We start from the raw sequence: 115,343 nt of genomic DNA, 5'->3' as shown, positions 1-115,343 counted from the left end.
TATTCCCGATGATTGCATCATTTTCTATCCGAGCTTCTGGTTTTGGTAACTCCACAATTTCCTCTACGTTAATAAGTGGGCCTACCTGCTCATAGGTAATAACATTTGAAGCAAGCCTTGCACCCGTATAGGCGTATACATCCCTACCATGAAAGGTATAAGACTCTCCTGATCTTGGTAGACGATTGATCTTTTCATCAATAATTCTAGCTTCTTTTATACCAATATGGTGTTTGATATGTGTTAGTGTCCCATTATCTGGAGTTACGATATATTGATTATCTGTTGTTTTAACAACAATACTTAATCGATCTGTTCCTACTCCTGGGTCTACGACAGAAACAAACACAGTCTCTTCAGGCCAGTAGGTAACGGTTTGATATAATCTGTAAGAAGCCTCCCATATGTTGTATTCTGGTATATCGTGGGTAAGGTCGAATATTCTTAAATTCGGATTCACCGAAATGGCTACTCCATACATTGCGCTTACTGCCCCATCACTAATTCCAAAGTCTGTTTGTAATACTAACTTACTCATTTGTACACCCTCCATTTATGTTTTACTAATAAAAAAACCACGCCATTACCGAATAAACGATAAGGACGTGGTTGGTTTAACGTGGTACCACCTTACTTCACTGTCTGCTCACACAGACAATCTCATCAAGTACGACAGGTAACATCCATCACCCTGTATATACTGTGGTATTGATAACGAGTACCAAATCTCGTCGGAACTTACTAGTATAAGACATACGTTCAGCACGAAACTCGTGAGGCCATTGTTCAGATTCGTATTTATGCTTCTTTTCAGCGACTGAAGCTCTCTGTGAAAAATAACTAAATCCTACTTTTCCCCGTCAACGTTTTGATTAGTTAAATTAAGATTAAAGTTATTATAAGCAGAAACTCCCAGAAAAGCAAGTGTATTTTTTTAAATATAACTTATTTTCTAAAAATTACTTCTCAGTGTACTTCGTTTTAATCAAATATCGACCATAACGGCACGCTTCTAATATGTAGCAAAATCGAAACTAACAGTCAATGGCGTCCCGAGAAAAAAGAACTAATAACAGCCTATATTTCACTATATTCCCGCTATTAGACAAAGGGTAATTTTACCCAATATAAAGAATCATGAGAATTTTGTACCATTTTCTGTAAATTATAGGCTATTTTCTGTTTACTTGTTGTATACTATAGGGGACAGTCTATGCAGGGTGAGCTTCGGTCAAAGCTGTAGAAGTACTTCTTTTACTTGGCGACAAAAATCTAGTGAAAGGAGTTGAAAAAATTGATTCCAATTGACACAACTCTTGAGTTGATGTTTTTGTTTGCCACACTCGTATTGTTAATCGTTAACAGCCGAGAAAAAAAGTAAGCCCCCCTGCCGACGAATGGGAACATTACTTTTTCGTGTAAAGAAGTCGCCTCACCCAAGAGGATAGCTGTCCGATCCGCAAGTTGCCGCTTGCGGATCGTTTTCTGAGGTGATGGAGCAAACCAAAACCAAATAAAATCGCCATTTATATAGTATTGTCTCTCTTCTTAAAATATTCTTCTATTTTTTCCCACGATACGAGTGTGACAAACTAAACCGTAATACTTAATTAAATCCTACCATAATAGGTCCCGGATCGCTACAAAGTTATGAAGCTGTAACAATTATTTAAAAACTCTATACCCATTGTTCCTGACCGTGTAAACTACAAGCTTGTCTTATAGATAATCTAAAATCTGCTTCCATTCTTCTACTTTACCTTCAAAGGTCTTCGTATATCTACCAGGTATGGGGCTTGTAGAGGGTAGTTTTATGACATCAATGTCCACTAATTCCTCTATGGAAAAGTTACGCCTAAATGTGTCATAAGCCTTTCCCCCATTACATGCAATTAATTTTACCGAAGGAAATTGCTTTGTAAGCTCGATAATATTGTTTGGTTCCTCGTCCACAATATTTGCATCAAGGCTTCCTCTTCGATAACATTTCCCTATAGTATCCCAAAGGGCAATTCCCTTGTCCTTTACGAAATTCAACTTTGCTTGATAATCTTCAAGTGGAGTCTGATCGAATAATTCAAAAAGAATTTTCCAGAAATGGTTTCTAGGATTTCCGTAGTACTCTTGTTTTTCTAAAGACTGGCCACCAGGCATCGATCCAAGAATTAACACTTTAGGTTTGTCTGGTAAAACGGGCGCAAATGATGATATTTTTTCGTTCATATGTTCAACTCCATGCCTAAAACTACTGCTTTTCGGGAAATATGTTCCTAACACTATTATAAGAAAGAAGGGTTTGACATGAAAGCAATTGTAATTAATGAATATGGCTCAGCGGATAAGTTAACGGAAGAGACGCTTCCTATACCCACATTAGAGGAAAATCAAGTTCTAGTTAAATTGCATGCTACTTCTATAAATCCAATTGACTGGAAACTTAGAGAGGGCGCACTCAAGGGCGCCATGCCTTTCGATTTTCCTATCATTCTTGGCTGGGATGCCGCTGGAGTCGTTTCCAAGACAGGTAAAAATGTAAGTAAATTTAAAGAAGGAGATCGAGTTTTCGCTCGTCCAGCCACAACGAGAAACGGAACATATGCTGAGTATACTGCAGTGGAAGAAGATCTTCTTGCAAGAATTCCAGATAATATCCCTTTCGAAGAGGCTGCAGCCGTGCCCCTAGCTGGGTTAACTGCATGGCAATGCTTAGTAGATTATGGGGAAATTAAAAAGGGAGATAAAGTACTAATTCATGCTGGATCGGGTGGTGTCGGTAGTTATGCCATTCAGTTTGCTAAGCATTTTGGTGCATATGTCGCTTCTACTGCAAGTGGGAAAAATGAGTCCTTCTTAAAAGAACTCGGTACTGATCAATTTATAAATTACAAAGAAACTGATTTTACAGAGGTACTCAAGGATTACGATATTGTGGTAGATACTATCGGTGGTGAGGTGCAAGAGAAAAGCTTTCAAGTTCTAAAAGAAGGTGGAAAGCTCGTATCGATTGTGCAGCAACCAAATGAAGAACTAGCGAAAGAAAAAAATATTAAAGCAGAATCTATTTGTTTAAGAGAAAATGGAGAACAGCTTGAAGAAATTGCCCAACTCCTTGAATCAGGAGAAGTTGTTTCCAAGGTAGGACATACCTTCCCTCTTACAGAAGATGGTGTAAGGGAAGCACATGAACTAAGTGAAACCCATCATGCAAGAGGAAAAATCGTCATTAATATAGTTTAGAAAAAACGGCCCTGCACTTGGAAGTGTTCAGGGCCGTTTTTAAACAAACAATCCTATAATAACAATGAGTACAAGAATAATAATACCTAAAGCACGCGGGACTTTCTTGTTAAATAAACTTATTTTTTCTAGCCCGTAAACGATAGCGACTATCAAAATTCCTACAATAAGATATGCTGAGATTGTGCTTATGTACATATCTAGAAATGGCGCACCATACAGTAACATTTCATAAAGTACGATAAAAGTAAGTATTGTTTTCCATTTCATATACCTATTTAAACTCCTTCTGCACTATTGACTTACGCCATATACTTCGTTCAACCTATCATTTTTCAAGGGTTGTTCTACTTTTTAAACAGAAGAAAGACTTACAAAAAAACTATTTGTCTAGGAAATACTATTCTCATCTGCATGATAAAGTTCAATTCGTTCTTGAAGATCTTTCTTTTTCTTAAAATCATGCCATTTCAGCACAAGATATACCTCTTTAATATCCTTTAAGGTTATCGGGTTCCCCTGTTGGTCTAAATAGCTACTCCCTTTAATCTTTCCAGTATTTTCTACAGCAATGTTAATCGTTTTACCTGAACGGTCCACCTTTTGAATAATTTGATCAACGTTTCCAATCACAGCACGCACCTCTACATCAAAGGAATTCGTCATAAAGCTATCTTCGTTTTTCATATCTAGAAATCCGTTTCCAGCGGAAAATGAGTCTTCTGTTAGTTCGATTTCATACCCTTTAACTCTCCAATGCTGGCTTTCACCCATTAATGATAAATAATAATCTTTTAAGTTTGTATTATCATCCATACACCCAGAAATAACGAAAAGAAAAGGAAGTATAAATATAAACTTTAGCTTCCGCATTCCTTTCCCCCTTTCTAATTTTTCTTTCTCTATTCACCACGTTGCTTTCTTAATTTTGCCCAGAACCTTGAATCTCTTAACTTGTTCCAAAACATTAAACTATATTTCTTAATCGTTTTTCCAAAATGAGCCCATATAAATAAAATAATCCAGCAAATTAAATAAACATTACTTAATAAAAGAATAAAAGCAGCAATGTGGCCAGAACCAACCTGGTGAAACAAATGGCTTAACTCATTGCTCCCACTAGGACGCTCTACTGTATACAAGAAGGAAAATAACGGCGCGCCGATAGACAAAATGATTGTCAGATAAGCAAATGGGATTAGCTTATCTTTTACATTACTAATGATAGCTGTTATAAGTGCTAAACTAATAAAAATAATATATATAATCGAAAAACTATTGGGAAGTGTCTCCACCTTCATCCACACCTTCCTGCTGCACTAATCTATGTTCTAAATTAGTAATGATTTCATTTACTCGTCTTGCGAAATTCTCATTCTATCGGTCTTAAGCTGTAAAATAAACAGCTCTAGAGATTTTTTATTAATCCAATTAGTTCCCCAAACATCTCTGTTTTGCAGCATTGTACCAAGCAACCAAATTCTTCTTACCATTATAAAAAGTGGCAATGACTTCATATTTTCCTTGCTCAACGTATATTCCTGCTCATAGCCTTGCAAAAAAGTTTCCCAGCACTCCTCTTCCTGTTGCTCATAATTATGAAGTAAGTTCCACCAGGAAACCGCTACATCGTAAGCTCGGTAACCCATTGCACAGCTGTCAAAATCAAAGATTTGTAGTGCTCCGTTATGTATATGCATATTACGGTTATGGAAATCACCATGACAGAGACCTATTTCTAACTCCATTGTTTCTAATTCTTCCTTAATATACGTTACTGTTTCTGTTAATACCTCGACTGCCTCATTCCCCAATTGCCGTTGTAAAATTGGTTGAATAAAGCTTACAGGCTCATCAAGCAGATATGTTAGATTAAGTAAAAATTCACGTTCATGCTCACTTGTAAATCCATTCGATAATCGGTGGAGTCTGCCTAACGATTTCCCAATAAGATACGTATTTTCAGGATTCACAACTGGGCGTTCTCCTTCAGCATAGTCAAATAAAACCCCATATCGTTCTCCTTCAGGAGCCATCATTTTATCTAGGTATGACCCGTTTCTCCCTTTTATAAGCTCTACTGCCTCATATCCATGATTCGTTAAGTGTAAGATGGCTTCCAATTCAAATTTAATAGCAGCCTCACTTCTCCATCCTTGACGATATACGCGAAATGCATAGCAGGCTTCCTTGCCCATTATTTTATATGTATCATTAAGTCCTCTAGTTAAAAATTGAGCGTCTAGGATTTCTTCTTCCACTTTATCTTTTATATAGTTCAATACACTGCTTTCCTGAATTAAACTATGTTTCACATCAATTTTTATGTCCATTTCCCTGTCCACCTTACTATTTTAATTCCCATTAGTATAAATTCTTCATATTTTTCCAATTTCCTGCTTTCATATTTTTCATTTTTTCCAAAACACACCATGCTAAGTATGTAACCTTTTGTTATGATAATGAGAAAGAGGTGATGAGAATGAAAGCAATTATTATAGGTATCCTATCAGCATTGTTCTTTTCTGTAACGTTTATTTTAAATCGCTCTATGGAGCTTGACGGAGGAAGCTGGGCATGGAGCGCTTCTTTACGGTTCATATTTATGCTGCCACTCTTACTTATTATAGTAGGCTATCAACGTAATGTGAAACCCGTTATAAAACATATTATTAAAAATCCACTTCCATGGTTTCTCTGGAGTACTGTGGGTTTTGGGCTCTTTTACGCTCCACTAACCTTTGCCACCATTTATGGACCAGGTTGGCTTGTTGCTGCTACGTTCCAACTAACGATTATTGCCGGCTCTCTTCTCGTGCCAATACTTAATAAAAATATGAAACAAAAAATTCCAATGCAGTCTGTTCTTATTTCTTTCATTATACTTAGTGGTGTATTTGTCATGCAATTAGAACATGCAACAGTTGTACCAATGTCCAGTGTGCTTTTATGTGTACTCCCTCTTATCCTATCAGCATTTGCCTATCCATTAGGAAACCGGAAAATGATGGAGCATGTGAATGGACAGCTCAACACCTTTCAGCGAATTCTAGGGATGACGATCATGTCCATGCCATTTTGGGTCCTTATAGCTATGTATGGCTTCGCGACACATGGCGCCCCTGAAATGACACAAATAACGCAAACATTCATTGTTGCCGTCTTTTCGGGAGTAATTGCCACGGTACTGTTTTTCTATGCCACCGAGCTTGTAAGAAATGACAATGAAAAACTGGCAGGTGTTGAGGCTACACAATCAGGAGAAGTAGTCTTTGCATTATTTGGCGAAATGCTATTACTGAACGCTGTATTACCAAGTATGCTATCATTCGTAGGGATCTTCCTTGTGATCATCGGCATGTTGCTACATAGCCTCGTAACGGTAATCGGAAATCGGAGAAAACATCAAATACTAGAGAAGGCCCAATGAATACTCCCGCCACTTAGCAAGCTTGAAGCGGGGGTACTCTGGACGGATTTGATAGAGTGAAGTTTTATTTGGCTAAAGGACCTACTGCCAGTTAAGAAGAAAAAAAGCATAAAGGGAACTCCACGAGGGAGTGACCCTTTATGCTTTTTCTGATTGCTGTTGCTTTACTAATTCTCTATCTTCAGAAGGTGTGGTTCCTTTGATAAAGAAAGCCATCACTAACGCAATAATAGAAATAGCAGTCGTGACATAGAATGCAATATTGACTCCCTGCACCATCTCACTTGCTGTTGAAGCATCAACTGTTGATGCTGTCATAACCGTAATTAAGATTGCCGTCCCAATCGATGCTGCTACCTGCCGCATCGTGTTCGTCATTGCAGAACCGTGGGGAATTAATCGATCTGGTAAACGATTAAGCCCAGCCGTAGTAGCTGGCATCATAATCATGGATACACCTAGCATTCTGATGGCAAAAACAGTAGTTATATAAGTCAACGTTGTTTCCGGTGTTAACATTGTGTACAGGAAGGAGGTAACCGTTAATAAAGTAAGACCAATAATAACCAAGTACCTTGCACCAAACTTATCGAAGATTCTCCCATTAATTGGTGACATGAATCCCATAATCAACGCCCCAGGTAAAATCATCATTCCTGACTCTAAAGCTGAAAAACCTGCCATATTCTGCATGTAGATCGGTAAAATAGTTTCCGCGCCAATCAACCCGATGAACGCAATCATACCAATAATCGTCGTTATGGTAAAGATTTTATCCTGGAAGACACGGAACTCCAAAATTGGTTGTGCCAACTTGAATTGTCTAAGAATAAAGGTAGTTAACGATATTGCCCCTATGGTGATGGCAGATATAACATATATGTTAGACCATCCATAGTCACCAGCACTACTGAACCCGTATAGCAAACCACCGAAACCTAATGTCGAAAGAATTATTGAGCTTATATCAACTTTTGGATAGGTACGTTTTGTAATATTTCGCATAACAAAATATGCAATAATGACATCAATAATAGCAAGTGGCAAAATAATATAAAATAAGGCTCTCCATGGATAATGTTCCACAAGCCAACCAGAAGCAACAGGGCCAAGTGCTGGCGCGAACGCAATGACAAGCCCAACGGTACCCATTGCTGAACCTCTTTTTTCAACCGGGAAAATTAATAAAAAGATCGTCATCATTAATGGCATCATAATTCCAGCTCCAGCAGCCTGAATTACTCTTCCCACCATCAATATGGCAAAATTGGGTGAAACAGCACATATTAATGTTCCTACCACAAAGGTAATCATCGCAGTAAGAAATAACTTTCTCGTGGTAAATGTTTCAATTAAAAATGCAGTAATAGGGATCATAATTCCGTTAACTAGCATAAATATAGTCGTTACCCATTGTGCTGTATTCTCGGTAAGGTTTAAATCTTCCATTATATGTGGAATTACAGTTGCTAACAAAGTCTGGTTTAATATAGCCAAAAATGCGCCACCTATTAAAACAGCGACAATTGGGAGCTTATTAATTTTCTGTACATCTTTTATTTCTTCCGTTCTCAATCTCTCATCTCCTAATACGCTCCCTAGAATTTACACACAGCGTATTAGTGAATTATATGGAAGTTAGGCTGGATAGTCAATTTATAAAATCAAAGATTAAAGTTAGCGATAGTTAACGATTCGGTAATCTCTTTCCTATAGGTAAGAAGTTTCGTTAGATGGTAACCTATCATATCAGCTGACAGATACCTCATCATCTCTTCTTAAATAAACCAACCAAGATACTCCCAAAAGGACAAGTAAGGCGCCTGACACATAATAGATAAAGGCAATACCATATAGATCAATTACTGTAAATGCTAATAATGGTCCCATAGCCGCCCCGACATCAACCACTATTGTATGTGCTGTCATTACCTTAACCTTATTAGTTTGGGCTGCCGCACTTGTTGCTAGTGTGTCTGTTGTTGTCACAAAAATGGTAGAAAGAATTTGAAAGATGACTAGACTAATAACCAGAAACTCGATTGTTTGTACATTGACTAGAACATAAAAAATTATTCCTCCAATAAATAGTGGAATGAATAGAATACTTGCTGGTGACTTACGTTTGTCTAAAATCCTTCCAATTACTGGAGCAATAAAAGGGTCCCAGCCCCAGCGTATCGCTTGAATAATACCTGCTAGAGTCGCTGCACCGATTGTGAACTGCGCAAATCCCCATTCGTTATCGTACATTCCTTCAATTAATGTGCTCAATGTGGAGGAAAACAGGCCAAACACAATAAATCCCATGACTGTTCCTGTTAGAAGGACAATTCCAACATGCCCAGTAAGCCATTTTTCTCGTTGCTTATGGTCCAGTTCGTTTAATTTCTTTTTCTTTTTCGAGAGAGGGACAAAGTAAAAGACAGCCGGCAGAGCTGCTAAGCCCGCAATGGCAAATAGCATCGTTACAAATGAAACAGATGTTTGATCAACCAATATACCACCTGCAAGCATTCCAACTAAACCGCCTAAACCCCAAAGTCCATTATAAAGACCGACAAAATTCCCTCTATTACGGTCTGTCGTTACGTCAATGACTGTCAAAAATCCACCCAGCCGGAGTAACGACCAAGCAATCCCCCACAGAATACGCATCAATAGTAATAGCCAAAATGTTTTAAAGAAGCCATATCCAGCTGTTGTAACGATTGCAATGATCAAAGCTATTAAGACACCCGTCCGAAGCTGAAATCGCTGATAAAACATGCCGACCAGTGGATTAATTGGTAATCGAATAAACCTATTAATAGAGAGTAAAAGACCAATTTGCCATATTGAGGTTAACCCAAAGTCTTGCCAATAAACGGGCAACACAATAAACAACATGGAATCTCCTAATAATGCCACCGCTGTAATGAGGGCCACTGCTACTACCTTCTTTTTCGCCATGTTCATCCTGTAGCCCTTCCTAACCATTCTAGAATGTGTTGCTTTGCTTGGAATAAAGCAATCTGCCGATGGTCAAATGGTGTGGTGTTTTGAGATACATGCTCTGATAAGGTTTTTTCATTGCTTAATAAGAAGATATCTCCATATCCTTTTAAACTAGATCGTACGCTCTCCCTAATCCAGCCCTTCATTGAACCTTGGCTATACAGCACTTCTCCATCTGGAAATGCCACCGCTACCACACTTTCAAACGCTGCTGTTCGATTGCTAAGTGAAACCCCAGCTAATTTTTGTATCAGTATGCGGGCGCGATCTGCATCATTCCCTGGAGCAAAACGAGCTGTTTTAACTCCTGGAAACCCTTCTAGGCTGTCTACGATTAAACCTGAATCCTCCCCAACTATAATGTCATTTGGGAAATTGCTTTTTATTGCTTCAGTTTTCAATTGTGCATTTCCCGTAAATGTAGGTGCTGTTTCCTCCACATCTCCCACGTTGTTTGGTAATGCAATTATTTTTAAAGGAATGGATTTAAAAGCTTTCTGAATTTGTTCTAATTTTGCTTCATTCCATGTTGCGACAACAATTTTCATTCCTATCAACCTCCTCCTCTCATTGTATCTTCTGAAAAGAGGAAAAAAAGTGTATACTTAATCTAACTATTTTCCCCTTTTATCGGAGGTACCTTAAATTGAAACTATTAGGACACTATGAAGTGCTGAGTCGTAGTCTAGATAACATCGACGAGGAAGTATTTATAACCGTTGAAGAAATAGCCCGAATTCTATCATGCTCTTATCGAAATGCAAAGATCATCATTAAACATTTACAAGAGAAGAATTGGATTGAATGGAAACCTGGTAAAGGAAGAGGCAATTACTCCACATTAAAGCTTTTACAAAATATTGATATACTTGTAATGGAACAGGTAAAAGCAAGCATGACGCCCCACTCCATTGACGAATCATTGAAATTACTAAATAAATTTCAGGTAAAGCACTCACTGCAACGTGAATTTATTGATTGGGTTTTTCATTCCTATCTTAGCGAGCAGCGAGATCTGGCATCTGATCGTTTTTCCAGACTTCATTTTCCCTCGTATCGCTCTCTACCAATATTAGATCCAGCATTCGTATGTCGACGTTCAGAAAACCATATTATGCGTCATATATTTAGCCAGCTTGTCCAATTTAACGAGAACACCAACAGCTTCCTCCCTCATTTAGCTCATTTTTGGGAGCATAACCAAGATCACACGAAATGGGTTTTTTACTTACAAAAAGGGGTTCGATTTCATCATGGAAAAGAGATGACAGCAGAAGATGTTTGCTATAGCTTCAGGCGACATAAAAAAACTTCAGCCTACAGCTGGATGGTGGAAGATTTAGAAAAGATAACAGTCCATCAATCCTACAAGGTTGAATTTCTGTTTCAAAAACCATGTCCTTACTTCTTACATCTGGCAGCATCACTAGGTGGAAGTATTCTCCCAAAAGACACCTCTAGTAGTTCAGCTACTCCTATTGGGACAGGACCTTATAGGATAAGCAATAATACCGAGGAAACATTAACTCTAACTGTTTTTCATGACTATTTTCTGAGACGTCCTTTTTTAGAAGAGATTTGTATTTATTTCTTTCCACAGCTTTACGATAATACGGATGCTATAGATAGCCTTTCCAATAACTTTGAGATGAATTTCTATCATTACCCCTACCTCGGAAGACAGATACATCATTTCGATAAATACACTGTATTGGACAAGGGGAGTAAACTCCTTACTTTAAATAGAAAAAAGGGAATTTTAGCTAAGGACTTCCAACTTAGAAAGGCAATTTTCCATTTTATTTCACCTGACAGGATGATAAAAGAATTAGGTGGTACACGATATAAAAAAGCGTCTCATCTACTAGAAAAATACGAACTAGAAGAACCTTGTCATTTTACGGAAACTGGTAGAGAATCTCTTGCTAAAAGTAATTACAATGGAGAAATCCTTTTATTAGGAAGTTATAATGGAGCGGGAAATGAAGCAGATGCGAAATGGATAAGGAAGGAATTATTAAAAGAAGGAATTCATGTAGCCATTAGATTTTATACATATGATCAATTTCAATCCCTCTCACTGGAGGAAGTAGATCTTTTATTAGGTGAACAGCTAAGCTATGAGAGTGATTTGTATACATACCTTTCTGCCTTCAAAGGAGGTCATAACCTTTTACCATACCATCTACCTCCCACCGTAAAGGAGATACAAACTGTAAATGATAGTGAAGGAGATGTCCTTTCCGATTTAAGAGGTATGGAGAATAATTTAATGAAAGAAAATCAGCATATTCCCCTGTACCGAATTATTCAGTCTGCATTTTTCCCTAGCTACGTGAAAGGTGTTCACTTTAATTCCTTAGGATGGATCGATTTCACCAAAATATGGTATAAAGATACGTAAAGTGTATAAGCGAAGGTGCACACATTATATTTTTTAAAAGAAAAAGGTAGGCAGTACGTTAATCGTACAAGCCTACCTTCTTTTATTTTTATGCACTTTCTTCTACTAAACTGCTTGTAGACTCAATGGTCGTTTTTCTTTTAGGAATCATATTAAACACAATGTTTAGTACAATCGCTGTAACACTCCCGGCTACAATACCATTACTTGTTAAAATCTGTACACTGTTTGGAAGCTGTGCAAATAATTCAGGTACGACTGTCACTCCGAGTCCCATCCCAACAGAACATGCAATAATCATCGAATTCTCTGGAGAACTAGTTAGAACACTACCTAGCATTTTGATTCCTTGAGCGATCACCATACCAAACATCGCAATCATAGCTCCTCCCAGAACAGATGTAGGAATAACAGTAGTTAAAGCAGCAATTTTTGGCACTAGTCCGAGTGTTACTAGCATAATACCCGCTGCCATAATAACTCGGATTGATTTTACACCAGTCATCTGGATTAAACCTACATTTTGGGAGAATGCTGTGTAAGGAAATGCGTTAAAGAAACCGCCAAGTAGTATTGCAAGACCTTCTGCACGATACCCCTTTGTTAAATCTTTTTCCTTTAACTTTCGTTCCGTTATATCACCAAGCGCAAAATAGACGCCAGTTGACTCGACTAAGGAAACGATCGCTACTAATACCATTGTCAAAATTGCTGACCATTCAAAGGTTGGAGTACCAAAGTAGAATGGTTGCACGATATGGAAGTAGGATGCTTCCGTTACAGCATCGAAGCTGACTTTACCCATAAAAGAAGCAACGACAGTTCCAATGACTAATCCTATAAGTATAGAGATAGAACGTAAAAATCCACTAGAGAATCGATACATCAGAATGATAAAAATTAATGTTCCAAAAGCCAAAGATATGTTAGTAAGGGAGCCAAAATCACTTGCTCCTTCTCCTCCGCCCATATTATTAATTGCTACAGGTATAAGTGTAATCCCGATAATTGTCACTACAGTACCTGTTACAACAGGTGGGAAGAAACGCACCATTTTTCCGAAGAACCCACTAATAAGAATAACGACAAGTCCAGATACAAGGATTGCTCCATAAATGGCTGAAATTCCAAATTCCCCACCGATAGCGATCATTGGGCCAACTGCTGTAAATGTACAACCGAGAACAACAGGTAAGCCAATACCGAAAAAGCGATTATTAACAAGTTGCAGAATGGTTGCTACCCCACACATAAATATATCAATTGCCACAAGATATGTTAATTGCTCTGAGGTTAAGCCTAGCGCATCCCCTACGATAAGTGGTACTAAAATTGCTCCTGCATACATCGCTAAGACATGCTGTATTCCAAGTGCTGCTGTTTTCATTTTTTTGCCTCCTCTTTACGAAATGTAACTTTCCCATCTGCTAGCGAATCTATAATTGCGAGTGATTCCACTCGAATATTTTTATCACGTACCATTTTCCCACCGTCTTGAAATCCTTTTTCAATTACGATGCCAACACCAGCAAGCGCTGCGCCTGACTGCTCAATAATGTCCATTAAGCCAAGAACCGCTTGTCCATTTGCTAAAAAGTCATCAATAACCAGGACAACATCATCCCGCTTTATATAATCACTTGAAATGGAGATTTCATTTGTTTCTTTTTTTGTAAAAGAATGCACCTCTGCTGAATATAAATTATTAAGTAAGGTTAGGGATTTGCGCTTTCTCGCGAATACTACTGGAACACCCATAGTAAGCCCAGCCATCACAGAAGGAGCAATTCCGGAAGATTCCAATGTCAATATTTTGGTAACACCTGCGTCTGCAAAACGTGCTGCAAACTCCTCTCCCATTTCCTTCATTAGTTTTGGATCAATTTGGTGGTTTAGAAAGGAATCTACTTTTAGAACCGTTTCTGATAAAACCTTACCTTCATTTAAAATTGTGCTTTCTAGACTCTTCAAGGTGCCTCTTCCTCTCTTTGAATAATAAAAAAGCTTGAAGGATGCGACTAACTCACACTATGAGTTGCGCATCCTTCAAGCTTTATCATTTGAAAGAAAACGAAAAAATTATACCACATTATAGGCATAATCCTTTCATTTATTACACTCATAGTCGGTTCATTTACGGTAAACCGGTAGAAACTTGTGGGCCATATTCCCACTATTATATGAATAATATTAAATTAGAATGGTATTAGTATAGCATGTCAAAGTAGAGTTGCAACCCTATCTAGAAATAAAAAAAACTTTCAAAACATTTCGTTTTCGAATGATTAGCTAATCCAACCATTCAAGAAATTCTATACGATTCCCATATGGATCCTCAACATAAAACCTGATTGCTCCAGGTAATTTGTCATCAACTTTAAAGCTAATTCCATACATTATAAGATGTTGTTTTAGCGCATCCAGATTTAAAATATGTATAGCAGGATGTGCTTTTTTCGCAGGTATAAAAGCCTTCTCTGTTCCGATATGGATATGTACGTTACCAGCCTGAAACCAGACACCACCGTTTGGTTTCAAGGCCACTGGCTTTTCAACCTCTTCAAAACCTAGAATCCCCACGTAAAAATCTCTTGCCTGCTGTTCCGAACCAATTGGTGCCGCTAACTGGATATGATCAATTTCTTTAAAATGATACGTCATTTCTATCCCCCCTTAACACTAGTTTAATGCCTTAGAAACAGGAAGGATAATACCTAATTATTATCAATCAAGAAAAGATACACTTATCACATCAACACGTAAAAGGATCGGTCCCATAAGGAACCGATCCTGGTTAATTGTATAAGTTACAGGCCACAATTGCCGTATTGAGTATAAAAAGTTTTAAACCACCACTTCACCAAGTGGGTGTTTGCAGAAACCATTCTGTCTTCCGCTACACTATGGCGGCACGACATTATTGTTTCGATGTAAAACTCCCTATTATTTCATTAGAGGTTAAAACTTAATTAAATACGAACATCGTAGCTTGTATAAATATAGTATACCTTTCAAGCTTATTTATCAATGGTAAAATAATCCTATTTCACGCCAAGACTAACAAAAAAGTATATGTGTAGTCCTACGACTTAGCTAACACTTTGGAATTTTTTATTAAAAAAGCAGTTCATATACCTCTGTCAATTCTTTTACACGTTGATCATATTGAACGTTTTTAGCATAGTCCAATTCATTTTCCAGCACATCATGAAGATATGTCATTTCTTCGGCATCCAGGTCTTTTACAAATTCTCCTTCACCTGCATAAGACTTTGATTGTAGTTTGTTTATAATGTGCTGACACATCTCATTTTCCTGGTAATTTGACAGTGATTCTCTGAGGTAATCCAATGTATGGTCGATCATGCTCACCTCTTATATTTTTGAATTTTTCTTTTTGGCACGCTGCTCTAGCTGAGACTTTGGCTGGTGATCAACAGTGTCCTCTGTTTGCCCTTGTGGGTTAACACTTGTTGTAACACGCCGTTTACTCCAGCTGTCCTTTTTCTCACTCATCTCAACACCTCCTAACGATAGTTTTTTCAAATTCCAGCTATCTATTCTTTGTTATGTTGATTTCTCATGGTTGCTTATTATAAAACAAACGAGAAAAAAGGAGTACCGTCAAAGGACGATGCTCCTGAATTTGTTACATTTTTCCGTATCGATCTCTTAATGCTCTTTTTAATACTTTTCCACTTGGGTTCTTTGGTAGGACATCAGTAAACTCCACTTGCTTCGGTACTTTAAAAGTAGACAAGCGCTCCTTGCAAAATGCCATGACCTCTATTTCAGAAAGGTCAGCATCTTTTTTCGGTACAATTATAGCTGTCACAGCCTCTATCCAATAAGGATCGGGAATGCTTATTACCGCAACCTCGGAAACGCCTTCTAACTGATAAATAGTCTCCTCAACCTCCCTGCTGGAGACATTTACTCCACCCGTATTAATCATATCCTTTTTACGGTCAATGATTGTAATATATCCTTCCTCATCCATAGTGCCAAGATCTCCACTATGAAACCAGCCATCCTGAAATGCTTCAGCTGTCTTATCCGGATCATGTAAATAACCTATCATGGCATGTGGGGTGCGATGGGCAATTTCTCCTATCTCTCCTCTGGCTACTTCTACCCCGTTCTCATTCACAATCTTTGTCTGCACATTTAAGGTTGGCTTCCCTGCTGATCCAAGCTTTCGAAGCTGGTCCTCTGGTTGAAGTGCGGTTGCAAGAGGTGCCACCTCTGTCTGCCCGTAAAAGTTCCAAAACCTTGCATTAGGCAGCCTTTCTGCAAGTTCTTTTAAAATTTCTTTTGGCATAATCGCGGCACCATAGTAACATTTCTCCAATGTTGATAAATCATAGTTATCAAATTCCGGATGTCTAAGTAGCGCAATCCATATGGTCGGTGGACAAAATAACTGTGTTGCTCCCTCTTTTTCAATTGTTTGTAGGAGGCTTTCTGGATCTGCACCACTTAAAATAATCCCACTGGATCCAATATATATACTTGGTCCAAGGAAAACATGTAGCTGGGCACTGTGATAGAGTGGCAATGCATGAATCGCAACATCTTTTTCTTCCATTTTACCATCAAAAATACTACTTACATATTCACTAATAATGCTTTTATGTGTGAGCATTACCCCTTTTGGACGTGATTCTGTGCCGCTCGTATAAAGCACATGGGCAAGATCATCTTCCTCAAGATCAACTTCAATTTGATCTGTTGACTCTCCATCTCTCGCTTTAGCAAGAGGGATCCAGTCAGAGAGTGAAACGTTCTCACTTTCTTGTATGTCCATTAGGTATCTAAATCGGATATTCAATTCTTCAGACGCCTCATCAAGCAATGTCGCATATTCCTCTGAAGCAATTAGTCCCGCTACTTCTGCATGATGTAAAATGTAAGAAACATCATCTCTAGACAGCATGTAATTAATCGGAATCATGACCGCGCCTACTCTTGCCAATGCGAAAATTGCTATTACAAAATCCTGACTGTTTTTTGACATCACAATTATTCGTTCACCTTTTTTAACCCCTGCTTTTATAAAAGCATTTGCCGTCTGATTTACCAAATTATCAAGTTCCGTGTAGGTTATCCAATCTTTTTTGTAAGCGATTGCATTTTTACTCGGCATGCGCTCTTTCGTCCGTTCTAGTAGGTCCCCTAACGTATTCCTTCTTGCCCTCTTTAATTGTGACCCAATCTGATCCTTCCCCTTTGTTTCCATTCTCATACCTCCATTTCACCTGCTTCATTACAGAAAATTCTTTCTATTATTTTAATTTAAATAAATAGAGAAAGCAAGTTTATAAATGACTACAAAAACAAGAAAAAAACTCCCTATTCCAATTGGGATAGAGAGTAAGGAAAGTATATCTTATTAGTTAACTCTTTGCATATTTTCTAATTAAAAGAAAGGAAATAATATATAGGAACATCATGAAAATGCTGACTAATAACCCAGCATTATCTATTGAGAAGAAAGAATATTTATTATTTATTGATATATACATGAAAATGAATATATTTATAGGGCTAACAACTATGGCGATGAGCAATATTTGTTTAACTAAGTCTGAGAATTTCAAGCTGACACTCCCCCTTGTCTGGAAAACGAATGCTTTTTAAAAGTAGATTCTTCTTTTACGCTGCGTTCGTTTTGCTTTAGGTGGGTAATAACCACGTTCATAAATTCTGCCTTTGCTCATTTTACAACTATCTAAAAAAGCATCTACCGTATCTGTACTATATTCTTTTAATGCTTCCATAAATATCTTTGCTGCTACACGAGCATCTTCTAAGGCATGATGGTGTTCAAATTTAATAGAATGATGTGCAGCAACGGTGTTCAGCTTATGATTCATTAAATCTGGCCAAACCTTCCTGGAGATATTTGCCGTACATAAATAATCCATTTCTGGATATGGCAGCTGAAAATAATCAAGGGTTTGTCTAATCACACTCATATCAAAGCTTGCGTTGTGTGCGAGAACAATATTGTTGGATAAATATTGATTTAATACAGGCCAGATCTCAGCGAATGTTGGCGCGTCTTCTACGTCTTTTTCAGTAATCCCATGAACGCGCACATTAAATGAACTAAAGGACATGATTGGATTTATCAGACTATAATACTCTTCTAAAATCTCCCTTTCATTTGCTACCACAATTCCTACTGCACATGGACTGTGCCGCTTTTCATTAGCGGTTTCAAAGTCGATGGATACGAATTTCATTCAATTCCCCCTTACTTCTCCTCTTCCTGGGCATGGACGATATCCCAAGGTGTGATAATACCAATTAATTTTTCTTCCGAAGCACCACTTTTTGTAATTAGTAATGCTTCCAGTCGACTTCCTTCTCCGATGTTACCTCTGAAATATTCCAAAGCATCATTTTGCGTTGTATCCTGACTAATAAATTGATAGTTATCAATCGTTTGAAATGTTAATACCTCTTGAAGCTTCGTTTCCTTCATAACGGAATGACTAGCATTCAGATTTTCAGCAAGCCATCTTGTAATACCTTTTTGCGTTAGAAGTCCCTTAAATACACTTTCCTTATAAATAGGAAACTTGGAAATCCCTTTTTCGCGTATGACAGCCAACAGTTTATCAAGTGGATCGTTCTCCTTAAATGTATATACGGCACGTGAAAAAGCTGGCATCACTTTTAGCGGCTCAGAAAATGCCTTTTCAATCAACTCAATTCTTTCAACGACAGAGTCATGAGGCTCTGCAATTGCATGTGTCATGTCGACCTTGTTATGAACAATTGCATTACGCAATTCTGCATATTCGAGTAGATCCTCGCTATATCTTCTAACAACAGTATTTGAATTGCTAAGAATTCTCACTGATCTAGAAAACCCAATATCCTTCCGATATATCATTAAGGCTTTTATCTCTTTTTCTACCCGATTAAACGTTGCTAAAAATTTCTCTGAATTCTTATACACAACATCGCTCCTATATAAAACGTATATTCCCATTTTAGACCAAAATCTTTAAAGTTAAAAGGAGATGAATTTAAACGAAAAGAAACCACATTTTATTGCGATTCCTTTTCGTTTAAATATAGGATTTAAATAATATTGTTAATTCCTAACTGATAAATAGTGTATTTTCTTCATTCAGGACTCCTTATAACGAACAAAAAAAAGGGCGAATATGGAACCAATAATCAGAATGCAAATGGCTGCACCTAGTGTCAAGAAACTGTTATTAAAAGGGGAAAAGAAATAACCAAAAATCAACATAGGAAGAATAGTTAACGAAACAAAAATGAACCTACCAGAAATTCTTATCTTATGTACTGTCCCGCATTCCTTGCATTTAATAGGTTTATAACTCCACCAGAAAGATTTATAGATTTGCCCCCAATGAAACGATGCATTGCATCTATTGCATTTTTGCAAAAAAACACCTCTATACCTTTTGTAATGCACCCAGTCTTTTAGGCACGATAGCTTGCAGTTCAACTAAATCATCAATAATGAAATCAGCCATTGATAGTTCATCCTCTTGGGTGAAATCAAAATTACATCCGATAGCAACAAAATCATTATCCTTAGCTGCATTAATATCTGAAATTCGATCTCCAACCACTATTCCATTAGCCAAACTGTATTTCTTTTTAATACTTTTAACTAAATCCGATTTATTTAACGAATCAATTCGTTGGATGCTAAAGGTTTCTGTAACCCAATTATCCAAATTATAGTAATTTACAATTGCTTTTAAGTATTCTACCAAACCATTACTTGCTATGTAAATGGAAAAATTATTATCTTTTAAATAACTAAAAACCTTAACTACGTTAGGGTATAAAGCACCCTTTCCTCCTTGGATATTATCCACTAATTTACTAAGAAAATAAGAGTCCGTTTCATCTCTTACCTTCTTGGAATGGTTAGGTAACAAGGTTTCCCAGACTTTCGGTAAAGGCGCACCCATTATTTCTCGGTATTTATCAATAGGAGTATCTGTGTCCCATTTATTTTGTGACCTTAAATATGCAAAAGTCTCATCAAGTGATAATTCTAAAATTCTTTCTGTTTGAAATAGTGTTCCATCCATATCAAAAATTATTGCTTGTGACATCCTTTTTCTCTCCCTGCCCGACAATTTATACTTATCAATGTTATTTCGATATCATTTATCCCTCGTAATTGTTCATCTAACCAAAACGATCACCTAAAAAACTGGTATTTAATTCAATCTCCTTTAAAGACCCGTCTAGATATACATTGTAGGCCTTTGCATTAATTCTTGAACTAACTATTGACTTTAATTCGTTGTCAATATAATGAAGTGCCACACCATCGTCAGCTGCAATACCAGGTTTGGCTTGACCATTGGCTACTTGCTTTTGATAGTAAGGTCTTCTATAAGCTTCCCCATCATAATGAGGGCAATTACTACCTTGCAGAAAACCCAAACATTCTAATGTATCTAGGCCATCTCCATAAGAATCGGTAATCCCTTCTTCAAACCAACAAATGGAACCAGCACTAATACCTGCTAAAACAATTCCATGTTCCCAAGCCTTTTTTAAAATGGTGTCTACTCCCCACTCTTTCCATAAAGCAAGCAAGTTTTTCGTGTTACCACCCCCTACATAAATGATATCTTTCTCTAAAAGAAAGCTCTCTATGTCTCTAGTTTGTGGTTTAAATAATGAGAGGTGTGAAGGTTTACAATTCTGCTTTTCAAAGAAATCGTAAAATCTCGATATGTAGTTATCCGAATCTCCACTAGCGGTTGGGATGAAGCAAATTTCCGGAGTTAACTTTTTTGACTGTTGCATTATATATAAGTCTAACAAAGGATTATCCGGTTCCATTGAAAAACCACCGCCCCCCATGGCTATCGCTTGTCGCATGTACTGCCCCCTTTTTAATTATGTACTATTAGAATGACTTTAGAAAAACAAAGTGATCTTCAGGATTCCACACATGGAGATCATCGGCAACGTAGCCCCGTAGCCATAGGACGCCGTTAATATTTCTAAGATAGAATCCCTTAGGGTATTCATCATCCTCCCGAATAACTTCTGAAGCTATAGTAATAGAACCCGTAGGAGCCTGACCTGGCTGTATATGTTTCCCCTTATAACCTTCAGGTTGATTCAAATAATATAGTCTCAAATAAGGTCCAAGCTCAACTGGACATAATCCCAAACCTAGTTCGCTCACTCTTCCGAAAATCTCCGGCAACGTAGCCCCCTTAGGAAAGCCTAAGTCCATAACAGTTAGTTCAACTGTTTTCACGGTGCACCTTGTATTTGAGGCAGTAAATTTTTCATCCGCTATTAGTATTTCTGCAAACTCATTCATCGAGATAGAATGCTGTTGCAACTTATAGTTAAGTTGGGATTTGGTTAGTCCACCCATCTCTATTGTTCTTGTAATGAATGAACAGTCTGGGAATATCCTCACATACATCACCCCTTATAGAAATGACATGTTGTAATTTCACTTGGGATTTTTAGTTGTCTATTTAGATTGTATCTATTATTGTTAAGGCTATTGTCCTTTTCTAATATATACGATCTACGAAATAGACAGCTAGAAGACCCCTGCTAAGCAGGGATCTTCTATGGTAATACATTCCCAGCTGCTCGATAAATTTCATACCATTCTTCTCTACTCAAAACAAGCTCTGAAGCATCCGCTATGGTAGACAAGCGATCTGTATTCATCGTTCCAACTACTGACTGAATCTTTGCTGGATGGCGAAGAATCCATGCTATTGCGATAGTTGTTTTGGTCACATTATACTTCTCTGCAATGTTTTGCATGACAGTATTGAGCTCAGGAAATTTATCGTTATCTACAAATACTCCTTCAAAGAAGCCATATTGAAAAGGAGACCATGCTTGTATTGTCATATCGTTCACTCTGCTGTAATCAAGTACAGCACCATCTCTGTCAACTCCATTAGGATCCTTTGTATTTACCTGTATTCCTGCATCTACCATCCCAGTATGCATGACACTAAATTGCAGCTGATTTACAATCAAATCCTGTTCCACATATTTCTTCAACAGTTCAATTTGCATTGGACTGTGATTGCTTACTCCAAAATGACGAACTTTTCCGCTTTTCTCCAGTTTCGAAAATGCCTCTGCCACCTCTTCTGGCTCAATTAAGGCATCCGGACGATGAAGTAAAAGTACATCTAGATAGTCAGTTTGAAGACGCTCTAAAATCCCATCCACTGAGGATAGAATGTGGGAGGCTGAAAAATCAAAGAACCCCTTCCGAATACCACATTTTGATTGCAGGATTATTTTTTCACGAACAGATGGGGACATGTCAATTGCTTTTGCAAATATTTCCTCAGACGCACCACCACCATAAATATCTGCATGGTCATAGAAATCTATTCCAAGTTCCATCGCATGATGGAGCACCTGCTTTGCTTTTTCCTCTGTAAGACCACTCATTCTCATACATCCTAACGCAATATTAGAAACCTTCAACGAACTCGTTCCTAGTTGTAGTTTTTTCAATTGTACCCCTCCTCAAATTAGTTCTATTCTAGCATTTCGCTGGAATGGTGGATAGTTAATTGACGAATAATTTTAAATACACTGCCGTTTTAACATTACCATTTGCTTTCTTGGAGTGGAGGCTTATAGCTAGTTAAAGCGGGGTAGAAATAAAAAAAAACGAATTGCTTCTTGTAGCAATTCGTCTTTTTTACTTAAGTATCTTAACTCTCTGAACGAGTCACACCTTTTCTTTTCCAGGTTATCCAGGATACAATAATAGCTATTACAAGGGCAAAGCCAAGATAGCCTGTAAACGGATATAAGGTATTAACAAGCTTGGTAAATCCAACAAAACTTGAGGCAAACGCTAGAATACTTATGATGACAACCATTTTTTTGAATGATGGATTTTCTGGTTTTATAAATCTAGTCGTAAAGGTATAAAGCATACCTACTGCTGTATTAAAAATCATCCCAAGTAGTGCAATTGACATTAGTATTCCCAAAACTGGGGAAAGTTCTGAAGCTAGTAACAGTGTTGGCATGTCTACGGTCAATACGCGATCTATATTGAAAAATAATCCAATATTAATAACGAACAATAAGATACCGAGGCCAACTCCCCCTAGTATTCCACCTCTGGAAATGCTACCTAGTTCCCTTTCAGAGGATCCCATTACAACAAGCATAGAAAAGGCAAGTACAATATTAAAGGAAACATACAATGCAGCACTAACAAACCAGTTAGATGCCGCCGCAGTCTGCGAATCAGAGATCGCACTCATTTGACTAAAACTCAAATCACTACTGGATAGTGAAAATCCGACTATGATAAACATAAGTAGGAATAAATAAGGTGTAATCATACTAATTACAGATATGATTTTTTTAACATTTAAACACAATGTAGCAATCACTAATAGTGTTAAAATAAAATTACCTAAAACAGCTGAAATGCCAAACTGTTGTTCAAAAATGGAACCACTTCCCGCAATCATAATAACCGCAACGCCAAATAAGAAAAAGGTTAAGATAATATCTACAAAAAACCCTATATACTTACCACATATTTTATAAATGACGACTTTATGGGATGTTGTTTGCATATGCTGACCAAGCTGTAAAATGTGCATTCCCAAAAAAGCAAAAAGAATTGTTGCGATGACTGTTCCAGCAAGCCCGTACCAACCGAAAGCAGTGAAAAACTGTAAAACTTCTTGTCCTGAAGCAAAACCAGCGCCTACAATGACTCCGATATATGCTCCAGCAATTTGTAAGGTTTTTTTCATAAGTTGTCCTTCCCTTTCTAAGCTGTACCACCCTATTATATTTCCAAGACGAAGCTAATTTTATCACTCAAATCAAGTTTTAGAAAATTTTACGAAGTTTTATATAAAATTTATACCTTGCACGTTAAAAACCATGAACCTTTCGTTTGGTCCATGGTTTTTATTCTCCATGCAGACAGACAATTAATTTTTATTAAGCACTCTCTAATTAGCTTTAGCTCGCATAAGCTGTTCTAATGTCTTTTGTTGCCTTTTGCCTTTTAAGCTTCATAATGAACCAAACAAATACAGCTAACCAGATTACCCCTCCGATAATCATAGACAGGACGTAATCCATTTGGAATCCTTCAGGGGCATAGAAAATATAGGTGCTAACAACCCCTGTCATAAAGAGGGCCGGGATACTACAGATCCAATGAAATTTATTGTTTTTCAGCAAGTACATAGCACCAGTCCAAAGCATAAACGTAGCCACTACCTGGTTTGACCACCCTACATAGCGCCACAAGAAGCTATAATCAATTGTAGATAGTAAAAAAGCCGGAATAGCAACAGGAATAACAAGCATCATTACCGATTTCTTTCCTGTCATTTCCCTTTTGGTTATTTGATTAATTAATTCTCCAAGCATCATCCTTGAAGAGCGAAGTGCCGTATCTCCTGTTGTGATAGGTAATATGATGACTCCAAGCACGGCCAAAATCCCACCAAATGTTCCAAGTGTCGAAATACTGATTTCATTGACGACTGCAGATGGACCACCTGCATTTAAAGCTTCCTGGAGTCCAGCTGTGCCATTAAAAAATGCCATTCCTGCAGCAGCCCAAACTAGCGCTATAACGCCTTCGCTAATCATGGCCCCGTAAAAAACTTTTCTACCTTCACTCTCTTTCTTCAACGTTCTAGCGAGTATCGGGCTCTGTGTACTATGAAATCCGGAAATCGCTCCGCAAGATATCGTAACCATAAGTAAAGGCCAGATTGGCAGCTCACCAGGGTGCATGTTTTGCAATGTAAGATTCGGTACAGAGTTATCAAAGAAAAAGATACCGATCCCTATGGCAACCGCCATGAATATTAGAATCCCACCAAATACAGGGTAAATTTTCCCGATTATTTTGTTAACTGGCAGTACAGTCGCCAGTAGAAAGTAAGCAAATACTATAACCAAGCATGCCATAAAGCCGAGTGGTGTTAGCTGGGAGATAAGCTGAGCTGGTGCTGCGGTAAAAGCAGCAGCAACAAGAATCATTAGTAAAATGGATAACAGAGTAATAAATGATTTCGCGTATTTTCCTAAGTACTTTCCAACTATATTTGGAAACTGTGCTCCTCCATTACGAAGTGACAGCATACCTGAGAAATAATCATGAACGGCTCCTGCAAATATAGATCCGACCACAATCCAAATAAATGCAACAGGACCGTAAAGCGCTCCGAGAATTGCACCAAAAATAGGACCGGTTCCAGCGATGTTCAAAAGTTGAATGAGTATTGCTTTCCACCAGCTCATTGGCATGTAATCAAGGCCGTCCTGTTTGGTATATGCTGGTGTGCGTTCTTTATCATTAATGCCAAAAATTCGTTCTACCACCTTACTATAAAAGAAATAACCTACTAGCAGTAACAAAATTGATGCTACAAATGTGACCATCACTGAACCTCCTTCAAAAGAATTTTAAAAGTTATTCTATATCCAAATCTTTTAAAATGCAAGGTATTTTTAGAAAATTACTTTAATATTTTAATTATTTGCGTTTATACATCCTATTTAACGAAATGCATTTTTCCTCCAAGTTAGATCCAACAGTAAATTATTTTTTAAATTGGCTAAATTTATTGACAATCCTTTATGTTCTGCTATGCTGAAAAATATTTACGAAAGATCTTTTTAAAAATGGAACCTATTGTTCGGATTTCAGGAAATTGAAGGGAGACAGAAAATGCTAGCAGACCAGCAATTTTTAAGAATACCTGGACCAAGTCCGATTCCACCAAGTGTACACCTTGCAATGGGAAATACAATGATTGGACATCGAGACGTGGAAGCTAAATCACTTATAGAACAACTTCGACCTAGGCTTAAACCGATCTTTGGCACTAAAGAGGAGGTTCTTATTCTTACTGGAAGTGGGACAGCAGCACTTGAAATGGCAGTAGTTAATGCAGTTGAGCCGGGTGATGAAGTATTAATTCTTGTTACTGGGTCCTTCGGAGATCGCTTCGCTAAAATCTGTCAGGCATATGGCATAAATGTTCATCGTTTGGACATGGCATGGGGAGAAGCAATTGATACGAGGATTGTTGAGACATATTTACAACAAAACCCCACATTGAAAGCGGTCTTCGCCACCTATTGTGAAACTTCTACAGGTGTGCTCAATCCAGTAAAAGAGCTTGCAAATGTCGTGCGTCATCATTCTGAAGCATTATTTATTGTGGATGGGGTGTCCTGCGTTGGTGCTGTACCCGTTCAGATGGACAATTGGGGTATCGACATCCTGGTTACTGGGTCACAAAAAGCCTTCATGCTTCCAGCAGGATTAGCTTTTGCAGCTGCTAGTGCACGTGCTTGGAAACGTATTGAAGAAAATAACACACCACGTTTTTATCTAGATATGAAAAAATATCGTGACAATATTAACAACAACACGACTCCTTTCACACCAGCGTTATCTCTCTTGTTTGGACTTAAACAAGTGCTACAGCTTTTAGAAAAAGAGGGATTGGAAAATGTTTTTGCAAGACATAAGCTTATGATGCAAATGACCAGATCAGCTTTTAAAGCTCATCATATCAATCTTCTGACCACAGATGAGTCTGCATCCCCTACCGTAACAGCAGTAAAACCGACAGATTTTCAAGTAGAAGAATTGAGAAAAACATTAAAAAATGAGTTCCATTTAAGCATAGCCGGTGGGCAGCAGCAACTAAAAGGAAAAATTTTTCGTATTGGACATATGGGCTATTGTTCACCTGCAGATGTTTTACAGACGATTAGTATAATCGAAATGGCTCTTATACGAATTGGTAAACCACTCGAGCTTGGAAAAGGCGTAGAAGCTGCGCAAAAAACGTATTTATCATAATCTACCTTGGAGGTGCCGGCATGGCGTTTAAAGTATTAATTTCAGATCCACTCAGTGAAGAAGGACTACAAGTGCTCAAGCAACATGAAGCTATCCAGTATGAACTTGCAACAGATTTAACATCTGATGAGATACTCGAAAAAATTAGAAACGTAGATGCACTGTTGGTAAGAAGCCAAACACAAGTAACCCGCCAGCTGATAGAAGCCTCTGAAAATCTCAAAATTATTGGCCGTGCTGGTGTAGGAGTTGATAACATTGATCTAAATGCTGCAACAGAGCGTGGAATCATCGTTGTAAATGCACCGAATGGCAATACAAACTCAGCAGCAGAGCATACAATGGCAATGCTGATGGCTCTTTCAAGGAAAATTCCTCAAGCTTATTATTCACTTAAACACCAACAATGGGACCGAAAGAAATATGTTGGGGTAGAATTAAAAAACAAAACATTAGGCGTGATAGGCTTGGGAAGAATTGGTGCAGAGGTTGCATATAGGGCAAAGGGCCAGCGAATGAACATCATGGCATATGATCCTTTTCTAACTGCTGAAAAAGCCGAACACTTAGGGATAGGTTATGGCACCGTGCAAGAGGTATTGCAAGAGGCAGATTTTATTACGGTACATACCCCTCTTCTAAAAGAAACAAAGCATTTATTAAACGCGGAAGCATTTGAGCAAATGAAGCCTGGTGTACAAATCATTAATTGCGCACGCGGTGGAATAATTGACGAAGAGGCGCTTTATCAAGCGATTCTAGAGGGTAAGGTGGCTGGAGCTGCGCTAGATGTATTAGAAGAAGAACCTTTTCAGGACAACAAGCTATTAGATCTCCCACAGGTATTTGCAACTCCCCACCTTGGTGCAAGTACTGTAGAAGCACAAGAGAATGTAGCTGTAGATGTTTGCCAGGATGTGATTCGCTTCTTAACAGGTGATATCGTGCAAAATCCAGTTAATCTTCCATCGGTACCAAAAGAAGTGCTAAACAAAATAGAGCCTTATTTCAACCTTGCAGAAAAATTAGGATCCTTTCTTATCCATCTTGCGCAAGAGGTTATCGAAGAAGTTAATATCTATTACTCTGGTGATTTAGCTGGTGTTGAAACAGCCCCTATTACACGAAACACTGTAAAGGGACTTCTGACAAGACACCTTGGTGAGCATGTTAATGACGTAAACGCCTTATACTTGGCAGAGAAGCGCGGCATTCGCATCCACGAGAATAAAACATCGACAACAAAGGGATTTACTAATTTGCTTACCGTCGAGGTAACTACAAAATCAGAAAAACGTAGTGTTGCTGGTACCCTTCTCAACGGTCTTGGTCCACGTATTGTCAAGGTGGATCATTACAGTGTAGATGTAACACCAAAAGGACATATTTTAATTATTCACCACCGGGATATCCCAGGTGTAATTGGAAAGATGGGATCGTTGCTAGCACAATTTGATATTAATATAGCCACCATGCAGGTAGACCGTGCAGATATTGGAGGAGATGCTGTCATGATGATGACAGTGGATAAACATTTAGAAAAGAGAGAACTTGAGGCGCTAAAGGAATTAACAGAAATTCACCAAGCTACAGCAATTGACTTATAAAGTGAAACGTCAATTGGTGGGAGCCCTCCTTCCCTACCAATTGTTAGTTGAACGAATCGGACCTGGCAGTTGACCCTTCTCATTCTTGAAATAGGGAGCCTACTGCCAGTTAAGGCAGGATATGAAAAAAAGGAAGCTCGTCGATTGAGCTTCCTTTTTTTTTAATCCAATTTAGTATTTTTATTAATATCTTCAATCAGCAAGACAAGCTCACCCAAATTGCTTATTTCAAAAGTAGGCTGTACATCAGTCGGCTTCTTTCCATGATGATTAATCCAAATAGACTGAATCCCAGCTCTAGAAGCACCAAGAATGTCTGTTTTCAAATTATCGCCCACCATGATTGCTTCTTCTCTATTTACAGATAATAATTCTAATGCATGTTCGAAAATAGCTTTGTCTGGTTTCCCCTTCCCAAAAGCACCTGACACTACTATATGGTTAAAATACGGATCTAATTCTGGTGTAAGAGTAAGCTTCGTATGTTGCAGGTCAGGAGAACCATTCGTTAATAACAACAAGGTGTAATGAGGATATAATTTGTCCAGCACCTCAAAGGTTTGCTCAAACACAAAAGGATTTTTTCTCCGCGCCTCAGGAAAAGCTTTTGCAAGCATAGACCCAAACGCAGCATCTCCTACCCCAAAAGACAACAAGGCTTTTGTCCAAACACTCCGCTGGTAATCTGGTGCCAATTCTCTAAGTTTAGTAAACTCCTCCCCTTCATCTTGAAACTGAGCCCATAATCCTTCAAATGGATTAATTCCTATCATCTGCGTAAAAGAATACGTGTCAAAGGAAGCATATTTCTGTCTGGCAATCTCCCGAACTTTTTTCTCAAAGTCTTGAGCATTTATACCATACTTCTCTTGTACCAACTTACAGGTTGTTTCAAAAGCCACCTCTACACTTCTCTTATCCCAAAGCAATGTATCATCTAGATCAAACAGAATCGCTTTTAGCACCCAATCACTCCCTTTTTTCATACATAGACTAATTGAATTATACAATAATATCATAAGCCTGAAAAAACTGAAAATTAAGGGTTGCGTTTATTTGAAATATGGCTTATTATTGAAATTAAAATTTTCACCACAAGGGGATAGTGACATGGAAGAATGGACAGTCGAAGTACATCATAACAACGAGAAAAAAAATAAGCCGAATACAGATCAATTAGAGTTTGGTAGAATCTTTACCGACCACATGTTTATCATGGATTATTCAGAACCAGTTGGCTGGCATGATCCACGTATTGTGCCATATGGTCCTTTAACAATTGATCCGTCGGCAATGACCTTTCATTATGGCCAATCTGTGTTTGAAGGTTTAAAAGCCTACTACACGCCAGAAGGAGATATTCAACTTTTTCGTCCTGAGAAAAATTTACAAAGGCTAAACCGTTCTAATGATCGTCTCTGTATCCCTCCGGTAGATGAAGCATTTGTATTAGAAGCTATTAAGCAACTCGTATTCTTAGATAGGGATTGGATCCCAACTTCAGAGGGAACTTCCCTTTATATTCGGCCATTTATCATTTCATCTGAACCGTTTATCGGGGTAGCGCCATCACACCAATATAAGCTTATTGTCATCCTTTCGCCAGTAGGTGCTTATTACAAAGAAGGCATTAACCCTGTCAAAATAGCTGTTGAGAATCAATATGTGCGTGCTGTAAAAGGAGGCACTGGGGAAGCCAAAACCGGTGGTAACTACGCTGCCAGCCTTAAAGCACAAGAGGTTTGTGCACAAAAAGGTTTCACACAGGTATTATGGCTTGACGGTGTGGAGAAAAAATATATTGAAGAAGTAGGTAGCATGAACGTTTTCTTCAAAATTAACGGAGAAGTCATTACCCCTGAGTTGAACGGAAGTATACTTGAAGGTGTAACACGAAATTCTGTCATTCAACTATTAAACTATTGGGACATTCCAGTGATAGAAAAGAAAATTTCTCTAGATGAACTAGATGAAGCCTATCAAAATGGTACACTAGAGGAAGCTTTTGGAACTGGTACAGCAGCAGTTATCTCCCCTATTGGTCAGCTGAGCTGGGATGATAAAGATCTCATTATTAATGAAGGAAATACGGGGAATGTAGCAAAATCCCTTTATGAAACCTTAACTGGTATTCAGTATGGTAAAGTAGAAGATCCATTCGACTGGATTAAAAAAGTGAATGAAACAAGCGCGGTAAAATGATTATGAGGTAAAGGCTGTTACAGAAATTAATGTCTGTAACAGCCTTTTTTTCTTAAGATCACTCTAGGACTCCCCACTTTTAGAAGGCCTAAGACTTAATATCCACAACTTTCCCTGGGTTAAAGAGGTTCTTTGGATCAAGTGTTGCTTTTATTGCTTGCATAACATCAAGCGCCCCACCATGCTCTTTGCGCTGATATTTTTGTTTACCGATTCCGACACCATGCTCCCCTGTGCATGTTCCCCCTCGTTCTAGGGCATATTGAACGATACGCTCATTTACCATATTTGCCTTTTCCATTTCATTTGGATTCTCTGTATCTACCATTAAAAGAATATGATAGTTGCCATCCCCCACATGTCCAACAATTCCACCTAGTAGACCAGATGAATTAACTGCTTCTCTAGCATCTTTGATCGCCCCTGCTAATTCGGAAATAGGCACACATACATCCGTTACCATTTGCCTTTTCCCTGGATTTCCGTGCAAATAAGCGTAGGCTGCATTATGTCTGGCTTCCCACAGTCGGTTTCTGCCCGCAGTGTCAGACTCAAATGTAAACTCACGACAATTACAATCCTCTATAATTTCCTTCGTAAAAACGACGTCCTGTTCTAATCCCGCTTCGTTTCCGTGAAACTCAAAAAATAGGGTCGGTACTTCTTTGTAATCCGTTTCACTAAATACATTGATTTGCCGCATTGACTGTTCATCCACCAATTCAACTCTTGCTACAGGGATTCCTGCTTGGAGAACACTGATCACAGCTTCAACAGCATGATCGATCGTATCAAATGCAGCTCTTCCCGCCATATTATGTTCAGGAATACCATGTACTTTTAAGGTGAGCTCAGTAAAGCAACCTAATGTACCTTCCGAACCTACAAACAACCCATTTAGGTGATATCCTGAAGATGACTTTGCCGCCATACTCCCTGTATGAATAACATTCCCATTAGGAAGCACGACTTCTAAGTCACGTATATTATCACGCATAATTCCATACTTTACAGAAGTAGTCCCACTCGCATTCGTTGCAGCCATACCACCAAGTGTGGCATCTGCACCAGGGTCTACTGGGAAAAACAAACCATATTTACTCAACTCTTTCTCCAATTGAGTCCTTGTCACTCCAGGCTGTATTTTCACAAGGAAATCTTCTGGACGCACTTCGATTATCTTATTCATCAATGTAAAATCAATCATTATTCCACCTTGATGTGGGATCATACTACCTTCCAAGCTAGTTCCTAGCCCATAAGAAACGATAGGAACTTCCCACTCATCTGCCAACTTAACAATTTGACTCACTTCCTCTGTACTCTCTGGAAAAAGGACTACATCCGGCAAATGAGGAGTATGATACGACTCATCCGAACTATGTTGCTGCAAGACTGTTTCGTTTGTTGACACTCTATCAACAGGGAGGATCTTATTAAGCGCTTCCAAAATTTCCATGTCATCACAACTCCTACTGAACTAATAATCATATAATTTCTATTATTTTCAGTTTATCATATTAGGTAAGAAAAGTGCAGAGCACCGTATTATTGGTCGCCGACTAAGTTCGACCCGTCCTGGGTCAACGCCGGCATGACCCGTATCCTCCGGGCCCACGTAGCGAATGGAGGGAATCCAATTACATTGAGGTAACTTTCAAATGAAATGTAATCTATCACTCTTTTATGAGTTTTGGATTCTATGAATTTGATGAGCTATATTTACTCGGGATTATTCCCAATTTTGAAGTTTATTAGTTTGATGAAATGCTTCTCCTTTTTACAATTGATTACCCCGATGAACTTCTTTTTACTCCATATAAAAAAGCCTCCAAGAAGGAGACTTATTGATCTCGATACACGACACGAGTTTTACAGATCATATCATGTAATGCTTTTTTCTCTTCGTTCCAACCTGCCATCATAAAACCAATAAGCAAAGGAAGCGCGGAAATAACATAACTCAAAAATCTACCAATGGACTTTAGCATACTTATTTGCGTCCCATCCACATTTACTACTTTTATTCTACATGCTAATTTTCCTGGTGATCCCATAAATTTGCTTCCCGTAAAGATAATTACAAATATGATAGAGTAGAAAAAGTTTGCCACAGACTCTGACGTTGTATCTACGTCGTTGTTCCAATAATTCCAGAAGGTTTCATCACCAATTAACAGTGCTATAATTGCTGCGAGTAAAAGAATAAGCACACCATCAATTAAATTAGCAAGAAATCTTATCCAAAAACCAGCTGGCTTATTATCCATAAGCTCCCTCCTTTTAAATTTATTTCTCTTAAGTCCTACTATGCGAGTCATTCTGCATTTACAGATACGCTAGGATTTATTAGTTAATGCTTCTTTTAAAGAAGATAGCTCCTCTTCTGACAGCGTGACCCCTTTCCCCATCTTTTCTTTGTCTGGAGCCCAATCCCTAATGTCATACTTCGGATCTCTTCCATTCCAGCTAATGAAATTTAATTCTTTCGTCCATCCCTTTGGAGATTCAGATAAGACGGCAATTGTTTCGATTATTTCAAACTTTAATTCAGCCACTTTTTTTTCACCTCTTTTTTTATAGTGCTCTTCAAAGCGTTATGTATCTTTGGTGGTTGGTATATGTTTTTCCACTTTTTGGATTGCCTAAAACAGAAATTCCGGCAAATATTCCTTTATTCTACCTCCCTCCTCCCCAAGCAATCTACACTTCAAGGCCTGAAAAGAGGTTTCCTGTAGTTCATTCTGGGAAAAGACCTATATAGACAATAGTACAATCGTATCACAAAGTACTTAAGGAAGAAATTATGTCACAAATAACCTTTCAAAGAAAAACAGCCTTTGTAACAGGGGCAGCTTCTGGGATTGGTCTAGCAATCACCAGACAATTGCTTGAAAATGGTTCTACGGTCGTTGGAGCAGATCTAAATGAAGACAGGTTGAAAGAACTAGAAGTAGAACTTGGCTCCTCTTTTAATGGGAAAAAGTTAGATGTGACCAAAGAAGCAGAACACGAAGAAGTAATTTCAAGTATTGTTAAAGAACATGGCAAACTCGACTTCGCATTTAACGTAGCTGGGGCAAATAAGTCTGGTACAATTACTGATCTCTCTTTAGATGACTGGAATTTTACTGTTGACTTAATATTAAATGGTGTGTTCCTAGGCATGAAACACCAAGCTAGACAAATGAAAAAACAAGAACATGGAGGGTCTATTGTAAACGTTTCTTCTCTTAATGCACATGTACCAATGTATACGGGATCAGCTTATGCATCTGCTAAAGCCGGGGTAGAAATGCTTACAAAAAATGGTGCCTTGGAACTTGCACGTGACAATATAAAAGTAAACGCCATCCTACCTGGTTTAGTAAATACCCCATTAGTGGACGACTTCAAAAGTGAAGAGATTTTTGAGTCATTTATGGAACGTATTCCTATGAAACGTGCTGCTGAACCAGAAGAAGTAGCTAAGCCAGCTCTTTTCCTTGTAAGTGAAGGTGCAAGCTATATAAACGGAGCGAGCCTTCTAGTAGACGGAGCATGGGCAGTTAGCGGCTATCCAGATCTTAGTAAATTTTTCTAAAATCACTACCCAATAACTCAACCAATAAAAGAAGCCGAACTAACTTGTACGTTCGGCTTCTTTATGATTAACCTACTCTTCCTTATTTTCTTCCTTGGAGGGCTTCGTCTTCTTTCGCACAACCCACCAGACGATAGCTGCAATTCCAGCCAGCGGAATGAGAATTGGAAGGTTTCCTGCTATGAATACAAATAACCCAGAAAGCATAGCTAAGATGACATTAATGCTCTTTAAAAACTGCTGTTTGGTTTTTTCCCAGGTGTTAAGTTCATCCTCACTCAAGCCTGTGATATTAACATTATTTTCTTCAATGTTAATTTGTACTGTTGCTAAGTCTGTTCTGTTTTGTAAATAATTCATTCTACCAGTAACTTGTTCAATTTCTTCTTGTACTTCTGCTAGATCATTTGAAATTGTCAACAGGTCTTCTGTTTTTTCAGCCTGTTCCATGAAGGACAAAAGGCGTTCTTCCACAACACGCTTGGACTTTAAGCGAGACTCCAAATCAACGTATTCCTCTGTCACATCCTGGCCAGATACATTGCTTTCTAGAATCTTTCCAGAACCTTCCTCTATCAGTTGAATAAATTCATGAAATCGCTCTTGGGGGATTCTCGCTGTTATATTGCCATTAGTAGAACTCTCTTCAGAGTAGTCATAGGTAGAAGATTCCACGATATATCCGCTAAAAGCAGCCACTTGTGATTCAATTTCATTTACTGCTTGTTGGTAATTTTTCACCTCTAGTCTTAAACTACCTGTATATATAATTTTTCTCTCTTCAACTTCAACTTCCTTCTCTTCTACCGCTGAACTCCCTTCATCGCCATTTTCTATTGATTGCTCGCCCCCAGCTTCTGATGATTCAGTATCTTGTCTTTCCGCTTCATCCATGGATTCAAAAGATTCCGTCGCACTGTCTGATTCACCGATGTTCTCTTGTTCATTACTACACGCGGTTGCAAATAAAACTACCCCTAACAAAATCCATATCGCTTTCTTCACTGTCCAACCCCCATTCAAATAAGTAATCTTTTATACTTAGACGGAATGGCGTGTAAAAGGTTACATTTATGTTACAAAAAGATTAAACAAAACAGCCAGGGTATATATAAGACTCATAACAAAAAAGACAATGAGAAACACCGAGAGCGGCTTTGGAAGTCTTTTGTGAAAGTAAATTATAAAGAGACCAATGAACAGATGTATAATTAAAAACCAACCTAAACTCATTTAAAAACCCTTTCCAATATCCTTTCCATCATAAATTTCTATCCTAAGAAAATATCTGTATGTGCAAATTTCCCGTCATGTGTAAGGAATTGCTCCCCTTTTTTAATTGAGAGTGGATACTGAAAAATGGGGCCATCATAGACAAAGGTGTGAAATTCTCCGTTTTCTCCGCAAGGATCTACTTTCGCAGGCAACTTATGTATGAACTCATAATTGAATTCATGTCCGACTAACTCCGATGGCAACACCGAACTGTCGATAGTTGTCACGATAGCTTTAAACCCATCATCAATAAATTGCTCGGCTACATGTGCGGTACTCATTTTCCATAATGGATAATAACCCACCATTTGGTGCTTGTTTAACAAAATTTCTCGGTATGCCTTTATATCTTCGAGTAGCAAATCAGCATAAGCAATTTGGTGAATCCCTTCAAGTTTAAAAGCTTTAAACTGCTCTCCCATTATTTTTTCATACTCCTTATTTGATACACTTTCAGGCATTTCAATTTTATACATTGGGAGGTTTAAAGAAGAAGCCTGTGCGTCAAGTAAATCTTCAGTTATTTCATGTATGGGTAGTCGACCACTTGCTTCAGAAATAGTGGACAATAATCCAACCACCCGATATTCTGCAGATCGTCTTAATTCGTGAAGCGCATAAGCACTGTCTTTTCCCCCGCTCCATGAAACGATAATATCCAGCACATTTATCCTCCTTCCTCAATCATGAAACTTTCGTACCGTTTGGAAGAACTTCATCAGGCCCTAACAGGACTACATCTCCGTCTTCTGGGACCCCACCGATCACCAAAACTTCTGACTTGTAACCAGCAACACGCATCGGCGGAAAATTCACAACCGCTGTTACTTGTCGACCAACTAAAGAGTGTGGTTCATATCGGTTCGTTATTTGCGCCGAAGACTGTTTTATCCCTAGCTCTCCAAAATCAATTTCCAATTTAATTGCAGGCTTACGTGCTTCAGCGAAGTTTTCTGCTTTCACAACTGTTCCGACCCTAATATCCAATTTCATAAAATCATCTATTGTTGCCATTCATCATCTTCCTCCTTCAATATGCTCTCCCATATTTATTTCTAGATAGATTAAAGAAATTCCTACCTATTTGCAATTTCAAAATTCAATACCATAACATATAATTATTACAGAAACATGGTGCCTTATTTCCTGAAAGAATAAAAGCTTACCTCAAAACACCTGTTTTTCGAGTTCTTTGTAAGATTTTCTAACACGATACATGACACCAAATGGAAACTGGCTTAATCTTGGAATAATCATTGATGCAGATAGCAGTTTCTGAACCATGTTACTACGCATTATATAAAGAAATCTAGTCATGGAGGTGTCATACATGCTCATGAAAAACCAGCTTCGTGAAGCTGTTGAAGAAATGAAGCAATACTACATCGAAAAACTAGTCGAAGTTGATGCATTTAAAAATAAGAAAAAAGCCCCCTCAGCACACACACTAAGCGAACTTGAAAAAATGTATAAGCACTACCAGTTATAAAGTGAACTCCATGTAGTAGGGGCTCCCCTGCTAGTTGAACGAATCGGACCTTTACGGGCAGTTGATACCCCACTTAGAATACTTGTGTCCTTTTCATCTTCTGAAAGCGAGGCTTACTATAAATAAGAGCTGGATCAACGTACGAGATGCTACCTCGAGAGGTGGTTTCTCGTACTTTTATGCTTAACAGTAATCTTTATCTCTTATGTTAGTTTTTCTAACATATTAAACCTAATCATGTATAATAGTAAGCAGGGGAGGGAAAACCTTGGTTTCTTATAAAGATAAGAAGGTAGTCACAATTGGCATTGTAAATGAACTAACAGGATTATCTGAGCGTAAAATACGCTATTACGAGGAGCGGGGGCTAATTTTCCCAGATAGAACCAAACGGGGAACAAGGAAATATTCCTTCGCTGATATTGAACTCCTTATGAAAATTGCTGATAAGCGAGAGGAAGGCGTACAAACAAGCGAAATTAAAAATGATATGATGCGGGAAAAAAGAAAAAAAGACCTGCGGGAAGAAATGCTTCGCGGTCAGTTAAATGCCCATTTCAATAGGCATAAATGACCTTTCCTCCGCAAGCTTTTTTAACTGAAACTAGAATAAAACGTTTTTTACGTCAAATTCTTTTACTTATCATTCGTCTATTTTATTTACAAGTATTTGCAGCATTTAACTTCCTATCTTAATTTTCTTCCCTTCACCTTCTGGACGGGATCCTTTAAGGAAAAAGGCCAAGATGAGACCAATAATTGCCGTGATCCCTGCAACAATAAACGACATATTCACACCATGTATCATGCCATTTACCCCTTGATCAGGTAATGCAGTCGTCGTCATAACGGTAACGAGCAATGCCGTCCCAACCGCGCCCGATACCTGCCTCATCGTATTATTCATCGCTGTACCATGCGGTATAAGATTTGAAGGCAACTGGTTCAACCCAGCTGTTGTTACGGGCATCATTACCATGGCAACCCCAATCATCCTAAACACATTGACTACAGTTAAATACATAAAGGTTGTTTGTTCATCTAAGTTCGTAAACATAAAGGTAGTAATAACAAGGATGGACAGTCCGATAATCGCAAGCCATCTCGCCCCGAATTTATCAAAGAGTCTACCTGTTATTGGATTCATGATCCCCATTAGTAAAGCACCAGGCATTAGCATGAGGCCAGATTCAAAGGCTGTAAAACCAAGCATATTTTGCATTAGTAACGGTAATATTACTGCACCGCCGATCATGGCCACAAATACAACCATTCCGAGCGCTGTGGTAAGAGTGAATATTTTATATTGGAAAATACGAAATTCCAAAATTGGATGCTCCAGTTTTAATTGTCTTAGTATAAACCATGTTAAGGCTACCACTCCTACAATCATAGATAATACTACTTGAATGCTTCCCCAACCGCTATTCCCTGCAGTACTAAAGCCAAATAATAATCCACCAAAACCTAATGTGGAAAGCATGATGGATAAGACATCTAATTTAGGAAAAGTTTGCTTTGTAATATTTCTAAGAATAAAGTAAGCTACAATAATGTCAATTACCACAATAGGTAGTATCACATAAAACAAGCTTCTCCAAGGAAATTGTTCTACAAGCCAACCAGAAAGTGTTGGACCTATAGCTGGGGCAAACGCAATAATTAACCCAAACATCCCCATAGCAGATCCTCTTTTTTCAATAGGGTAGATTAAGAACAAAATGGTCTGCATTAAAGGCATAATGATTCCAGCGCCTGCTGCTTGGGCAACTCTTCCTGCCATTAAAAAGCCGAAGTTTGGAGCAATAGCACAAATAACTGTACCTAAAGCAAAAACCCCCATTGCTGTTAGAAATAATCCTCTTGTTGTAAAACGTTCAATCAAAAATGCTGTAATAGGAATCATAATACCGTTTACTAGCATGAAGATAGATTGTAACCACTGTGCTGTATTTGCATTTAAATTTAAGTCGGCCATAATGTGCGGAAGGGCTGTAGCAAGTAATGTTTGGTTCAAAATAGCTACAAAAGCCCCGGAAATTAATACGATTAATAAAGGTATCTTATTAAAAGATTCCTCTGAATGGTTTGTTCCTTGGTCTATCGCCATACCTATTCCTTCTTTCTACAATATTTCTCTATAAAAGCTTCTATCCTCTTTCATATTGCTGTAAACATAATTACAGCTTATACAAATGAGAAAAGTAACACGAAACATGGTAACACACACTTTTGAATGGAAAAAATATAATGTTTACAAATGAGAAATTTTGGTTATATATACTTTATATCTGCATATAATGTGTAATCGGCTAAAAATAGTTACGATTTTTTATAAAAATCAACAAAGAATGGAGCGATAAACATGAGAAAACGTTTAGCATTTGTACGAATTGGGGCTTTTTTTGTATTAGTCTCCATTATCGTTACCAACACAATGTAATCATGTAATCACAAAAACTTAGCAAGCTCCTTGTCCCATGACAAGGAGCTTTTGTTGTTAATGGTGAAACATGTCCGACTTATCACCAAATGGGTATAGCTTATTTTCCTTTGCCTCCGCAGCATGCTCATTAATAATTTCCTGGAATAGTTGCTCCGAGTTTTTATCCCCTAGATCTAGACCAAGCTCCTTTGCCGTATCATAAATCTTTGTTTCTCTTATCTTTTCTTTAAGTTCATGCGGGTCTTTCCCCTCTGTTTCAATCCCTAGTTCTGTTGCCTCATTCTTAACCATCTGAAAGAACACAGCTTCTCTTAACTCTTCCGTCTCTTTTCCATCTGAGTTGATTCCAAGCTTCGCTGCTTTTCTTACCAACATTTCTTTATAGACTTCTTTAGCTAACACTTTCGCTTCCTTACCATCTGTTTCTATACTAAATTCTTTTGCCTTTTCCATGACCTTTTGTTGATGTATTTCTTTCTTTAACTCTTCTATTGTTTTTCCTTCTGTACTAATGCCCATTTCATCTGCCATATTATAAACTTTCTTTTTAAAGACTTCTTCCGCCAATGCCTGAAGCTCTTTTCCCTCTGTTTCTATACCAAGCTCTTTAGCTTCCAATAATATTAGAGGCTTGTATTTTTCAAGACTCTCTTTGTTATGGTGATCCTTATTAACCTCCATACTCCATGTGTCATTACCATGAGAAGCAGCCGAAGCAGGAGTTGCTAACCAAGTTAGCGCGATCATCACAGCAGTTGCAACTAGAACGTAAAATTTGTTTTTCATTTTCATTCATCCCTCACCTAATTTAGAAGTTATGTTCGTAACCATATTGTTCCCAGTCAGTCTAAAATAATGAATGTTTAAAAGAGATAGCTTTACGTTCCTTCTTTAGAGTTTTTGTTCATTATTAACAATCTGCATCAGTCTATTAATAACTTCATTAATTAAACCTTATTGCACCAAAGTCTGTATTACCACTAGCTTTTTTCTATTGTTTTTCTCAAAGTGTGGGAGTATAATGAATCATCATTAGAAGGGAGATAAGTAAAATGAGAAAGATTACAAGGGGAATTTCTAAATTTTTTGTAGCCAATTTGACTGTTGCCTTCGCTATGATGCTCTTGCCTGTATTTTTAATCACAGACAACGTGGCAGCATTTGAAGCAATCATGGATTACTTATTTAACAAAGAAAGTTAAAGAGCTAATAATTCCACGTATTTTACAGATAGCTTTTAGTAATTTTAATCGATGTGTAAGCTTTTTTTATTTCTAGGGACTTTAAAATTTTGACTACGTTTAAGTTTTCTAGCCAAAATTTTCCCTAACATGAAATAAAAGCGCAGGACTTCAAAGCAGTTTCTTTGAATAGAAGTCCCGCACTTCTTATTTTTTCTTTTCAGTAAAAGTTCATATGTGGCTTTTCCTGCTTGTAATACTGCATACGATCTTCCAAACTCCCTGTATGAAATTCAAATTTATGACCATCAGGGTCTGTAAAGTAAATGGATTGCTTATCACGTTCGTCTCTTTTCCTACCTGGAAGAATGTTTACTCCGAGATCTTTAAGCCTTCTATATAGCACTTCATATTCTTCATCCTCTATGGTGAAAGCAATATGTGTGTAAGACAGATGAATTTCATTACGAGGAATGTTTTCTTCTACATTTAATGCCAACCATAATCCATCTAAATCGAAATATGCTGTCCTTCTCCCCTTTAACAATAATCTCGCTCCAAAGACCTGTTCATAAAATAAAATTGAACTTTCTAAATTAGATACAGAAAAAAGCAAATGATTTATTTTTCCTAGCTTCATTACGATTTCCCCCTCTTTTTAAGCCACTAATCGATCGCTAATTCTCTTGATAACCTCAGATTAGCCCAATTTAAATAAGGTACCAATTCGTCCCTTTCCTTCTTACCTCCGTAATATCCATCCAGCCAAGCTTCTCTAAATTTCCTTACCAATACATGGTCTAGACCGAGATGTCTTCTCGCTTCCTCTGTGTTTAGTATGGAATAAGTTCTCGCTAGATCATATCTGTAATCTCCAGTTGATGCGTTGACCCAATCAAGTACTGCTGTTATTTTGTTATTCTCTGCAAGAACATTTAATGGATGAAAATCCATATGTAAAAACTTGATTATCTCGTTATTGGAGTAATTTGCTATTTCGTAAAGTTCCTTCTCTTTATCGGTTTGTGGATCAAGCCACTGTGACTTTCTATTATAATACGGCATAACGCTGTGTAGTCTGTGTTGCATTCTCCCGAAGTTATAGCCAAGTCCAGAGGCGTCTTTTGGGCTAGCTAAAAGCTCTTCCAATACTGTCCTTCCCCTCGCCCATTCCATTATCATGACAGCATGCTTATCCACTATTCTAACATCTTGAACAATCGGTACAGGAATGCCTTTATCCATGGCAACGGTAATGAATTTTTCTTCCTGCCTAAACTGTTCCAATCTGTCCTCAGGGAGAATTCGTACGGCGTACGCCTCCCCAGTCAAAGTTCCCACTTTAAAAACAACGCTATCTCTCCCGCCTTTTATTCTTTTATAGTTTGATATCCTACCAAGGTTTAGTTGTAGCAGTAGATTTTCCAAGCTTTCTAACCCCTTTTGTTTTATCTCTTTCATTACTTTTTCTATATTTCTATCCAATTTCCTCCCCGGAAAAAAAGTGACGGCCATAGCTAAATGATTAAATATTATAAAAAACTCGAGTAAATGTGTACATCTGATAATGGAGAAATCCTAAATTTACCTGCTTCGTCATTCCCTCCTGTCTAAACTTCATACTTTCCTAATGCACAAAAAAGGAACTGACTTTTTTGTCAGCTCCTCTTCACTCTTACCTCTTGTTGGACTTGCCTTTTCTTTTATTCATATATTTTCGCACCATAGGGTAAATAATCGGTCCATACTTAACTAACTTACGAAGTAATCGTTTCATGTTCAGCCTCCAGTATTGAGTATTCTTTAAAAATATATTTCCTTTTCTCAACCAAACCTAAACCAACTCCGTTTATAATACCTTTCCCCAGCTCCCATAGAAAAATGAGCACCAAGATACGACAACTATAAACAATATTTTATAACAAGAGTACAAATTCTTCACCTTGATATAAACACTAACATTAAAGTGTTTTCGTACTAAAAATTTTTTACCATTGATTTATTTGGACTGTCGGTATAAAATATATAAATGCTATCAAAAAAAGAAAGAAGGAATCATGATTGGAAACAAACAAACTTCATGAAAAACCACCTTATGGAATGATTGCTATATTGTTTATCGGTGCGTTTGTATCTATACTTAACGAAACATTGCTGAACGTAGCCCTTCCATCCATAATGGAAGAATTTGAAGTCAAAGCAACCGCTGTTCAATGGCTATCTACTGGTTACATGCTAATTAATGGGATCCTTATTCCGGCAAGTGCCTTTTTTATCCAACGTTTTACGAATAAAAGTTTATTTATAACCGCAATGGCCTTGTTTACGGTCGGAACTTTGACTGCAAGCCTAGCCCCAACATTTGGTGTATTGCTGGCTGCCCGAATGATTCAAGCCTCAGGCTCTGCAGTGATGATGCCATTATTAATGAATGTCATGCTAACAGCTTTCCCTGTAGAAAAACGAGGAGCTGCGATGGGAACATTCGGACTTGTTATGATTGTTGCTCCTGCTATAGGTCCAACATTATCCGGTTGGGTCATCGAGCATTATAGCTGGAGAACATTATTTAATATCGTTCTACCTTTTGCTATTTTTACGCTTTTATACAGTATTTTCAAACTGAAAAATATTACCCCACAACGTAAAATTAAACTTGATGTCATGTCTATAATCCTATCAAGTCTAGGTTTTGGTGGATTACTTTATGGTTTCAGTACAGCTGGAGAAAATGGATGGAATGATCCTTTAGTTTATGGCACCATTGTCATTGGAGTAGTTTCCGTGGTTGGGCTAATCATTCGTCAATTAAACATGGATGTTCCAATGCTTGAGTTTCGGATTTTCAAATATCCTATGTTTGCATTATCCTCTGCCATTTCAATAGTGTTGGCAGTTGCAATGTTTTCAGGAATGATTCTAATGCCGATATATGTTCAAACAATTAGAGGTATATCGCCAATGGATTCAGGTTTGCTCATGCTACCAGGTGCTATATTAATGGGAATCATGTCACCAATAACCGGGAGATTGTTTGACAAATATGGCGCGCGCATATTAGCGCTTATAGGTTTAACCATTACCATTGCTACAACGTATTCCTTTAGTAAACTTAGTATGGATACAAGCTATGGAACAATCATGTTAATATATACAATTCGCATGTTTGGTATGTCCATGGTTATGATGCCGATTATGACCAACGGCTTGAACCAATTACCAATGAAAGCAAATCCGCACGGAACTGCAATGAACAACACATTACAACAGGTTTCTGGCGCAATTGGTTCTGCCCTATTAATTACGGTAATGAATAATCGTACGGAAACAAAAGCAACAGAACTTACTGCTTCGGTGGATCCAAGTACTGTAGCCACTCAACAAGCAGCTGCAGAAGTCCAAGCAGATATTTTAAATCAGTCTATGCTTAATGGAATTAATTTCAGTTTCTTGGTGTCAACGTTTATTGCTATTTTAGCACTAGTATTGGCATTCTTTATTAAACGATTTCATACTCCAACCACCAACACTGAAAAAAAGGAACCAAATGAAGAGAAAGATGGTATATTGAACCAGCCTACTGTCGCTACAGAATCCTAAACATATAAAAAATCCCCTGTTCTAGCCGCATGGCAAACAGGGGATTTTTTTAGCCTAATATATATTTCAGTGGCAATGGCAAGAGAATACATAATACTGAAGCACTTACTAATACAGCCGTCATACGGTGGGGCAGCTTTTTTCGCCCCTTCCCTTTATACCAACCAGAGAACTGAAAACTATTACGATACAATACAAAGATAGCAATATAGATTCCTAAACCACCAATCCAGCGATACTCTTCAATACCGCCATAAACCTGGTATATGTGGTTTAATATTACCCAAATGACACCACCAAGAAACAGAAAAATAAAAACGATTCGGATTAATTCTAGTATGACCCGCACCTTTGCTCACTCCTTATTCTGGACAACCTTCTTCTCCTACATTACAGTCCATTAAAGTTGCCTTTAAGATAAAGACATGTTCATAGGACGTAGCCCTTTTTAGATCCTCTTCTGTTTCGATATGAACCGGTGTGCCAATGGTTTCTTGATTACTTTTAACCATTGAACCAATAACGGATTCCTTGTTTATCTCTAAACTTGGCCCAACTAAACTTCCTGCAATACCGGACATATCTTCCATCTTCGGCAAGCCTTCATCCACAGTCGAACTGGCCATTCCATTCTCTGTCATAATCGCGGCAACCCATTTTTCCTGGCCACTAGGTGGTGTGTTCAAAAATACGAGCCTCGCCTCTGACTCTTCTTCTACATCGACGCTAAAAGAGAGATTCACAATGGTGTCCACAAGCTCTCCTTCTTGATAGTAGTCTACCTTTAAACGGACCGCTTTTGCATTTTTATTTAAAATTTCTACATCATAAACAAAGACGTTTTCGCTAACCAAATTTGTTAGATTGCGTTCGTAATCCGTAAGCTCTCCTTCCTCAATAAGCGCATCCTGATTTTCTTGATTTGAGCAAGCTGCAACCAGACTAAGCAAACTTAATAAAATCAATATATTTATTTTTCTTCTTAACAACCCTTACCCTACTTTCCTAAACTACTAAGATATAAAGCTATTTCCCTTATTCTCTTATCAGTTCTCTCTTCAATTTGTTCATAGTCAGCTATACGAGAATAAAATGTTTCTCCCTGTATCAAATGGTCAGAGAGATTAAGTAAACCAACAGCACGGCGATTGTATTTTCTGGCGACTGCAAAGGTCGTGGCTGTCTCCATGTCAACACCAATAAATCCTTTTTTAGACCAATCCTCAACTAGCTCTGTCGTCTCCATTAACATCGCACTTGTGGTATATATATTACCAGTTACATAGCTCTAATTCTTTTCTTCACAATAAGCTATTGCTTCTTTTACTAACTGAGGATCTGCATATACTATATCTTGTTCAGATAAATACCATCGGGAAACCCCGTCCTCCATATAAGCACCTGTTACAATAAAGATGTCTCCATAGGACGATTGCTTTGAAAGGCCTCCAAAATATCCCGTTTGGATCATTATTTCTGTACCGAGCATAGCAAAGCGGTGCGCAATCATGGCCGCCTGAGGACCTCCAAAGACATTGGCGAACCCTATTCTTGTTTGAGCGTATTTCCCCGTAATGGCATTCCATGATGGGATCCATTGCTCTTGCTCCAATAATTTTTTCCATATTTGTAGATTCCATGCATGTTCCCATTCGCCATGCAAGATAAGAGAGGCAGGAATCTGTTTTTCGTTAATATGTAAGGCTTCCATCCAGTCTTCTTTTGTAAATTCTCCATATAGTTTCATAGATTAACCCCTAAACTTAGTCTTAATTATAACTATTCGCTTTTTGTTTTACAATTTCCTTTTTTTAATAAATTTCTTGGTGTATGCTTAATCAAGGTCAATTGATTGTTAGTTTAGGAGGTAATTATATGAATACTGCAGCACAAGTATATTGGAATGAATTTTGGGAAACACAAAACCAACCAAAACCACATACAGTCGAAGTTTGGCAATTCGGAGCTGATTCAGATTATTTAGCACAGCTAGTAATAGATGGGACAAAAACAGCTACATGCTCGGCTTACGTATTTTATGAATTGGAAAAAGAGCCCTTACCGGCAATTGAGGATTATAGCATTATATTAAACTCTAAGGATGAGCCCGTAGCTATCATTAAGACAGTTAAGGTGGATATTATGCCAATGAATGAAGTACCTGAGGAGTTTGCTATTGCGGAAGGTGAAGGAGATAGAACCTATCAGTATTGGAAAGAAGCGCACGTGAAATTCTTTACAGAAGAATTGCAACGGCTTGATCGTGAATTCTCTGAGGATATGCTGTTAGTCTGTGAGCGGTTCGAACTAGTGCATGTTAAGGAATAGTGTGATTTCATCCTTTATTTAATGTTGGTTGCCTGGATGACGTGCAGTTTACTTGGATTTCTATGGTGTTTTGCACTTCATAGCACCGATGACGTGCAGTTTACTTGGATTTCTAGGGCGTTTTGCACTTCATAGCACCGATGACGTGCAATTCACTTGGATTTCTATGGCGTTTTGCACTTCATAACATCGATGACGTGCAATTCACTTATATTTCTATGGCGTTTTGCACTTCATAGCACCGATGACGTGCAGTTTACTTGGATTTCTATGGCGTTTTGCACTTCATAGCACCGATGACGTGCAATTCACTTATATTTCTATAGCGTTTTGCACTTCATAACATCGATGACGTGCAGTTTACTTGGATTTCTATGGCGTTTTGCACTTCATAACACTGATGACGTGCAGTTCACTTATATTTCTATGGCGTTTTGCACTTCATAACATCGATGACGTGCAATTTACTCCGGCCTCTTTTGCTTTTTGACTTTCATCACCTCGATGAATTCTACTACACTCCGATCTCTTCCGCTTCTTGAAGTCACATTACACTTGAGCACCACACCCCCGAAACGAATAAAAACATGCTTAAGGTTACTTACGTAAACCCCAAGCATGTTATCTAATCAACTAATCTATCAACCGAACTCAATTACCGAAACTGATTCCTAGCGAATCTGCAATGAATTTAGGTAAATCTGTATTGTCATGAAATCCTGTGTAATTCTCTGCACCAGGGCCATAAACATATAGCGGTACATCTGCAGCAGTGTGGTTGCTGCTCGTCCACCCAATGTTAGCTCTGTTACTGATCAGACGATTTATCTCCGTTGCAGGGTCTTCCGCTCCTTGGATTTGTTGGATCTCACCAGAACTCCAATCCAAATCGGTGTATGTTTCCAGCACTTCGGCAATATTTGTACGGCCCTCATTCAACTCTGAAGCCATAAGTGAACCAGTTGCCTTTACGTTACTAAGTATTTCTGGTGATGCGTTGGATGGAGACCCATCTACACCAGTTGTCATTCCACCAGTTTCATGGTCACTGCCAACCACAACTAGTGTTTCACCGTCTTCTTCAGCAAATTCCAAAGCTGCTTTTACTGCTGCTTCAAATGCTTCTACTTCGCTTATTGCCCAGCCAGCATCGTTAGCGTGACCAGCCCAATCAATTTGACTTCCTTCTACCATAAGGAAAAAGCCTTCATCATCTTGGGACAAAATTTCAATCGCTACTTCTGTCATTTCTGCCAGACTTGGCTGAGCATCTTTATCACGCGCCAGCTCGTCAGTTAGTGCATCGTCTGCGAATAAACCAAGTAATTTATCACCCTTATTTAATGCTATATCATTTTGACTCTTTAATTGTTTTCGTGTTTCAACTAGTGTATACCCTCTATCTTTCGCGTCTTCTAATACATTTACGTCTTCTTGATTACCGCCCATGGATTTAGGGAGAAAATTGTTTTTCCCACCACCAAGCATAACATCCACTTCGTTTTCGACCATTTGTCTGGCAATTTCCGTTTCATTGTTACGACTTTCCACATGGGAAGCGAAAACCGCTGGTGTGGCATGAGTAATGGTTGATGTTGCAACTAAGCCCGTTGACATACCTTGTTCCTGTGAAGCTTCCAGAATAGTCTCAAGTTCTTCACCTTCAGGGCTGAGACTAATCATTCCATTGTTTGTTTTAACTCCTGTCGCCATCGCTGTACCTGCTGCTGCAGAATCTGTAATATTAGAATTGGCTGAGTGAGTGGTGTACATTCCCTTCATATGCTCGTCCCATACAGCATCTTCGCCCTTAAATAAACGATAATTCTTCGCATAATCTGCATTAAATCCATCGGGAATCATATAAATCACGTTCTCTACGCTATCATTCCCCTTCTTAGCTTCCACCCAATCTGGCTTGCCTTTCCCCGCCCATTCCGGCTTACCTGCTTCTACTGCAGGTACAGATCCCATCGCTGAAAATATAAGTCCCGCACTTAATGCAACGACTCCAACTTTTTTTAACATGCCATCTCTCCTCTCAAATTTAACTCAGTTCAAGCATAACTGGTAAATTTAAAGAGAGAATTAACAGAACGTTAATAAGCCGTGAATTTTTTTAGTAGAAAAGGTTCCGTGGCAATGTGCCTACATATGATTATCATTACATACTAAAAGTCGCGCTTTCCATCATTAAATGGTAAATAAGCGCGCTATAAAACTACTATTTTATATCTTATAACGTGTAGTTTTTCGAGTGATTAAGCATAGTTTTCACAAGACTCTCAAACAGCAAACGCTGTTCAGGTCGCTCCCAGTCCTCTGGTACCTCTGCCATTAGCCACATCACTTCATCCAAAAAAACATGCTCAAGAGCTACCTCCCAAAAGGTCTTTTCATTCTCCGTTAATTGGATATACTCTGAATAACCTTCCAAAAAAAGTTTCCATTGCGTTGTGGTAAAAATCTCAGCAGGAGCGCTATCCAATTCATTATGAAAGAGAAGCAGTACTAATGCTAAATCAAAAATTCTTGGTATCCACGTGGCATTATCTGGATCGATTAGATAAGGAGACGGGGTATAAATTAAGTTATTCGATTTGTAATCGTTTGGGGTAATAACATGAGGTAATGGTGCTGCCTTCAATTCATCCTGCTGACCTACAGCTTTATTAAATATTCTTTCCATCAGTTCAACATCTATGGGAACATTATACTGCTCAACATGCTCACGTATTTGTTCGATACTCTCTCGTACTTCACCTAAATTAAAATCATAGACATCGTATTCACTTAATTGGTACTCATTTTCTTTCGGTGAGAGTTCGTGTATTTTTCCAAGCAGTTTACCAGCCTCATATATTTCTCCGTCTTTACCAGTATATACATCACCCTTAATGAACGGATAAGCTACATAAACATCCTCCTCTATCTGTTGAGGATTATGCGTTGTTATATAAACCGGAGTGACAACATGCACTTTATTTTTCTTTAGAAATTGTAAATAGTCCATTAGCCTTTCTGCTTTATCTAACGGACGCTGGGTTTTCTTAATAATAACGTCGTCTTCCCCTCCTTTGGAAACACGATATACCGGGGAAAAAGCATAGATGCTTTCTGGCTCTTCACTTACATCAAAACCGAACCTCTTTAAAATATCTTTACTATTCATAAGTTCCCTCTCCTACTCTTTGTTCGGTATTCCATTAACCAGCAATCTCGATACTTCCCTTCATGATACTCATGTGCCGGCAGTCGTTTTATCCTTTTAAACCCGCATTTTTCATAGCAGCGTATGGCCCGATAATTTGTGACTTGGGGATCTAGAATAATAACATCTACCTGTTTTTCCTGTTGCAGATAATTAAGCATCGACTGAACAAGCATGGTTCCAATTCCCTTCCCCCAGTAATTAGGCTCCCCTATAAACTGATCCAGGCCGTATGTAACTTCTTCTTCATACCCTGTAAGGTTGCTCGTTCTTTCACAAATTTCATAGAATTGTATGTAACCAATGGCAACATCATCAAATTCTACGATACACTTATATACTTCAGGCTCATTCCCGTAGAAATCCGCTCTAACTTTTTGAAGATCATACGGATTGTCTCTTCCTTCGTAAAATGCTAGCACTTCTGGGTTAGATAACCATTTTTCAAGCGCGATCTCATCTCTTCTCTCAATAGCTCGCACAGAAAGTTTATCTTTTTTATACAATAAACATCACCCTTTAACCTTTACAAGTATTTGAATAATCCAAATCCTGCCGTTTGAATAAAAATCAAACTAAATAAGATAAACGTACCAAGTTCAATCAGTGTTATATATAGTGGTTTTCTATTTTGAGCGTACTTCCATTCCATGAAGGCACGAACCACTTCTTGTAATATAGCAAAACCTAATATCACATATATGGTTTCCTTCAAATTTCCTTGAAGAACATAATAGAAAATAGCAATACTCATTACAATCCTGATGCTCCAGTCACTTTTCTGATGGACTTTGTTAACATAGTTATAGGAAAAAAGTTTTTTATTGATATTAAATAATTTATTTAAGTAATACCTCAGCAAGACTTGTATAACTAGAGCCATGATAACTAACAAAAGAACATATATTAGAAAGGTACCCAAGTCAAAATTTCCTGCCATATTCTCTCTCCTTTCTCCAACACCTGAAAGAATTGTGATAATAGGCTTTTTAGACTCCCACTTTATACACCTCTTCCAATCACTTTTGACTGTATATCACCTTTTTTGCGATCATACAACCCTGAGGTAACTTCCTATCATAATTATCACTATGCTTTATCAATATTATTTAAAAACAACTCAAGAACATTACTATACAACTCAGGCTGCTCTAAATGTACATTGTGACCAGCGAAGGGAATTACGGAAACGTGGATCTTGTCATTCATCGCTGGATATACCTCAACACCTCTTGTTTCCAACTCCCTTTCTTCACCGACTAAAAACAATGTTGGCATTCCTAACTCAGAAAGATCACCTGTCAATTCAAATGGATACCAATCACTCTCTTCCGTTGAAGATAGCAAGGTACGCCAATCGCCATCATGTATATCATCAAAATAGGCGATTGCTTCTTCACTTTTTATTATCTCTGCTACTTGCTTTGTATCCTCAGCTGTTAGCTCTTTCCAATTAGCTGGTTTTCTGGGAATAATGCCAGATATTGCGAGACTCTTTACGTATTCGGGATACTGCTTGGCAAAGGCTAATGCTATAAGCCCACCCATTGAGCACCCGGCAAAATGTGCGGAGGAAATGTTGTCGTGATCCATTGTTTCTTTAAGGTCCTTAACTGAGTCTTGAATAATGTTCGAATAATCATCCGTAACAGACTTCCCGTGGCCTCGTAAATCTGGTTGTATGACCCGGTAATCTTTTTGAAAAAATTCCTTTTGTTGCTGAAAATCCACTCCACCTGTCTGCAAACCTGTATGAAGGAAAAAAAGCGGTTCCCCTGTTCCGTTTATTTCTCTATGTAATAACATGATTAACCCTCCAATTTTTTTACTTTAACCCCGCGCATCAGCGACAAATTTCTCTTTGAAATCAGGGCTCAGTTCACTCCAAATATCAAACTTGTTTCCGCTTGGGTCATAGAAGATAAAGTTTCTCCCTGCATGTCCACGATCTTCAACAGGACCCATTTTTATACCATTTTCATTAAATTGCTGGTGTAAGTTTTCCAATGCAGCCAGCCCATCCACCTCAAATGTCAATGAGAAATGAGTGTATCCATCACTATCCTCAAAATTGGCCGTTGCCTTTTCTGGAGCCTTCACAAGGAAAAAGCTCTGATTTGCAAAATTGATAATGGCTTTTTTCTCGTCCTGATACATCACATCAGCACCAAGATTGCTTTTATACCAATTTGAGGATTCTTCTACATCTTTTACGGGTATGTACGTTGTTCCTACACGCCATATAGTGTTAAGCATTTCATACACCCACCTCTAATGATTTTTCAACAGCTTTAATAGCATGAATGTGTGTCGTATCAAACACAGGTACTGGAGAGTCTTCTGCTTTTATCAAGAGACCAATTTCTGTGCAGCCTAATACTATGCCTTCTGCGCCTTGCACCACCATATCGGCAATAACCGATTTGTAATATTCCCTTGAGCTAGACTCTATCTTTCCATGGCATAATTCATTGAAAATAATCGCATTGACCTCAGCACGCGCTGCTTGCTCAGGCACGATTACCTCTATCCCATTGTCTTCAACTCTTTTTTTGTAAAAATCCTGTTCCATCGTATAAGAGGTACCTAATAAGCCTACTTTTTTAATCTTGGCATTTTGAATGGCCAAGGCAGTGGCATCCGCAATGTGAAGGATAGGTATTTTAACAGAAGCTTCCATTTGTTGAATCACCTTATGCATAGTATTCGTACAAATTAAAATAAAGTCAGCGCCAGCCCGTTCAAGAGAAGATGCACAATCAGCTAAAATCTTGCCTGCTCTTTCCCATTCACCAGTCTTTTGGCAATACTCAATTTCTTCAAAGTCCACACTATGCAGGACGATTTTGGCAGAGTGAAGTCCACCAAGACGTCTATTTATTTCTTCATTTATGATCCTGTAGTATTCAGCTGAAGATTCCCAGCTCATACCACCAATTAAGCCAATTGTTTTCATGATTTACTCTCCTTCATTAGTACGATTTAATATGCTGTAAGTTGAAACTAGCATAATGAGGAACACCCTTATTTATGTATATTGTTCAGGTTCAACCAACCATACACTTCTTCTTGGAGCGTTGTTCCTGCTACTGAAATTGTAAGACTATCAATCTTTTGAGCGCCCATAGCTTTATAAAATTGAACTGCTGGATTATCTTTCAAAACAAGTACCAGCATGGAATTCATTTGAAGTGTCTTTACGTGTTCCACTACCATGTTTAGCAGCTTTCTTCCTATGTTCATCCCCTGGAATTCCTTGAGAATATAAACAGCATACAATTCACCTTGAAAGTCATGGTATCCTTCTGTTTTCTTTACACCACCAGTAGTAAAACCAATTATCTCCTCTTGATCGTTGACTGCTACATATACCTGATCTGTTTTTATATTATATTTCCATAAGCTGGTCATGCTTTCATAACTAAGTTGATTTAAATAGTTGTTCTGGATAATCCCCTCGTATGTGGTTCGCCAAGCATCTACATGTACTTTAGCAATCGCTTGAGCATCACGTTGCTCTGCCAATCTTATTTGCACATTTTCACCCCTGACTAATTTCCCTTTCCCAGTTTCATAAACTTGCCAGGATCTATTCCTTCTCCCTCTATCGCAATAGCTGTCATACCTTTTTCCGTCTTAGTTTCATGCCACTCTCCCGTTTCCCAGAAAACAGCATCCCCCATGCTAACTTTCATTTTCTTTTGGTCACTTCCTCCAGATACAACCCCTTCACCTTGGATGATTAAAAGTAGCTGTTCTACTTGTGCAGCGTGCGCCCCTATGACACCTTCTGCTTCCAAGTGCATACAGAAAATTTGCACATTCTTATTCTCTATTTGAAGGATTCGTGAAAGCCAAAAGTTAGATTCATAGTGTGTTATATGTGTCCCCACTTGTTTATCAAACCGAAATTTTTTCATGCATCTTTTCCTTCCTTTTTATTCTCAAAAGCAAATTCAATAAGGGAAAAAACCACTGCAATGATTATCTCCTGTGGGACTGTGATGGTAATGGTAGTAAAAAGCTCGTCAACTGTAAAAATCGCCAGCCATGTCGATATACAATCAAACAAAATATAGAGGGATCTGCTGTAGCGTCCTATAGAAGCAGAAACCCGATAGAAGATCCCTATGAATATCAATTCGAATATGATGGCCACACCAAAGAACCATAAATTGAAAAAGACTAATGATTTGAGTGAGGGATACGCTATATCTAAAATTGTAAATAGACCAGCAAAGGCAAATAAGTAAATTGCAATGAAAACAGCAGCACAAAACACGACTAGCAATCCTAACAATAAGCCTACAATAACCTTCCCAATGATCCCTAATTCCTCATCCTCGTTATCCTTGTTTTTAGACATGACAAATTCTATCCCCTTTGTAAACCCAATGACTATCCAAAATCGTCATCGCTTAAATTTGTTTTTATCCTATTCCATACCGTTTATGCCAAATAGAATAAAACCAAACAGGAGACTGATTACCGAAACGCCTGCCAAAAACCATGCCACTGCCTGATTGTTTTTGCTTTCCTTCCATGTGGCAACTAAACAGAATATCGCTGAACTTAGCCATATGAAGTCAAAAAGAAAATTCCCCACATTAAATGAAAACTGTTCATATACTTCGGTCAGCGCCAACACCCAATGAAGCATAAGGGTAACGAATGCAACCCATGATAAACGATATGGTCGTTCTTTCCATCTCCCTTTTATAAAAGCTAAAATAATACAAACTGTAATAAAAACCGCTACTAGGCCTGTGGCAACATAGATATATTGTGATAAAGGCAAAAAATCCCTCCCCCTTACTCTAACCATTTACTCTTACACTTACCGAAAATACGTATGATTTCGAAAATTCCAGTCATACTTATGCTAATTCAATAGTTAAGAACCATTTTAATAGTACGTTTTTACCTCATAATTGGTTTCGTTGCATCTAACGTATTTCTTTGATCATCCGCACTGTTTTTAAAATATACCCATCTAGATCCTCTTCAAAAGTGGATTCCGCACGAAAGCCTTTAGCAATATAGAAATTTTTTCCAACTACATTTTTTTCTTCTACATTTAGGCATATCTTAGTAACCCCTTTTATCTCATTTATTCCTTTTTCGAGCATAGCTGTACCTATACCTTGTGCTTGTGTTTGTGGAAGAATATAGATGGCACTCAGTTCCACCTCCCCATCCTCCTTAACTCGAGAGAAGTTAGCAAAACCAATAATCTCATGATCTTTTTCAGCTACATACAAGAAAGAGTTTTTCACCCTTCTTTCCATCATTACATCGCTATAGGCCATGTTAATAAAATTTTCTTGAATGGTCTCTGGAATAATACCTTTATACGTTGCGTTCCAGCTCGTCCTTGCCACATGCTGTACCGCCGAAATGTCCTTTTCTCTCATTAATCGTATTGAAGTTTTCATGCAAATCCCACCCATATTCCCAATATTTTCAAACATTATATCATTAATCATAATAGGAAAGTACAAAAATAAGCTATTTTTCTGACATAATAATTAAACATGTATATAAAAAGAGACAAAATCGTAATCATGATTTCGTCTCTTCTCTACTTCTTTATTTTTCTATAATGCGATTTCGCTGCAATGAAGGAGGGCAGGCATAATTGTATTCCTTCACCAGCTTATTTATTTGTTTAATTTGCTTGGTTCGCTCTTTTCCTTCTATATGAGTGAGCTCCTCTTTTAAATGATCTATCTTATTAGCAAGCTCTATCCATCTTGGCAATACATGATTATCCTTCATCGTTTTATAAAGTTGCTTTTCTTCTGGATTTAAATAATCCTGTCCTAGTTGCAGAGGCTTTCCTTTACCAGGTAAGTCCGCAAATTGCCCATCACGTTCAGCTTTCTTTATTATTTCTGACATATGATCCTTATATTGTAGCCTTTCTTCTATTTCAAATGGCTCCTTCTTTTCACTCAAACTCAGCCACCCCTTTATCATCGCTTTTATATCTTTATTCGCTATTTTAAAGAAGATTCCTGCAAGATTGGTGGCGAATATTCGATCGAGAAAAGTAGCATCATTGCCAATAATCAGGATCTGACATCCGAATTTCCTCTACTATGTCATCAAGGTCCGCAGGCGTAATTGTATAAATTGGATATGCCTCTCCCGCTTCCTTGGCTGCATTATATAAAAAACGGTTACTACCCGGGAATTCTTCATCCATTAACAGAAGGCATGCATCACTTTTATCCACAAGCCACATGTTCTTCGCCTTAAACTGATAGGCTCCTTTGTAATCATCTTTATAAATCGGCTTAAAGAAGTCTGCCAGCATCATAAGCTCTTCATACTTTTCTTTAAGCGGATCAGGCCATCGACTCTCCTGGTTTTCAAATGGTGGAAATACTCCTAGCTTGATATCATATTCCTCCTGTAATGTAAAAATAATATCCGCCGTCCAAAGTTCCACCCCCATTTGGCCAGAAATGATGACCCATTCCAATCCTTCCTCAATAAATTGGATCAGCCTTTTTTGAATCGCAGCTTTTACAATATTAATCCTCGTATCATTTTCTTTAAAAATATTTATTTCGGCAGGCTTATAACCTGAAACAGCCAAGATTTTCATATGTATCCTCCAAACAATACAACTTTACAGAGTGTAAATTTGTGGTAAAGAAATAGGCTGACATCATTCACGTCAGCCTTTATTTCTTTCTAAGTTAACACCATTTATTTGGTTTTTGCCACTGTTTTGATCCACAGTGTTTACCATATCCTGGGTTCATTGCTCCGGCCACTTGACCAGGGTGATGACCCATGCCTGGACTCATCGCTCCGGCTACTTGACCAGGGTACTGCCCCATACCAGGACTCATCGCCCCAGCTACTTGGCCATTTGGCCCCATTCCAGGGCTCATTGCACCAGCTACTTGACCTGGCCCTGGAACATTGAAAGATCCACCGTACTCATTTACACTGTTTGACGTGTTTTGTACAGAAGTAGAATGCGGGAATACGTGCTTGTTTTTAACTAAGTGATGATTCATAACTGTAGTGTGTGAAGGATGAATATGCTCCACAACACTCTCTGAATATTGATTAACACAATTATATTTCGTTGGATGGACTACTTGTTTTGGTCTCTTACAGCCACATCCACAGTGATGCCCATGATGTCTCATTTAAAATCCCCTTTCTTGTGATAGGTTCATTAATAACCTATGACAGTTGACGGGATAGTGTATAAGACATCGACCTAGTACGAGAAATATTTACCCTAAAAATTAATAATGTGCGAGCAATCCTTTTTTCATCGCAACTTTTTCACAATAAAGGAAAACGGCAAGACCAGCTATAAAGTAAACAACAGCATTTACAAATAAAATGATGAAATCCCCTGCACCTAGTTGCGTTATTGTCGCACCATTTATCATCACATCTCTCACCATATCCACCCCTTTAACAAACGGGAAATAGGCTAGAAAAGGGGCTGTCGCCAGAGGTACAAAAGTTAGACCTGCTAAAATAAATTGGAGAATCTGCAAGAATGCCTGAACTTGCTTCAATATAATGGACATCCCCGCAATAATAAAACCGAGACCGAACATACTAATCAAAGACAGAATTAGAATCGGAAGAAGCGCCACCAGATCGAGGTTCAGTGATTGGCCAGTTGTTAGCATGGATAAATACAACAGGGCAACAATTATAATAATATTTACTAGGGTTGAAGAGAATAATCGAGTTATCATAATTCGCCACATTCCCATTGGTGACATACAGAGCTGTTCTAATGTTCCCCGCATCGCTTCATTTGTGATTTCCCAACCTATGTTATTAACAACCATCATGGCTAAAAACCAGAAAATGTAGTTGACGATAACATACTGCGTATTTACGTCTTGAGAACTTGGATCCCCAATTAATTGGATGCCAGCAAACATCCCAAGAAAGATGATATAAAAAGTAAAAATCATGGCTAGCGTGTTAGGTAAATACCGTTTCAACTCTAAATATTCTTTTCTTAAATTTGCTTTAAATAAATTAAGCCAACGCATGATCTGATGCCTCCCCCTTTACGATTTTCATAAAGATTTGTTCAAAGTTAATCGTTTTATGGTCGAATGATTCTACTGGGGTGCTTTCTGTTTTTAATACATCAAATAAATCATAGATTTCTTCATTCCGTTGCAGGTCTATTTCCAAAAGCGATTGATGGGTGTCTGGGATGTATGTAAGAGTTGGAAAAAATTGAAGTAATTTCGTATGTTGTTGATCTGTTAGAGGGGCACCAAGTGTTATCTTGTATGATCTGACAGCGAATAGGCGTAAGAGGTTCTCCACTCGATCATCCGTTACAATAGCACCATTATTAATAATGACTGTTCGCTCACAAAGGTCTTGAATAACATCCATATCATGTGAACTAATGATAATTGTACGATTATAGTCTTTTACAATGCCGCGTAATAGTTCTCGTACCTCATACCCTGTCTCCACATCAAGTCCGAGTGTAGGTTCATCTAAAAGAATTACGTCACTATCGGCAAGCATTGCAACCGCTATGGCCAGCTTTTGTTGCATTCCTCGCGATAATCGATTAACAAGCTCATTTTCTTTGTGCTTTAAATTGAATTTTGTTAGGAGGTCTTCAATTTGTGCTTTCGCTTCTTTTCTAGAGACCCCTCTGTTACCGGCAAAGTAATCGAGGTTTTCTCTAACAGTTAGGCGCCAATAAAGGTTTCGATTTCCCTCGAGTACTGAGCTAATATGGCGCAATGCTTTTAGTCGTTTATCCTGATTGTTTATTCCATTAATAATGATCGTACCTTCATCAGGCTTTAGTAAGCCGCAAATCATTTTAATCGTAGATGTTTTCCCAGCACCGTTTGGGCCAAGCAGTCCTAAAATCTCCCCACGTCTTACTGAAAACGAAATGTCGTTCACAGCCTTAACAACTTCATTTGACTTCCTTTTCTTGTACGTTTTTTTCAAGTTATTTACCTGTACAATTGTTTCCATTTTTTTCATCTCATCCCTTCCCTGTTTCTTATAATACTAACTTTAATGGATAATATAGAATGTTGCGACAATCTCAGGCATGAAAATACCTCAGTCTGAAGTCGGAGGAGGAAATCAGCCTCCTATGCTGTAATGATAACTTCTGTTTGGTTGGGGGGCCCTTCGAACGGCTGGAGCACCACCTTAAATCATCTCCACTCCAATAGCCTGCATTTCAGTGCCTAATTTCCATGTATTAACCCCTATCCTCAAAATGAAATGTTGTATTATAATGAAAGTATAGCAAATAAAAAGAAACTATATTGCTTATCATACGTATTAATTAATACAAATTAGATATAAAGGGGGTGAATACCAATGTTTTTAGAATTTATATCAGAGCTGGCAAATGACTTTTCTCCAGTATATGCATACGTGCTAAGTATTTTGATGTCTGTCTATTTTTCATACAGAGCTGCAGATATTCAGTTCGGTACAATTAAAAAGTCAAACGAAAATTATATGCGAAAAACACATGCTAGTATGATCCGTTCTTTGCCAGTTCTTCTTACCATCGGAGTAACTGTGGACAAGCGAAACTGGCGATCTCATAAGATGATGTATCGAGATGCCGACGATGATACTGAAGCTCCTACCTTCTCGTTTTACAACCAGAAAGATAAACGAGGAGGAGAACAATGGAAAAACAATCGGTATTCACACCTATTAAAAAATACAGCTTTGTCGGGATCATACTTTTAATTTTTTTAGCAGGTTGTCAGGGAAATGGAAACGAGGAATCAACAGGATGGTTTCAGCACTATTTTGTAGAAACCTTCTCCACTGTTATTAAAAGCACAGCGGGTTTTTTGGGTGATAATTACGGACTTTCTATCATCCTTATTACACTACTTGTTCGTTTGGCAATCATGCCGTTTATGCTGAAGCAAATGAAAAAGAGTGCTGAAATGAAAAAGCATATGGACGTAGTGAAGCCTGAAATGGATGAATTGAGAAAGAAATATAGTGATAAGAAAGATGTGGATGCACAAAGAAAGATGCAGCAGGAAATGATGGCCTTATACCAAAAACATGGTATTAATCCACTTGCGTCCCTTGCTGGTTGCCTCCCGCTACTAATTCAGATGCCCGTTTTACTTGGCTTCTATTATGCGATCAGGCAGACCCCAGAAATTGCGACACATTCGTTTTTATGGTTTAACCTGGGACAAACGGATTTGTTACTAACAGCTATTGCAGTAGTCATTTACTTCTTACAGGCCAAGGTTTCACAAATTAACATGGCACCTGAAATGAAAAAGCAAATGGCTATCATGGGATATTTATCCCCTATTATGATTGGGATTTTCTCGCTTAATTCACCCGCTGCACTCCCTCTATACTGGTCTGTAGGTGGGGCATTCCTAATCATTCAAACTCTTATTGCAAAGAAAAAATATTCCTAAAATATATAAGTAGAGAGCTTTTTACAAATTAAAAGGGTTGTACTTCAAATGGAGTACAGCCCTTTTCCCACATAAAATATTAATGCATTCTACTTCTTATTCTGTTCACGTAGCAAATCTCTTATCTCCATCAGCAACTCTTCCTGAACAGTAACTTTTTCTACTTCTTCCTCAATGACTTCCTCTTCCTTTTTGCGCTTTAATTTCATTACGAGGCGTACAAAAAGAAAAATAGAAAAAGCAACAATGAAGAAATCAATAATAGATTGAATAAAGGAACCGTATAATATCTCCGCATCACCAAAAGTATATTTAAGATTTGAGAAATCCACACCATTCATTAATACTCCCACAAATGGTGTAATAATATTTTCTACTAATGAAGTAACAATTCCGCTAAAGGCAGCACCGATCACAACGGCAATAGCCAAATCCATAACGTTACCTTTAAAAGCGAACTCTTTAAAATCTTTCCACATAGACTTTTCTCCTTCCTGACTAGATATATAAAAAATCATAGCAGAACTTCATGTTTATGTGAAACAGTTCGCCATCGCGTTCTGTAAAGAGAAAGAAGTATCCCAAAGGATACCTCTTCTTTACATATCATGATGAACATTACGATTTTGTCGAGAGTGATTCTTGTTCTTTACCTGCTTCGAACCACTTAACGGCTCTCCGTACGGCTGTTGCGGGCTTTGGGGCAATTTTGGCTTTTCTTGCTGTTTTGGACCTTTTGGTTTTTCACCCATGTCACACCCTCCTTTCAGCTATTGGTTAGCTTTTGAGAAAGAGGAGTAAAATATACACTATAACATGGATGGAATATCAGATACCCCAGTTGGAAAAGCATAGATAACACTTTTTAGTTTGCTAACTGGAATGTTTAACTGAATGGCCATGGCAAAATAATTAATTAACTCATCTGCTTTGCCACCAATCATGTGTGCCCCAAGAATAAGATCGGTGTTTTTATCTACAATAATTTTCACAGAAGCCGGTCCATCGTTGGTATGACTGTACGTAAACCAATCTGTAATATCTTGATGATTAATCTCTACATTATAATTAGCTTCATGAGCCTCTATTTCTGATAGGCCAGCACTAGCCATCTTTGGCTCAGAAAATACAACCGATGGGATTCCATGATAGTTTGCTTCCTGTTTTGTTTTATTTAAGATGTTATGCGAGACGATCTTTCCTTCCATTTCCCCAACAGGAGTCAATGGATAGCCTTTCGTATCTGCAACATCCCCAACTGCATAGACATGCTCATTGCTTACACTTTGTAAATACGTATTAACGGTTACACCTGTCTTACTGCTTTCTATGCCTGCTTTATCTAGTTGTAGATCTTCTATTTGCGGAACACGGCCACCACCATGTACAACCAAGTCACCATGGAAGGAAACCTCGTTATCATCTTGCTTAGCTTTCACTACATATTCTGTACCGTTTTGTTGAATTTCTTTTACAGAGCTATTTAAGTGGATGAAAATTCCTATTTCCTTGGATTTCTTTTGCAGCAAGTCGACCATATCTGGATCAAAAGCCTTTAATGTTTGACCTCCACGTTGAATGATGTGCACTTCACTCCCAGCTCTTGCGGCAATATGAGCGAATTCAAATGAGATATAACCACCACCTACAAAAATAACTCGGTTTGGTAGCTGATCAAGCTCAAGAAAGTCTTCGCTATATGCAAGATGCTCAGCACCATCAATAGGTAATGGGGCTGGCTTAGCTCCTGTTGCAATAACTATTTTTTCTGCATCTAACGTTTTTTCTCCGACCTTAATCGTATTTTCACCTATAAACTGAGCCTTGCCATGTAAGGTTTCAATTTCTGCTTTTTTAAAGCTTTTTTCTTTTGCATCTGGAACTGGCTCGGTAAAAGAGCGCTTGAACTCCATAAGATCTTGCCAATTTATTGTAGCAGAACGTTCTATCCCCTTTCCTTTCATTCGTTCTGTCTCATCAATCATCGTAGCCGCACTGGCTAGCACTTTTTTAGGATTGCATCCTCTTAAGGGACATGTTCCTCCATATTCACGTTCATCTATAACAGCAGTACGCAAACCCTCCTTCGCACTCGAGGTTGCAACTGCAGAGCCTGCTGGGCCTGAACCTATTACAATCACATCAAATGTATTTGACACTCTATCCTCTCCTACAACTTATTCATATATAATAAATTCCCCTATGCTAAATTGGATTAAACTTTTTCAATTTCCGACAAAGGTGTACACTAAAAAAGGGAGGGATAATAATGACAATTCCAATACAACAAATCACCTTACACCATCTTCGCATGGAACTAAAAAACCCCTTTACGACAAGTTTCGGTACAGTTGCTAACAAAGACTTTTATATAACAGAAATCGTTGACGGAGAAGGACATCAAGGCTTTGGCGAATCTGTTGCTTTCACTGCACCATGGTATACAGAAGAAACATTTGCCACAACGGGTCATGTAATGAAGGATTTCTTAATCCCCATATTATTAGACAATCCTATAAAGCACCCTGATGACGTTTCTGAGCTTTTCACTCCCATAAAACGTAATAACATGGCGAAAGCTGCTTTAGAAGGGGCTGTTTGGGATCTGTATGCAAAGCGAGAAGACATTACTCTTGCTAGAGCTCTAGGTGGAACAAAAACAGAAATTGAAGCAGGAATTGCCATTGGTATGCAACCATCCATAGAACAATTACTACATAAAATCGAGAAGAGTCAAGAAACCGGATATAAGCGAGTCAAATTAAAAATTAAGCCAGGAAAAGACATTGATGTCCTGAGAACTGTACGGCATCACTATCCCGACTTACCTATCATGGTTGATGCGAATTCCGCTTACAGTCTGGAGGAAACGTCAAGATTACAAGAGTTGGATGCCTTTGAATTAATGATGATTGAGCAACCTTTAGCGCATGACGATATTGTAGATCATGCAAAGTTACAGGCTAAGATCAATACACCAATTTGCCTCGATGAGAGCATCCACTCTTTAGAAGATGCAAAAAAAGCTGTTGAGCTTGGAAGCTGTCATGTTATTAATATAAAGCCAGGGCGAGTCGGGGGCTTAACTGTTGCGAAGCAAATTCATGATTATTGTATAGATAATGATATCGCCGTCTGGTGTGGTGGCATGCTTGAAGCAGGGGTTGGCAGAGCACAAAACATTGCTCTTTCTGCTTTAAAAGGCTTTCAGTTTCCAGGAGATAACGCTGGATCTGCTAACTATTGGGAAAAAGACATAATTTCACCTGAGGTCGTAGCCCAGCAAGGGGTAATTTCCGTTCCTACAGATCCTGGTATTGGCCATGCAATTGATTCTGAAGCCTTTGTCCGTTTTAAAGTAAATGAAGAAAATTTCCTTAGAGAATAGTTTCGGTTAATGCTCGAGAGATACTTAGTAAATCGAAGCCCGTTTTCATAAGTTCAAAAATAGTACATGATCCAATCTAAAAAAGCTAATCCCAGGCATTACCTTGGATTAGCTTTTTCGGTGTAAGAAAAGATCTCTAACAGCGAGAATCTATGTTTTTCTTTATACAATTAGCTTGTAAATGCATCTGTTAAAGCTGTTACGATTTGTTTCTTACGTGATACAACACCTTTTAGTAAGGAGCGATTGTTATCACCAAGGGACACATCAAATGCTTTCTCAACTTTTTCTTTGCCACTACCTAATGCTAATACCTCAGAATCATTGTTAAGGATATCTGTTACCACAAATAGGAAGAGGTCTAAATCTTTATCTTTAATGATTTGGGCGATTTCAGTATCGATGTCATCCTGAAATGCATAAATCGCGTTTGTGTTTACAGCATTCACTTGAGCAATTTCTACTTTTGCATCACCCATGGCAAATTCCTTAGCATCCATTGTTAGTAATTCTGTTACAGATTTATCGCTTAAATCTGCTCCAGCTTGAAGCATTTCCAGTCCGTAAGTTTCTAAGTTCACACCAGCAAGACCTGCCAGCTCATACGCTGCATCCACGTCTTCTTTTGTACATGTCGGTGATTTTAATAAAAGAGAATCAGATACGATCGCGGAAACAAGTAGTCCAGCAATTTCTTTTGATACCGCAACACCATTTTCTTTATACATTTTATTTAGGATAGTTGCTGTGCATCCCACTGGTTCTGCACGGAAATATAATGGTTCTCTCGTTTCAAAATTAGCGATGCGGTGATGATCAATGACCTCAGCGATACGAACATCTTTAATGTTATCTACGCTTTGCTGGAATTCATTGTGGTCTACTAAAATAACTTCCTTTACATCCGTTCCTACTGTCTCAATTAATGCTGGTGCTTCTACACCAAAATAGTCAAGTGCAAACTGTGTTTCTTTACTAACTGTACCAAGTCTAGCAGGTTCTGCGTTCACCCCAAGCTTCTTTTTTAGGTCAGCATAAGCAAGAGCTGAACATATTGTGTCTGTATCTGGATTTTTATGCCCAAAGATTAATGTTTTTTCCATTTTCATTCTCCTTCTATTACGTTGTCCACCATAAGATTATCATATCTACTATATGGATGAATAGTGATTTACTGTTTTAGCGTTTCGGTTACCTTCCATATTTTATCAGAGCCATTATAGTGATTCAACGCTATATCCAGATCATGAAAATAACGATGCAACAGCCTTACTTGATCTGTATTCCCATTTTCGATTGAGTCCGCTGCAATCTCATGTATGGTGTTAAGATCAGTTTTTAACGCGTCACTTTGAACCGTATCTATCTGATCTTCTATTGTTTCAGTAATGATTTCTGCCATTTCAGCTTGTTCTTTCCAATTAAGACTATTAATATTCCCATAGCCTGTTTTATCATTATAAAAATCGTGGGTCTCTGCTATAAATTCACCAAGCTCAGAATGCTGAGCACCTACTGTTTCCTGAATTTCTTCAATTTCTTTTGCAGTCTCCGCATCGACTTCTTGACCCTCTGTTTCTTTTGCTTTTTGGGCATTTTCCAGGTTTTCAATATTCAAAACGTCTCGGACGTTAAACACATTAAAAAAAAGTATTAATGTAACAATGATAGCAATAGAAGAAATACTGATTAAACTCCACCCAAACCATCCTAGTTTTCTTTTGTTTTTATTTGTTTCCAAAACAGCTCATCCTTCTTTATTGTTGATGATACCAAGAGAGAATCTTGTTTCTTCTTTCTGTATCTTGTACTTCCGTTGCATTAAAACTACTTATGTCTACAACCTTAACTTCCGGATTCAGTGGTCCGCTCGTATCCTGAACCTTTACGACACAATTGCCTTCTATATTAGCAGGCCTTATTTCTAAGATTGCTTTACCAGAAAACAGCTCATAAATCTTTTCTTCATCTTCTCTAGTAATTTTCCAAACTGTGTTTATCTTCTCATTCCCGGTAATAACGGACTCTCGCTCTGAAGATAGTTTTGCTGCAGAATGAGTAGTCAATTTGATAGGTTCTTTAGTATAAATCTTATGCAACAATCGAATGACTTCTGCTACACCGATTAGAACAACTCCATTCATAACAGATGACCCGAAAACCATGAAAAAGGTACTCCATTCCATCGTAATAGTTCCACCTGGTTCAAGTCCGGAATACTCCTCATATCTAGCCATTCTCCAAGCATTTACCAACCCTGCTATGAGTACGATAATTCCTGCAATAAAAATAATTCTACTTATGATGATAGATCTCAATATTCTTGCCCCCTTCTCTAACTTAATTCTTTACTGGATACAAAATCCCTTCATTAAAATCAATATATTTTACTTTCGGACCTTTTATTTTTATAGTTATTAACAAATGATTCTTTGAGGAGGAATAAAAATGTCAAATCAATTTGACTTAACTCGTTCTGCTTTATTAAGCTTTATTGAAAATAACGATGAAAAAACGGCCGATGTACAGCCTGAATACTTTAACAATACAATCCGCTGGCATATTGGACATGTACTCGTAACACCAGAGGCACTATTATTCGGCTTCCCTAACCAATCTGAAAATGTACCAAAGTATTTTAGTGATCTGTTCAACACTGGTACAAAACCAGCAGATTGGCAGGATACACCACCTAGTCTTTCTGTACTTATTACACAGCTTGAACAACAACGTGCTCGTATGAAAGAACTGACCAATGACTTTCTTCAGCAAGATCTACCTTATACCTTACCGTTTGGTAACTTTAAAACTTTTGGAGATGTTTATGAGATGATTCTGCAGCATGAGAATGAACATCTTGGTAAAATGAAAGCAATGAAGCAAGTTGTCGATGCATTATAAAAATGAAGCAGGCTTTATTGTGATCGGTGGTGGCATACTTGGTGCCTCCACCGCTTTTCATCTTGCTAATAACGGGAAAGCTGTCACACTGGTTGACCGTAAGGATACAGGGCAAGCAACAGATGCTGCTGCAGGAATCGTTTGTCCTTGGCTTTCTCAAAGAAGAAATAAGGCGTGGTACAAGCTTGCTAAGGGTGGAGCAAAAATCTACCCAGAAATAATTGAAAAGTTGCGTGAGCTTGGAGAAACCGACACTGGATATGAGCGTGTCGGTGCAATAAGCTTGCATACGGAGGAAAAAAAGCTTACTGCAATGAAGGAAAGGGCATTGAAAAGACGTGAAGATGCTCCGGAAATGGGCGAGATTACGATGTTAAGCGAAGAAGAAACAAGACAGTACTTTCCTCTGATTGGTGAAGGTTACAGTGCGGTACATGTTAGCGGTGCTGCCCGGGTTGATGGACGTAAGTTACGTGATGCCTTAATCAGGGGGGCAGAAAAGCTTGGAGCACAAATAGTGAATGGTGATGCCAGCCTCGTTACGGAAGGTGGTACAGTAACCGGTGTTCGCATTGATCATGAAATATTTGAAGCTGATACTGTGATCGCTACAACAGGTGCCTGGATGGGAGAACTTTTTAAGCCATTAGGTATAGGATTTGATGTACAACCACAGCGTGCTCAACTCATGCACCTGAAGCTCGAGGGCCATGATACAGCAAAATGGCCTGTTGTCATCCCACCAACCAACCAGTACATGCTTGCTTTCGATGATCAGCGGCTCGTGATTGGAGCAACACATGAAGATGAGACCGGATTTGATGCTAGGATTACTGCAGGCGGATTATATGAAGTGCTTAGTAAAGCATTGCAGGTGTCCCCTCAACTGGCACATGCGACTGTTCTGGAAACAAGAGTAGGATTTCGCCCTGTAACACCTGGATTCTTACCCGTAGTTGGGAGTGTACCAGGCGTTTCGGGACTCTTCGTAGCAAACGGACTTGGCGCCTCTGGCCTAACAATGGGACCTTACATAGGTGCACAATTATCCAAGTTGGCTCAAGGATTGGAGTCGGAAATTGATCCTGCTAATTATCCAGTGGGTGAGGCAATAAGATTTTTATAAGCTATAAGCTTTGATGGCGCGTCTCCTTTTTTGGAGGCGCGCTTTTTATGATGGTGGTTGTTAGTCTCTTGTCAGTTTGTGATGCCGTCTTGTCAGTTTGAGGTGCTCTCTTGTCTCTTGGCCGGAATCTCTTGTCTCTTCACGACGCTCTCGTGTCATTCTACCTCGTACTAGCACCTCGCCGCCACTTAGAGTAAAAAAAGGCTGCCAATTCGGCAGCCTTTTCCTATATCATTTGTTATCTACTATTCTATTTTACGATTAATACTGGACAATTCACGCGTTTCGCCACTTTGTGGCTTACACTACCTAAGATAAAGGTCTGCAGGTTGTTCAGCCCCCTACTTCCTAGTACAACGCCATCAATTTCATTATTGTTAGCATAGTTGACTATAGTAGGGCCTGCTTCACCATGCAAAATCTTTATCTCGTATTTAATATCGGTTTTATTCAATAATTCCTTAACTGCCTTAAGTTTATCATTACGCATTTTTTCCAAGGCAAATTTATCTGTTGCGTGTAATACATCAGTCTTAGCAGTATTACTATCCACAACATACACAACATTAATTACTCCATTAAACTTTTCAGCAAGCTGTATAGCATAATTCGCCGAGCGGAGCGAATGGGCTGACCCATCTACCGCTAACAATAACTTTTTAAACAACATACTCACCTCTATACATTCTAATCAAAGCAATGGTGATTAATGTCCTGATGCCTTAGATAAACCGCCAATCCGTTGCACAAGATTTTTACTCGCTTCATTTAACCCGGTAAATTCTACCTTAATGTGATGCTGCTCGAACTTAGCTTGAATTTTATCAAGTGCGCCCACCGCTGAATCATCCCATAAGTGTGCACGACTTAGATCTATTTCTACTTCCTTAACAGTATCAGCAAAAACAAACTTTGCTGTAAAGTCACTTACAGAAGCGAAAAACAACTGACCTTCAATACGATAGACTCGTTTTTGTTCTCGCATCATTAACTCATCTGTAACCTTTACCTTGGAGATTTTAGCAGCAAAGAAAATAGCACTTAATAATACACCTGCAAGCACACCTTTTGATAAGTCATGAGTGTATAAAACAACAGCTACTGTGGTGAGCATAACAACGGCATCTGTTCTTGGTAGTCTGTGTAAGTTTCGAACAGAGGACCAATCGAATGTACCAATGGATACCATAATCATAACACCAGCTAGAGCAGCCATTGGAATTTGAACAACAAGTCCGCCTAGTACAATAATCAGAAACATTAAGAACGACCCAGCAACAAGTGCAGATAAACGTCCTCTACCACCTGACTTCACATTGATGACAGATTGACCAATCATTGCACAACCAGCCATTCCTCCAAAGAAGCCTGCAACGATATTGGCAATCCCTTGTCCGCGACTTTCTTTGTTCTTATTACTCTCTGTATCTGTCATATCATCTACGATATTAGCAGTTAACAAGGATTCTAGTAATCCTACGATAGCTAGAGCCAGGGAGTAAGGGAAAATAATCATCAACGTTTCAAAAGTAAACGGTATAGAAGGAATCAAGAAGATAGGCAATTGCTGTTTCAATGCACCCATATCCCCGACTGTTCCTATGTCTATTTTACCGAAAATCACAATCATTGTAACTACCACAATCGCAACTAAAGCAGATGGTACTGCCTTTGTAACCCTTGGTAAAAGATATATAATTGCCAAGGTAAGACCAACAAGTGCATACATGATCCAACTTTCCCCTTGGAAATGTGGAATTTGCGCTGTAAATATTAGAATGGCCAGCGAGTTAACGAACCCTACCATCACCGAACGTGGTACGAATTTCATTGCTCTTGCTAGTTTAAAAATGCCAAAAATGATTTGGATGATACCTGTAAGAATCGTTGCTGCAAACAAATACTGCAACCCATGATCCGCAACGAGATTTACCATGAGTAATGCCATCGCTCCTGTTGCCGCAGAGATCATACCCGGTCTCCCTCCGACAAAAGCAATTACAACTGCAATACAAAAAGATGCATATAATCCAATCATTGGATCAACACCCGCTATGATCGAAAAGGCTATTGCTTCTGGTATCAATGCCAGCGCAACTACCAAACCTGCCAGGACATCCCCTTTTACATTGCCAAACCATTCATTCTTCAATTGTTCTACTTTCAACTATTCAACCTCTTTTCCTTTATATTCAAGCCAACTTATGGCATGTTCCGTAGATAACTTAGAAATCATACCATAATTAATTACATTTCACAAAACACAAAGAAAGCGAAAACATAATGTGTTTACGCCTTTTTTTGTTGATTTTCTTCTATTTTCTCTCTTTCTTAATAGAGCCCATTCTCTATAAAAATGATGGCTTTATTTACATCTAAAATCAAGGTATACTTACATGTGAAATGAGAGAAAGAAGGTGAAGAAATGAAAGGAAGAATTGCAGTCTTTGTTATTATCTTAGTTACCATTATTGCCATGTTCCTATGTTGGCTATGGCTTCAGAACGTTATCGAGGATTATAATCTAGAAAGAGCGCTTGAGGGGACAAATGTTGAGGTTTACGAGCACAATCCAGCTGACTCCCAGTTATCATAAATGTTTTGCCATGGTGAACTCTTAATATTGGGATGAATTTAATTCTAATATGGCCGGAGGCGAGGCTTTCTATATGAGGCTTCCGATGTTCTATCATATGAGCATCTTTTATCATAGCTTCTCTTCCATCGTTTGCATTACGATACGGAGCAAAGCGGGATACGACGGAGCTGTAACAACAAAATCTAGATTGGATTTGTGCATCTCTACAAATTGCTGCAACCTTGCCATAATCTCTGGCGCTATTGTTATCGGAAGAAGAAAGAGCCTGCCTTGAGTTGTATAGACATTATTTCCAACGGGTAACAGCATTCCGCTTATGATCTCACCCATTTTAGGAGTTTGGAATATTTCATTAAAAATAAACACCCTTTTCCTCCTTTTTAAAAACACGTCTTGAACATGGAACAACCGTTTATGCTGACTATCTATCTTGACTACACGGTAAAACCCTGGTACTACACTCAGCCAGCTATCCAAGTGATCCCGTACTACCTTGTTTGTCTTTTGCCACTTTTCATTATGTACCTCTAAATAATCCTGGTAGATGGTCTTACGATGATGAGCTTGCGGATAGCAAAATAGCAGCCACCATATTATTTGGGGAAAGGCTTGATCAAATAATACTTCAGGAACATGCATTTGTTCGAATAGCTTTTCGGTTTCTTTCCGCAATAACTGATCATACTTATCAATGGAAAAAAAGAACAAATCGTCCAAGATAAACAGCAGATCTTGTGTAGACCGCTGCGTATCATGTAATTCATCTAAACTACTGTCTTTATTCAGCATCAGGCAACCTCCTTCATGAATTCACCCTATCTTATCACGAAAAAAGCTACGAATCAGCTTGGTATAATTACGTTTCCACTTCTAATACCCCCATGAAAATAACTGTTTCCATAAACGAAAAGTCTGTTATTCCCCCCTAATGAATACTAGAAATGTGATTATAAGTAATTGTTACTCGTTTTTCCTATTCATCGGTTTTAGGGGTATTACTCTGTTGGGCTTTATCTTTCCAGCTTATTTCATCATCGTCTTCTATAATACCTAATAGTACATCTGCTACTTCTGATTGGCGTAAAAGCATGTCAGACAGCTGAAACTTAATATCATCCGCTTCTGCAAGGCTAAGTCCTTTTTCAAGTTCAACTGTTCCCTCCACATGATAAAGTCGACCTTCCTGTACAATTCGTATTCGATGGATATCTACCACGTTTTCATGCTCTAAAAGTATATTTGTTAGTTTAGTTTGAACCTCTGCGGGTGCGGATACGCCGATTAATCCAATCATATTATCATAGCCCACTCTGAAAGCGACAAACAGCATTAAACAGCCAATTAACATGGAAATTAAACCATCTGCTTGCAAAATTCCAAAAAACTGTGATAGCACAATACCAACCATTGCTAGGAGTGCACCTGATGTTGCAACAAGATCTTCATAAAAAACGAGTCGTGTAGCGGGGGATGCTTTTCTAACATTTTTAAATGCTCCAGTTACTATACTGCTTGATTCTTCTGCTTTACTTTCACTTCTAATTTCACGCATTGCTTTTACAAGAATTAATCCATCAATGATCAATGAAGCCAGTAATACGATAAAATTTAACAGTAATCCACCTGTTTCTTCAGGGTCTTGAAATAAGTGCCAGCCCTTTAATATTGTCTCATAGGCCATCACGGTAACTACAATGACCGCAACCATACAAAAGATATTAATGACTCTTCCAAAACCTAACGGGAATCGCTTGGATGGAGGAAACTCAGCCAGTACACTGCCAAAAAACACGAAGCCCTGATTAACAGCATCTGCGAGAGAATGCATAGATGAGGCAAACACAGATCCATTCCCACTAAGTGCTGCCGCGATACCTTTTATACCTGCTAAAAAGGCGTTTCCCAGTGCCGCGATACCTGAAGATGTATTACCTTTACGTACCTTTTCTAAGATACTCATTTAACTTCCATCCCTTTCCAGATTTATGCCCCCCTTTTATGAAGAGCTTTCTCTTCTATTGCAGTTTCCATCTTATTTAAATAGCCACCAAGTAGCTTATACGTATATTGGAAGATCGGACTTTGAATAAAGGTAAAGATAAAAGTAAAGAGAAAAACAGGTCCACCAAGGAACAGACCAATGAGTAATACAATACATTCTGTAATAATTCTAACTTTCCCTATGGAAGCGCCGAGTTTATCAGAAATCGAGAGCATAAACCCATCTCTTGGGCCAGACCCTACTTGAGCTGAATTGTAGACTCCCCCACCAATTCCCATTAGTATAATTCCTGAAATAATCACGAGTACATCCAGCCAGCTTTCAGTAGCATGTGGTAAAAAATCTAGAAATAAAAAAAAGTCAACAAACACACCAACAAGGATGCCATTTAAAAACGTACCTAGTCGTATATAACTTTTATCCAAAATAAATGAGACAATAATTAGCATAACTGAAATAATAATAGTCCAAGATCCGATTGATAACCCTAGCTTTTCATAAAGTGCCACATTTAATACGTCCCATGGATGGATTCCCAAATGTTGCATATTAATCGCTATACTGATGCCTATGCTAAATACAATTAAACCGAAGAAAAATACACCCCAGCGGATAGTTTTTATCATAAAATCCCTTCTCTCTTGCAAAATTGAAAAATCGTCTTCTACTTGTAAGAAATCTAAAACTCCAATTTAGTTTATCATTTTCCACCACTGTGTAGATAGTTATTAAAGCATGAGAAGCAAAATCCTTCCTGTTTTGTCACGGTTTATGTCATACTATTTGGTGAGTAGAATAGGAAAGAAGGAATAAATATGAATTTTTCAACTATTACAATTGCAGGAAGCGGTGTATTAGGTAGTCAGATTGCCTACCAATCAGCGTTTAAAGGATTCGATGTTACGGTATATGATATTAACGATGAAGCTCTAGAGAAAGCGAAAGAGAGAATTGAAAAACTAAAAGGACGCTATCAAGAGGATCTCGGAGCTTCAGAGCAAGCTGTCCAAGATGCGTACAGTCGTCTCACGTTTCAGTCTGATCTATCGAAAGCAGTTCAAGGTGCAGACCTTGTTATTGAAGCAATTCCAGAAGTTGTAAAGATCAAAACAGAATTTTATAATGAGCTAGGAAAAGTAGCTCCCGAAAAAACTGTATTTGCAACAAACTCTTCAACCTTACTACCAAGCCAATTTGCAGAGGCAACTGGACGTCCAGAGAAGTTTCTTGCCTTGCACTTTGCCAATGAAATTTGGATAAACAACACAGCTGAGATTATGAAGCACCCTGGTACTGACAATAATGTGTTTGAAGAAGTAAGTCAGTTTGCAGAAGCAATTGGAATGGTTGCACTACCATTACACAAGGAGCAACCAGGTTATATTCTTAACTCTCTATTGGTTCCATTATTAAACTCCGCAGAACTACTTCTTTCCAAAGAAGTAGCAGATGTTGAAACAATTGATAAAACTTGGATGATTGGTACTGGCGCTCCGAAAGGACCTTTTGCCATGCTAGATGTGGTCGGAATTACGACTGCTTATAACATTGTAAATGCAAAAGCCGTAGCGACCGGAAATGAAGAGTTTAAAAAGCTGGCTAACCTGCTCAAAACCGAGTATATCGACAAAGGTAAACTTGGTACTGCAACTGGAGAAGGATTCTACAAGTATCCCAACCCAAGCTTTGAAGACCCTGATTTCTTAAAATAAACTAAAGACGCCTGTTATGTGAGTATCACGTAATAGGCGCTTTTTTATTTTCTGCTAAGATATGTTTGCTACGGAAGTTGGATGAAAATAGCATAAAAAAAATCAGAACTATTTGCTATAGTTCTGATTTTTTATGTTCTCATATATTTTCACTAAAAAAAGGAAAGTGATTTCTTTAAAAGTTATTCTTCCTCTACTTTTGCTTTTTGAACTAATGCTTCAGGGATCATTTCAAATCCCTCAATCATTGTGTTTTCTTCTAATTCAATCATGAGGCTGAGCTTTCCGTCAAAATGAATTTGCTTCACAAACCGTAAGTCTTCTGGGCTTACTTTAATGTCTGCCACTTTTGTCTTAATCTTAATTGATTTTTTATTGTATTTTGGAATGATGCTACTTGCTTTCAACTCATATTTTTCATCATCAATAACGGTCTTAAATGCAGATTCTACCTTTTCTGTATCCACGTCCTCTACCCCGCTGCTTTTTAGGACACTTTCCACATCTTTATAATCCAATCTTGGTACATCATCTTCCTCATGCTCTTCAATCGCCCGATGAATTTCATCATATACATTGGACAGTGTGGATGTACTGATTTGGTCGCCTGTAATCTTCTTCACAATTTCCTCGAATACTACCTTATCATCTTCTGCAGTCATCGTCTCTTCAGCATTGAGCACTTCTTCAATAAAATGGTAATTCAGTTCATATGCTTTTCCAGCAGAGTAAAGAACATGGTTTACATCTGCAGCGTTCTCTGTAAAAGTTGGGAATAAAAACCCTGAGATAGGAGCCTTAAGATTTATTACTGGGTCAACCACAAAATTATACTTGAATTCTTTTTCTACATAATCAAACAGCAACTCTTTTTTAGGATCCTGTGTTTTATTCATACTACATAAAATAAACTTATTAGAATATACCGCGTCACGCGAGCTTTCTTCTGCATCTTCATTGCTTCGTTTCATCGGCTTCATATATTCACCCTGAATAAACGTAACCACAATATCCATTTCATATTGCTTATCCTTTAACATTTTTTCCACGAGGCGCAGCATTTGGCCTTTCCATTCTTCTGTATCATTACTCAATATTCCTTGATGCAAGATAAGCTGACTACTATCTTCTACATCACGTTGAAATTTCAATTCAAATAATTTCTCATCAAGCTGTCCTGTTAGCACTTTTTTAAAGTTGGCCATAAATAGATCTTTTTGTTCCTCTTCAAGTAAGTCGAAGGGCACACTTTGATGGTGATAGATTTCACTCGATTCTTTCATAATATATACGTTAAAGATATCGTTTATTTTCAACAAATCGTTATTTATTTTAAACTGCTTCCGAATATTTGCAATGTCTTTTTTGTTCAACTTCATTCCACTCCTAAATTGGACTACGAATATATATTCTTCGTTTATCCATTCTATCATTTTCCATTTAGGTTATATAGATAAATATTTTATAATGAAAGTTGAAAAATATCTGTACAATGTTAATTGTGTGTATTAAAAGAAGAGGTTTCTTCGGTCACCATTGTACTATCGGCTAATTCTATGAATTCCTTCACATCGTTCATACAAAGGTCCATCCCTTTTTCCCAAAATGACTCGGAAGTAATATCTTCTCCGAGATGTTTCATCACTAGTTCTTCCGTGGACATACTTCCGGAATCGCGAAGGAACGAAAGATAATCTTTCTCGAAACCTCTTCCTTTTTCTTTTGCCTTTGCATAAATACTCAAGGAAAGTAGGTAACCAAATGTATATGGGAAGTTATAAAATGGAGACTTCGTAATATAGAAATGTGGCGTCCAAACCCACGAGTGAACAGGTATATGACCAAGTGAGCCATTATATCCTATATCCATAGACTCCTTCATTAATGTATTCAAACGAGTTGCTGTAACAAACCCCTGCTTTCTTTCCTCATAAAATTTCTTTTCAAATAGGAACCTTGCATTTATATTCATAAAGTTCATTACACTTCTCTTTAATTTTTCATCTAATAAGAGCAGTTTATCTTTATTCGTAGTTGCCTGATCTATTGCTGCATCTAAAACGATCATCTCCAAAAAAGTAGAAGCTGTTTCTGCGAGACTCATAGGATACTGCTTGTTAATACTATCAACATCCTCCATAGCATAATTATGAAAGGCATGCCCAAGTTCATGTGTAAGAGTTAGCAAGTCCTTTATCGTCCCTGAATATGTCATGTAAACTCTGGATTCACCTGTTTGCGGGAAACCTGTACAGAATGGAACTGCTGATTTATTTGGACGATTTTCTGATTCCACCCACCCCTTTTCAAATGCATTAGAAATGAAGCTTGCTAATTCTGGACCGAATTGGCTTAGATGACTTGTCACAAATTTCACAGCTTCGTCGTAGTCAATATGTTGTTCACTTTTCGTAATGGGAGCCCAGAAATGATAGGAGTTGAGTTTTGCATCCCCTAAAATTCCAGCCTTTCCATTTAGATATTTAATAAATACGTTTTTATGTTTATCCACAGCTCCCCACATCACATCTAGCGTCTCTGATTTTATTCTGTTATTAAACAAGGGCTCTTCGAGAATATTTTCAACACCTTTGGTTTTATACACTTGTAAACGGAAACCAGCAATGTGATTTAGAATTTGTGCAAACAGTCCCTCTTTTTCTTTCCAAACATTTTCTAATGCCTCATGAGAAGCTTTGCGTACTTCAGCATTTGGATCTGCCCTTAAATTTATAGCCTGCCCAACAGATAATGTATTTTCCTTTCCACTAATTGATACCTTAACTTTTATGCCGCTCATTAGTGTTTTATAAAACGAATACCAAGCGTGATAACCATCTATCATTAGATCAGATATTAGCCGCTCTTCACTTTCAGATAGTTGTAACCTACCTTTTTGTCGCCATTCATTTAATATGTATTTATAATTACTTAATATCTCTGTATCTAGCATTTCATTCCATAACTTCTCTTCTATTTGTTGAAGGAGTTGCTGTGTTCTTTTTACACTTGTTTCAAAATTAGCATTAAGATAACCTACTTTATCATCCAGTGTAGGGGCTTTTTGATCTTTTGGATTTTGTGCCAATAGGCATACGACAAAAGATTTGGCTTGTAATACGTTCATTTCAATTTCACTAATCAATTTTATTAACTCTGCTACCTCTTCTGCTTCAGCAATACTTTTTGGACTTACAATACTACCAATTTTACTGTTAAAATCTTTAATCTTAATCTCTGTACTTCTTAAATGTTCAACAAATTGTGGTGATTCACTCCCGCCCGGAAATATGGAGTCTAAGTCCCATACTTCACGATAAACACCATTATTCATCTTTCTCCCTCCATCCACCTATATTCCCAACTTTAATCCGTCGCGAATAATTCAAATAATTCTATATTCTCATCTTACATGAAACCGTCACCAAATAACATACTATTTGAGCGTTGTGTGCTAATAGAGCATCCAAATATTTTCCTTTTTCCCTCAAAAGTTTTGAAGGTTATATTTGAAAGTTCTATAATGAAGATTAGGTTCGAAATATTTGTACATATCAAGGAGGAACAGTTTATGCCAACAAAAGACAATGCTACTGAATCTACTATCACAGAAGACATTTCTGCAAGACGGGCAGCACTTGATGCGAAATTAAACAATTGGCCTCGTAATACGATTGCCACACATTTTTATCAAGCTTGTTCTACATATCCTGAAAGATTGTATATTCAAACAGATAACGATTCGATCACTTACAAAGAAACCTGGGAATCTGCTACGAACTATGCGAAAGCCATGATCAATCTTGGGGTAAGATGCCGAGATCATGTTGCTGTTCTCATGGAAAATGATGTCGTGTATCCTGCTCTCATGATTGCATGTTCGATGGTAGGAGCTGTGTTTATCCCGATAAATACTATGTTAAGCAAGAATGAATTGAAATACATACTTACGCAATCTGATGCACGCTATTTAATCATGCATCAAGCGACGAAAAATAATCCCCTTGCTGGCTCTATAACCGCTTTACTAAATGAAGGGTATTTTAAAGAAGAGACGCAGCTTCAAGAGGTCGTTTGTATACCGAATCATAATGAGTCCGTAGACGAGCGCCTTTTTCTATGGGAGGAATTTTGTAAAAAAGCAGAATTAACAACAGATGAGGAATGGAAAGAAAGATGGAATGCATCCCGTTATCCCGATGAAGTAGGAGCAATCATTTATACATCTGGTTCTACTGGTACACCTAAAGGGGTTATGCTCACAGATGACATGTTACTCAGATCTTCCTATAGCACCTGTATGAGCAGAGCAATTGAGGATGGACGTGTTACGTTTGCCCCACTTCCATTTTATCATTGCTATAACCTGATTGAAGGCATCTTTGCCATGTCCTTTGTTGGTGGCTTATTAGTGGCACCGCGTTCCTTTTCGCCACTGTCTGCTATGGAAATGATAGAGAAATATAGAGCAAATGACTTCCTACTTGTTCCAACAATGCTTGTACCATTTTTGAACCACCCGAAGCTTACGGAATATGATCTGTCCAGTCTTAATGCTATGTGGTGTGGTGCTGCACCTGCTCCTATTCCAGTATGGAAAAAGGCAATTGAATTACTTGGTCTGACAGAAATTATTACTGGCTATGGACAGTCAGAAGTAGCCTCTTCTGGTGTAACGACAGAGCTTGGTATCTCTCTTGAAACACTCACAACAAGAGTCGGTCGACCGAAGCTTGGTGGTGTGAGTGGCCTTCCAGAATTCAACGGCAGCAATGTAGAGTACAAAACAGTAGATATCGACACGAGAGAAACACTACCTTATGGAAGTGTTGGAGAACTTGCAGTACGTGGTGCGACAGTTAGTCACGGTTACTATAAAAAGCCGGAAGAAACCGCAAAAGTTATCGATAAAGACGGCTGGTTACTAACAGGTGATGTAGGTCGTCTAGATGAGAATGGTTATATTGAGCTAATTGGACGAACGAAGGATATATACAAAGTATCGGGTGAGTTAGTTTCCCCTCGTGAAGTGGAAGAGGCCATCTCTAAGCACCCAATGGTCAACCAGGTCGCTGTTATTGGTGTACCAGATTCTTTAACAACCGAAGCTGGTGCGGCGTTTATTGAATTAAAAACCGGTGAAGCATGTAAGCGAAAAGATATTTTGAGCTGGTGTTCTGATTATCTCGCTCGGTTCAAGGTTCCTCGCCATATCTGGTTTATAGAATCATCAGATTGGCCCTTAACGAGTACCGGGAAGGTGCAAAAATTTCGGTTAAAAGAAATTGCCGAAGATAAATTGTCGACAAGAAAAAAATAATTTCTAGAGTTCAAAATTAGGGAGATGCATGAAAATGAAACATGGTTGGCATAAAGAAGTAATACGTGTTCATTACAAAGATACGGATCAAATGGGTGTTGTCCATCACGGCAACTATGTGAACCTGTTTGAAATTGGGCGTACTGAATGGATGCGGCATGCAGGTATTCCATACAGCAAAATGGAGGACATGGGACTTTTACTGCCTGTAATGGATCTGAATATAAATTATCAAAAATCTGCTCGTTATGATGATCTTCTTGTCATCTATACGAAAGTAAGTCATTTTTCCAAAGTGCGCCTGCAGTTTGATTATGAGGCAAGGCTTATCAATGATTCTCAAGGAGAGATAGCCGATACACCAACTGGAGAGCTTCTCGCCAAAGGATCCACCGTCCACATGTGGGTCACACGCGATTGGAAGCCTGCTCGGATTGATCGATTGGCACCAGATGTATATGCACTGTTTCAAGAAGCGTAATCTTAATAGAGAGGAGCATGACCATGAATGAATCGATGCCAATAGCTGTAACGGGAATGGGAACAGTGAGCCCTTACGGTGTAGGGCTGTCTACGTTTTGGGACAACCTAATTGCGAATAAATCTGCGGTTAAAGAAGTAGAAGATGAACAACTGCACCAGTGGGCTCCCGTTGGTGCGCGAGTTCAAGATTTCAATGCTGCAGACTATCTACCAAAAAAGCTGGTTAAAAATACTGATCGTTTTACCCAACTTGCACTTATTGCAGCAACAGAGGCATTGTCTAATGCCGGTATTCTTGGAGAAGATGGGGAAACAATCGCTCCTAGTATTGATCCAGAACGTATCGGCACCTCTATTGGATCAGCCTTTGGGGGGATTCAGTCATTAGAAGAAGGATCTGGAAAATTAGCTACAGGGAAGGCTTCTCGTGTCGGTCCACGGCTCATTTCAAAATGTATACCGAATGCAGCAGCTGCCACTATTGCAAAACAATATGGTTTTCGTGGGCCATCAAGCACCCATGTAACAGCCTGTGCAGCATCAGCTCATGCGATTGGTGAGTCTACTTTCTGGTTTTGGCGTGATGATGTAGATTTCGTACTTGCTGGCGGTGCTGATTGCCTGTGGTCACCTGTTTTCTTATCAGGATTACGGGATATGGGGGGCGCTCGCAACAGAAGGCCCAGAAGACAAAACGACATGGTCACGTCCTTTTGATCGTGATAGAACGGGCATGTTAATGGGTGAAGGGTCAGCATTATTCGTACTTGAACCGTTGGAAAAGGCCAAAGCACGCGGTGCACACATCCATGCAATTTTAGGCGGGTATGGCTCCTCAAATGATGCCTACCACGATACAGCGCCCCATCCTGCTGGCACAGGTGCCGCGCTCGCGATGAAACGTGCATTGCGTTCAGCTAATTTGAATCCTTCGGAAATTGAATATGTTAATGCTCATGCAACATCTACTAAGGCAGGAGACATTGCTGAAACGAAGGCACTGCAAAGTATATTTGGCACACAATTGGATGATACCCCTGTAAGCTCTATAAAGGGTGCGGTTGGCCATCTACTTGGAGCTGCTGGTGCAATCGAGAGCATCGCCAGCATAAAAGCAATGGAAACAGGAATTATTCCACCCACTCTCCATTGTAAAATTCAGGATGAACTCGCCCCATTGGATGTCGTACCAAACCAAAGTCGTCAACAACAGGTTAAAACAGTACTGAGCAATTCATTTGGCTTTGGCGGGCAGAATGGCACATTAATTTGGAAAGCATATGATTCAAGTGAGCAGGTTTAATATCTGCTCACTTACATAATCTAAAACGGAAACGTAGTAGGAGGTATTAACATGTCCACTGTCAAACTTATTCTAGGATCTTCTTCACCTAGAAGACAGGAATTACTAAAACAAGTTCAGCTCCCTTTCTCTGTAAGAAAACCAGAAATCGATGAATCGCAAATCAAAACAAATGATCCAGTCGAGAAAGTGAAGCAGCTGGCAATACGTAAAAGTGAAGCTATCCCTTTTTCAAATGATAATGAAGTGATTTTAACAGCAGACACAGTCGTTTCGTATAAGCAACAAATCTTTGAAAAGCCGAGAGATAAAGAAGAAGCTTCCCACATGATCTCGAAATTAAGCGGGGAAACACATGAAGTTTATACAGGTGTTATGATACGTTCATTAGAGCAGGAAATTGTATTTGTCGAACGAACTGAAGTAGAGTTTTGGGAGCTATCTGAAGAAGAAATAAATCAATATGTATCAACAAACGATCCTTATGACAAAGCAGGCGCTTATGGAATACAAAGCCTCGGAGCAATGTTTGTCAAAAGAATTCATGGTGACTATGCCACGATTGTTGGCTTACCTATTTCCAAGGTTGTGAGAGAATTGAGGCGGTTTTCTATTTATCCAGATTAAGAAAAGGGCTGCCTTAGGACAAGCCCGTATTTACGATAAGCTTATAGAATGGTTCTGATTCCACCTATAAGCTTATCCCCTATATCGCATGCCCAGTCCTTTTAAAAAGTTCCTTGCATACCTATCGCCACATCTTCTGTAATTGCTGTGGCCTTCCTTTCGAAGCAATGCACTTAACTCTCCTTTAGAGACGTTAACCCCTACTTCTTCCCAAATTGCTAGCATATCCTCAGTCGTTAGCTTCAACGCTATCTTTAATTTTTTCAGCATAACATTATTAACACTGCCACTATTTTTTATCATCATAGGCGGGCGTTCAGGCTGGCCTGGTTTAGGTTCTTGTTTTCCTCTTTTATGTACAATAAGACCATTAAAGAAAGACTCCAGCATTGTATTATCACATGGAAGCTCATACTCATTTTCATCATCACTTAAGCTATCATTTAATCTGTTGAGCATTTCCTGTACGTCTTCTTTTGTAACTTCCACGTCTCCTAGCTGGAATATCTTAAACATATCCTCATCTTTTATATCTAGTGCATATCTTAAACGAACAAGGATATCATTATTGTTCATATCCATCGCCATTCCTCCTAATAGTCGAGTTAAATTACTAGTTTACCACGTAACGCAAAGGTTTTACAGTATGGCTGGATGAATAGGATTTTGTCTGTTAAAGGGGGATATGAAACTGCCACGTGAAGCTTCAAAGTGGCGCAGCTTTGCCTGGTTGGGACGCGAGATTCACTCTTTATCATGCGACTTCGTCCTGATGTGACGCGACTTTACCTCTTTCTGACGCGCCTCTCCCCTGATGTGACGCGACTTTACCCCTTTTTGACGCGCCTCTTCCCTGAATTGACGCGCCTTTCTCTCTTTCTGACGCGACTTCGTCCTGATGTGACGCGACTTTACCTCTTTCTGACGCGCCTTCGTCCTGATGTGACGCGACTTTACCTCGCATTAACGCTCTCTCCAAAAACAAATAAAAGGAAGGAGCCAACACATTGCTTGACTCCTCTCCAATGTAGTAACCCTTACTTAAACTTCTCCTTCATCTAGTGTCGCAAGGGAATCCATATGACTAGCAATCATAGCGATAATGGTGCTAGCTTCTTCTTTGCTAAAAATAAAATGAGATTCATCTTTAATCAAATCATCGTCCTCTGTCCAGATACGGTTTGTTCGCTTAAGTACTCCATCTCCAGTTTCTCCTACAACTCCAAACTGGTAGGAAATCTCTACCTCATCCTCGTCATAGTATGCCGTAACCTCAGGAGTTTCCCATTCAACATCAATTTCTTCAAAGTATATCTCATCTGTGTCTTCATCATCTTCCAGACTAACCTCTATGTCAGCAGTTTCGGTAAAATCCGCCTCAATGTACTCATGGAAACTTTCATGGACGATATCCATAATATCATCAATATCTTCTAGCACTACTTTACTGGTCAATCCATATTCCGGGTCTATAGTTTGAATATAAAACTCTTCATTATATGGATCGAAGAATAATGTACAAAAATAATCAATATCTTCTTCTCCACTGTATGTGAAAAAGTCCAAGCGTGGGTGTTTAGCCCCGCGTTCTACAGACATTCTTCCATTCTCATCATACTGTTCGCATATCGAATTAAGATTATCCTGCAATTCAACACATACCCTATCAAACCATTCCATGTGCATATAGATTCCCACCTTTTTATAAAATTCCTTTTTAGTATGAACGGATATCCAGAAAACTCTCTAAAAATTAAAAGGTAAATTTTGCGATATTACTTGTTGGTCATTTTAGAAACACTTCACCCTAGCTTGATAAATAAAAGAACCCTACTTGGTAAAACTGAAGAGAAAAGAGGTGAACAAATGAACAAACGAGGAAAAGTAGTTGTTCTTTGTATAGCATTGTTTTGTGCACTTACCAGCCCAGCAAATGCTAAAAGTGATGATGACAGAAATGATTTCATATCAAAAAAGCCAATGAATTTAGAGGAACTATACAGTGCTATGGATTATAATGAAGGTATTAATAAGGCAATAAACCTATTTGAAAAGAAATTTAACACTAAGGTTAAATTACCCGAAACAATGCCATTCAAAGTTAATTTAAGCTTTGGAAAAGTCCAGGAGGAAATTGTTAATTAGAATAGCAGAATCTTTGAAGTAAGGTTTGATAAGAACGCCCATCTTACTTGATACTTAACTTTAAGTAGGTTTTCTTCTTTTATCCAAAAAAGACCCCCGTGAAGGTGTGTGTCTCAACATCTTCACGAGGCTCTTTTGCTAGCAGTGTTCATAACACTAAATTAATCTTTTAACTTCTAACTAATATACTATTATCTTGATATAACTACCTACAAATTCTGCACCGCTTCCTTGATAGGTGTATCTCCATTCACAATTTGAAATTCTTTTCCAATTGTCTTATCATCTTCCAAGCAAGCAACAATTACCTTGGCAACATCCTCTCGGGATATTTCTCCCCGATTAACATCCATTCCTGCTTGAATTTGCCCTGTGCCTTGTTCATTCGTTAATCCACCAGGATGAATAATGGTATAATCCAAGTCCGTTGCTTGTAACCATTCATCTGCATAATGCTTTGCTACAACATATGGAGCAAAAGAATCAGGTGCTTCCTGGATAGCTTTACGAGTTGTATCAAATGAACTAATCATCACAAACCTTTTTACCCCAGCCTTTTTGGTAGCCTCAATTGTTTTAACTGCACCATCCAAATCAACCATAATGGTTTTGTCTTTCCCTGTTTTGGGTCCAGAACCTGCAGTAAAAACGACTGCATCCACTCCCTCTGCAGCCTTGGCAATGGAATCAATATCTTGTTCCAAATCGACGATGGCTGTTTCTGCATTTCGCTCCTCAAAAAAGGTAGCTTGCTCCTGTTTCCTAATCATCGCCCTCGCTTGCAGCTGATCGTTTTCTTGAATAAATGTGACTAGATGCTTACCTATTTGGCCATTTGCACCAACAACTAATATTTTCAATACCTACACCCTTTCAAAAATAATGAGTTATGCTAGCTCTATTGTGCCCTTTTCCCTTAACGTAAATCAATTATGCAGTTTTGGTTCTAAGTTAATATAAAAATCACACCATACTCATAGAATAGAAGCAGGGTGTGATTTTTGATAATATTATCTAACTACTCTTCTGCGGTTAATAAACCAACCAATACTTCCCATTAAAATCAACAGGAATCCAACCATCATCCATGTATACATTGGAGTAGCTGTTTTTGGTAGTTCTTTACCCTCATTCGTTTTATTATTGTTAGCTAATTTTTCCACATCATCATGTTGAACTTTTGTTACATCGTTTTTTTCTGTTTGTTTTGGTGCTGGATTAATTGGATCAGGATTATTTCCGCTGATTGGATTTTCTTCTAGATCAGAATCCTTATCCTCTTCTACGTTTTCCAATACTGTAAATGTGCTAAAATGGTTTGTCGTAGCAGTTACATATCCATCATAGTACTCACCACCAACTAATTCCCATTCTCCCTGCTCATTTAAGTAGTAGACCTGTAAAGCGGACGGATCTTTCACTTTATCTAAGTCAACCTTAAACTTAAATGTGATACCATCACCAGCAAATTGAGAAATAACTTTTTCTCCATCAAGAATCTTAAAATCATAGACTGCACTAATTTGATTATCCATAGCTAATTTTTCTAGTACTATTGATAATTCATTGTTTTCCGCAAACAAGTTCGCTGGAATAGATAGGCCTACCTCTTCCCCTCTAACTACTTCAATTGTAGCGTTCTTTTCGACCAAACGCTTTAATTGTTCTTTTGTTAAATCTATTTTTGCTGATGCTTCTTTGATCTTTGAAACATCAATAATAAGTTTTCCTTTTTCTTTTAACAAATCGATTGATTCGTCAGAAATTGTTGCCTTATTCCCTGATAAAACTACCTCCGCATTGACGTTATCTTGCTTCTCAGTCCCTGGCTCTTCTCCCGGATCCGTTCCTGGCTCTTCTCCTGGATCAGTTCCTGGCTCTTCTTCTCCTGGATCTGTTCCTGGCTCTTCTCCTGGATCCGTTCCTGGCTCTTCTCCTGGATCAATTCCTGGCTCTTCCTCTCCTGGGTCAGTTCCTGGCTCTTCCTCTCCTGGATCTGTTCCTGGCTCTTCCTCTCCTGGGTCAGTTCCTGGCTCTTCCTCTCCTGGATCTGTTCCTGGCTCTTCTTCTCCTGGATCCGTTCCTGGCTCTTCCTCTCCTGGGTCAGTTCCTGGCTCTTCCTCTCCTGGGTCAGTTCCTGGCTCTTCTTCTGGATCTGTGCCTGGCTCTTCTTCTCCTGGATCCGTTCCTGGCTCTTCCTCCCCTGGATCAGTTCCTGGCTCTTCTTCTCCTGGATCCGTTCCTGGCTCTTCTTCTCCTGGCTCTTCTTCTCCTGGGTCTGTTCCTGGCTCTTCCTCTCCTGGATCTGTGCCTGGCTCTTCCTCTCCTGGATCAGTCCCTGGTTCTTCCTCTCCTGGGTCAGTCCCTGGCTCTTCTTCTCCTGGGTCAGTTCCTGGCTCTTCTTCTCCTGGCTGCTCAACTCCAACAATATCGTTAGCAGAACGTGGCTTCAGTTGAATAGTTCCATTGAACTGACTGGAGATACCTATAACATTTACAACATCGCCATCTTCAAAAGCAAAATCGTCAAACACTAGTCCAGTACGGTTATCTATGCGTACAAGAACGTTTTCTCCATTTGAACTTGCTTTAAATTCAAATGTTCCATAGTCATTGACTTTATTCAATTCAGAAATAACGACATTTTCCAATTGTACAAGTTGTGCTTCATTGCTAAGTGAAATCTCAGAAGGAGTCACTTTAATGGGAGCAGGCACATTACTTTCACCTATCTTCTCCATGTTTGAAGGGGAAGCAATTTGCATCTCTCCTCCATATTGGCCTTTCTCACCAGTTAAGCGTACAACGTCGCCTGCTACAAAATCTTTTTCATTTTGGAAAACATAGATTCCTGCAGACTCGTCTTGGATGTAGAAGCCTTTGCTTCCCCAACCACCAGTGTTCGTTGTCACAACACCTTCTACTGTAACTTCTTCTCCGTCTTGTATGCCACGTGCTTCTGAGATCGCTATTGGATCAGCCGGTTCAGTAGGTTCACTTGGCTCTTCTGGAGTCTCGTCTTCTTCAATAAATTCATAACCTGACGGGGATTTAAGCCCTGGTTGAGAAAAGTATCTTTCTAAATCTCCTGTAATTTGAATCAGTTTGCCTAAGTTCTCTGGATTATCCACTAGATTTAATTCCTTGCGGATATTGTTATTTGGCAACTGAACTGGAATAATCCGGTCCATATTTCGTTCATTTGGTGAATCAGCTATCATGAAGTTAGTATTCTGGAAATCACCATCAAACTTTCCGGTCATCGAACCCACAATATACCCTTGTACTGTTTTTGTACCTTCGTTATTTGCAATTGCTTCAGAAACGGTAAGATACTCTCTCTCACCTGGTGGGACAATTACCGTATTATCTTTAATGGTAATACGAGAACCCTCTTCGTAATCTATTGCGCCCTCGTAGTTACTTACATATTCAACGACTGCTTTCCAAACTTCTGCATAGTCGCCTTCAAGTGTCTCCTCACCTAGATTATAAAAACTACTACCGTGCATATAATCATTATAAGCAACAACATATTCTTCGGATGAATCTATAGGACTGCCGTCTGGCAATGTAAATTCTACATCTGTAAATATATTATTCTCTTTAACTAACTCGTAATGTAGTCCTGACACTTGCAAGTCAACACTATTATGGTAGTTAGACTGAGTTAAAATAACATCTTTCATTTGATCCAATGTTGTTTTAACGGCCACTACTTTATTTCCAAAACTATCAAGAAATTCAATTTGCCCATCTGTAATCACACCTGATGGAATATTACCAGCAACTGATGAACCATTAAGGAATGAAAAATCAGCCCCCGAAATTGCTCGAACGGAATCTGTGTATAAGTTTCCTAAACCAGAATCTCCTAACCCATTATTCTCGGAAGATAAGCCATTTTCCGTGTATCCAATTTCATTGCCAACGATTGGAGCATCATTGGATACTTCTGTACTTATGCGGTTATTGTTGGAGTAATTTAATTTTTCCCCTCTTGCAGTTTGATCCTTTGCATAGTCTATCATTGCGCCTGTCATCGTACCGGATAATGCTTCTAGAACTTCGCCTTCAAAGTTGTAGCCACTTCCACCTGTACCGATGTAGTCCCCAACTGCAACAATATATTTTTTATCATCTTCGAGCGACTCTCCATCTACTTCTAATACGGAATCAATATACTTTCCAGTATTATTAGTAATTATCTTATAGTGAAGACCCGAAGTTTGCAGATCAATCGAGCTTCGACGGTCATATGAATATTTGATAACCTCCTTTAGTGCTGCCCCTGTCATTTCATATTTCATGATTTCATTTGCAAATGGCTCGATTGTATAAATATCATTTACAGTAACAGGACCCGCAGGAATGTTTGCGCGAATTCCACCATTATTCGTTAACGCTACATCTGCATCCGTACTAAAACGCATCGCGTCCGTCCAGAAATTACCTAACGCCGTGTCACGACTGCCACTTCTACTTAAGCCTGTATCAGTATAACCAATTTCTTCTGACAAAAGCTCGTCCATTTCTGCGTTATACTTATCCACTTTGCTTTGAATCGCTTCATCTACCTCTGTTAAGTTACCAACGTTTTGTAAAAATCCATTAACAGACTCTACTGCCTTTGTTTCTGGATTATATTTAATTGTAAGATTCCCGACATTTTCACCGTTTCCACCAGTTTGTACAATCGGTGTGCCGTTAACTACCCTAGGACTGTTTAATGTAGTATGGGAGTGGCCTCCAATAATTACATCAAAGAAATCCACTTCATTTGCTAACTTTTGGTCTTCTGAATAACCAAAATGTGTTAATGCGATAAGGACATCTGTTTCATCTTTTAAATACTCAAATTCTTTCGCTGTTTCAATCGGATCTTCAAATGTTATTCCAGTTACATTAGCTGGGGCTGTGGATGGTGGTGTCTCGATAATGGAGAATACACCAACCTTTATGCCGTCTACATCAATAATTTCATACGGCTCTGGTTGAGGGAAGTCAACGTCTGTGTCATCCCCTACCACTGTATTTGCACTTAACCATGGGAAATCAGACTCTTCAATGCGCTTGACAGTTTCCTCTTGGCCATAATCAAAGTCATGGTTACCAATTGCCATTGCTTGTAGTCCTATATCATTTAATAGGTCCACAATAGGCTCTCCAAACTGGAGATCAACCACGGGATTTCCACTAAATATATCTCCAGCATCTAAGTATAAAGAATGCGTTGATGCTTCTCTTTCTGAAGATATGTATGCTGCCATCTTTCCAAAATCATTGATCTTTGCATGGAGGTCATTGGTATGTAACACCTTTAATTCGATTGTTTCATCTTCGGTTCCCGTTCCAGCAGCTGCTGGAATTACTGTACCAAACATCGAATAAAAAACCATTACAAATGCTAGAAAAACAGAAAAAACCTTTGGAACTTGTCGCTTACTCATTATTCGCTTTCATCTCCTTTTTCCCCTTTTTAAAATGCTAATACTTCTTAATTGTATACTAATTCATAAATATTACATCAATTTCTTGTTAATTTTTTGTAAATTTTTATTAAAAATCGAATATTACAGATTTTGTTGTATAATTGTAGAAAACATGCGTGTTGGGAGGTATTTTGATGGAGGTTCATATTAATGATAAGAAAGTTCAACTTTTTAAAGGGGCAACCTTAAAACATGCATTATTAAAAGCGGATCAACATTTGTATCATGCAGTCAAAGGAAACAATGCTGTGATTAGGGATCAAGAAGGAAATATTACCGACTTAAATGGGGCCGTGGCAGATGGTTGGAATTACTCTGTCCAGAAGGCTGAAGAAGTGCAAGATTAGATTTCCACCTGTTTACTAGCGATAAAGGAAGGCTTGTTACGTTTAACGTAAAAACCCCTTTTAGAGAGACTCTTCAAGTCTACCTAAAGGGGTTTCCTAATTAAAATGCTTTTTATTTTGCGGAATTCCTGTCATCTACAAGAACTGTGATACTGCCCTTTGCAAGATGAACAGGAATACAGAACTATTCCTTTGGTTTTAGATCTTCTAGAGAATCGATATCCATATAACCAGGTACCGCTAAACCAGTTTTGGCACCCTCTAAATTTGGTCCCAAGTCATCAAAGTCGTCTTCGTGTTGCTTGTATAGTTCGGCATGTGTTACTGGCATCCATACTGCTAAAGATGCATCAGCACTTCCAGTTGCTATTGCCTCAAACATAATAGCTGGATCAACTTGTGTAAGTGTCACATCAAAACCTTTTTGCTCTAATGTAAATTTAGCAACATTTGCTGTAAAAATTGCATCATCCCAAGGTAAAAGAGCTATTTCGATGGAAGTGCCATCCACTGAGTCAACACCTTCAGTCCATTCTGCAATGGTTTCCTGATTGCCCTTAGCCCAATCCTGAACTACTTCAGCATACTCTTTTTCCTGAGCCTCTAATAATGCTTCCTCTACATCTGGAAGCTCTAATTGTATGCGATCAATAATTGTGTAAGCTTCAGGCATTTCATCTTTTAGTCCTTTTCTAGTAATCGTTGTAATCTTTTCTTCATCTCCATGAATACCTTTAGGATCCTTTAAATATTTCAAATCCCACTTGGCAAACTTATAATGTGGAGACCATGCACTAAAGACAATTGGTTCTTTATTATCAATAGCTTTACTTAATTGTGTTAACATTGCTCCTGCTGAAGACAATTCCTGTTCCCACCCAGCAAGATTATCGTAAGAATCTAAGACTTCTTCATTCTTTTTAGTTTGTCCAGCACCAGGCTCTGTACCGGTAATTGTATATTCTAGTTCTTCACTAACACTAGTTTCGGATTCTGCCTCCCCTTCGTTAGATCCACAACCTGCAACAATAAGGGATAAAGATAAGCCAGCAATTATCCCAAGTCTTTTCCATTTAAATTCCATCATAATTAAAAATTACCCTCCGTTTTTATGTACTATTATTCCACTATCTTTGATGTAGCCCTCCCACAACACTTTGGTCGCGAGCAAGCAATATTAATGCTATACCTACTGGCTGCAAACATCAAACATTAAAATCAGTTATTTCTGTACAAAAAGTTTGTAAAATTATAATTAAACAACAATTTCTATGGGGCATGTCTCTTTTGCTTCGTTTTCCTCTGTATTACGCATGTCATGTACAATTTTGCTTTTACGGGAACATAACGGGGGAATTACAACTGTACCAATTATTTCAAAATATAAATTCATGCTTGGAGTGGTTAAAAAAACGAGTGGATTAATGCAGAACTAACTGGAAGAAAAGGAGAGCCAAAGGATTCCTATCATGACCAGGGAAATAATACAGCATATATTTCTCTATCTTTTCCTTTTTATTTTGAGAAGACAACGTTAGTGAATAAATCTATTTTTACTATATTAATGTATATTAACCTTTTTTCTTGTATAGTTAGAATAATCAAGAAAAAATGACGACTTTGGAGGAAACTCAATGCGAAAAATTATTTTATCGACAGAAAGCGGTGCTGATTTACCAGCAGATTTAGCTACTGCCCACAATATTCAAATTGTCCCAATGCACGTCATCATGGACGGAAAAGATTATTTAGATGGATCGTTACCCGTACAAGAAATTTATGATTATTATGACCGCACTAAGAAAATACCTTCCACGACATCCACAAATGCTCATGAGTATGAGGAATTTTTCTCCAAGATAAACAAAGATTATCCAGATTGCACTATTATTCATATAGGTTACACATCAAAAGCTTCCTCTTCCTTTCAGCATGCTGTCATTGCCTCAGAAGAGTTTGATAACCTTATTCTTATTGATGCATTAAATGTCACAGGGGGATTAACTGCCATTGTTATGTATGCTGCTAATCTAGTAGAGCAAGAACCTGGAATTGAACCTAATCAACTAGTAGAAAAGATTGAAGACATTATCTCGAAATCCAAGCTTGCTTTTGTACCTGGCAGCTTAGACTTTTTAAGAGCCGGTGGACGTGTGAGTAATGTAGCCTATCTCGGAGGCGCATTGCTTAAGTTAAAGCCACGAATTGAATTGATTGACGGTCATCTCATATCCAATAAGAAATACAGAGGGAAAATGAGTAGTGTATCGGAAAAGTTTATCCGAGAATACTTTAATCAATACGATATTAACAAAGAGCAGTTATATTTAATTTACTCTATCGGACTTGAAGATGAAGTCAGACATAGAATGGAAGAAATCGCAACCGAACACGGGTTCAAAAATATAACTTGGATGCAGGCCGGGGCAATGATCTCAACACATTCTGGCCCGGGTGGTTTTGGAGTGGCGGGGATAGAAATTTAGTAGGGGAACAAAGCGGGCAGATCAATTTAATGAATTTCTATAACCTTAGATACCAAAAAAGGTTGTACAACATATTAAATAACAGATCATTTCCTTCCTGTTTTATTCGACAAGTGCCTATGTTTGGCACTTGTCGAATAACCCTCTAACTGACTCTAAGCCATTTCATTATCTACTAGCATATCGAGCCACTTGATATCTGCATCTAAGTGGAGCAATGCTCCTTCAAGTAGCAATTTCATCGTTCGGTTCTCTGGAGTCATCATTTGTTTCTTTAATTGCGTAAGATGAAGAAGGTCTTTTACCATCGTTTCTTTTTGGTTTCGTATCATTTCTTCCTTGTTCTCATAAGACACCTGGTCAGCGCAAAGAAACTTAAAATAGAACTCATCCTTGAACAGCGATCTCCCAACTGGTTGATTTAGCCATTTCCAAAGCTCTTCTTTACCTGCAGAAGTAATCGTATATAACTTTCGATCCTTTTTATCATGGCCAGGGGTTTCTACTAGATGATCCCTTTCTAAACGATCAAGTGTTGTATACACTTGACCAGCATTTAATGGCCACAAACCTTGAACCATTTGTTCAAATCCTATCTTCAACTCATAGCCATGACGAGGTTTTTCATATATTAAGGAAAGTAAAGAGTGTTTTACTGACATGGTAATCCCCACTTATTCATAATTTATCGCTTCTTTTATTGAAATTCTGGATGCTGTGGTACTTGGTAACCATGAAGCAAGTAGAGTGAAAATAATCCCGCCTACTACTGCTAGTAGTAAACTAATCCACGGAAGGGAGAATTGTAAAAATGCTGGTGCATCCTTTGAAATCGTGTTTAGATAGATAACCAAAATACCATACACGGTTCCTACAATAACACCCGTTAAACCAATAAACAATCCTTCCAACAATATCATAAGTTTCACCTGTCTCTTTGTAAATCCAAGTGCTCGCATAGTGCCGAACTCTTTTGTACGTTCAAGCGTATTCATGAACAACGTATTACTTATACCAACTGCTGATATAGCAATGATTAACAATAACAAACCTTGCATCAATTCGTTCATTCCTGTTAACCCGCTTTTCGCCTGCTCTACGTTTACATCCATGATATCCATATTCACAATAGGATCACCTAAGTGTTGCCATAGGTTGGATGACACAATCGGAACCATTTCTTCATCTAATACATCAATTGCAAGGTGATAGTTCAAAGGCCAATTTAAGAATTCTTTCCTTACTTCATCCTCCACAAATGCAACATAACTGGAGTAATGAGAACTTTTAACAATGCCCTTTACAAAAAACTCCCTTTCACCAGCAGGAGAATGGAGCGTAAATACCTCTCCAAGTTCCCCTCCCCATTCTTCAAGAGCTCGCTCTCCAACATAAATGGAAGGGTAATCACTATTTTCATCAACTTCGTCCACTAACTGAAACATGCGCGCAAGATCCATATCTTCAAAAGACATAATAGAAAATTCACGAAGTTCATCTGATTTTGTATACCATGTGATGTTCTCTAATTCCGCGTACGACTTCACATGTGTTACACCTTGTAAGTTCTGAACAGTTTCTAGCTCTGACTCGCCCCATGGGGTTTCTTTTTCCACGATAAGATCGCCACCAAAGGTCGAACGTACTTCCTTCTCCAAGCTAGCTGGCATAGATTCCAGTGCAGAACTCATAAAGAGTGCTAAACTAACACCAATTGCAAGCATCGCAGCAGTATTAGCGTTTCTGTTTTCGAATTGCTTTGTCGATCGGACCGCTTGCTTCCCTACGAATCCAAAAGTAGATTCCAGTAATGGACGGAGAAGAAATTGAACAAACCTCATCCATAATGGGAACAAGAGAACGAGACCTACAAATAAGAATAAAAACGCCCACATATTATCAATGAATCCAATTCCAGTACAAACAACCCCTAAGATAATTAGGATATGAGCTAACGCTTTTTTCTTATCAAGCGCGGGAGTATGGTCGAGCATTCCACTTAATATTGGTGTTTTTGAAGCCTTATATAAAGGTATTACTGCGGCTATGAATGGAAATGATAGACCAAACATTAATGATAGAATTAATGGCGATATCATGTTAACCTCATAAGCTACTTGGTAACTTACGATAGCTGAAATTAAAATATCTTGAACAACGTATCCTAGCCAAACACCGATAATCAATCCAACAATATTTCCTATAACAGCTAGGAATGCAATTTCCTTTAAAATTTGCATGATCACCTTACTACTGGTATATGCTAAGCTTTTCATAATTGCAATTTCTCTTTTTCTCTCGATAATGCTCGTATGGATCATATTAAATGTAATAAATGCACTGATGAAAATGGACAAAATTGCAATTAAATCAAATACAAAGTACATACCATCTATATCGTTATTCTTCTGAGTATCTACAACAATAGGCTGTACAAATAAGTTGGAACCCGCCAACTCTGACTGGTAAGATGATAATAATTGGTCTTGGTTCGTGTCATTTTCTATGTTAAATCGATAATTAGAAATTTGGCCTTTCATATCTGTCCATTCTTGAAGTGTGTCTAAGGGAACCATAACTCGAAAATCACGAAGTAAAGCATCTTCCTCTGTCTTTGGACTATTCAGCATGGCACCTTCATGCACAATGGCTGTAACTTCAATCTCACCAAAATCAGTGAAAGCCACCTTATCTCCAACTTCTTTTTCCCAGAGTGATGCCGCATTTTCTGAAAGAATTAACCCTTCTTTCGATATATCCCCTTCTTTAACTGGCAACTCAATTAATTCGTTTTGAAAGTTCGATATTCCGGTAAATCTTACAGAAGCCTGCGCAAGATTATCCGTTTCCATATCAACATAGCCATGTTTCAATAAAGACGTTACGCCTTCTTCTACTTCTTCATTTTCCATTATCCACTCTAATTCATTTTCGGAAAAAAATCGCTCATTACTTTGAATCCAGAAATCAGCATTTCCAGCGCTCAGCCGATCCTGTTCATCCATTAATTTAGAAAAAGTAGACTTTGCAATTAGCATACTCGTCATAACAGCTACGCCTAGAACAACTGCAATAAGCGTAAAGAAGAATCGCTTTTTATGCCGGGTAATATTACGCCATGAAACGAGTAAGGAATTTAGCATAATCATCCTCCTCCCTTTTCACTTGCGCTTCAATAACACCATCCTTAAATAAAACGATTCGATCTGCATAACCAGCTGCAAACATATCATGTGACACCATGACAATCGTTTGATTTCTCTCGCGATGAAAGTTTGATAATAAATCTAATATATCACTCGAACGTTGACGATCTAAATTCCCTGTTGGTTCATCCGCTAATAGAATCGAAGGTTTATGGATTAATGACCTTGCAATCGCCACTCGCTGCTGCTGTCCTCCACTAAGCTCATTAGGGAATCGTTTTTCAAAACCAACTAAATCCACAGCAGACAATAGCTCTTGAACCGTCTCAGCTGATACTTTTTTGCCATCTGCATGAACAGGGAAAACAATATTTTCATATACGGTTAATGTTGGAAGTAATTGATAGTTTTGAAAAATTAATCCGATTTCTTTACGTCGTAAAATGGTACGTTCTTTTTCTGATTTAGAAGTGATACCTGAACCATTTAACTGAATCTCCCCAGATGTTGGTGTATCTAAGCCGCCAAGTAAATGTAGCAACGTTGTTTTTCCAGAACCACTTGGACCAATAATACAAACAAACTCCCCTTCTTCTACCGTGAGATTAACCCCTTTTAAAACCGGCACTACTTCTTTTCCTGTTTTGTATTCCTTTGTTAATCCTTTTACATTAATCATCTGGTTCACCCCTGTTTAGTTGATGGAAAAATGGTATATGACCATGAATAAATAAAATCAATAACAAACACTAATCCCCATACCATTGACAGTCCATATATCACGTCACTAGCGTATGGCGTTTCTTCTAGGCGTTCGGTTCCAATCCATGATAAATCCTGCAAATAGGGAATAGCCTTATCTATCTGACCTAACCCGTAATACCAAAATATAGCTTGAGCAATGACGAATATTAATAGATGGATCAAGGAACTATAGCGATATTTTCTTGCTATATATTTAGGATCCTTCTGTTTTGACATTATGAACTTATCCTTTTCAGTAAGTAATTCTGTCCCACGCCATTGCCCAATTTTCCATCGCATCCAACGGTCAAGCTTTTTAAAGTCACTTATTCCAAATGTGCAAGCATAAATTACAAATATGGTTATTACAATCTGAAAAGTAGAGATTTCTCCTGTTTCCATAAAGATCGTTACTGCAATAACAGCTTCAATAACGATAAGTGCGATAAATATAAACAAAAAAGATAAACTAAGCTTTTGCTTATTAAATACATAACGAACGACACCAAATAATAACAAACATATGAGAGATATAATTTCTGCTAATATAAAAATTTCCCACTGAAAGCTTACAATATAGTCGATCAATTCTCCTCAGTCCTTTTTATATACTCAGTAACTACTTACCGAGTATATAGTTACTGAGTATATATGTCAATATGAATTTTGAAAAAATTTATTAAAGAAATATTAATTGATTAAAGGATGGTTTATGATATGTAGAAAGTAGGGAGTCTCTTTCATAAAAATAAAAAATCCGAGTTAGGCTAAAACTAAACCTTAACTCGGATTTTTTACTTACGTTATTTTTTCCTTACTTTGCAGTATAACCGCCATCTACAAGTACTGTAGTTCCTGTTACAAAGTCATTTTCTGCTAAGAAAACAAAAGCATGTGCGATTTCTTCAGGTTCCCCAAGTCTACCGATTGGATGCTTGTCTACAAGTCCGTCATAGAAATCGCCTAGGGATTCCTTGTTCACAAGACCAGACTCTATAAAGCCTGGGGCTACTGCATTCACACGAATATTTTTACCTGCATATTCCAATGCTAGCGATTTTGTAATTTGATTTACGGCGCCTTTAGAAGCAGCGTATGCTAATGACGTCGGTTCACCAACAGATCCTAGGATTGAGGAAGTGTTTAACACGACGCCTCCCCCATTCTTCATCATTTCAGGGATTGCATATTTCGCTCCATAAAATACCCCATCCTGGTTAACTGCGATAACACGTTTATATTCTTCTTCTGTTACTTCATGAGATGGTTTTTGAATACCGATACCAGCGTTGTTCACAATAATATCTAATTTCTTAAATCGTTCTACCGTTTTAGCCACCATGTTTTTAACAGACTCTTCATTACCAGCATCAACTTTTACAAAATAAACGGCATCTGAGTATGTTCCTTTTAATTCTTTCTCAACAGTTTGTCCGCCTTCATCATTAAAATCAGCGATTACGACCTTCGCGCCCTTTTCTAAAAAAGCTTTGGCGGTAGCTAAACCTATCCCAGATGCACCACCTGTAACAATTGCAACTTTATCGGTTAAATTTTGCATTATGAAGTCCTCCCATTCTAAATAAATTAAGTTTTATATTGCATAAACTTTTTCCTATTATGCACACTTTTTTATTATTCCCGAATGAGATTATTAGAAACACGAAGAATTTCTGTTAGTACTCCTCTCCCTTTCCAACCGTTGGCCACTTCCTGTGAAAGGGAGGTGGTAAAGATACAGTTCTTTTTTTCTTTATTTAATTTCACTATGAGTAGTACCCTCTACCTTCCACAGCATTTCTTATACTTTTTTCTACTTCCACATGGGCATGGTTCATTTCTGCCAACTTTTTTATTTTCTGTGGGTATTGGCGAATTCTTTTTAGCTTTCACCAACGGATGTAGTCCTGATTCACTTTTTTCTCTTACCTCTATTGAAGAATAACCTTTAAGTGTCCACTTTCTCGTGTTATTCATTAAGTTTACAACATAATCTGTTAGCTGTTGGACGCTCTCCATACTTTCAAATTCTATTACCTTACCCAAAAAAGTTATAACCTCACCTAGCTCATCACCAATTTGCGTTTCATACACACACTCTTCTACAATCTCATCAGCTTCCTCTTTATCCATTTCATAATTACGGGTTAGGTACTGAACTAATTGCATATAACTTTTATTTCTTTCTATATAATCCGGTTCACCAGCACGGAGTAATTGTTCTTTTGTAAACGAGAAGAAGGGCAAATCATCTCTTTTTTTATGCTCGTGTTTCACCTTTTTTGGATCAGTCACTCTCCAATGAGAGAACCCTTCCCGATCAATATACATTTCCTCCTGGTACACATTAGCTTCATAAATGATTTCAAAATAATTTCTAGGATCTACTTCATTTCTCGTATAGCTTTCTATCATTTCTTCTAGCTGTGTCAGACTCAATGTTCCATAATAATATAAAAGGCCCCTTGTCAGCTTAATCCACTCGGTATTCCTTTTAACAATAGCCCTTACTTGCAGACTATCATTAAGATTCAATACTGGTGCCACCAGCTCCTCTGGTAATGATAATATCTTTTCCCCTTGAAATATCCCAGTGTATACTAAACCAGTTGCTCGCAGGTACATAATTTGTTCTATTTCTAGATCTGGAGCAGGAATAGAGCCGCCTTTGCGTGCGATCTTAACAAGTAGACCAAACCGCTCTTCATCAAAGCGTAAACATACCGTTTCCAGCAATTCCGGAATCTTTTCTTGATAAACGGAAATAATTTCTCCTTTTTTAAATTTACTTATTCCTTTTAGTTGCAAGTATTTTCTTATGTTAGTTAATTCATCTTTAGTGTATCTGCTAAGTCCCTCTTTTAGCGAAAAAGGCACCTGTATTTCGCTCCAATGTTTCTTGTATTCCTTTGCTGCCAACTCTATGTGTTTGTCATTTAGTTCGTTTATAGCATCATTTAAATTCTTTTCCAGTCCTGGACTTATCTTATCACTCACTTAAAAACACTCCTTCCCATGCATGATGCAAATGATACGTTGAACCGCACCAGCCATGCAATTTATCGTTCTATTTTAAAAACATTATTTATTTTTTGTAAGTCTATTATATTTCACCACAGCAGTCGTTGATTTCTTCTCTCTTTCTCTTTTTAAAACATAAAGAAGTAACCGCCTCTTGACTAAAGCGATTACTCCTTAATGTATGTTTATTTCCTACTAGATGGCCATCCGCTCTTTATGGAACTGTAATAGTGATATCATGCAGTTCGTGCTACGGGATACTCTCTTCTTATTATTAGTGTAATTTTATTTATATAGCGTGTCAATTAGAGAACACTTTAACAATGTATCCTCACAAACCTTAGAATAAGATTGCCAATATGCTACAATAGTAATAGATTTCTTACTAAAGGGGTAGCTAGAATGGTTGAAAAAGTAAAAGATTCGCTCTTAAAGCTAGCAGATTTAAAAGAACAAAAAGGAATACAAATGCTTGGCAACTTATTATTAGTCCTTACTGTTATCATTATGGGGATGGTCATTTGTATTGTAGCTTATTTCTTCATTGCCGACTTCTTACATAATCACTAAACGTTTCAAAGCATTACGGTAAACCTTAAAAAAGCTGCACTACTCTCCATCATCTTCATCTACATGGGTAAATCAGGAATTGAACATACACCTATGCCTAGATCAATGGCTTTTTTGAACAGTATGGAACTCATCTATCACAAAACCGGGATTTATAACCATACATTGACTTATCACCTTTTCACAGATATCATAGACATTGTAAGTCCATGATTAAAGGAGTAATTTTTTATGAAACTCTCAAAAGCTACAGACTATGCGCTTCATACCATGTTTCATCTAATAAAAAAAGAATCAGCTAAACCGATTGGTGTCCAGCAACTTGCAGAATATCAAGATGTTTCACCGACATATCTGTCAAAAATATTAACCAAGCTTGTCAAAGCAGGAATGATTGAATCGATCTCTGGTGCTCAAGGTGGTTATAAGTTAAAACGAAATAAGAATGATATTAGCTTTTTAGATATTATTCATGCAATTGAAGGGACCACGCCACTTTTTGAATGTGATTTCCATCATCATGAGGGCTGTTTGATTCAATCTGAGATTAAAAATGCAGAGGAAAAAATGAACGAACACCTTAGAGAAACAAAATTAATTGACTTAGTAAAAAAAGAACAGCGTTTATCATAACCTTTTCTGTAAGTGTTATGGTAAACAAATTTTTAAATGAATCACAGACATAAAGAATCTATAATAACCTTTAAGGAGGTGAACCTTCGTTATATTAAAACAAATCTTTTCACACTTATCATAGATATAAAAAGTCTATAATATCCACATAAAGGAGATGGAACTATAATGTATGATTGCATCATTATTGGTGGAGGGCCCGCTGGGTTGAACGCAGCATTGGTACTTGGAAGAGCAAGACGTAGCGTGGCTTTAATTGATAGTAATAAACCGAGAAATGCAGTAACCCACGCTTCACATGGCTTCATTACAAGAGATGGAGTCAGTCCATCAGAATTTCGTTCAGTTGCTGCAGAAGAATTATCAAGCTACCCTTCTATTGATCAATTACAAGCAGAGGTTGTAACCATAGAGAAGACTGAACTGGGTTTTGTAGTAGAAGAATCATTAGGTCATTACTATCAGGCAAAGAAACTTGTCTTAGCTACCGGCGTTAATGAGATTTTCCCAGAAATTGAAGGTTTCTATTCCTTTTATGGCAAGAGCCTGTTTGTTTGCCCATACTGCGATGGTTGGGAACATCGAGATCAACCATTAGTTATCGTATCTGAATCCTCTCACGTCTTTCATTATGTAAAAATGATTTACAACTGGAGTAAGGACTTAGTTGTTTGTACAAATGGCCATGCATTACTTAATGATGAAGAAACAGAAAAACTAGTATCAAAAGGAATTAAGATAATGGAACAACCTCTCGCTTCTTTTGAGGGCGTAAATGGACAGCTGGAAAAAGTTCGCTTTGAGGATGGCACGGAAATAGAACGTAGTGGCGGCTTTGTCATGTCGAAAAAATTGATTCCAAATTTGCAGCTTGTTGAGAACTTAGGCTGTAATACGGAAGAATCGGGCACTTTAAAAACCGATGAATTTGGTCGCACTTCCGTAAAAGGCTTATATGCTGCAGGAGATGCCTCCTATGTAAATCCATCACAATTAATTTTTGCAGCCGCAGATGGTAGTAAAATTGCAACAGGGATAAATATGGACTTAACAGAAGAGGAATTTTAAATCCTCTCCTTATCTTAAAATAGTAGGAGTAGTTAACCATGGAAGAAAATGTTTTTGAACAAATGGCAAAAAGATATGATACTGAAGATAGAAAAGAATTAGCGAACGTAATTGTGAAGGAAATAAAACCTGTATTACAAAATAGTAAATCAAAATCACTTTTAGATTATGGTAGCGGTACTGGTCTCGTTAGTTTAGAATTAGCAGATTTAGTGGATTCTGTTTTGTTGGTGGATGCATCTAAACAAATGACCGACGTTGCGCAAGCGAAAATTAACAACAGGGGTATTAACAACGCAAAAGCAATTTACTCAGACTTCACTCAAGAAACTCCTGCACTTAAAGCAGATATTGTATTAATGTCCCTTGTCCTGCTGCACGTTCCAGACACAGAAAAAATCCTAAAACAGTTGTACAACATATTAAATAATGGCGGCAAACTTATTATTGTCGATTTTGATAAAAATGAAAAAATCAATCATCCAAAAGTTCACAACGGTTTTTCTCACGCAGAGCTGAAAAAATGCTTAACAGAAGTTGGCTTTAAATCAACTCAAATTAAGACATTTCATCATGGAGAACGCATTTTTATGAATCAAGATGCCTCCATGTTTATCTCATGCAGTTTGAATGACCCCCACTTAACGGACGCTTGAAGTGGGGGATTCCTAAGAACACCTTCGTAACCGAAAGTTATGTTATTAGGCTATCCCTGCGCCCCCACAGTTAGAAGTCGTAACGCTTCATTTTTAAGGTTCAAGCTTGCGTTTTTATCCCGGTCATGATGTGCGTCGCAATGGGGACAAATCCATTGGCGCAACCCGAGATTTTTAACGGCTTTGTTTTGATAGCCACAATCTGGAGTGGAGCAAAGCTGACTAGATGGAAAATTCCTGGCAACGATTATCACGTGTTTCCCATACCAGGCAGCTTTGTATTCCAACATCTGTCGAAACTGTGACCAGCTCGCTTCGCTGATGGCTTTTGCTAATTTATGATTCTTCAGCATGTTGGAAACCTGCAAGTCTTCGATACCAATAATGTCGTGACTTTTAACAATAGCAGTAGAAATTTTATGCAGGTAATCATGCCGTGCATTGCTGATACGCTCATGGAGACGTGCCACTTTTCGTTTTTGTTTTTGATAGTTCTTGGCGTCCTGTAAGGCTCGTTTTTGCTTTATCGCCCGTTCTTTACGCCTGGAAAGAATACGCTGTTCTTTTGCCAATCGGGACGCTAATGTACGAAAATGTTTTGGATTCTTATATACTGTTTCATCCGAAAGAACAGCAAAATCTTTGAGTCCGACGTCAATTCCAACAGCAGAATCTGTTTTGTCTAACGGTTGTACCTCCGTTTCAGCCAAAATAGAGACAAAATACTTCCCACTCGGATTGCGCCTTATCGTAGCGCTCAGGATACGTCCCTCCACTTCACGGCTCTTGGCAAATCTGACAAGACCTAGCTTTGGTAATTTGAGTTTGTTCCCCACAACCGCAATATTATGATTGGTACACTTTGTTGTGTAAGATTGTAAAGGGTTTTTTTTGGACTTAAAGCGTGGCGCTTTATTCTGTTTTTTAAAAAAGCGGTTATAAGAATCAGCCAAGTGTTTAAGCGATGACTGCATGGCTATGCTATCCACTTCCTGGAGCCATACCAGTTGCTTTTTAAGTTGTGTCAGCTTGGCGGAACAAGCCTTATATGTCAAGCCTTTCCCCGTCTTAGTGTAAGTTTCATTCCATTGATTCAGGAAATGATTGAACACAAAACGGGAGCAACCAATCGTCTTCGCAATGAAGACTTCTTGTGATGCATTTGGATAGATTCGGAACTTATAGGCTTTGTGAATAGACATTTTTTTCACAACTTTCTAACAGGTATATTACATCTATTATATCAGAAAACAACTGTACGTACATACGTTTGCATTATAGTTAATACAGGAAAACCAGACAATTCATCTCCACCCTAGCTAGGCTTGGGGATGGAGTCTTCTTGTCCAAAACCGATAAAAACGACCATTCCCTATTTATGGAAAAGGTCGTTTTCTACTGTAATCTCAGATAGGATTATTGTTAGTCTCTCACCAAAGAGTAGCTAATCCTTATCCGTAGTAGCATCTTCAAAAACAATTTCTAATATTGCAATCAACAATGCAACGATAATCTCTGTTTTAATTGAAAGTGTAATACTACTCATGAACTCATCCACTATATAAAGGACTAGCCAATTGGATGCGAATTCAATACAAACTCGAGTAATTGTTACTTTAAATCTCCCTATTATATATAGTGTTGTCAGCTTGAAGATAGCCTTGGAAAATAATTCAACAATAATCCCAAGGGAATAGAAAGCGAAAACAAATAATAATAGTGACCAAACCGTATCGTATTCCACACCAAGTAGATTGAAGACCCCCGCAATTCCAAAAATTAAACCCCAACTACAAAGCCAACCAAAAAATAATAAAAATTGACACCCCAAAAAACCGTCGCTAATTTCTCCTTCAAATTCATATCACGAAATGGACTCACCTCTATCTTCTTTAATAGAAAGTTCTGTTCTACTATTTGCCTTGGATTGTTAATGTTTCATTGTCCGATAATCCCTTACTAAGACAAAAGTCAAAACACCTTATTTTCTATTATTTCCTTCACCCAACTAATTCCCTCATCTACAAATGTCTCTGTCGGGTTTGTATGTGGCGTATGTTCAAAGACAAAAAACACTTCTGAACTTGCTGATAGCAAAGACAATAAAGGCTCTACTTTAAAATGTGACTTGTCTATTTCGTGGGATGGGTGAACTGGTACCCATATGTATTTATTATTATGAAACTCTACATTATGTAAATGAACTACTTTAATATGCCTTTTCCACTTTTCTATATAATCCCTTGCCCTATCACCTGTTGCTAATAAGTAATCCCCAATATCTATACAAAGTTTTATTCCGTATTTGTCCCAAATTTCAATTGGAAAATTATCAAGCGCTCTAATTCCAAACGCAGATCTGTTCAAACCTAGTTTCGGCTCGCAAACAATGTTAATAGAGTATTTCTCTTGTAGAAAATGTAATCTTTTTAGTCCCCTTTCAATGATGGCATTTGTATCTATATCTTGTTCTTCTTTGAAATAAGGGAAGTGCACTAGAATATACTCTGCCCCTAACTGGGACATATAGTTAACTTCCTTTTCAAACTGTTCCCAAGCCTGTTCAGGTTCGTATTGAACTTTTTCCAACAAATCATATTTACTTTTATTTCTATACAAAGGAGAGTGCAGACCAAAGGTTACATTTTTCTTTTTAACCAATTCTAAAAAATCGTTGAATGACGCTTCGTTTGGAAACTCACCAATCTCTATATGACTAATATCTTTCTTACTAAATAATAATGGGAACTTTTCAGGATCTGACATTATGACACTTCCAGAAAGACCAATACTATGAGGCATATTATCGTTCACTCTCCTTCCAAAGAATTTTCACTAACTCTTGTTAACTAATCTCTTTCGATTAACGCTCCGGTCAGTCAAATTATATTTACAAGGTTTTGGGTGCCTTATGCAATTCTTCCCACTCACTTAAATACATACGCTTTGTAATGTTTTTAGGGTTTGAAAGGTTACATATAAATTCTAAGCTATTTCCATCTGGATCGTTAAAATGAATTTTGGCATGAGCCATACCGCTATGTGCCATAACAAAGGGCTCTATTGGTTTGAACCCAAATGCTTCTCTTGGTTCATATCCCCTTTCATGTAGCCAGGAAACTGAATTCTTAAGACCTTCTAACGTTACTTGAAAAGCTATGTGTCGTATGGATGGGTGATAATCGAGCTCTACTTTATCTGTTTCCCAAAGCCCCAACCAACTCTTGTCTTTTTCAATCCAAAAGAATGCAAGTCTATCCTCGTGGCTATGAGAGAATTCTAAACCAAGTCCCTTATAGTATTCAATCGATTGTTTTAAGTTGCTAACTGGTAAATGTGCCTCATACAGTCCTTTTATCATGTAAAATCCCCCTTTTTTTAGCACGTCTACTTAAATTATTCAACAAAAAGAGCGTTAATCCTCCTTCGATTAACGCCCGTTTTAGATAAAAATCAAGCATATCTCCACTGTTGGTCTAAAACACCATTCTTTTAACTTGCTTCACATAAAAGAAGCGTACAATTAAGAAGTAAACAATCTGTATAAGAGCGAAACTTCCTAACACGAGTGAAGATTCTACTGTAAGATTGTAATCAAAAAAATGAGATAAAGCTGTAAGTGCAACAATGCCATGAACTAATGCCACTACAATCGGCGAGAAAAATAAGAGAGCAATTTGTCTGTTTACTACCTTTTTTAACTCCGTTTCTGTTAAACCAATTTTTGCAATGGATCGGAACTTGCGCTTCTCTTCGTCCAGATCTGTAAATAAGCGGAAGTAAAGAAAACTTCCAGCAGAAACGAAGAATACAATCCCAATAAATAAGCCGATAAATAAGATTGGCCCAAACGCTTTATTGATTTCATAAAGTTGATATTCCACGGAAAACGCTTTGTGATCTAATCGTTCATCCAATTTCCGTCCCGCTTCAATTACTTGTTCCGTTTGCCCGTCCTCTGCCTTCCATGCAGCACTATGATCACTTCTTACAACGGTTCCAAGCTGATTGTAGATATCGTCATTTACCACATAATAGCCATTAAGTTCACCTAATACATCAGATTTGATGACATGACTTGGTTTAATCTCTTCCCCGCTTTTTAATGGGACATTTGATGCCATTAAGACCTCGCTGGCTTTGGTTCCCTGTGTAAGCATGGCATCACTTTGCTCCACTACAATTGCCTTATCTTTCTCTAGATTGAGCGTTTCTTCGCCTATTAAAGCGGCAAAACGATTATAGTCAGAAGCCTTGGTTATAAGTACTTGACGATCCTGGTCAAGCATTTCATAATAGGTCAATTCCATGTCTTCCATTTTTGCCTCGACATTTTCTTCTTCCAATATGGCATTAATTTTATTTATATCATTCTCAATAATTTCCTTACTATCATCCCGCCATGGACTATACGTGACAGTAAATGGATTCATCTCTTTTACACCTTTAGTTAGGTAGGATTGAAAACCATATAATGAACCAATTGCGCTAAATGCAACTGTAGAAATAATGGCTACCATGAAAAACGTTCTAGCATTATCTTTCATGCGAAACGATAAGTCCGAGAATAATAGCATATTGGTTTTCCGCCAAAAGATAGATGTATTGTTTTTAAACCGGCGGATGAAAAACACGCTCAGTTGCGTGAATAGAAGATACGTACCAAGTGTTACTACGATAATTACCGGAATCATCGCATATACCACACCTACGCCCTCTACATAAATAGCTGTTCCGTACCCGATGAGAAGGAGCAGTGCTGCAAGAACAGATAAGAAAATCGAAGCTTTCGGCTCCCCTTTGGACTGCTTATCCCCTTTCACTAAGTCCGTTAATTTATTTGTACGAAGAATAAACGATACAAAAACAGATATGAAGAAAAACAACAGCATAAAACTGCCAAACGTTACGACAGTCGCCAGTGTTGGAAAGTAGAACGGAAGAGACTCACTAATAATTAAGACATTCTCAGCAACGAGGAGAATGGCTTTTGCAAACAATAACCCTGCCAGAATCCCGCCAACTGTTGCAAAGAAGCCGATTAAGATGTTTTCTAAAAACACCATGAGACGTATTTGCTTATTGGTCGCCCCTAACATGATTAAGAGACCAAACTCTTTTTTCCTCGACTGCAGAAAGGAACTCATTGAATATAAGACAAAAAAGAAAGAAAATACATAAATAATTCCACCCGCAGCTGCCATTCCTAATAGCGCATTTTGATTGACCGAACCATTGGAAAACGCTGGATGAAATGCAAAGATGGCAAAGGTAAAGAATACCATCACTGTGAACATGCTGCTAAGGAAGTAGGCAATATACAGACGTTTGTTTCGTAAGACGTTATTAAACGCGAACTGACGAAAAGTCATTGCCGTCCCCTCCCATCAAGGAAAGCATGTCAATGATCTTCTGGAAAAATGCTTGTCTGTTCTCCCCACGATGTATTTCAGAATGGAGCTTCCCATCCCGAATGAAGATAACCCGATCTGAATAGCTAGCTGCCTGTGGATCATGTGTCACCATTAACAGACTTGTTTTTTCCTTATCATTAATTTCTTCAAGCATTTTCATGACATCTTTAGATGCTTTTGAATCTAGGTTACCAGTAGGCTCATCTGCTAACAGTAATTTAGGCTTATGAATCATGGCCCTAGCAATAGCTACCCTTTGTGCCTGGCCACCAGATATTTCATATGTGCGCTTCTTCATAATTGCTGAAATGCCAAGGCTCTCCGCAATGTCACGAGCCTTCTCTTTCATTTCTTTAACCCGGGTCCCATCCAATGTTAGTGGCAAAACAATATTCTCTTCTACCGTTAATGTATGCAATAGGTTAAAATCTTGAAAAATAAAACCCAATTCATTACGGCGGAACTTTGCCAGAGCATTTTTTTTCAGTTTATGTGGGTTTTCCCCTTCTATTTCTACTTCTCCCGTAGTTGGCATGTCGTTTGTGGAAATGATATTAAGAAGGGTCGTTTTCCCGCTTCCAGATGGCCCCATAATAGAAACAAATTCACCCTTTTCAATTTCTAAGTTGATATCCGTTAGGGCACGATAAGCAACTTTGCCTTCATATATCTTACTCACTTTTGAAAGTCTAAGCATAATCATTCTCCTTTTTCTAGCTTCTAGCAAAAGTATAGTCTAAGCGCCGTACTTTAAACTATCGATTATGCTTTCACGAGTATTACATCGTTGTAAGGTTTTGTGTTTTAGAGAAAATGATACGGATGGCGGTCCCTTCCCCAACTGTTGAGTCCATTTCAATACGATGCTCTAACCTTTCAGCAACCTCTTTTACCAAGTAAAGCCCCATTCCTGTTGATTCGCGGTAATCTCGACCATTTTCTCCTGTATAAAACTTATTAAAAACCCGCTTCTGGTCCGAATCAGGGATGCCGATCCCAAAGTCTTCTATTTCGAGGACAGCATTTCCTTCGTGCTCAAAAATGCTTAGAACAATGTGTTTTGCTTTGCCTGTAGAATATTTCACCGCATTATGTATGAGTTGGGTTAACAAAAAGAAAAGCCATTTCTCATCAGATTCTACGGTTATGTCAGGTTTCTCTTCTTTTAATTGCGGAAATACTTCATGACGAATATAAAACAGCTTATTTTCTTGATTCACCTCACGAATTAGCTTGGATAGGGTAACCGGATTAACTTGAAAGTCCTCTGTAATCGTACGAAGTCTGGCCATATAAAGAACGGTGTTCAGACCATTTCGCATTCGCTCTGTTTCTTCACGGATACTTGAGGATTCCGGTTCATCCAGTGTTCGTGCCGTTAATTCAATAACAGAAAGTGGGGTCTTCATTTGGTGTACCCAACGATCCATAAACAGAAGATGCTCATCCTGTAATTCTTCTGCCTGTTGAAGCTCTTCCTGGTATAACCGAAATTGCGCAAGCAGCAATTGATCCAAGGCTTCTGAAATGGGAGTTTGTTCCGTAATTTCAAGAGACTCATCCAACTTCGCCATCGGATTCTGTAACCTTTGATAAAAGTTTTTTCTACTAATGTATCGGTAAATAAGAAAGGCTGTTAGTAACACGATAGACAAAAGAATTGCATAGGTAATGACACCCTTCCCTCGATAGCCATCTAGCCAAAATAATACGGAGATCATGACACATTGGCTAAGTTGCATAACGATAAGTAGTACATGTTCGCGAAGAAATAAATTCATGCTTCCTCCTCTTTCCATGTAACCCGTAGGCGATATCCTGCTCCTCTGACGGTTTCCACCGCGTCTTCAATTCCGATCTCTTGAAACTTTTTCCGAACACGCGTAATGTTTACATTCAGTGTATTTTCTTCTACAAAAGCCTCGTCATCCCAGAGCTTTGCTAGCAGATCCTGCCTACCAGCAATTCGAGGATAACGATCAAGTAAACTTTCTGTGATATCTGTTTCTTTTTTAGTTAATTGCGCTACTTCATTTTTATAGCGTAATTCTAACCGTTCAGGATATAAACTTAACCCCGCTTGAGTCAACACTCTCTCTTCATTCTTAGTCGCATATTCGCCATATGCGCGCCTGAGCTGACTTCTAATTTTAGCCATCACAACATCCGGGTGGAATGGCTTCGTAATAAAGTCATCTCCGCCATTTTCAATCGCCATAACTTGGTCCATCTCCCCCGTCCGCGCCGAAATAAAGATAACCGGGCAAATAGACTCTTTTCGAATTTGCCTGCACCAATAATACCCATCATAACTAGGAAGATTGATATCCAGTAATAAAAGGTCAGGCTGTACTTCTCGAAATGTTCCCATAATATTTGTAAAGTTGGTGGCAATTGTCACATCATATTCGTATTTTTTTATATAAGAAGATAAGTACTCTGCAATTTTCATGTCATCTTCCACAATCATTATTTTTTTCATGTTTTGGTCTCCTAGCTCCATATTTCATTTGTGTATAATTTTACCTAACAATATCATGAAATACCATTCCTAATGAGGTGCAGATAATAACAGGATTGGACGCTAACCTTTTATTTTTATCGTATGTGGAACAATTCCACTTATTTTTTTGAAAACGAACCTAACCCATTTGCCCCCTCTTTCCTTTTTCTATAGAATATTAAGTAAATAAACAAAACGAGGGGGAGTACTGTGCCAACATACAACAAACTAGTCCGTGACAAAATTCCAGAGATCATCAAAAACAGTGGGAAAGATCTAAAAACCAAAATTCTCTCAGAAGACCGATACATAAAAAAGTTAAAATTAAAGCTAAACGAGGAGGTTACAGAATATCAAGACGCGACAACAGACAACGAGGCAATTGAAGAGCTTGCGGATGTCTTAGAATTAATGCACGCTCTTGCTAGTATTCATGGCGCCTCTATAGAAGAAGTAGAAAAGTTGCGGAAAGAAAAAGCTGTGAAAAGAGGAGGCTTTAAGGACAAAATCTTTTTGATTGAGGTTGAAGATTAATGAATGATATCTCCTTGTATACTAGCTATCACAGAAAAAACGATCACCGTCAATAGCTTATCTTTATGAAAACTTAAACTAACGATCTTTATTTAAACAAATAAAGTAACCGACCCCAAGGCATCGGCTACTAATATTTTAAAGTACTAACATTTGGTCGACCGCTCTTTATACGGCTGTAATTGTTGTAATAATTGCCTTTACTTTTACTGTCACTCGTACTCCACAGCCACTTTTCTTGCTATTTCAACAACAATAATTTCATATTGTTATATCACTTCATATACCGATACTTCAACAAACGCTTCAACATCGAAATCTCCTGTAATAGTCCCTCACCCACATTTGTTTCACGTACTTTCTTTCGCTGCAGTTCTTTATCTACCAACCTCTTAACGGATAAGACATCATTTCCATTGTGCAATACTTCTTGCTTGGAATTAAAATGTTTGTGGGCAACGAGCTGCATTCCATAGGAGTTGAATAGCAGTGTATAGCCTGCAATCCCTGTTGTTGGTTGATATGCTTTGGAAAAGCCCCCGTCAATTACAACAATTTTGCCGTTTGCCTTAATTGGATTTTCCCCTTCAATCTCTTTGATAGGGGTATGCCCATTAATGATATGACCATGATCAGGTTCAAGATCAAATTCTTCTAAGATTTTACGACTGGTTTCTTCATTTTCGCGCATATAATAATAAGGATTTTTCACTTCTTTATGGGTAGCCTTATCTGCTATGAAATACCTCTCAAAAGTCGTCATTTCTCTTTTTCCAAACAGGGAGGAGTGCTCACCTGTCCATAAATACCAGACCATATCTGTAGCAAGGTCGTCCGTTTCTTCAGGATGTGCGAAAGAATGACGTAGAAATTGTTCAAACTTATCAAGCAGTTCTCGGCCAGCATAGGCTTTGTTTTCGATCTTCATTTCTTCCATCTTTCCTTGTTCATCAATAGGGATACAGCCATGTATTAATAAGTTACCGTTATATCTTAGGTAAAGACTGCCCTTCTTCATAAGGAAACGCATATGCCTAGCCAGCTTTTCTGAATGCTGGACAGAGAATAACAGTCTATCAATTACTTGTTGCTCTTCCTCTAATAATTGATCAGGCTGGTCGGGATTTACTGTTGCAAAGCAAGTATTGACTAAAGAATATTTTTTGCCACGTAGCGTTATTTCGTTTTTCTCATAATCAATCTTTTCTAGTAAGAGCCGCTTTTCCATATTGAAGTTAGGCTGGCGCTTAATAATCGGGCTTTCTAACTTAAATTGGATCATGGCGATAGCTTGGTGAATTTTTGTGATTTGTAATTGTTCTTGATCGGTTATTTGTTTATTAGATTGTCGTTTAGGTCTAAAAGCAGGATTATCCCCATAGTATCTTTCTGCTAGATTAAGAAGCGGTCTTAAATTAATCCCGTACGCGTCCTCAATGATATCCAGGTTATCGTAACGCGCACAAATACGGAGAATATTCGCTAGACAAACTTTTGATCCGGCAAAAGCCCCTAACCAAAGGACATCATGGTTCCCCCATTGAATATCGACAGAATGATAGTTGATAAGTGTATCCATAATTTTATCTGGCTCAGGTCCACGATCATAAATATCCCCTACTACGTGCAAATGGTCGACAACCAACTGCTGTGTGGTATAAGCAAGCCCTATAATCAGCTCATCTGCTTGGTTTAGAGAAATGATTTGTTCCACTATTTTTCTATAATAATGTTTCTTATTCGTAAATTCGTCTGTTTTATATAGCAATTCTTCTATAATGTAAACAAATTGCTTTGGCAATGCTTTACGCAATTTTGAACGTGTATATTTTGAGGAAGCATAGGAAACGAGTTGTATAAAATGCTCAATCTTTTTGATATACCATGCATTTAGATCTTGCTTATTATCAAAATTACTTTTAATCAATTGCAATTTTTCTTCAGGATAATAAACCAATGTCGCAAATTCCATGATTTCTTCTTCTGATAATTCATTTGCAAAGCGATCTGTTATTTTCTCTTTCACCTTACCTGAACCATTTCGCAATACATGTTGAAACGCTTGGTATTCCCCATGTAGATCACTTACAAAGTGCTCTGTACCCTTTGGTAGGTCGAGGATGGCTTCAAGATTTATAATTTCTGTTACGACTTTCTCTTCGCTATCATATCGTTGTGCAAGTAAATCTAAAAACTGGTTTTCCACAATGGTGCATCCCCTTTTCAACCGACAAACCTTTGTATGTCCATATAGTAATAGTTCTATTATAACGGAAATGGCCAGCTACGTTAACATATGCCCTCTATAACCTTAACAGTATAGAAAGGCAACTTATAAAGTTTTCTACTAATAATCTTCAATGACACGCTGTCTTTCTTGACCAATCTGAACTATTTTTTCCTGATTAGCTTCTACTTCTTTATTCAAGCCTCTTAAAATTCTTTCGACCTCATCCTGTTTATAACTCACTTGATCTCTGGCTTCATTTATTTTGTTCTGAACCATAAAATCGACAAAGAATCCATCCAAGAAAAAGTCAGCAAATTTGAGCATACCAGAGATATCAATTTGGACATCTAATTCTTCCTGTACATCTAGCAATTCTTTTTGGAAACGCCGCATGCTTGTTTGCGCCTTATGAATAGCTGCTGTTGCATCGTCTATATGGCCATGTTTTGCTATTCCTGATATAGCTCCTCCACCAAACATATCAAAGGCACCCCAATTTGCAGCACTATCCAATGAAGCACTTGCACTTTCTAAATCTTCCGCCACATAGGAACCTGCCCTAATAGCCTCATTAAGTTCAACGATGTACGCTTTTACATCACCTTCTTGTTCCACTAATTCATACAAGGTAGCTGCAGTGGAATTATTACTTTGTTTGATGTATTGTTCTTTTTCGGTGATCAGTTGTTGATACTTAGCGTCTACATTTCCTATTTTCTCTAGTTGGTGTTGTAGATCTGTTAATGCCTGATCTAATTCTTTTTTTGTTTTCTGGGCTTCTTGTAACTCTAACTGAACTGCGACTACTTCTTGTTTTTCTTTTTCAATTTGCTCTTCTTTGTTTCCTTTTAGCGTCTGAAAAAGGCTCGAAATACTAAACCCTTCTAACTTTTCTACATCCTTTTCTTCTTCTCTAAGCCGCTTTGTTAGATTCTTAATTATTCCTTCTATTTCAGCAAGCTCTGTTTCATAATCCTTTACTTGTTTTTGCCATTTATTTTTTCTTCTAAGATCTGCTTTCACCTGTATAAGTTCACTATTTAATCGGTCTGCCATGATAACTCCCCCTCTATTTATCTATTAATGCATACGAAAAAGTGGTTAAAAAGTTTCGTAGTGGTCAGGAAATGAATCATCAAACATGTCGTCCATTTCACTATTCTATATGTGATGTTAAATAACTGCTTGATGTTCAATTTTGGTTGATTGTGTAGCGATCTTGATTGATTCTCTGGCTATGTTGGTTGATTGTACCGCACTCTTGGTTGATTCTCTGGCTATGTTGGTTGATTATATCGCACTCTTGGTTGATTCTCTAGCCATGTTGGTTGATTGTATCGCACTCTTGGTTGATTCCTCGGCCATATTGGTTGATTCCCCCACCCACAATAACCAACCCCCCCTTAATAAACACAAAAATCCCTAGACAAAGGCACAGCCTTTATCTAGGGTTATTAAATTCAATCTTTAATTTTGATTAACAAGCTCGTCTTCAACGGAACCTGCATCAATAGGGTTTCTGATTAGATAATCAAAAGCGCCTAGTGCTGCAGTTGCTCCAGATCCCATTGAGATAATAATTTGGTTATATATACTATCTGTACAGTCACCTGCTGCAAACAATCCTGAAACGGTTGTAGCACCATGCTTGTCGACAATGACCTCACCAATGCGGTTCTTTTCAACTGTATTGTCAAGCCAACCTGTATTTGGTACTAGGCCGATTTGGACAAACACACCTTGTAAATCGATCTGTTTTTCTTCATTTGTTTCTCGATCAAGATACTTGATGCCATTCACATTGTCGGAACCAGTGATTTCAGTTGTTTGAGCATTTTTAACGACCGTTACGTTTGGTAATTTAGCTAGACTATTTTGAAGTACCTCATCAGCCTTTAAGGTGTCAGAGAACTCAAGAACGGTTACATGGTTTACGATACCTGCTAGGTCAATAGCAGCCTCGACTCCAGAGTTTCCTCCACCAACTACAGCAACGTCTTTTCCTTCAAATAATGGGCCATCACAGTGTGCACAGTATGCTACACCTTTATTAGCAAACTCTTCTTCTCCAGGTACACCAAGCTTACGCCAGCTTGCACCAGTAGAAGCAATAACTGTTCTGCTTTTTAGAATAGCGCCATTATCTAGCTCTACTTCAAACATATCTTTCTTCTCAACATGACGTACACGTTGTAAGTTTAAAACATCTATCCCATAATCTTTAACATGTTCTTCTAGGCTTGCAACAAGCTTCGGTCCTTCAGTACTTTTCACACTAATGAAGTTTTCAATGCTCATTGTGTCTAGTACCTGTCCACCAAAGCGTTCTGCAACAATCCCTGTGCGGATGCCTTTACGAGCAGCATAGATGGCAGCACTAGCACCAGCCGGGCCTCCACCGACAACAAGCACGTCGTATGGATCTTTTTTAGATAGTTCGTCTGCATCTGGTCCGCTACCTAATTTGGCAAGCATCTCTTCAGCTGTCATACGACCACTACCAAACTCTTCCCCATTTAAGGTTACAGTTGGTACAGCCATGATATTTTTGCTGTCTACTTC

121 protein-coding genes, 1 other RNA gene, 1 pseudogene, 1 riboswitch and 1 other annotated feature (2 of these 125 running past the window's edge) are annotated in these 115,343 nt (G+C 38.2%); of the genes and pseudogenes, 32 read left to right on the top strand and 91 right to left on the bottom strand.

Going from position 1 to position 115,343, the window contains the following annotated elements; genetic code table 11:
- Both BN985_RS15005 and BN985_RS15000 read right to left on the bottom strand, forming a co-directional pair.
- A protein-coding gene (locus BN985_RS15005) for an SAM hydrolase/SAM-dependent halogenase family protein (RefSeq protein ID WP_042224430.1) crosses the window boundary here: on the bottom strand, positions 1 to 538 show its 5' portion. It extends 317 nt beyond the left edge of the window; only the first 538 of its 855 coding nucleotides appear in the window; it begins with the start codon at positions 536 to 538; its stop codon lies off the left edge, out of view.
- A 58-nt stretch (positions 539 to 596) separates the two neighbouring features.
- Positions 597 to 873, bottom strand: a binding site (T-box leader).
- An 846-nt stretch (positions 874 to 1,719) separates the two neighbouring features.
- Entirely contained in the window at positions 1,720 to 2,223 is a 504-nt protein-coding gene (locus BN985_RS15000) for a DNA-deoxyinosine glycosylase (RefSeq protein WP_042224429.1), read from the bottom strand.
- A gap of 78 nt (positions 2,224 to 2,301) precedes the next feature.
- Here BN985_RS15000 and BN985_RS14995 point away from each other — a divergent pair, with 78 nt between their 5' ends.
- On the top strand, positions 2,302 to 3,237 hold the full coding sequence (locus tag BN985_RS14995; protein ID WP_042224428.1) for an NADP-dependent oxidoreductase: 936 nt from the start codon (positions 2,302 to 2,304) through the stop codon (positions 3,235 to 3,237).
- A gap of 39 nt (positions 3,238 to 3,276) precedes the next feature.
- Here BN985_RS14995 and BN985_RS14990 read toward each other — a convergent pair whose 3' ends face one another.
- From BN985_RS14990 to BN985_RS14975, 4 genes are all read right to left on the bottom strand, one after another.
- Positions 3,277 to 3,507, bottom strand: coding sequence for a hypothetical protein (locus tag BN985_RS14990; RefSeq protein ID WP_042224426.1), 231 nt, complete (start codon positions 3,505 to 3,507; stop codon positions 3,277 to 3,279).
- A 120-nt stretch (positions 3,508 to 3,627) separates the two neighbouring features.
- Positions 3,628 to 4,110 carry a hypothetical protein gene (locus BN985_RS14985; protein WP_042224424.1) on the bottom strand — a complete coding sequence of 161 codons (483 nt, stop codon included), beginning with the start codon at positions 4,108 to 4,110 and terminating at the stop codon, positions 3,628 to 3,630.
- A 29-nt stretch (positions 4,111 to 4,139) separates the two neighbouring features.
- Positions 4,140 to 4,538: a hypothetical protein gene (locus BN985_RS14980; RefSeq protein ID WP_052360709.1), complete on the bottom strand. Its 399-nt coding sequence runs from the start codon at positions 4,536 to 4,538 to the stop codon at positions 4,140 to 4,142.
- Positions 4,539 to 4,589: 51 nt separating this feature from the next.
- Entirely contained in the window at positions 4,590 to 5,570 is a 981-nt protein-coding gene (locus BN985_RS14975) for a phosphotransferase enzyme family protein (RefSeq protein WP_042224423.1), read from the bottom strand.
- Positions 5,571 to 5,719: 149 nt separating this feature from the next.
- On the opposite strand from BN985_RS14975, the gene BN985_RS14970 reads away from it, so the two are divergent.
- Positions 5,720 to 6,667 (top strand): DMT family transporter, encoded by a 948-nt coding sequence (locus tag BN985_RS14970; RefSeq protein ID WP_042224421.1) that lies wholly within the window; start codon positions 5,720 to 5,722, stop codon positions 6,665 to 6,667.
- A 138-nt stretch (positions 6,668 to 6,805) separates the two neighbouring features.
- Here BN985_RS14970 and BN985_RS14965 read toward each other — a convergent pair whose 3' ends face one another.
- The 3 genes from BN985_RS14965 to BN985_RS14955 form a co-directional block, all read right to left on the bottom strand.
- Positions 6,806 to 8,242: a DHA2 family efflux MFS transporter permease subunit gene (locus tag BN985_RS14965; RefSeq protein ID WP_042224420.1), complete on the bottom strand. Its 1,437-nt coding sequence runs from the start codon at positions 8,240 to 8,242 to the stop codon at positions 6,806 to 6,808.
- Between the two features lie 174 nt (positions 8,243 to 8,416).
- On the bottom strand, positions 8,417 to 9,625 hold the full coding sequence (locus BN985_RS14960) for an MFS transporter (protein ID WP_042224419.1): 1,209 nt from the start codon (positions 9,623 to 9,625) through the stop codon (positions 8,417 to 8,419).
- Positions 9,622 to 10,212 carry a non-canonical purine NTP pyrophosphatase gene (locus BN985_RS14955; RefSeq protein ID WP_042224418.1) on the bottom strand — a complete coding sequence of 197 codons (591 nt, stop codon included), beginning with the start codon at positions 10,210 to 10,212 and terminating at the stop codon, positions 9,622 to 9,624. Before BN985_RS14955 ends, BN985_RS14960 begins: the two co-directional genes overlap by 4 nt.
- A gap of 98 nt (positions 10,213 to 10,310) precedes the next feature.
- Here BN985_RS14955 and BN985_RS14950 point away from each other — a divergent pair, with 98 nt between their 5' ends.
- The gene (locus tag BN985_RS14950; RefSeq protein WP_042224417.1) at positions 10,311 to 12,068 is read left to right on the top strand and encodes an ABC transporter substrate-binding protein; all 1,758 of its coding nucleotides are present in this window, start codon (positions 10,311 to 10,313) and stop codon (positions 12,066 to 12,068) included.
- An 88-nt stretch (positions 12,069 to 12,156) separates the two neighbouring features.
- Here the strand turns inward: BN985_RS14950 and BN985_RS14945 are convergent, their stop codons facing one another.
- The 16 genes from BN985_RS14945 to BN985_RS14865 all read right to left on the bottom strand — a co-directional run bounded on the left by BN985_RS14945 (position 12,157) and on the right by BN985_RS14865 (position 25,520).
- Positions 12,157 to 13,455, bottom strand: a complete 1,299-nt coding sequence (locus BN985_RS14945) for a nucleobase:cation symporter-2 family protein (protein ID WP_042224416.1) — start codon at positions 13,453 to 13,455, stop codon at positions 12,157 to 12,159.
- On the bottom strand, positions 13,452 to 14,039 hold the full coding sequence (locus tag BN985_RS14940) for a xanthine phosphoribosyltransferase (protein ID WP_042224415.1): 588 nt from the start codon (positions 14,037 to 14,039) through the stop codon (positions 13,452 to 13,454). Before BN985_RS14940 ends, BN985_RS14945 begins: the two co-directional genes overlap by 4 nt.
- 131 nt (positions 14,040 to 14,170) lie before the next feature.
- Positions 14,171 to 14,272: riboswitch (purine riboswitch) on the bottom strand.
- Between the two features lie 85 nt (positions 14,273 to 14,357).
- Positions 14,358 to 14,729 carry a VOC family protein gene (locus BN985_RS14935; RefSeq protein WP_042224414.1) on the bottom strand — a complete coding sequence of 124 codons (372 nt, stop codon included), beginning with the start codon at positions 14,727 to 14,729 and terminating at the stop codon, positions 14,358 to 14,360.
- A 146-nt stretch (positions 14,730 to 14,875) separates the two neighbouring features.
- A non-coding RNA gene (gene ssrS, locus BN985_RS14930) (6S RNA) lies at positions 14,876 to 15,062 on the bottom strand.
- A gap of 120 nt (positions 15,063 to 15,182) precedes the next feature.
- Positions 15,183 to 15,431, bottom strand: coding sequence for a hypothetical protein (locus tag BN985_RS14925; RefSeq protein ID WP_042224888.1), 249 nt, complete (start codon positions 15,429 to 15,431; stop codon positions 15,183 to 15,185).
- 12 nt (positions 15,432 to 15,443) lie between these two features.
- Entirely contained in the window at positions 15,444 to 15,584 is a 141-nt protein-coding gene (gene sspL, locus BN985_RS14920; RefSeq protein ID WP_081779369.1) for a small, acid-soluble spore protein L, read from the bottom strand.
- A gap of 133 nt (positions 15,585 to 15,717) precedes the next feature.
- A complete protein-coding gene (locus BN985_RS14915) occupies positions 15,718 to 17,307 on the bottom strand; it encodes a fatty acyl-CoA synthetase (RefSeq protein WP_042224413.1) in 1,590 nt (529 codons plus the stop codon).
- Positions 17,308 to 17,704: 397 nt separating this feature from the next.
- Positions 17,705 to 18,316: a 3'-5' exonuclease gene (locus tag BN985_RS14905; protein WP_042224411.1), complete on the bottom strand. Its 612-nt coding sequence runs from the start codon at positions 18,314 to 18,316 to the stop codon at positions 17,705 to 17,707.
- Between the two features lie 11 nt (positions 18,317 to 18,327).
- Positions 18,328 to 19,038: a CBS domain-containing protein gene (locus tag BN985_RS14900; RefSeq protein ID WP_042224410.1), complete on the bottom strand. Its 711-nt coding sequence runs from the start codon at positions 19,036 to 19,038 to the stop codon at positions 18,328 to 18,330.
- 174 nt (positions 19,039 to 19,212) lie between these two features.
- Entirely contained in the window at positions 19,213 to 19,527 is a 315-nt protein-coding gene (locus tag BN985_RS19590) for a TIGR04104 family putative zinc finger protein (protein ID WP_408634695.1), read from the bottom strand.
- The gene (locus BN985_RS14890; protein WP_042224409.1) at positions 19,508 to 20,182 is read right to left on the bottom strand and encodes an HAD family hydrolase; all 675 of its coding nucleotides are present in this window, start codon (positions 20,180 to 20,182) and stop codon (positions 19,508 to 19,510) included. The genes BN985_RS19590 and BN985_RS14890 overlap by 20 nt, the downstream gene beginning before the upstream one ends.
- A 76-nt stretch (positions 20,183 to 20,258) precedes the next feature.
- Positions 20,259 to 20,963, bottom strand: a complete 705-nt coding sequence (locus BN985_RS14885) for a Type 1 glutamine amidotransferase-like domain-containing protein (RefSeq protein WP_042224408.1) — start codon at positions 20,961 to 20,963, stop codon at positions 20,259 to 20,261.
- A 28-nt stretch (positions 20,964 to 20,991) separates the two neighbouring features.
- Positions 20,992 to 21,519, bottom strand: a complete 528-nt coding sequence (locus tag BN985_RS14880; RefSeq protein ID WP_176463548.1) for a helicase — start codon at positions 21,517 to 21,519, stop codon at positions 20,992 to 20,994.
- Positions 21,520 to 21,677: 158 nt separating this feature from the next.
- Positions 21,678 to 22,595, bottom strand: a complete 918-nt coding sequence (locus BN985_RS14875) for an aldo/keto reductase (protein ID WP_042224406.1) — start codon at positions 22,593 to 22,595, stop codon at positions 21,678 to 21,680.
- 203 nt (positions 22,596 to 22,798) lie between these two features.
- Complete coding sequence (locus tag BN985_RS14870) at positions 22,799 to 23,866, bottom strand: YkvI family membrane protein (protein WP_042224404.1); 1,068 nt, start codon at positions 23,864 to 23,866, stop codon at positions 22,799 to 22,801.
- A 214-nt stretch (positions 23,867 to 24,080) separates the two neighbouring features.
- Positions 24,081 to 25,520 carry a carbon starvation CstA family protein gene (locus tag BN985_RS14865; RefSeq protein WP_042224402.1) on the bottom strand — a complete coding sequence of 480 codons (1,440 nt, stop codon included), beginning with the start codon at positions 25,518 to 25,520 and terminating at the stop codon, positions 24,081 to 24,083.
- Between the two features lie 289 nt (positions 25,521 to 25,809).
- On the opposite strand from BN985_RS14865, the gene BN985_RS14860 reads away from it, so the two are divergent.
- Together BN985_RS14860 and serA are read left to right on the top strand one after the other, a co-directional pair.
- Complete coding sequence (locus tag BN985_RS14860; protein WP_042224400.1) at positions 25,810 to 26,955, top strand: pyridoxal-phosphate-dependent aminotransferase family protein; 1,146 nt, start codon at positions 25,810 to 25,812, stop codon at positions 26,953 to 26,955.
- 20 nt (positions 26,956 to 26,975) lie between these two features.
- Positions 26,976 to 28,562 (top strand): phosphoglycerate dehydrogenase, encoded by a 1,587-nt coding sequence (serA, locus tag BN985_RS14855; RefSeq protein ID WP_042224398.1) that lies wholly within the window; start codon positions 26,976 to 26,978, stop codon positions 28,560 to 28,562.
- A gap of 161 nt (positions 28,563 to 28,723) precedes the next feature.
- On the opposite strand, the gene BN985_RS14850 is transcribed toward serA, so the two are convergent.
- Complete coding sequence (locus BN985_RS14850; RefSeq protein ID WP_042224396.1) at positions 28,724 to 29,527, bottom strand: HAD family hydrolase; 804 nt, start codon at positions 29,525 to 29,527, stop codon at positions 28,724 to 28,726.
- Positions 29,528 to 29,672: 145 nt separating this feature from the next.
- On the opposite strand from BN985_RS14850, the gene BN985_RS14845 reads away from it, so the two are divergent.
- Complete coding sequence (locus BN985_RS14845) at positions 29,673 to 30,764, top strand: branched-chain amino acid aminotransferase (RefSeq protein WP_042224395.1); 1,092 nt, start codon at positions 29,673 to 29,675, stop codon at positions 30,762 to 30,764.
- Positions 30,765 to 30,852: 88 nt separating this feature from the next.
- Here BN985_RS14845 and BN985_RS14840 read toward each other — a convergent pair whose 3' ends face one another.
- From BN985_RS14840 to BN985_RS14830, 3 genes are all read right to left on the bottom strand, one after another.
- Complete coding sequence (locus BN985_RS14840; protein WP_042224393.1) at positions 30,853 to 32,223, bottom strand: FAD-binding oxidoreductase; 1,371 nt, start codon at positions 32,221 to 32,223, stop codon at positions 30,853 to 30,855.
- A gap of 385 nt (positions 32,224 to 32,608) precedes the next feature.
- The gene (locus tag BN985_RS14835; protein ID WP_042224390.1) at positions 32,609 to 33,034 is read right to left on the bottom strand and encodes an RDD family protein; all 426 of its coding nucleotides are present in this window, start codon (positions 33,032 to 33,034) and stop codon (positions 32,609 to 32,611) included.
- 69 nt (positions 33,035 to 33,103) lie between these two features.
- Positions 33,104 to 33,322, bottom strand: a complete 219-nt coding sequence (locus BN985_RS14830) for a YdbC family protein (RefSeq protein ID WP_042224389.1) — start codon at positions 33,320 to 33,322, stop codon at positions 33,104 to 33,106.
- Between the two features lie 248 nt (positions 33,323 to 33,570).
- On the opposite strand from BN985_RS14830, the gene BN985_RS14825 reads away from it, so the two are divergent.
- The gene (locus BN985_RS14825; protein WP_042224386.1) at positions 33,571 to 34,347 is read left to right on the top strand and encodes an SDR family NAD(P)-dependent oxidoreductase; all 777 of its coding nucleotides are present in this window, start codon (positions 33,571 to 33,573) and stop codon (positions 34,345 to 34,347) included.
- Positions 34,348 to 34,419: 72 nt separating this feature from the next.
- On the opposite strand, the gene BN985_RS14820 is transcribed toward BN985_RS14825, so the two are convergent.
- The 3 genes from BN985_RS14820 to csaA all read right to left on the bottom strand — a co-directional run bounded on the left by BN985_RS14820 (position 34,420) and on the right by csaA (position 36,636).
- The gene (locus BN985_RS14820) at positions 34,420 to 35,352 is read right to left on the bottom strand and encodes a DUF4349 domain-containing protein (RefSeq protein ID WP_042224385.1); all 933 of its coding nucleotides are present in this window, start codon (positions 35,350 to 35,352) and stop codon (positions 34,420 to 34,422) included.
- 266 nt (positions 35,353 to 35,618) lie between these two features.
- Positions 35,619 to 36,287 (bottom strand): Dph6-related ATP pyrophosphatase, encoded by a 669-nt coding sequence (locus tag BN985_RS14815; RefSeq protein WP_052360708.1) that lies wholly within the window; start codon positions 36,285 to 36,287, stop codon positions 35,619 to 35,621.
- Positions 36,288 to 36,306: 19 nt separating this feature from the next.
- A complete protein-coding gene (gene csaA / locus BN985_RS14810; RefSeq protein WP_042224383.1) occupies positions 36,307 to 36,636 on the bottom strand; it encodes a chaperone CsaA in 330 nt (109 codons plus the stop codon).
- Positions 36,637 to 36,952: 316 nt separating this feature from the next.
- Between csaA and fbpA the strand changes: the two genes are divergently transcribed.
- Together fbpA and BN985_RS14800 are read left to right on the top strand one after the other, a co-directional pair.
- Positions 36,953 to 37,111 carry a Fur-regulated basic protein FbpA gene (gene fbpA, locus BN985_RS14805; RefSeq protein ID WP_176463549.1) on the top strand — a complete coding sequence of 53 codons (159 nt, stop codon included), beginning with the start codon at positions 36,953 to 36,955 and terminating at the stop codon, positions 37,109 to 37,111.
- Positions 37,112 to 37,379: 268 nt separating this feature from the next.
- Entirely contained in the window at positions 37,380 to 37,685 is a 306-nt protein-coding gene (locus BN985_RS14800) for a MerR family transcriptional regulator (RefSeq protein ID WP_042224381.1), read from the top strand.
- 105 nt (positions 37,686 to 37,790) lie between these two features.
- On the opposite strand, the gene BN985_RS14795 is transcribed toward BN985_RS14800, so the two are convergent.
- Both BN985_RS14795 and BN985_RS14790 read right to left on the bottom strand, forming a co-directional pair.
- The gene (locus tag BN985_RS14795) at positions 37,791 to 39,221 is read right to left on the bottom strand and encodes an MDR family MFS transporter (protein WP_042224379.1); all 1,431 of its coding nucleotides are present in this window, start codon (positions 39,219 to 39,221) and stop codon (positions 37,791 to 37,793) included.
- A 390-nt stretch (positions 39,222 to 39,611) separates the two neighbouring features.
- On the bottom strand, positions 39,612 to 40,343 hold the full coding sequence (locus BN985_RS14790; RefSeq protein WP_141231381.1) for a hypothetical protein: 732 nt from the start codon (positions 40,341 to 40,343) through the stop codon (positions 39,612 to 39,614).
- 266 nt (positions 40,344 to 40,609) lie between these two features.
- On the opposite strand from BN985_RS14790, the gene BN985_RS19090 reads away from it, so the two are divergent.
- A complete protein-coding gene (locus BN985_RS19090; RefSeq protein ID WP_156960150.1) occupies positions 40,610 to 40,759 on the top strand; it encodes a hypothetical protein in 150 nt (49 codons plus the stop codon).
- Positions 40,760 to 40,958: 199 nt separating this feature from the next.
- Here BN985_RS19090 and fosB read toward each other — a convergent pair whose 3' ends face one another.
- Positions 40,959 to 41,378 (bottom strand): metallothiol transferase FosB, encoded by a 420-nt coding sequence (gene fosB / locus BN985_RS14785; protein ID WP_042224376.1) that lies wholly within the window; start codon positions 41,376 to 41,378, stop codon positions 40,959 to 40,961.
- 26 nt (positions 41,379 to 41,404) lie between these two features.
- Positions 41,405 to 42,223: a phosphotransferase family protein gene (locus BN985_RS14780; protein ID WP_042224374.1), complete on the bottom strand. Its 819-nt coding sequence runs from the start codon at positions 42,221 to 42,223 to the stop codon at positions 41,405 to 41,407.
- Positions 42,224 to 42,838: 615 nt separating this feature from the next.
- Here BN985_RS14780 and BN985_RS14775 point away from each other — a divergent pair.
- Entirely contained in the window at positions 42,839 to 44,338 is a 1,500-nt protein-coding gene (locus tag BN985_RS14775; protein ID WP_042224886.1) for a DHA2 family efflux MFS transporter permease subunit, read from the top strand.
- 49 nt (positions 44,339 to 44,387) lie between these two features.
- Here BN985_RS14775 and BN985_RS14770 read toward each other — a convergent pair whose 3' ends face one another.
- The 3 genes and pseudogenes from BN985_RS14770 to BN985_RS14760 form a co-directional block, all read right to left on the bottom strand.
- Positions 44,388 to 44,687, bottom strand: coding sequence for a hypothetical protein (locus BN985_RS14770; protein ID WP_042224372.1), 300 nt, complete (start codon positions 44,685 to 44,687; stop codon positions 44,388 to 44,390).
- Between the two features lie 13 nt (positions 44,688 to 44,700).
- Positions 44,701 to 45,327: a hypothetical protein gene (locus BN985_RS14765; RefSeq protein WP_042224370.1), complete on the bottom strand. Its 627-nt coding sequence runs from the start codon at positions 45,325 to 45,327 to the stop codon at positions 44,701 to 44,703.
- An 8-nt stretch (positions 45,328 to 45,335) separates the two neighbouring features.
- Positions 45,336 to 46,049 (bottom strand): annotated as a pseudogene (locus BN985_RS14760) (nucleoside phosphorylase).
- 164 nt (positions 46,050 to 46,213) lie between these two features.
- On the opposite strand from BN985_RS14760, the gene BN985_RS14755 reads away from it, so the two are divergent.
- On the top strand, positions 46,214 to 46,666 hold the full coding sequence (locus tag BN985_RS14755; protein WP_042224369.1) for an ASCH domain-containing protein: 453 nt from the start codon (positions 46,214 to 46,216) through the stop codon (positions 46,664 to 46,666).
- A 651-nt stretch (positions 46,667 to 47,317) separates the two neighbouring features.
- On the opposite strand, the gene BN985_RS14750 is transcribed toward BN985_RS14755, so the two are convergent.
- The 17 genes from BN985_RS14750 to BN985_RS14670 form a co-directional block, all read right to left on the bottom strand.
- Positions 47,318 to 48,694, bottom strand: a complete 1,377-nt coding sequence (locus tag BN985_RS14750; protein WP_042224367.1) for an alkaline phosphatase — start codon at positions 48,692 to 48,694, stop codon at positions 47,318 to 47,320.
- Positions 48,695 to 48,902: 208 nt separating this feature from the next.
- Positions 48,903 to 49,838 (bottom strand): aminoglycoside phosphotransferase family protein, encoded by a 936-nt coding sequence (locus BN985_RS14745; RefSeq protein WP_042224365.1) that lies wholly within the window; start codon positions 49,836 to 49,838, stop codon positions 48,903 to 48,905.
- Positions 49,835 to 50,383 (bottom strand): GNAT family N-acetyltransferase, encoded by a 549-nt coding sequence (locus BN985_RS14740; protein ID WP_042224364.1) that lies wholly within the window; start codon positions 50,381 to 50,383, stop codon positions 49,835 to 49,837. Before BN985_RS14740 ends, BN985_RS14745 begins: the two co-directional genes overlap by 4 nt.
- A gap of 20 nt (positions 50,384 to 50,403) precedes the next feature.
- Positions 50,404 to 50,817, bottom strand: coding sequence for a DUF4181 domain-containing protein (locus BN985_RS14735; protein WP_052360707.1), 414 nt, complete (start codon positions 50,815 to 50,817; stop codon positions 50,404 to 50,406).
- Between the two features lie 149 nt (positions 50,818 to 50,966).
- The gene (locus tag BN985_RS14730; RefSeq protein ID WP_042224362.1) at positions 50,967 to 51,683 is read right to left on the bottom strand and encodes an alpha/beta fold hydrolase; all 717 of its coding nucleotides are present in this window, start codon (positions 51,681 to 51,683) and stop codon (positions 50,967 to 50,969) included.
- Positions 51,684 to 51,707: 24 nt separating this feature from the next.
- Complete coding sequence (locus tag BN985_RS14725) at positions 51,708 to 52,133, bottom strand: VOC family protein (protein ID WP_042224361.1); 426 nt, start codon at positions 52,131 to 52,133, stop codon at positions 51,708 to 51,710.
- Between the two features lies 1 nt (position 52,134).
- Positions 52,135 to 52,833: an aspartate/glutamate racemase family protein gene (locus tag BN985_RS14720; RefSeq protein ID WP_042224359.1), complete on the bottom strand. Its 699-nt coding sequence runs from the start codon at positions 52,831 to 52,833 to the stop codon at positions 52,135 to 52,137.
- Positions 52,834 to 52,901: 68 nt separating this feature from the next.
- Entirely contained in the window at positions 52,902 to 53,414 is a 513-nt protein-coding gene (locus BN985_RS14715; RefSeq protein ID WP_042224358.1) for a GNAT family N-acetyltransferase, read from the bottom strand.
- A 14-nt stretch (positions 53,415 to 53,428) separates the two neighbouring features.
- Positions 53,429 to 53,797, bottom strand: a complete 369-nt coding sequence (locus tag BN985_RS14710; protein ID WP_042224356.1) for a cupin domain-containing protein — start codon at positions 53,795 to 53,797, stop codon at positions 53,429 to 53,431.
- Positions 53,794 to 54,243 carry a YrvL family regulatory protein gene (locus tag BN985_RS14705; RefSeq protein WP_042224354.1) on the bottom strand — a complete coding sequence of 150 codons (450 nt, stop codon included), beginning with the start codon at positions 54,241 to 54,243 and terminating at the stop codon, positions 53,794 to 53,796. Before BN985_RS14705 ends, BN985_RS14710 begins: the two co-directional genes overlap by 4 nt.
- 69 nt (positions 54,244 to 54,312) lie before the next feature.
- Positions 54,313 to 54,675 carry a hypothetical protein gene (locus tag BN985_RS14700; protein WP_052360706.1) on the bottom strand — a complete coding sequence of 121 codons (363 nt, stop codon included), beginning with the start codon at positions 54,673 to 54,675 and terminating at the stop codon, positions 54,313 to 54,315.
- 148 nt (positions 54,676 to 54,823) lie between these two features.
- Complete coding sequence (locus BN985_RS14695) at positions 54,824 to 55,312, bottom strand: GNAT family N-acetyltransferase (protein ID WP_042224353.1); 489 nt, start codon at positions 55,310 to 55,312, stop codon at positions 54,824 to 54,826.
- Positions 55,313 to 55,466: 154 nt separating this feature from the next.
- Positions 55,467 to 55,835 carry a DnaJ family domain-containing protein gene (locus BN985_RS14690; protein ID WP_232225601.1) on the bottom strand — a complete coding sequence of 123 codons (369 nt, stop codon included), beginning with the start codon at positions 55,833 to 55,835 and terminating at the stop codon, positions 55,467 to 55,469.
- Positions 55,836 to 55,935: 100 nt separating this feature from the next.
- On the bottom strand, positions 55,936 to 56,490 hold the full coding sequence (locus tag BN985_RS14685; protein WP_042224349.1) for an SLOG family protein: 555 nt from the start codon (positions 56,488 to 56,490) through the stop codon (positions 55,936 to 55,938).
- A gap of 94 nt (positions 56,491 to 56,584) precedes the next feature.
- Positions 56,585 to 57,046, bottom strand: coding sequence for a spore coat protein (locus BN985_RS14680; protein ID WP_042224348.1), 462 nt, complete (start codon positions 57,044 to 57,046; stop codon positions 56,585 to 56,587).
- A 102-nt stretch (positions 57,047 to 57,148) separates the two neighbouring features.
- A complete protein-coding gene (locus BN985_RS14675; RefSeq protein ID WP_042224346.1) occupies positions 57,149 to 57,922 on the bottom strand; it encodes an ABC transporter permease in 774 nt (257 codons plus the stop codon).
- Positions 57,909 to 58,886, bottom strand: a complete 978-nt coding sequence (locus BN985_RS14670; protein WP_042224883.1) for an ABC transporter ATP-binding protein — start codon at positions 58,884 to 58,886, stop codon at positions 57,909 to 57,911. Before BN985_RS14670 ends, BN985_RS14675 begins: the two co-directional genes overlap by 14 nt.
- A gap of 357 nt (positions 58,887 to 59,243) precedes the next feature.
- Between BN985_RS14670 and BN985_RS14665 the strand changes: the two genes are divergently transcribed.
- Complete coding sequence (locus BN985_RS14665) at positions 59,244 to 59,627, top strand: hypothetical protein (RefSeq protein ID WP_042224344.1); 384 nt, start codon at positions 59,244 to 59,246, stop codon at positions 59,625 to 59,627.
- Positions 59,564 to 60,331, top strand: a complete 768-nt coding sequence (gene yidC / locus BN985_RS14660; RefSeq protein ID WP_042224343.1) for a membrane protein insertase YidC — start codon at positions 59,564 to 59,566, stop codon at positions 60,329 to 60,331. Before BN985_RS14665 ends, yidC begins: the two co-directional genes overlap by 64 nt.
- An 89-nt stretch (positions 60,332 to 60,420) precedes the next feature.
- Here the strand turns inward: yidC and mscL are convergent, their stop codons facing one another.
- The 3 genes from mscL to BN985_RS14645 form a co-directional block, all read right to left on the bottom strand.
- On the bottom strand, positions 60,421 to 60,810 hold the full coding sequence (gene mscL / locus BN985_RS14655) for a large conductance mechanosensitive channel protein MscL (RefSeq protein WP_042224342.1): 390 nt from the start codon (positions 60,808 to 60,810) through the stop codon (positions 60,421 to 60,423).
- A 120-nt stretch (positions 60,811 to 60,930) separates the two neighbouring features.
- The gene (locus BN985_RS14650; RefSeq protein WP_042224341.1) at positions 60,931 to 61,083 is read right to left on the bottom strand and encodes a small acid-soluble spore protein P; all 153 of its coding nucleotides are present in this window, start codon (positions 61,081 to 61,083) and stop codon (positions 60,931 to 60,933) included.
- A gap of 57 nt (positions 61,084 to 61,140) precedes the next feature.
- Positions 61,141 to 62,490 carry a dihydrolipoyl dehydrogenase family protein gene (locus BN985_RS14645; RefSeq protein WP_042224340.1) on the bottom strand — a complete coding sequence of 450 codons (1,350 nt, stop codon included), beginning with the start codon at positions 62,488 to 62,490 and terminating at the stop codon, positions 61,141 to 61,143.
- Positions 62,491 to 62,600: 110 nt separating this feature from the next.
- On the opposite strand from BN985_RS14645, the gene menC reads away from it, so the two are divergent.
- Entirely contained in the window at positions 62,601 to 63,719 is a 1,119-nt protein-coding gene (gene menC, locus BN985_RS14640; RefSeq protein ID WP_042224338.1) for an o-succinylbenzoate synthase, read from the top strand.
- Positions 63,720 to 63,889: 170 nt separating this feature from the next.
- Here the strand turns inward: menC and BN985_RS14635 are convergent, their stop codons facing one another.
- The 3 genes from BN985_RS14635 to BN985_RS14625 all read right to left on the bottom strand — a co-directional run bounded on the left by BN985_RS14635 (position 63,890) and on the right by BN985_RS14625 (position 66,037).
- Positions 63,890 to 64,822: a manganese-dependent inorganic pyrophosphatase gene (locus tag BN985_RS14635; protein ID WP_042224337.1), complete on the bottom strand. Its 933-nt coding sequence runs from the start codon at positions 64,820 to 64,822 to the stop codon at positions 63,890 to 63,892.
- Positions 64,823 to 64,890: 68 nt separating this feature from the next.
- Complete coding sequence (locus BN985_RS14630) at positions 64,891 to 65,460, bottom strand: hypothetical protein (protein ID WP_042224336.1); 570 nt, start codon at positions 65,458 to 65,460, stop codon at positions 64,891 to 64,893.
- Between the two features lie 16 nt (positions 65,461 to 65,476).
- Positions 65,477 to 66,037, bottom strand: coding sequence for a hypothetical protein (locus BN985_RS14625; protein WP_042224335.1), 561 nt, complete (start codon positions 66,035 to 66,037; stop codon positions 65,477 to 65,479).
- Between the two features lie 130 nt (positions 66,038 to 66,167).
- Here BN985_RS14625 and BN985_RS14620 point away from each other — a divergent pair, with 130 nt between their 5' ends.
- Positions 66,168 to 66,620, top strand: a complete 453-nt coding sequence (locus BN985_RS14620; RefSeq protein ID WP_042224333.1) for a DinB family protein — start codon at positions 66,168 to 66,170, stop codon at positions 66,618 to 66,620.
- On the top strand, positions 66,610 to 67,746 hold the full coding sequence (locus BN985_RS14615) for an NAD(P)/FAD-dependent oxidoreductase (RefSeq protein ID WP_042224332.1): 1,137 nt from the start codon (positions 66,610 to 66,612) through the stop codon (positions 67,744 to 67,746). Before BN985_RS14620 ends, BN985_RS14615 begins: the two co-directional genes overlap by 11 nt.
- Positions 67,747 to 67,996: 250 nt before the next feature.
- Here BN985_RS14615 and BN985_RS14610 read toward each other — a convergent pair whose 3' ends face one another.
- Complete coding sequence (locus BN985_RS14610; protein ID WP_042224882.1) at positions 67,997 to 68,413, bottom strand: universal stress protein; 417 nt, start codon at positions 68,411 to 68,413, stop codon at positions 67,997 to 67,999.
- A 39-nt stretch (positions 68,414 to 68,452) separates the two neighbouring features.
- Entirely contained in the window at positions 68,453 to 69,913 is a 1,461-nt protein-coding gene (locus BN985_RS14605; RefSeq protein WP_042224331.1) for a SulP family inorganic anion transporter, read from the bottom strand.
- Positions 69,914 to 70,171: 258 nt separating this feature from the next.
- Between BN985_RS14605 and BN985_RS19085 the strand changes: the two genes are divergently transcribed.
- On the top strand, positions 70,172 to 70,342 hold the full coding sequence (locus tag BN985_RS19085) for a hypothetical protein (protein WP_156960149.1): 171 nt from the start codon (positions 70,172 to 70,174) through the stop codon (positions 70,340 to 70,342).
- Between the two features lie 111 nt (positions 70,343 to 70,453).
- Here the strand turns inward: BN985_RS19085 and BN985_RS14600 are convergent, their stop codons facing one another.
- From BN985_RS14600 to BN985_RS14590, 3 genes are all read right to left on the bottom strand, one after another.
- Positions 70,454 to 71,134, bottom strand: a complete 681-nt coding sequence (locus BN985_RS14600; protein WP_042224330.1) for a hypothetical protein — start codon at positions 71,132 to 71,134, stop codon at positions 70,454 to 70,456.
- Positions 71,135 to 71,318: 184 nt separating this feature from the next.
- Positions 71,319 to 72,305, bottom strand: a complete 987-nt coding sequence (locus tag BN985_RS14595) for a cation diffusion facilitator family transporter (RefSeq protein ID WP_042224328.1) — start codon at positions 72,303 to 72,305, stop codon at positions 71,319 to 71,321.
- Positions 72,306 to 72,328: 23 nt separating this feature from the next.
- Positions 72,329 to 72,973 (bottom strand): YczE/YyaS/YitT family protein, encoded by a 645-nt coding sequence (locus BN985_RS14590; protein ID WP_042224327.1) that lies wholly within the window; start codon positions 72,971 to 72,973, stop codon positions 72,329 to 72,331.
- Positions 72,974 to 73,162: 189 nt separating this feature from the next.
- Here BN985_RS14590 and BN985_RS14585 point away from each other — a divergent pair, with 189 nt between their 5' ends.
- On the top strand, positions 73,163 to 74,059 hold the full coding sequence (locus BN985_RS14585; protein ID WP_042224325.1) for a 3-hydroxyacyl-CoA dehydrogenase: 897 nt from the start codon (positions 73,163 to 73,165) through the stop codon (positions 74,057 to 74,059).
- A 182-nt stretch (positions 74,060 to 74,241) separates the two neighbouring features.
- Here the strand turns inward: BN985_RS14585 and BN985_RS14580 are convergent, their stop codons facing one another.
- Together BN985_RS14580 and BN985_RS14575 are read right to left on the bottom strand one after the other, a co-directional pair.
- Positions 74,242 to 75,432, bottom strand: a complete 1,191-nt coding sequence (locus tag BN985_RS14580; protein WP_042224323.1) for a DUF4317 domain-containing protein — start codon at positions 75,430 to 75,432, stop codon at positions 74,242 to 74,244.
- 122 nt (positions 75,433 to 75,554) lie between these two features.
- The gene (locus BN985_RS14575; protein ID WP_042224322.1) at positions 75,555 to 77,393 is read right to left on the bottom strand and encodes a M3 family oligoendopeptidase; all 1,839 of its coding nucleotides are present in this window, start codon (positions 77,391 to 77,393) and stop codon (positions 75,555 to 75,557) included.
- Between the two features lie 237 nt (positions 77,394 to 77,630).
- Between BN985_RS14575 and BN985_RS14570 the strand changes: the two genes are divergently transcribed.
- The 5 genes from BN985_RS14570 to BN985_RS14555 are packed head-to-tail and all read left to right on the top strand — an operon-like array spanning position 77,631 to position 81,792.
- A complete protein-coding gene (locus tag BN985_RS14570; RefSeq protein WP_042224321.1) occupies positions 77,631 to 79,379 on the top strand; it encodes a class I adenylate-forming enzyme family protein in 1,749 nt (582 codons plus the stop codon).
- Between the two features lie 34 nt (positions 79,380 to 79,413).
- Entirely contained in the window at positions 79,414 to 79,860 is a 447-nt protein-coding gene (locus tag BN985_RS14565) for an acyl-CoA thioesterase (protein ID WP_042224320.1), read from the top strand.
- Between the two features lie 23 nt (positions 79,861 to 79,883).
- Positions 79,884 to 80,579, top strand: coding sequence for a beta-ketoacyl synthase N-terminal-like domain-containing protein (locus BN985_RS19375; protein WP_232225600.1), 696 nt, complete (start codon positions 79,884 to 79,886; stop codon positions 80,577 to 80,579).
- A 22-nt stretch (positions 80,580 to 80,601) separates the two neighbouring features.
- Entirely contained in the window at positions 80,602 to 81,165 is a 564-nt protein-coding gene (locus tag BN985_RS19370) for a beta-ketoacyl-[acyl-carrier-protein] synthase family protein (RefSeq protein WP_232225599.1), read from the top strand.
- A 51-nt stretch (positions 81,166 to 81,216) separates the two neighbouring features.
- Complete coding sequence (locus BN985_RS14555; RefSeq protein ID WP_042224319.1) at positions 81,217 to 81,792, top strand: Maf family protein; 576 nt, start codon at positions 81,217 to 81,219, stop codon at positions 81,790 to 81,792.
- 72 nt (positions 81,793 to 81,864) lie between these two features.
- On the opposite strand, the gene BN985_RS14550 is transcribed toward BN985_RS14555, so the two are convergent.
- Both BN985_RS14550 and BN985_RS14540 read right to left on the bottom strand, forming a co-directional pair.
- Positions 81,865 to 82,374, bottom strand: coding sequence for a YehS family protein (locus tag BN985_RS14550; protein WP_042224317.1), 510 nt, complete (start codon positions 82,372 to 82,374; stop codon positions 81,865 to 81,867).
- A 459-nt stretch (positions 82,375 to 82,833) separates the two neighbouring features.
- Positions 82,834 to 83,478, bottom strand: a complete 645-nt coding sequence (locus BN985_RS14540; RefSeq protein ID WP_042224315.1) for a hypothetical protein — start codon at positions 83,476 to 83,478, stop codon at positions 82,834 to 82,836.
- 180 nt (positions 83,479 to 83,658) lie between these two features.
- Between BN985_RS14540 and BN985_RS14535 the strand changes: the two genes are divergently transcribed.
- A complete protein-coding gene (locus BN985_RS14535; protein WP_042224314.1) occupies positions 83,659 to 83,937 on the top strand; it encodes a hypothetical protein in 279 nt (92 codons plus the stop codon).
- A 209-nt stretch (positions 83,938 to 84,146) separates the two neighbouring features.
- Here BN985_RS14535 and BN985_RS14530 read toward each other — a convergent pair whose 3' ends face one another.
- On the bottom strand, positions 84,147 to 84,797 hold the full coding sequence (locus BN985_RS14530) for an SDR family oxidoreductase (protein WP_042224313.1): 651 nt from the start codon (positions 84,795 to 84,797) through the stop codon (positions 84,147 to 84,149).
- 150 nt (positions 84,798 to 84,947) lie between these two features.
- On the bottom strand, positions 84,948 to 89,387 hold the full coding sequence (locus BN985_RS14525; RefSeq protein ID WP_052360705.1) for a 5'-nucleotidase C-terminal domain-containing protein: 4,440 nt from the start codon (positions 89,385 to 89,387) through the stop codon (positions 84,948 to 84,950).
- A gap of 176 nt (positions 89,388 to 89,563) precedes the next feature.
- Here BN985_RS14525 and BN985_RS14520 point away from each other — a divergent pair, with 176 nt between their 5' ends.
- Positions 89,564 to 89,776, top strand: coding sequence for a hypothetical protein (locus BN985_RS14520; RefSeq protein WP_042224311.1), 213 nt, complete (start codon positions 89,564 to 89,566; stop codon positions 89,774 to 89,776).
- Positions 89,777 to 89,960: 184 nt separating this feature from the next.
- Here BN985_RS14520 and BN985_RS14515 read toward each other — a convergent pair whose 3' ends face one another.
- Positions 89,961 to 90,863 carry a glycine betaine ABC transporter substrate-binding protein gene (locus tag BN985_RS14515; RefSeq protein WP_042224310.1) on the bottom strand — a complete coding sequence of 301 codons (903 nt, stop codon included), beginning with the start codon at positions 90,861 to 90,863 and terminating at the stop codon, positions 89,961 to 89,963.
- Positions 90,864 to 91,410: 547 nt separating this feature from the next.
- On the opposite strand from BN985_RS14515, the gene BN985_RS14510 reads away from it, so the two are divergent.
- Positions 91,411 to 92,262: a DegV family protein gene (locus tag BN985_RS14510; protein ID WP_042224309.1), complete on the top strand. Its 852-nt coding sequence runs from the start codon at positions 91,411 to 91,413 to the stop codon at positions 92,260 to 92,262.
- Between the two features lie 155 nt (positions 92,263 to 92,417).
- Here BN985_RS14510 and BN985_RS14505 read toward each other — a convergent pair whose 3' ends face one another.
- The 6 genes from BN985_RS14505 to BN985_RS19505 all read right to left on the bottom strand — a co-directional run bounded on the left by BN985_RS14505 (position 92,418) and on the right by BN985_RS19505 (position 99,149).
- Entirely contained in the window at positions 92,418 to 92,924 is a 507-nt protein-coding gene (locus BN985_RS14505; protein WP_042224308.1) for a PadR family transcriptional regulator, read from the bottom strand.
- A gap of 12 nt (positions 92,925 to 92,936) precedes the next feature.
- Positions 92,937 to 95,405: an ABC transporter permease gene (locus tag BN985_RS14500; RefSeq protein WP_042224307.1), complete on the bottom strand. Its 2,469-nt coding sequence runs from the start codon at positions 95,403 to 95,405 to the stop codon at positions 92,937 to 92,939.
- On the bottom strand, positions 95,374 to 96,087 hold the full coding sequence (locus BN985_RS14495; RefSeq protein WP_042224305.1) for an ABC transporter ATP-binding protein: 714 nt from the start codon (positions 96,085 to 96,087) through the stop codon (positions 95,374 to 95,376). The genes BN985_RS14500 and BN985_RS14495 overlap by 32 nt, the downstream gene beginning before the upstream one ends.
- 5 nt (positions 96,088 to 96,092) lie before the next feature.
- Complete coding sequence (locus tag BN985_RS14490; protein ID WP_095149349.1) at positions 96,093 to 96,740, bottom strand: hypothetical protein; 648 nt, start codon at positions 96,738 to 96,740, stop codon at positions 96,093 to 96,095.
- A gap of 226 nt (positions 96,741 to 96,966) precedes the next feature.
- Positions 96,967 to 97,713, bottom strand: a complete 747-nt coding sequence (locus BN985_RS14485; RefSeq protein WP_042224303.1) for an SDR family NAD(P)-dependent oxidoreductase — start codon at positions 97,711 to 97,713, stop codon at positions 96,967 to 96,969.
- Between the two features lie 221 nt (positions 97,714 to 97,934).
- Positions 97,935 to 99,149 carry a YecA family protein gene (locus BN985_RS19505; RefSeq protein ID WP_269635344.1) on the bottom strand — a complete coding sequence of 405 codons (1,215 nt, stop codon included), beginning with the start codon at positions 99,147 to 99,149 and terminating at the stop codon, positions 97,935 to 97,937.
- A gap of 426 nt (positions 99,150 to 99,575) precedes the next feature.
- On the opposite strand from BN985_RS19505, the gene BN985_RS19075 reads away from it, so the two are divergent.
- The 4 genes from BN985_RS19075 (at position 99,576) to BN985_RS14465 (ending at position 102,100) form a co-directional block, all read left to right on the top strand.
- Positions 99,576 to 99,743, top strand: coding sequence for a hypothetical protein (locus BN985_RS19075; protein WP_156960147.1), 168 nt, complete (start codon positions 99,576 to 99,578; stop codon positions 99,741 to 99,743).
- Positions 99,744 to 99,974: 231 nt separating this feature from the next.
- Positions 99,975 to 100,376, top strand: coding sequence for an Rrf2 family transcriptional regulator (locus tag BN985_RS14475; RefSeq protein ID WP_042224302.1), 402 nt, complete (start codon positions 99,975 to 99,977; stop codon positions 100,374 to 100,376).
- A gap of 165 nt (positions 100,377 to 100,541) precedes the next feature.
- Entirely contained in the window at positions 100,542 to 101,444 is a 903-nt protein-coding gene (locus BN985_RS14470) for an NAD(P)/FAD-dependent oxidoreductase (protein WP_042224301.1), read from the top strand.
- Positions 101,445 to 101,482: 38 nt separating this feature from the next.
- Positions 101,483 to 102,100 carry a class I SAM-dependent methyltransferase gene (locus BN985_RS14465; RefSeq protein ID WP_042224300.1) on the top strand — a complete coding sequence of 206 codons (618 nt, stop codon included), beginning with the start codon at positions 101,483 to 101,485 and terminating at the stop codon, positions 102,098 to 102,100.
- A gap of 50 nt (positions 102,101 to 102,150) precedes the next feature.
- Here BN985_RS14465 and tnpB read toward each other — a convergent pair whose 3' ends face one another.
- From tnpB to BN985_RS14425, 8 genes are all read right to left on the bottom strand, one after another.
- Positions 102,151 to 103,302, bottom strand: coding sequence for an IS200/IS605 family element RNA-guided endonuclease TnpB (gene tnpB / locus BN985_RS14460; RefSeq protein WP_042224298.1), 1,152 nt, complete (start codon positions 103,300 to 103,302; stop codon positions 102,151 to 102,153).
- 242 nt (positions 103,303 to 103,544) lie between these two features.
- The gene (locus BN985_RS14455; protein ID WP_052360704.1) at positions 103,545 to 103,931 is read right to left on the bottom strand and encodes a YrvL family regulatory protein; all 387 of its coding nucleotides are present in this window, start codon (positions 103,929 to 103,931) and stop codon (positions 103,545 to 103,547) included.
- A 140-nt stretch (positions 103,932 to 104,071) separates the two neighbouring features.
- Entirely contained in the window at positions 104,072 to 104,866 is a 795-nt protein-coding gene (locus BN985_RS14450) for a TIM barrel protein (RefSeq protein WP_232225598.1), read from the bottom strand.
- A gap of 124 nt (positions 104,867 to 104,990) precedes the next feature.
- The gene (locus BN985_RS14445) at positions 104,991 to 105,461 is read right to left on the bottom strand and encodes a VOC family protein (protein WP_042224294.1); all 471 of its coding nucleotides are present in this window, start codon (positions 105,459 to 105,461) and stop codon (positions 104,991 to 104,993) included.
- A gap of 115 nt (positions 105,462 to 105,576) precedes the next feature.
- Positions 105,577 to 107,472, bottom strand: coding sequence for an ABC transporter permease (locus BN985_RS14440; RefSeq protein ID WP_042224292.1), 1,896 nt, complete (start codon positions 107,470 to 107,472; stop codon positions 105,577 to 105,579).
- Positions 107,447 to 108,211: an ABC transporter ATP-binding protein gene (locus tag BN985_RS14435; protein ID WP_042224290.1), complete on the bottom strand. Its 765-nt coding sequence runs from the start codon at positions 108,209 to 108,211 to the stop codon at positions 107,447 to 107,449. Before BN985_RS14435 ends, BN985_RS14440 begins: the two co-directional genes overlap by 26 nt.
- Before the next feature lie 82 nt (positions 108,212 to 108,293).
- Positions 108,294 to 109,295, bottom strand: coding sequence for a sensor histidine kinase (locus BN985_RS14430; RefSeq protein ID WP_042224288.1), 1,002 nt, complete (start codon positions 109,293 to 109,295; stop codon positions 108,294 to 108,296).
- Positions 109,292 to 109,996 (bottom strand): response regulator transcription factor, encoded by a 705-nt coding sequence (locus BN985_RS14425; RefSeq protein WP_042224286.1) that lies wholly within the window; start codon positions 109,994 to 109,996, stop codon positions 109,292 to 109,294. Before BN985_RS14425 ends, BN985_RS14430 begins: the two co-directional genes overlap by 4 nt.
- Before the next feature lie 231 nt (positions 109,997 to 110,227).
- Here BN985_RS14425 and BN985_RS14420 point away from each other — a divergent pair, with 231 nt between their 5' ends.
- On the top strand, positions 110,228 to 110,551 hold the full coding sequence (locus tag BN985_RS14420; RefSeq protein ID WP_042224284.1) for a nucleoside triphosphate pyrophosphohydrolase: 324 nt from the start codon (positions 110,228 to 110,230) through the stop codon (positions 110,549 to 110,551).
- 274 nt (positions 110,552 to 110,825) lie between these two features.
- On the opposite strand, the gene BN985_RS14415 is transcribed toward BN985_RS14420, so the two are convergent.
- The 3 genes from BN985_RS14415 to ahpF all read right to left on the bottom strand — a co-directional run.
- Positions 110,826 to 112,757, bottom strand: a complete 1,932-nt coding sequence (locus BN985_RS14415) for a fructose-bisphosphatase class III (protein WP_042224283.1) — start codon at positions 112,755 to 112,757, stop codon at positions 110,826 to 110,828.
- Between the two features lie 141 nt (positions 112,758 to 112,898).
- Complete coding sequence (locus tag BN985_RS14410) at positions 112,899 to 113,837, bottom strand: hypothetical protein (RefSeq protein WP_042224282.1); 939 nt, start codon at positions 113,835 to 113,837, stop codon at positions 112,899 to 112,901.
- Positions 113,838 to 114,248: 411 nt separating this feature from the next.
- Positions 114,249 to 115,343, bottom strand: the 3' portion of a protein-coding gene (ahpF, locus tag BN985_RS14405; protein WP_042224281.1) for an alkyl hydroperoxide reductase subunit F. It continues 477 nt past the right edge of the window; the window shows 1,095 of its 1,572 coding nt (coding positions 478-1,572); the start codon falls outside the window, past its right edge; the stop codon is at positions 114,249 to 114,251.

This window comes from Oceanobacillus manasiensis (genome assembly GCF_000724085.1).
Taxonomy (GTDB): domain Bacteria; phylum Bacillota; class Bacilli; order Bacillales; family Amphibacillaceae; genus Oceanobacillus_B; species Oceanobacillus_B manasiensis.
Note: the sequence above shows the minus strand (reverse complement) of the source record. Positions and strands in the feature narration are given on the sequence as shown.

Coding starts and splice junctions, on each gene's coding strand:
- BN985_RS14595 (WP_042224328.1), bottom strand. CDS start 72,305: ATGAGTATCTTAGAAAAGGTACGTAAAGGTAATACATCTTCAGGTATC.
- BN985_RS14535 (WP_042224314.1), top strand. CDS start 83,659: ATGAACAAACGAGGAAAAGTAGTTGTTCTTTGTATAGCATTGTTTTGT.
- BN985_RS14705 (WP_042224354.1), bottom strand. CDS start 54,243: ATGTCTAAAAACAAGGATAACGAGGATGAGGAATTAGGGATCATTGGG.
- BN985_RS14745 (WP_042224365.1), bottom strand. CDS start 49,838: ATGAATAGTAAAGATATTTTAAAGAGGTTCGGTTTTGATGTAAGTGAA.
- mscL (WP_042224342.1), bottom strand. CDS start 60,810: ATGTGGAAAGATTTTAAAGAGTTCGCTTTTAAAGGTAACGTTATGGAT.
- BN985_RS14720 (WP_042224359.1), bottom strand. CDS start 52,833: ATGAAAACAATTGGCTTAATTGGTGGTATGAGCTGGGAATCTTCAGCT.
- BN985_RS15000 (WP_042224429.1), bottom strand. CDS start 2,223: ATGAACGAAAAAATATCATCATTTGCGCCCGTTTTACCAGACAAACCT.
- BN985_RS14430 (WP_042224288.1), bottom strand. CDS start 109,295: ATGAATTTATTTCTTCGCGAACATGTACTACTTATCGTTATGCAACTT.
- BN985_RS14570 (WP_042224321.1), top strand. CDS start 77,631: ATGCCAACAAAAGACAATGCTACTGAATCTACTATCACAGAAGACATT.
- BN985_RS14635 (WP_042224337.1), bottom strand. CDS start 64,822: ATGGAAAAAACATTAATCTTTGGGCATAAAAATCCAGATACAGACACA.
- BN985_RS14510 (WP_042224309.1), top strand. CDS start 91,411: ATGCGAAAAATTATTTTATCGACAGAAAGCGGTGCTGATTTACCAGCA.
- BN985_RS14735 (WP_052360707.1), bottom strand. CDS start 50,817: ATGGCAGGAAATTTTGACTTGGGTACCTTTCTAATATATGTTCTTTTG.
- sspL (WP_081779369.1), bottom strand. CDS start 15,584: ATGAGTGAGAAAAAGGACAGCTGGAGTAAACGGCGTGTTACAACAAGT.
- serA (WP_042224398.1), top strand. CDS start 26,976: ATGGCGTTTAAAGTATTAATTTCAGATCCACTCAGTGAAGAAGGACTA.
- BN985_RS14865 (WP_042224402.1), bottom strand. CDS start 25,520: ATGGTCACATTTGTAGCATCAATTTTGTTACTGCTAGTAGGTTATTTC.
- BN985_RS14860 (WP_042224400.1), top strand. CDS start 25,810: ATGCTAGCAGACCAGCAATTTTTAAGAATACCTGGACCAAGTCCGATT.
- BN985_RS19075 (WP_156960147.1), top strand. CDS start 99,576: ATGGTTGAAAAAGTAAAAGATTCGCTCTTAAAGCTAGCAGATTTAAAA.
- BN985_RS14475 (WP_042224302.1), top strand. CDS start 99,975: ATGAAACTCTCAAAAGCTACAGACTATGCGCTTCATACCATGTTTCAT.
- BN985_RS14970 (WP_042224421.1), top strand. CDS start 5,720: ATGAAAGCAATTATTATAGGTATCCTATCAGCATTGTTCTTTTCTGTA.
- fbpA (WP_176463549.1), top strand. CDS start 36,953: ATGCTCATGAAAAACCAGCTTCGTGAAGCTGTTGAAGAAATGAAGCAA.
- BN985_RS14945 (WP_042224416.1), bottom strand. CDS start 13,455: ATGAAAACAGCAGCACTTGGAATACAGCATGTCTTAGCGATGTATGCA.
- BN985_RS14750 (WP_042224367.1), bottom strand. CDS start 48,694: ATGTTAAAAAAAGTTGGAGTCGTTGCATTAAGTGCGGGACTTATATTT.
- BN985_RS14840 (WP_042224393.1), bottom strand. CDS start 32,223: ATGGAAATTTTGGAAGCGCTTAATAAGATCCTCCCTGTTGATAGAGTG.
- BN985_RS19375 (WP_232225600.1), top strand. CDS start 79,884: ATGAATGAATCGATGCCAATAGCTGTAACGGGAATGGGAACAGTGAGC.
- BN985_RS14585 (WP_042224325.1), top strand. CDS start 73,163: ATGAATTTTTCAACTATTACAATTGCAGGAAGCGGTGTATTAGGTAGT.
- BN985_RS14915 (WP_042224413.1), bottom strand. CDS start 17,307: ATGGAAACAAAGGGGAAGGATCAGATTGGGTCACAATTAAAGAGGGCA.
- BN985_RS14890 (WP_042224409.1), bottom strand. CDS start 20,182: ATGTCACAAGCAATAATTTTTGATATGGATGGAACACTATTTCAAACA.
- BN985_RS14680 (WP_042224348.1), bottom strand. CDS start 57,046: ATGAGACATCATGGGCATCACTGTGGATGTGGCTGTAAGAGACCAAAA.
- BN985_RS14450 (WP_232225598.1), bottom strand. CDS start 104,866: ATGTCAGATCCTGAAAAGTTCCCATTATTATTTAGTAAGAAAGATATT.
- BN985_RS14835 (WP_042224390.1), bottom strand. CDS start 33,034: ATGGATAATAAGCCAGCTGGTTTTTGGATAAGATTTCTTGCTAATTTA.
- BN985_RS19090 (WP_156960150.1), top strand. CDS start 40,610: ATGAGAAAGATTACAAGGGGAATTTCTAAATTTTTTGTAGCCAATTTG.
- BN985_RS14410 (WP_042224282.1), bottom strand. CDS start 113,837: ATGGCAGACCGATTAAATAGTGAACTTATACAGGTGAAAGCAGATCTT.
- BN985_RS14980 (WP_052360709.1), bottom strand. CDS start 4,538: ATGAAGGTGGAGACACTTCCCAATAGTTTTTCGATTATATATATTATT.
- BN985_RS14465 (WP_042224300.1), top strand. CDS start 101,483: ATGGAAGAAAATGTTTTTGAACAAATGGCAAAAAGATATGATACTGAA.
- BN985_RS14955 (WP_042224418.1), bottom strand. CDS start 10,212: ATGAAAATTGTTGTCGCAACATGGAATGAAGCAAAATTAGAACAAATT.
- BN985_RS14670 (WP_042224883.1), bottom strand. CDS start 58,886: ATGGAAACAATTGTACAGGTAAATAACTTGAAAAAAACGTACAAGAAA.
- BN985_RS14885 (WP_042224408.1), bottom strand. CDS start 20,963: ATGCGACAAGCGATAGCCATGGGGGGCGGTGGTTTTTCAATGGAACCG.
- BN985_RS14825 (WP_042224386.1), top strand. CDS start 33,571: ATGTCACAAATAACCTTTCAAAGAAAAACAGCCTTTGTAACAGGGGCA.
- BN985_RS14870 (WP_042224404.1), bottom strand. CDS start 23,866: ATGAAAAAAACCTTACAAATTGCTGGAGCATATATCGGAGTCATTGTA.
- menC (WP_042224338.1), top strand. CDS start 62,601: ATGACAATTCCAATACAACAAATCACCTTACACCATCTTCGCATGGAA.
- fosB (WP_042224376.1), bottom strand. CDS start 41,378: ATGAAGCTAGGAAAAATAAATCATTTGCTTTTTTCTGTATCTAATTTA.
- BN985_RS14425 (WP_042224286.1), bottom strand. CDS start 109,996: ATGAAAAAAATAATGATTGTGGAAGATGACATGAAAATTGCAGAGTAC.
- BN985_RS14845 (WP_042224395.1), top strand. CDS start 29,673: ATGGAAGAATGGACAGTCGAAGTACATCATAACAACGAGAAAAAAAAT.
- BN985_RS14525 (WP_052360705.1), bottom strand. CDS start 89,387: ATGAGTAAGCGACAAGTTCCAAAGGTTTTTTCTGTTTTTCTAGCATTT.
- BN985_RS14695 (WP_042224353.1), bottom strand. CDS start 55,312: ATGAAAACTTCAATACGATTAATGAGAGAAAAGGACATTTCGGCGGTA.
- BN985_RS14550 (WP_042224317.1), bottom strand. CDS start 82,374: ATGGATATGAACAATAATGATATCCTTGTTCGTTTAAGATATGCACTA.
- BN985_RS14935 (WP_042224414.1), bottom strand. CDS start 14,729: ATGACGTATCATTTTAAAGAAATTGATCATATCCAGTTAGCGGCACCA.
- BN985_RS14505 (WP_042224308.1), bottom strand. CDS start 92,924: ATGTCAGTAAAACACTCTTTACTTTCCTTAATATATGAAAAACCTCGT.
- BN985_RS14615 (WP_042224332.1), top strand. CDS start 66,610: ATGCATTATAAAAATGAAGCAGGCTTTATTGTGATCGGTGGTGGCATA.
- BN985_RS19085 (WP_156960149.1), top strand. CDS start 70,172: ATGAAAGGAAGAATTGCAGTCTTTGTTATTATCTTAGTTACCATTATT.
- BN985_RS14960 (WP_042224419.1), bottom strand. CDS start 9,625: ATGAACATGGCGAAAAAGAAGGTAGTAGCAGTGGCCCTCATTACAGCG.
- BN985_RS14775 (WP_042224886.1), top strand. CDS start 42,839: ATGATTGCTATATTGTTTATCGGTGCGTTTGTATCTATACTTAACGAA.
- BN985_RS14685 (WP_042224349.1), bottom strand. CDS start 56,490: ATGAAAATCTTGGCTGTTTCAGGTTATAAGCCTGCCGAAATAAATATT.
- BN985_RS14575 (WP_042224322.1), bottom strand. CDS start 77,393: ATGAATAATGGTGTTTATCGTGAAGTATGGGACTTAGACTCCATATTT.
- BN985_RS14650 (WP_042224341.1), bottom strand. CDS start 61,083: ATGGGTGAAAAACCAAAAGGTCCAAAACAGCAAGAAAAGCCAAAATTG.
- BN985_RS14790 (WP_141231381.1), bottom strand. CDS start 40,343: ATGAAAAACAAATTTTACGTTCTAGTTGCAACTGCTGTGATGATCGCG.
- BN985_RS14755 (WP_042224369.1), top strand. CDS start 46,214: ATGAATACTGCAGCACAAGTATATTGGAATGAATTTTGGGAAACACAA.
- BN985_RS14515 (WP_042224310.1), bottom strand. CDS start 90,863: ATGATGGAATTTAAATGGAAAAGACTTGGGATAATTGCTGGCTTATCT.
- BN985_RS19370 (WP_232225599.1), top strand. CDS start 80,602: ATGGGTGAAGGGTCAGCATTATTCGTACTTGAACCGTTGGAAAAGGCC.
- BN985_RS14485 (WP_042224303.1), bottom strand. CDS start 97,713: ATGCAAAATTTAACCGATAAAGTTGCAATTGTTACAGGTGGTGCATCT.
- BN985_RS14565 (WP_042224320.1), top strand. CDS start 79,414: ATGAAACATGGTTGGCATAAAGAAGTAATACGTGTTCATTACAAAGAT.
- BN985_RS14905 (WP_042224411.1), bottom strand. CDS start 18,316: ATGAAATTCGTATCCATCGACTTTGAAACCGCTAATGAAAAGCGGCAC.
- BN985_RS14665 (WP_042224344.1), top strand. CDS start 59,244: ATGTTTTTAGAATTTATATCAGAGCTGGCAAATGACTTTTCTCCAGTA.
- BN985_RS14440 (WP_042224292.1), bottom strand. CDS start 107,472: ATGACTTTTCGTCAGTTCGCGTTTAATAACGTCTTACGAAACAAACGT.
- BN985_RS14520 (WP_042224311.1), top strand. CDS start 89,564: ATGGAGGTTCATATTAATGATAAGAAAGTTCAACTTTTTAAAGGGGCA.
- BN985_RS14495 (WP_042224305.1), bottom strand. CDS start 96,087: ATGATTAATGTAAAAGGATTAACAAAGGAATACAAAACAGGAAAAGAA.
- BN985_RS14435 (WP_042224290.1), bottom strand. CDS start 108,211: ATGCTTAGACTTTCAAAAGTGAGTAAGATATATGAAGGCAAAGTTGCT.
- BN985_RS14555 (WP_042224319.1), top strand. CDS start 81,217: ATGTCCACTGTCAAACTTATTCTAGGATCTTCTTCACCTAGAAGACAG.
- BN985_RS14620 (WP_042224333.1), top strand. CDS start 66,168: ATGTCAAATCAATTTGACTTAACTCGTTCTGCTTTATTAAGCTTTATT.
- BN985_RS14725 (WP_042224361.1), bottom strand. CDS start 52,133: ATGCTTAACACTATATGGCGTGTAGGAACAACGTACATACCCGTAAAA.
- BN985_RS14730 (WP_042224362.1), bottom strand. CDS start 51,683: ATGTTATTACATAGAGAAATAAACGGAACAGGGGAACCGCTTTTTTTC.
- BN985_RS14710 (WP_042224356.1), bottom strand. CDS start 53,797: ATGAAAAAATTTCGGTTTGATAAACAAGTGGGGACACATATAACACAC.
- BN985_RS14445 (WP_042224294.1), bottom strand. CDS start 105,461: ATGATAAAAGGACTGTATGAGGCACATTTACCAGTTAGCAACTTAAAA.
- BN985_RS14990 (WP_042224426.1), bottom strand. CDS start 3,507: ATGAAATGGAAAACAATACTTACTTTTATCGTACTTTATGAAATGTTA.
- BN985_RS14590 (WP_042224327.1), bottom strand. CDS start 72,973: ATGATAAAAACTATCCGCTGGGGTGTATTTTTCTTCGGTTTAATTGTA.
- tnpB (WP_042224298.1), bottom strand. CDS start 103,302: ATGTCTATTCACAAAGCCTATAAGTTCCGAATCTATCCAAATGCATCA.
- BN985_RS14540 (WP_042224315.1), bottom strand. CDS start 83,478: ATGCACATGGAATGGTTTGATAGGGTATGTGTTGAATTGCAGGATAAT.
- BN985_RS14985 (WP_042224424.1), bottom strand. CDS start 4,110: ATGCGGAAGCTAAAGTTTATATTTATACTTCCTTTTCTTTTCGTTATT.
- csaA (WP_042224383.1), bottom strand. CDS start 36,636: ATGGCAACAATAGATGATTTTATGAAATTGGATATTAGGGTCGGAACA.
- BN985_RS14995 (WP_042224428.1), top strand. CDS start 2,302: ATGAAAGCAATTGTAATTAATGAATATGGCTCAGCGGATAAGTTAACG.
- BN985_RS14675 (WP_042224346.1), bottom strand. CDS start 57,922: ATGCGTTGGCTTAATTTATTTAAAGCAAATTTAAGAAAAGAATATTTA.
- BN985_RS14795 (WP_042224379.1), bottom strand. CDS start 39,221: ATGGCGATAGACCAAGGAACAAACCATTCAGAGGAATCTTTTAATAAG.
- yidC (WP_042224343.1), top strand. CDS start 59,564: ATGGAAAAACAATCGGTATTCACACCTATTAAAAAATACAGCTTTGTC.
- BN985_RS14600 (WP_042224330.1), bottom strand. CDS start 71,134: ATGCTGAATAAAGACAGTAGTTTAGATGAATTACATGATACGCAGCGG.
- BN985_RS14975 (WP_042224423.1), bottom strand. CDS start 5,570: ATGGACATAAAAATTGATGTGAAACATAGTTTAATTCAGGAAAGCAGT.
- BN985_RS14500 (WP_042224307.1), bottom strand. CDS start 95,405: ATGCTAAATTCCTTACTCGTTTCATGGCGTAATATTACCCGGCATAAA.